We start from the raw sequence: 115343 nt of genomic DNA on the forward strand, positions 1-115343 counted from the left end.
GGGTTTGTACCCGGCGTTTATTCAGTCCGGTTTTCAGCCGATCAAAGCCCTGAAAGCCCGCGCGACGGATACTTCCGTGAGTGGAATGACGGTTCGGAAAGGGCTGGTCATTCTGCAGTTTGCCATTACGCAGGTCATGATCATTGGAACGCTGGTGGTGGCGAGTCAAATGGATTATTTCGTCAATCAGGATATGGGTTTTGAAAAAGAAGCCATCGTTTCCTTCTGGTCGGGCAATAAGGCGGATGTGATGCGACAGAAGCTAAAGGGCAATCCGGGCGTCGAACAGTTCAGTTTTGCGTCCGCCGGACCAGCCTTCAACTTCAATTTTACGCCCTTTTCGTCCCCGGAATTGGGAATGGCGGAGGATGACGTAACCGAACTGAAACTGGTCGATGAAAATTACATTCCGATGTACCAGCTGGAAATGACAGCGGGCGAACCGATCACGAAAAAAGTGGAAGGAGACACGACGAACAACGTGGTGGTCAATCAGACGCTGATTCGGCGGCTGGGTATTCAGAAAGATGCCGATGCGGTTGGCAAGCGGGTGCGGGTGGCGGGCGCTCAGGCCATTATTCAGGGTGTGGTCCGGGATTTTCAGAGCGAATCGAAACACAAAAAAATCCGGGCCTGCGTCCTGACCTACAATTCGAGAGCGTTCTGGCAAACCAGCGTTAAACTGAAACCGCAGAACCTGCGCGAAACCCTAACGAAGATCGAGCAGGATTGGACGGAGCTGAATCCGGAGTCGATTTTTCGGTATGAGTTTGTGGATGAGCACATTGCGAAACTGTATATGCAGGAAGAAAAGATGTACAATGCGTTCCGGCTTTTCTCGGGTATTGCCATCATTATCGGTGCGATGGGACTATTCGGCCTGGTTTCGTTGATGGCCGTCCAGCGTACCAAGGAAGTGGGCGTCCGGAAAGTACTGGGCGCTTCGGTTGCCAGCATTGTGCTGTTGTTTTCCCGCGAATTCATCTGGCTCATGCTCATCGCGTTCGTGCTGGCGGCTCCGCTGGCGTGGTACGGAATGGATCTCTGGCTGCGCGAATACGCGTATCACATTCAGATCGGCCCCGCAATTTTCCTGGCTGCGATCCTGGTGACGTTCGTCATTGCTGCCGTTACGGTCAGTTATCAATCCATCAAAGCCGCTTTGGTTGATCCGGTGAAGTCGTTGCGTTCGGAGTGAACAATGAAAAATTAACAATTAAAAATTAACAATTAATATTGAATTAAGCATCTGATTGTCAGGTGTTTAATTTAGAGAATCATTCTGGGTTACCGGATTACTCTATTATTCATTGTTAATTATTCATTATGAAAAACAAGCCGCCCCGCTGGGCCACCCGATTGCTGGAAATATTCTGCGCTCCCCATTTGCTGGAGGAGATTGAGGGGGATTTGTACGAGCGGTTTTTGCGGAATGAGCGGTTTGGGGGAACGTCGTTTGCCCGGCGACAATATGCCCGGGAAGTAATAAGCTTTCTAAAACCATTTGCGCTGAAAAGGCAAGCGCGTGAGTATCCGTCAACACCTTTATTGCAACCCGCTATGATACGTAACTATTTCAAAACCGCCTGGCGCAATTTGCTGAAAAACCGGTTCTATTCCCTGATCAACATGACCGGTTTGACGGCTGGTCTGGCCGTCGGGATGTTGATTTTGCTGTGGGTTCAGGACGAACTGAGTTTCGACCGGTTTCATCAGAAAGCGAACCAGATTTACCGGCTTGAAAATGAGGTCGGAACGGGCACAAGCAAGCAAATCTGGACCACTACTGTAGCGCCCATTGCCGAAATGGGGAAAAAGGAAGTTCCGGAAATTAAGGAAGCGCTTCGGATCACCGATGGCAGTTTGTATACGCTTTACAAATACCAGGACAAATCCTTTGCTGAAGAAGAAGCGGTTTTTACCGATCCGACGTTTTTCACGCTCTTTGATTTTGGCCTGATTAAAGGAAATCCGGCGAAACCGTTTCCCGATAACAATTCAGTGGTTTTGACCGAAAAAACCGCTAAACGCTACTTCGGCGACGCCGAGCCCATCGGCAAGGCCATCACCGCCGACGGCAAAACCACCTTTACCGTCAGCGGTATTATCCGGAATTTTCCGAAAAATTCGAGCCTGAAAGGTGATCTGTTTATGCCGATTTCGCACTGGTTCAGCGTGATTTACGCGAATCGGAAAGACGGCCGGAACCAGCACAACGACTTCCACGAATTCTCGTACGCGACGTTTTTTCAGCTGCAACCGGGCGTTTCCACCACCGCGTTGGCGGATAAATTGCGGAATATTCACCTCCGCAATAAACCGGACGATACTGACCTGACGTATCTTTTGCAGGCCTTGCCGGACATGCACCTCTACAAAGCCGACGGCACCGAGGGAGGCATCGAAACCGTTCGGATGTTTGTCATCATTGCCTTACTCATTCTGGTGATTGCCTGCATCAATTACGTCAATCTCTCCACGGCGCGCTCGATGCTGCGGGCCAAGGAAGTCAGTATGCGGAAAATCGTGGGCGCGGCCAAAATGCAGTTATTCCTGCAATTTATCGTCGAAACCGCCCTGCTGTTTTCCCTTTCGGCCTTCCTCGCCATTGGGTTGATGACGCTGCTGATGCCGTTCTACAACGAACTTTCGGGAAAACAACTCGTCATCGATTTTTCCGATTCGCAGATCTGGGCGGTTATCGCGTCCACCATTGCCGGAACGCTGCTGGCATCGAGCATCTACCCGGCGCTGCTGCTTTCGTCCTTCGAACCGCTGAAGGCGCTGAAAGGCAAGGTTTCGGCGCGTCTGACGGATGCGGTTTTCCGGAAAATACTGGTTGTCACACAGTTTACGTTTACGGTGATCCTGATTTCGGGAACGCTGATCATCGGCAATCAACTCGACTACATTCATTCGAAGGAGTTGGGCTACGACAAAGACCACGTTTTATCTTTTTACATGCGGGACCTGGGCGCGCACTTCGACGCGGCCAAAACGGAATTGCTGAAACAGCCGGGTGTCGCCGGAGTGACCCGGGCCAACAGCAATATTGTTTCGATTGGTATGCAAACCGGCGCGACCAACTGGGATGGCAAACAACCCGGCGAAACCATGATGATCCGTCCCGTTGCGGTCAACCAGGATTTTATTCCATTCTTTAAAATAAAAGTCGATCAGGGCGTGAATTTCACCGGGGCGGTTTCGGACTCGCTGCACTTTATCCTGAACGAAACCGCCGTCAAGGCCGCCCGGATCAAAAATCCGATTGGCAAGCGGTTTAAGCTCTGGGACCGGGAGGGAACCATCATTGGCGTGGTAAAGGATTTTCATTTTGCCTCCATGAAATCCAGGATCGAGCCTTCCATTTTCTTTTACGATCCGAACCGGGCGGGGCGAATGTTCATCAAAACGACGGGCCAGGAGGCTCCCAACGTCATTGCCACCGCCAAGCGCTTGTGGAAGCAGTACAACGCCGAATACCCGTTCAAATACGATTTTCTGGATCAGACTTTCGATGATCTGTACAAAACCGAACAGCGCACGGGTACGCTCTTCACGGTTTTTGCAACCATCGCCATTGTCATTTCCTGCCTGGGTCTGTTCGGTCTGGTGGCCTACACGGCGCAGGTACGGACCCGCGAAATTGGCGTCCGCAAAGTGTTGGGCGCCACGGTGCCGGGAATCATCCAACTACTGGCCAAAGACTTCGTCAAACTGGTGCTGATTGCCATTGCCATTGCCGTTCCAGTGGCCTGGTACGCGATGGATCAGTGGCTTCAGGGCTTTGCCTACCGGATCAGCATCGAATGGTGGATGTTTGCCCTGGCCGGACTGCTGGCGCTGGCCATTGCCCTGCTGACGGTCAGTTTCCAGAGTATCAAAGCCGCCGTAGTGAATCCGGTGAAGTCACTTCGTTCCGAATGAAGAAATCAATGAACAATTAACAATGAATAATGAATTAAACTTTTGATTGTCAGATGTTTTAGGTTGGGAAAATCATTCTGAGTTACCAGCTCGTCCTAGTATTCATTATACATTGTTCATTATGAAAAACATGCCGCCCCGCTGGGCTGATCGCTTACTGGAAGCCTTTTGCGCTCCCCATTTGCTGGAGGAAGTTCAGGGCGATTTGTATGAGCGGTTTTTGCGAAATGGAAAGCTGTTCGGAGTAGCCTTTGCCCGGCGGCAATACGCCAGGGAAGTGCTGGGCTTTCTGAAACGCCCTTTTGCCCTGAAACGCCAATTGAATGAATATTCATCACCTTCTATTCTGAATCCTGTCATGCTTCGTAACTATCTTAAAACCTCGTTCCGCAACCTGACAAAAAACAAGGTCAGCGCGCTGATCAATCTTTTCGGGCTGAGTCTGGGCGTAACAGCCTGTCTGGTCATCTACCTCATTACGAACTACGAACTGAGCTACGACACCTTTCATCCCGACCGGGAACGGATTTACCGACTGGTTGGTACGGAGAAGTTCAACCCACAGGCCGATGTTCGTCCGGCCGGATTCGTTCCGAACGCCGTTCCGGCCGCTGTACGTAACGAAGTGACGGGTTTGGGAACGGTGGCGGCTTTTCACAACATCGAATCGGAAGTGCTGATTCCGGAAGGTTCCGAGAAACCCCGCAGATTTGAGCACCGGGATCATGGGCAAGACAATGCCGAAATCATCGTGGCCGACCCGCAATATTTCGATATTTTTCATTACCAATGGATGGCCGGGGATCCGAAAACCGCCATGACCGAACCCTTTCAGGTGGTGTTGTCGGAGCGGAAAGCGCGGAAATACTTTGGCGAGCTGCCGCTCGAACAAATCCTGGGCCGGTCGGTCATTTACTGGGATTCGGTTCAGGTCAAAGTATCGGGCATTGTGAAAGACTGGCAAAAACCGTCGGATTTCACCTTTACGGATTTCATTTCAATGGCCACCGTTCGGAGCAGCCAGTTGAAAAAGGGCATCGATCTGGACCAATGGGATGACATCTGGTCGTCGTCGCAGGCCTTCGTCAAATTGCCGGAAGGCACCCGGCCCGAGCAGTTTGACAAAGCTTTTCTGGCCTTTTCCAAAGAACATTTCCGGAAAGATTTCAAGTTTGTGCCCGGCCTGCAACCCCTTTCGGACCTGCATTTCAACGCCGATTATGTCGATAATTATTCCCGGAAAGCTCATCTGCCCACCTTGTACGGCATGATGGGCGTAGCGGTTTTTATTCTGCTGATTGCCGCCATCAACTTCATCAATCTGGCCACGGCCCAATCGGTTCAGCGGTCGAAGGAAGTGGGCGTTCGGAAAGTGCTGGGAAGTAGCCGCAAAAGCCTGGTGGTTCAGTTTTTAAGCGAAACCAGCTTATTGACGTTGATCGCCGTCGGCCTTGCGCTGGTATTAGTAAACCCAATTCTAACGGCATTTCAATCGGTAACTCCCCGAGGATTAACTTTCAATTTATTCAGCCTGAAAACGCTCCTTTTTCTCTTAGGCGTCACCGTAACCACATCATTACTGGCCGGTTTTTATCCTTCGCTGGTGCTATCGTCGTATCTGCCCGCGCTGACTCTCAAAGGTCAGAGTGCGCTGAAAGGTGGTCAGAAAGGATATTTGCGTAAAGGCTTGATTGTTTTCCAGTTTACGGTTTCGCTGATCTTCATCATCGGTACGTTGATCGTGGAGCGGCAGCTCAGTTACATTCGCAACAAGGACCTGGGTTTCTCAACTGACGCCATTATTGAGGTGAAGTCCGGGCGGGCGGGTAAAACCGAAGTGCTGCTAGAAAAAATTGGGCAACTCTCGGGCGTTGAGCGCGTGACGAAACAGTGGTTTCCACCGATGGGCATGAGCTACATGATGACCAAAATGAAGTATAAGGGTAAAAAAGAAATCGAACTGGATGTGTCGGCGAAAGTGGGCGACGCGAATTTTATTCCGCTCTACAACCTCCGGATACTGGCGGGCCGGAACTACCTGAAAAGTGATTCCCTCCGTGAACTGGTTATCAATGAGACCTTTGCCAAACGACTGGGCTTTCAAAAACCAGCGGATGCCGTGAACAAATTACTGGAATTTGATGGCAAAACCTTCCCGATTGTGGGCGTTGTGGCCGATTTCCACGAACAATCATTCCACTCCAAAATTGACCCGACCTTTATCGGTTACCTACCCCGGCAAGCCCGGAATATTGGGGTGAAACTGGCCGTCAAGGGGCAGCAGGTCAATGAGTTAAAGGAAGCGCTGGCCAGCATTGAAGCCCAGTGGAAAACCGTACATCCCGACAAGAAATTCGAATACGACTTTCTGGACGACCGAATTGCCCAGCTTTACGAAAAAGAGCAGAAAACCAGTCGACTGGTCAATACCGCAACGGGTATCGCCATCCTGATTTCGTGCATGGGATTGTTCGGTCTGGCTACTTTTACGGCCGAGCAGCGCACCAAGGAAATCAGTGTTCGGAAAGTGCTGGGTGCTTCGGTCGCCAGTATTGTTGCATTGTTGTCGAAAGATTTTCTGAAACTGGTTCTTCTCGCCCTGTTGCTGGCTGCCCCGGTCGCTTGGTGGGCCATGAGCAAATGGCTGAAAGATTTTGCCTATAAAGTTGACATTGAGTGGTGGATATTCGCGCTGGCTGGTTTGCTGGCGGTGGGCATCGCGCTGCTGACCATCAGTTTTCAGAGCATCCGGGCGGCCCTGACAAACCCGGTCAAGAGCCTGCGGAGCGAGTGAGGAGCAACGGGGTAAGGGCCTGGGGCAAAGGGAGAATAGTTACCCTCTGCCCCAGGCCCATACCCCGTTGCCTATTTCCTATGTGGTTCTGGGGAAAAACCGTACTTTTGCGGCTCTAAAACCATTTAATTTCCGCTCAAGTGATCATTCCACTGGCTCACCGTGCCGGACAAACGCAGGAGTACTACTTTTCGGTCAAGCTGGCCGAAGTTCGTAAACTGCTGGCTGCCGGGCATGACGTGATTAACATTGGTATCGGAAATCCCGATATGATGCCGTCCGACAACACGATTCAAACCCTGGTTGATTCGGCCTATCAGCCGAATGCCCACGGGTATCAATCCTATAAAGGTACCCCCGGTTTTCGGTCGGCTATTGCCGGTTATTACGCCCATACGTACGGTGTTCCACTCGATCCGGAAACGGAGATTCTGCCGCTTTTAGGTTCAAAAGAAGGCATTACGCACATTTCGCTGACGTTTCTGAACGAAGGTGATGAGGTCCTGGTGCCGGAATTGGGGTATCCGGCCTATAACGCCGTGAGCCGGATGGTGGGCGCGCAGGTACGGAATTACCCGCTGCTGGAAAACAAAGGCTGGCAGCCAGACTGGGAAGCGATGGAAGAACTGGTGTCTGATAATGCCAAAATTCTGTGGCTGAATTACCCGCACATGCCAACGGGCGCACCGGCGACGCAAAAGCTGTTCGAGCAGGCCGTCCGGTTTGCGTATAACTACAGTCTGTTGCTTTGCCACGATAATCCCTACAGCCTGGTCTTGAATAGAAAACCGCCCATCAGCCTGCTTTCCATCGATGGTGCCAAAGATGTGGTGATTGAAATGAACTCCATGAGCAAGTCGCACAACATGGCGGGCTGGCGTGTGGGTTGGATGGCTTCGTCGAAACCGTACGTCGATGCAGTTTTGTCGATCAAGAGCAATGTCGATTCCGGTATGTTTAAACCGGTGATGGACGCAGCCGCCGAGGCTTTGGCAAATCCGGATTCCTGGCATCAGGAACGGAATGCGGTGTATGAAGGTCGGCTGGAAGCCGCGACGGCTTTTCTGGATGCCCTGAATTGCACCTTTACGAACGATCAGGAAGGGATGTTTTTGTGGGCAAAACTGCCGGATTCCATCGAATCGGCCGAAAGTCTGGTGGATGATTTGCTGTATAACAAGCACATTTTCATCGCACCCGGTTTTATCTTCGGGGCAAAAGGCAACCGGTACATCCGGGTGTCGTTATGTATGCCGAAAGAGCGAATTTGGGAAGCAGTTAATCGAATCAAATAAAAACTCTGATCACCTCTGATATTCCCTGATTAACTCTGAGAAATAACAGTTACACAGGGTTTATCAGGGAACATCAGAGGTGATCAGAGCGAAAAAGACATGGTCATTACAATCGTAGGAGTTGGGTTATTGGGTGGGTCGCTGGCCCTGGCGATTCGGGAGAAATACACGAAGGCGCATTTTATTGGGGTCGATGCCTCGCCGGTACACGGAAAACTGGCGCTTGCCAAAGGTCTGGTGGACGAAATGCAGCCGCTGGACGCAGCCATTGCGGTCAGTGACCTGGTCGTTCTGGCTACACCGGTCAACAGCATTCTGGAGCTGTTGCCGCAGGTGCTGGATCAACTGCCGGAAAGTGGAACCGTAACCGACCTGGGTTCGACGAAAGAATTGATTTGCGAGGTGGCGGATAATCACCCCAAACGGGCGCAGTTTGTCGCCATTCACCCAATGGCCGGAACCGAAAATTCCGGACCGGGAGCGGCTTTTCGGGAACTGTTGCCCGGCAAAAACCTCATCATTTGCGACCGGGAGAAAAGCAACCCGAACAGCCTGAAGCTGGTCGAAGCGTTGTTTAGCGACATCGGCATGAAGCTTTTTTACATGAGCCCGCAGGAACACGATTTGCACCTGGCTTACGTCTCGCACCTGAGTCACATCAGCGCGTTTGCCCTGGGACTCACGGTGTTGGAAAAAGAAAAAGACGAGCAGGCGATTTTCGACATGGCAAGCACCGGTTTTAGTTCGACCGTCCGGCTGGCAAAGAGTTCCCCGCAAATGTGGGCGCCGATTTTCGACCAAAACCGCACCAACGTTTCCCAGGCGTTAGCCGATTACATCGATTTTCTACAGCGATTTAAAGACCTGATCGACGAGCAAAACGTCAAAGATTCCTTTGAATTCATGACCAAAGCGAACCAGATCCGTCGCGTGCTGGAAGGAATAGATCGGAAATAGATGAATAATTAACAATGAACAATTAACAATGAAGAATGTAAAAGTAAGCTCTGATCCGACACTATTACATTGTTAATTGAAAATTGTTAATTGTTCATTTTTCATTCTTTCACCCTTTTCTCTCCTTCAAAAATCTGTTTGGCTTTGTCGAGGCTGGTTTTCTGGATGAAATGGGCGGTGGCAGCTTTGCCAATTCCGATGGTGGCGGTGGTGGCAATGCCGGCCGAAACCGCACTACCAACCCCCGGAAAGAGGATTTTGACAGACGCTCGGGCGAGTTCTCGCAACACCAGACCCGCGCTGATCGTCGCGCCGATGGCCGTGAGAAATTCTTTCGCAGATTGCGAACTCAATTGCCGACCGGCTACGTAGGCAATCGCAATGATCAACGTAATTTGCAGTGATGTGATGGGAATGATGTCACCAATCGGAATCGGTACGGCGGCAATTCCTCCGCAGATGGCGGCCACGATCTGGGTCAGCCGGTTGGCGATCGATTCCTGAAGCGTCCGAACCTGACTCAATCGCGCAAAAGCCAGCTTGCCTTCTTTCGGAAGTTCGTTGAAAATATAATCCAATAGTTCGTCAATGCGCCAGCGTTCGTCGGAGCGCAACGTATCATTTTTCCAGGACTGGTACGACGAAACGCCGATCACCGTAATGAGGTGTTCCTTTAAATACGGATCGGATTCAAATTTAGCTTTGAGCAAATTTTCAATGGCCGTAACCCGGTCTCTTTTTTCCTTCCAATCATCCGGATCTTCTTCGTCCGGTTTGTGCAAACGAACATTCTTGGGTTCCAGCGTGTCGCAGTGTGTTGCAACCACCAGCATCGGCGGGTGGTAATTGTGGACTTTTTCGACGGTTTTACTGATTTCTTTCAACGCTTCGAGGTCGGCATGAATACCCGAGTCGGCTTCGGTCGCTTTGATCAGAAACAGGATTATATCGGGAGCTTTCGCTTTCAGGGCCGCATTGATCGATTCGATGGGGGAAGTGGCGGAATCGGCTTCGCTGGGGCGCGAACCTTCCTGTAAACCCCGTGTATCCAGAATCTCAAGGGTTCCGTATTCGCCGGAATACGGCCACCAGGTTGCTTCACCGGTTTGCGCTTTTTCGTGCCCCACTTCGGCGACCTTTCGACCAAAAATCGCGTTAATGAGCGACGATTTCCCACTTCCGCGCCGACCGACGAGCGCAAAACGGGGCGGGCGGGTTTCGACAAGAAGCTGCCGGAATTCACGAATTTCCTGACGAACTTCCTTCGCCACTTTTTCCGGTACGCGGTCCAGCAGGCCTTCCAACTTTTGTAAAACCTCGCTGATTTGGGTTTGCAGGGGTGTGTTCATAATCGTAATGCTAGCGAACCGCGCGGTTTTTCGATCCGGAAACTACACCGTCGGTTCAATAGGCTAAACCATTTGCGCTATAATTGTTTGGGTAAAAACCGACCGTTGCCTGGTAGATGAATAATTTCGTTAAAAAACCGCCTGAGTTCCAACGCTCCAGACCAAAACCGGGTCTTTAAACACATACGTCCAAACCCCACTTTTTATGAAAAACCGACTACTTCTTTTGTTGTCTGCTGCATTGTGGCTGGCTTGTCAGTCCAAAGATTCATCGGAATTTGGGATCGAACCCGGCGGCAACACGTATAACGACGAAGCATCGCCGGCCAAAAAAATGATGTGCTCCGGTACGAATTGCGACAGTCCCGTCAGCGTGGAACAATATACATACAATAAGAACGGAAAACTGGTCCGAACTGATTACCTGGGGCGCGTCGCGAGTGGGCAACTCGAGCTGTTTTCGTACGTCGAGCAGATTTTCAACAAGCACGATAACCTGGTCGGGAAAATCCGTTACGGAAAATACGGTAACGATAATACCTGGACGGCATACGAAGAGTCTGAGTATGAGTACGCTGACGGTGCGTTGAAGACCGAGCGGATTTATTTTAACCAGCGTAATCCGGAACAGCGCGTGCTGACCGGTTTGGTGCAATACGAGTTTAAGGACGGAAAAAAAATCGGGCAGAAGTGGTTTGATGCCCGGGAGCAACTGAGTTACCGGGTCACGTACGAGTACAAAAATGATGTGCTGACACGCGAAACCTGGTATTCCAATACCGACAAGGTAACCCGGGTATTTACCCATTCCTTCGCCGGAAACCGTCGGCAAGTCAGTGAACATTTGCCCAGCAGCACGGAACAGATTGCGCTGATTGAAAAAGTTTACGACAAAAAAGGCCGGCTTTTCAGCGAAGAAACCAAAGTCAATAATCCATTCCTCTGTTCGATGGTCGCTGGAATTGTCCAGTATGCGTATTAATTTTTAGTACAAGGTGACAATTATACGAAAAGGCAACCCGGTTGGGTTGTCTTTTTTCTTGTCGTTCGCTTCCTGAATCAGCCGGTTTGGATCGGATTTCTTCCGCTTCGCTGAGGTTAAAAAAGACAATTGATACGCATTTTTTTGCTTTGTACACGGATTTCGATTCTTGTATGAAACAGTTGTCACTCATCTTATTGCTGATGATCAGCCGCGAAGTAGGGGCGCAAACCGTTGTCAGGACGGTGCAGGACGCCATCCAGCGAGCCCGGCAGCACAACCCAGATCTGACGATTGCCCGACAAAACCGGACGACGCAGGATCAGCAGCGGGAAACCAGCCGGGCGGCACTTCGGCCATCGGTGCGGGCCTTTTCCAATTTCGATTACAACTATGCCCTGCCAACTCAGTTGATCCCGGCCGAATTTCTGGGCGGTCAGCCCGGCGAATTCCGGACGCTGCAGTTTGGGGTTCCGTTTAACCTGACAGCGGGCGTGGAAGCGTCGATGCCGTTGCTAAACCGCCCAAACCGCCTGGACATTGGGCTGGCTACTCAAAATTTACGGATTATCGACGACCAGAATCTGGTGCTACAGGACGATATTTCGACGCAGGTGGCCCGGACCTATCACGCAACCTTGTTAACTCGCTCGGCCATCGACATTGCCCGCCGAAATGTAGCCAATGCCGACACCATCGCGACCATTGCCCGCCAGCGTTTGGAAAAAGGCCAGATTGAACCGCTGGAATACAACCGGTTACAATCCATCCGACTGACGGCCGAAGATGTTTTGCGGCAAAATGAGCTGAGTTACCGTCGCAACCAGAACCAGCTGAAAGTGCTGCTTGGGCTGACGCTGCAGGATTCGCTGGTGTTGGAGCAAGACCTGATGATCTCAACCAATCAGACCGGTTTTTCGTCGACAAGTCCCACTGCCGAACGACCGCAGGTAACGGTTCGGCGGTCGCAACTGGAGTTATTTCGCCAGCAGTTGAACCGGGAAAATGCCCTGCGGTGGCCAACTCTTTCGGTTTACGCCCGCTATTCGGCTCAGGCGCAACGGAAAGAGTTTAGCTTTTTTGATCTGAGTCAGAAGTGGTACCCAATCGGCGTGGCTGGTTTGCAGCTTAATGTGCCCATCTATTCGGGCGGATTACGAACGGCCAATCTGAACCGCGCCCGCTTGCGGATTGAACAGGCTCAGGCTGAACTGGCTTACGAACAAATCCGCGCCGATCTGGACAATCAGGACATTCTGAACACCTATCAACAGGCCCGCAACTCACTGAATTTCAATCGCCAGAACTACGAATTGAATGAGCAGAATACGCAGATTGCCCTGATCAAGTACCGGGCGGGAATTTTTGCTTACGACCAATACCTGAACGTATTCAACGAGTCGCTGAATGCCCAAAACCGCTACCTTACTACTTTGTCAAATGTATTTATCAATCAGACGATTCTGCAGATCAGAAATGGAAACTAAAGGAGGGTACTGTTCTGATAATGAGTTGAATAACTCGTTGATTTTAAATATAAAGCCCAACATTTTTCTTTCAGGCTTACTACTTTTGACGGTTTTTTCCGGCTGCAATCGGGGTGAAGACGGTGCGCATCCGACATACAAGGATCTGACGGAAGCGGTGTATGCGTCGGGCAGTATTTATCCCCGAAATGAGTACAAAGTGCTGGCAAATGCCGACGGGATTTTGCAGCAAAAACTGGTCAGCGAAGGCGATTCGGTGAAGCGAAATCAGCTGGTGTTTGTGCTCGAAGGCGTCACGCAGAGCGCTCGGGAACAGGCTGCGGCCAACATTTACCGCCAGTCGCAGGCTAATCTGAACGCCAACTCACCGGTTTTATCGGAACTGGAAGCTCAGCTTCGAACCGCCCAAACTAGGCTCTCCAACGATTCGGTCAATTACGTTCGGTACCGGGATTTGTACCAGCAAAATGCGACCTCCAAAGCCGAACTGGAACGGGTTCAACTGGCTTACCAAACATCCCGAAACGACTTTGCCGCCCGGCGGAGTTCGTTGCAACGAACACGAAATCAGTTGTACGTTGATTTGCAAAACTCAAGGAGTCAGTATGTTGCAAGCGGGCAGGACCAGGGAAACACCCGCGTTCGGAGCTTTGTAGACGGAAAAGTATACGAAATTTCGAAAGAACCGGGCGAGGTGGTCCGCCGGAACGACCAACTGGCGTTGATTGGCAGTGGGCGGGATGTATTCGTTCAACTGGCGGTCGACGAAAGTGATTTCGGCAAAATACGGATTGGGCAGGACGTTCTCGTGAAAGCCGATGTTTACCCGGACAAAGTTTTTAAGGCCAAAGTTCGAAAAATTTATCCTAAGCTAAACCGGGTCGATCAGTCGTTTCGGGTCGATGGCGATTTTGTGGGCGAACGACCCGACGCGTATTACGGTCTGACGGTCGAAGCCAACATTGTCATCAGCCAGAATAACCGGGTTTTGACCATTCCAAAATCGTACGTAGTTGGAAATGACAGCGTTTGGGTAGCTGAAAATGGTGACAAAAAGAAGATCCGAATCGTGAAGGGCGCCGAGAATTTCGACCTGGTTCAGGTAAAAGGCGGTTTGAATGAAACGTCAATTGTCGTCAATCCGGAATGAATAATGGAAGTTGCGCGAAGTTAAGCAGAGCAATTAAGAGGTAAACGGAGTTGTTTTTTCTTCGCTTAACTCCTTAAACTCCGCTCATCTCTGTGAAATAACTCATAAAAACGTATGAATCTCCGCATCACAACCCAGATAGCCCGGACTCACCTGATGGCGAAAAAGCGGCAAACGCTCGTTGCCATGCTGGGCGTAACATTCGGGATTGCCATGTTCATTACCATGATCTCGTTTATGCAGGGCGTTAACCAGTTTCTGGAGGATTCGGCGCTGGATGCGAGCCCTCACGTGCGGATATATAACGAGGTCAACACGCAGCGGCCCGCGCTGATCGACCAACTGAACCGGAGCGATTCGGCTTTCAACGTGATTTACCACCAGAAACCGAAAGAGCAGTTGTCGCGCTTGAAAAACGGGCTGCTGATCGCCCGGCGCATCGAACAGGAACCGGGTGTTCTGGGTGTTTCACCCCAGCTCAGCACCCAGGTTTTCTACAATAATGGCCCGATTCAGATTTCCGGCACTGTCGCCGGGGTCGATATTGATCGCGAAAACCGCCTTTACAACCTGAAATCACGGTTGAAATCGGGTACGATCAACGCGTTGCGGAGCAACCCGAATGGCCTGATCATGGGAAGCGTGCTGGCCCGTAAGCTGAATGTGCGGGCGGGTGATAAAGTCAGTGTGACGACGCCAACGGGCGGAACAATGATTCTGCGGGTGGTCGGTACGTTCAGTTTCGGGATCGGGACGGTCGATAACACCAAGAGTTACGCCAATCTGTCGACGGTTCAGGAGATTTTGCAAAAGGACGCGAGCTACGTGACGGATATTCACATCAAAATGTTCGACCCCTTGCTGGCAATCCCGTTGGGTAAGAAACTGAGAGCGGTTTACGGCTATTATACCGAAGACTGGGCGACCGCCAATTCTGCCATTCTGGCGGGCGAAAAAATCCGGAATGTAATGACGTTTGTGGTGTCGATGACGCTCCTGGTAGTGGCCGGTTTTGGTATTTACAACATCATGAACATGAATGTTATCAATAAAATCAAGGACATTGCCATCCTGAAAGCAACCGGTTTTGAAGGAAAAGACATTGTTTTAATCTTCCTGCTTCAGGCCATTTTTATCGGGTTATTGGGTGGATTAATGGGTTTGCTGATCGGTTTTTTGCTGAGTTATATGTTATCGATTACGCCGTTCAATGCCGGAGATTTTTTAAGTATAAAAACCTTTCCGGTTATTTTCGATCCGAAGTATTACGTGATGGGAATCTTATTCGGACTAATTACAACGGTTCTGGCGGGATATTTTCCTTCCAGAAAAGCGTCGAAAGTAGATCCGGTTTCAATATTAAGGGGATAAGACTATGATTACGGTGATTGATATGATAAAAATTGATATTCTACTAAAGTGAACATTCAATACAAAATAAGTCTAATCATAATTTTTGTTTAATTCCGACTAAGATCATTCTAATCATTTCATTCACCGTAGTCATAGTATGGAAAAAGTTTTAAAAGCATCACATTTCAATAAATATTTCACGGAACCCGACCGATTTCAGGTGTTGAAAGACGTTTCTTTTGAAGTAAATAAAGGGGAGTTTCTGGCAATTGTCGGCAAGTCAGGTTGCGGAAAATCAACCCTTTTATATTTGCTTTCTACGATGGACACCGATTATGAAGGTACGCTTGAAATAAACGGGCAGACATTGACTGGTCGAAGTCAGGATTATCTGTCAAAATTTCGCAATGAACACCTCGGATTTGTGTTTCAATTTCACTTTTTATTGCCCGAATTTACCACCTTACAAAATGTGATGCTCCCGGCTTTAAAATTGGGAAAATATTCCGAAAAAGAGGTAGAGCACCGGGCTTATGAAAAGCTGAAGATGATTGGGATGGCGGAACATGCCCGGAAATTGTCAAGTAAACTCTCGGGGGGGCAGCAGCAGCGCGTGGCGATTGCGCGGGCTTTGATTAATGACCCCACCATTGTCATGGGCGACGAACCGACGGGCAATCTGGACCGGACGAATACCAGAATTGTTTTCGATATTTTCCGCGAAATCGCCCGGGAAAACCACCAAACCATTATTGCCGTGACCCACGATCCCGATTTTGCCGCCGGTTCCGATCGCGTAATCGAAATGTCGGACGGAATGATTATTTCAAGCCATGAAAATTAAATTCAATAAATACGTCGAGATTGTTCTCCTGTGGTTTGCAATTGGCGGTGTAATTATCCGCCAGTGGATCGTTCCGGATATTACGTGGCCGGTACAGGTCGTTTTGTTTTTTCTTTCATTTATCGTATTAAACACAATCTGGATTTTCCATTATCTGTTTAATAGCTATCTAAATCGACACTTACCGTTCGAAAAGAATATTAAGTTACGGGTTGTGGTTCAGGTTATTGGCGGTTGGAGTGTTGTAAAAACCGTATACGTGGGAGTTAGTTACTTTATAATAACCCGTTATTTTTCGATTCACTTTGTTCAGATTGACCTTGCAAATCGATTCGGTGTTATTATCGTTGGGGTGATGGTTTTTCTGGTCAATACTGTCGTTTGCCTGGGATTTATGGCCAGCCATTTTTTGAAGCAATGGCAGGAAAACGCCGTACGTGCATCGCAATTGGAAAAAGAAAAGATCCAGGTGCAACTCGATAATTTAAAAAATCAGTTAAGTCCGCACTTTCTTTTCAATAGTTTGTCCTCTCTGGATGGATTAATCCACGAAAATCCTGAATTGGCGTCGCAGTTTCTGCGGCAATTATCGAAGGTTTTTCGGTATGTAATTCAACATAAAGACAAAGATCTGGTGAGCTTAACAACCGAAGTCGACTTTATTAATAATTACATTTACTTACTCAAAACCCGATTTAATGGGTCGCTTGATATTCAACTAAAAATTCCCTCGGTGTATTCGGATAAAGCAATCGTACCGGTCACATTACAGATTCTGATCGAAAATGCGATCAAGCATAACGTCGCCAATGTCGGGCAGCCGCTGGCAATCCAGATTGTGGCTGATGAACAATACGTTACGGTTGAAAACAACTTGCAACGAAAACCGCGTGTTGAAACGTCAAACGGACAGGGGTTAACCAATCTTAAGGCCCTGTATCATTTTCTGAGCGAAAAAGACGTAAAAGTGGAAGAGGAAAAGGACTGGTTTCGGGTGAAAGTGCCCTTGGTTTAGTGAAAAATGAACCGTAGAAAATGACAAATTATTGATCAATCGTCGTACATTGTGCGCAATCATCACTCCTTAACTCGATATGACTCACGCAAATAACGCAGACCAGCTTCTGGATATTACGCTTCGGGAGCTGACCAACGATCCGGTTCATTTACAACCGATGGCCAACAGCTTTATTGATCAATGGGTTCGGGCGCTCGGATCGGGCCACCTGGTTTTGGATGATATTTCGGATGAACTGGAGCAACTGAAAGCGGCTCTGGCCTCGGGGAAAAGCCTGCAGATTGCAGAATCACTGCACTCGCTGGCAAAGCTAACCCGAAAAAGCCTCGATAATGCCGATCGTGAAGAATTGAAAGTAAAATTGCAGGAACTGGCAACGACGCTGGATGCCGTTTCGACTGGATTGGGAAGGAAATCTAAATGAACAATTAATAATGAACAATGAACAACGGAAACAGCCCTGTTCATTGTTCATTATTAATTGTTCATTCATTTATTCGGTAACGTCTCTCAACGTTGCGATTTGGTCGCGGGTATGGCGGAGTTCGTCGAGTTGGGTACTGAGGGTTTGGCGGATATGAGACGGGATTTGCTCGTCTTCCAGCGCTTCCTCGTATTCCTCAACGGCGGCATTTTCGCCAAAAACGCAGGATTCCAGTACGGTATTACGGTCTTTTCCGGTAAAAGCCGCCTTAATGTCGATCCAGGCACGGTGAATTTTGCTACCGGTGCTCGTTTCGTCAACACCGGGAACAACTCCGCCGATCCGGACGATATTATCGGCCAGCTCGCTCCGGAATTTCCGACTTTGTGAAGTTAGATTTTTGAATAGCGATGCCAGTTCAGGATCTTCGATGTCCTCGGCGGCTTTTTCAAAACCATTGATGCGGTCGTTGTTGATCTTGATCAGATCGTTCAGTGAATCAACAATTTCGTCGTTTGTCATGATTACGTTGCGTATTGATTTGTACGTATTCTAACTCCACCGGTTGTCGAATGTTTAATAAAAATCGATTTTGATTAAACGAAAAAAAGATGACCATTCTGTTGATCGAAGATGAACCGCTGGTTGCCAAGACGTTAGCCCGCCTGGTACGTCAGCTGGTACCGGAAGCCCATTTGGAAGGTCCACTGGAGAGCGTTCAGTCGGCGGTCGACTGGTTTGTTCGTCACCGCACGACCGAGTCGCCGGACCCGGATTTGATCCTGTCCGATATTCAGCTGTCCGACGGGGTTAGTTTTGACATTTACCGCGAAATTAATCCGAAATGCCCCATCATCTTTACGACGGCTTACGATGAATACGCGATTCGGGCGTTCAAACTGAACAGCATCGATTACCTCCTGAAACCGATCGAACCGGACGAACTGAAAACCGCATTTGACAAATACCACCGCTGGAAACAGGGCGACCGTTCCACCGATTTTCGTGACCAGCTCCGTGACTTACTGGCGGATATGTCGGCGCCGAGTAAAAAATACAAACACCGGTTTACGGCGCATTATCTCCGAAACATCGTGCCGGTCAACGAAGACAATGTCGCTTATTTTTGCCGCGATGAGGTAATCTATCTCTTTACGAAGGACGGGCAAAAACTGGTGACGGATTATGGTTCGCTGGATGAACTGGAAGATCTAACCGACCCTGCGGTTTTTATTCGCGCCAACCGCCAGTGCCTGGTAAACCTGAACGCCATTGCCGGTTATCAGTCGCATTACAGCGGAAAACTGATCGTCTCGCTTAAAAAACCGGTCGGTGGTGAATTGACAATCAGTAAAGAAAAAGCCGCAGCTTTCCGGGAGTGGTTTGAGGAAGGATAACTTATTAGATGAGAGATGTAAGAGACTGTCTAAAATTCTCATCTTCTACCGTAAAGGTCCGCCCCCAACCCCCTAAAGGCCGGGCGGCCGGTGCCGGGCTTTGAGACGCCGATTAAAGCCCGGCACCGGCCGCCCGGCCTTTAGGGGGTTGGGGGCAGACCGAAGAAAGAGGAAATCTAAATCTTAGACAGTCTCTAAGACAAGAGAATTAAAAAATAATAGCGGTTTTAGTCTTTATTCTCTTGTCTCATTTCTAACGTTTCATTCTACCGTTTTTGCTACATGCACCCGCACCAGATCGATTCGGGCTTCGTTCATCGAGAGAATGGTGAACGTGAAAGGAGCCAGTTCGATCACGTCGTTCACGTCGGGAATTTCGCCATTTATGGATAAGATCAACCCGCCAAGGGTGTCGTAATCACCTTCAGGAATGTTCCAGCCGTATTTTTCGTTCAGGTTTTCGATTTCGTGCCGGGCGCTGAGCAGCCAGGTTGTGTCGTCGAGCTGGCGCTCATCCCAGTCTTCGTTGGTATCGTATTCGTCCTGAATTTCACCGAAAATCTGCTCCACCAGATCCTCAACGCTAACCAGTCCCGACGTACCGCCAAATTCGTCGACAACCAGTGCCAGACTTTTGCGTTCGGCCAGAAACTTTTCGAGCAACAGCCGCGCGGGCATGCTGTCGGGCACCACCCGAATGGGCGTCAGAATGCTTTCGATGGTTTGCGGTTTCTGGAACAGCGCCAGCGCATGGCAATAGCCGATCACGTTGTCGATATTATCGCGGAAAACGACGATTTTGGAATGCCCGCTTTCCTGAAAACAGCTTTTTAACTCTTCAATACTGTCTTCGACGTCCACGGCAGTGATTTCGGTTCGCGGAATCATGCAATCCCGAACGGCGACGTTGCGAAAATCGATGGCGTTGTTCAGAATTTCGGTATCGATGTCAATTTCCTCTTCACTCGGATCGATCTGCTGTTTCTGCTGGTTGAATTGCTGGAGGTAATGGTTGAGATCGATCAGGCCAAAAACCGGTCGCACCTCCGAATACTGACTTCCCGGAATGATTTTAACAATCCCTTTTGTCAGCCAGACCATCAGCCGGACTATTGGGGCAATGGCTTTGTAGATGACCCAAATCGGAATCGCCAGCCGTTCCATGAACGCATCGGGATGGATCAGCGCCAGGCTTTTGGGGAGATAATCCGCAACCGGCATGAAAAGAATCGTCAATACCAGCGTTTCAATCAGAATCAGCGCAATGGGGTTCGCGAGCGATTCGTGCAGGTACGTTGCCAGGAGAGGATTAAGGACGGTAACGCCCAAAACGCCGTATAAGACCAGGAAGAGGGTGTTACCGGTGAGTGTCGTGCCTACAAACAGAATAGGCTGTTTCAGGAACGCCGAAACGAGTTTTTCGCCCAACGGGCCCTGTTTGCTGTGCAGTTCAAAATAGAGCCGGTTTACCGACTGGTAGGCCATCTCGACCGCCGAGAAAAAACCGGCCAACACCAAGGCGACAAACGCTCCGAGCAGAATGCTGTATGATCCCATAAAATATCGTCCTGAACTGGGATTACGCTGATTAAAGGATTAACTGAGATTAGTTAATCTTAATTATATTTTTTATATCCTGTTAATCCCTTAATCAGCGTAATCCCAGTTCAAAGATTAATCTCATTTCTAAGATGAATCCGGCTCAGGACTTTTTCTTCTTTTTTCTGGATGGTTTTACTTGAACGGGCGGTTTTTGCTCCTGCCGGTTCAGGTGAACACCACGAACATACATAAAACCCAGCAAAAACGCCAGACACAGCATAATTAGCCAGTAATGTTCGCCAAAAGTGCGCGTCCGGCGAAACTCCAGAACCCACAAAATGAGGCAGCCGATGGAAAGTGATATGAGGACAGTTTCTCGAATTCTCATAAATACCTTACCGCGAACTGGTTACTAATGACGGTTTTTTCGCGTCCCGCATTTTGGTGAACTCGCGGTAGCGACGAATGGCCGCCATCGAGAATCCGATCACCAGCACGAAGGTTCCGATCCAGAGGAAGTTGATCAACGGCATTTCCTTGGCTTTCATCACGATGTAATCGCGTTGCGTGGTATTGGCCGTGAAGGTAAACAAACCGGTGCGCGGATCGATTTCGTTCAGCTGAATCCGCAAACCGAGCTCTTCATTGGTCTCGGCCTGCCGACCGACCATGCGGTCTTTGATAATGAAAGCCGGCTGGAGGGTGTATTCCCGCTCCTTGTCCAGGACCCGAATGACGGCTTTGACGGCGGCATCGTTCGGTCCGAGTGGGGTTCCGTCCACTTCGCGGGTCTGGACGACGTTGTCGAAAATTGCGACGTAATCGTTTACGAAAAACGTGTCCTTTGGCGCAATCCGGTACGTTTCGGTTGGACTCCAGGTGCCTTCACTCGATGGGTCAGGAACGGTCGCGACGTAGGTATACAGATCTTTGCCCGGCATCCGGCGAATGTCCGGCGAAGGTAGAAAACCGCCCGAGCCCATTTGCTGATTGATCTGTCCGCGCGGGAAGAGGGTGAACACCTTGCCGCCCGGTTCCCGGTATTCTACTTCGTAATAGGTGTTTTCGGGGTGAAGCGCAACGGTATCGCCTTTTTTATGATAGAGCTTGCCGTTTTGTTCAATATCCCGTAACGCAATGCCGTGAAAACTAAGTTCCGGACCGGCGCCTTCAATTGGCTCGACCCAGTCACGGGGAACGTATTCCGGTACGTCGCGGATTTCAATGCGTTGACCGCGGTACGTCAGCAAATAACCGCTCATTTTCTGCGGCTGATTCAGCCACAAAATGACGTTTTCCTTGTTCTCCTTGTTGTCGTTTTTAGTAAAATCTTCCCCTTTCGAAATCAACATTCCGGTATTGTTGAGGGAAACGATTTTGGAATAACCCGCCGAAAACAGAATGCCGATGAGCATTAAAGCTACGCCGATGTGAGCAACCGCGCCACCCGAAAGCCGGTAGTTTCCGCGAATAATTCCCCACAGAATCGCCGAATTCGCCACAATGGCAAAAACCGATGCCGTCAGCAAAACCATAAACGCCGGTTTCGTAATGTCGCCAAACGCGATCAAGCCACCGCTAATGAACATGGTGATGATGCCGGAGGTAATAATAGCGTTAAGATTGCCTTTGCCAATTTTCCGCCACCAGATGTACTGGCCAATGCCAGTTAACAGGGCGATAGCGGAGAAAAACCAGACCTGGAATTTGTTGTAGTGCGCGACCTGATCGGCAGGCATAGCAATGTTGGGGCTAAAACCGAGCGACTCGCCAATTTTATTGTAAACCGGAAATGAAGTCGTATTCAATACCTGAAAACCGGCCAGACACAGGATAACAGCGCCGATGAAAAGCCAGAATTCGCGGGAATAAACGGAGGTTTCTTCTTCATCTTTTTCGATCAGTTTCCATTTGACGCTGATCAAAACCGCAGCCATTACCACGAAAGCCATCATATAAATCAGGAGCTGCCCCGAAAGACCCAAATCCGTGAAGGAGTGGACCGAGGCATTGCCCAGAATACCGCTACGCGTCAAAAATGTCGAATACAGAATGAGCAGGAACGTTGCTACCGAAAGAATGATGGCGGTTTTTAAACCGGTCGAACTCTTTTTGGCAATCAGCATCGCGTGAATTCCGGCAATCAATACCATCCAGGGAACGAGCACCGAATTTTCGACCGGGTCCCAGTTCCAGTATCCGCCGAAATTGAGGGTTTCGTAGGCCCAATAACCGCCCATCAGAATGCCGACGCCCAGCACCATCGCCGAGAACAACGCCCAGGGAAGTGCGGGCCGCATCCATTCCTTGGGTTCATTTTTCCACAAACCGGCAATACAGAAAGCAAACGGAATCAGGGTCGTGGCGTATCCCAGAAAGAGCGTCGGGGGGTGAATGACCATCCAATAGTTCTGCAAAAGCGGATTCATGCCTTTGCCATCTTCCGGAACGTAGTTGGGGTTGCTGATAAAAATCGGCGTATCAGTTAAAACATCCCGCAGCAACATAAAAGGTGAGCTACCTATTTTGAATGTGCCGCCAAAAACGACGCCTAAGATCATCGATGCCAGAAACGCCTGAACGAGGGCAAAAACCGTCATCATTGGGGCTTCCCACTGCCGCGAGCTGGTGCTTTTGGCGCGGTCGTCACGGTTGGTCTGGATCAAAACGATGCCTAAAATCACGTTCCAGAACAGCCAGAGTAGAAAACTGCCTTCCTGGCCGTGCCAGAAACTGGAGATGATGTATTCCGCCGGTAACGCCCGGGAGGAGTAATTCCAGGCGTAGTGGTATTCGAAATAATGATTCGAAATGATGTAAAACAGGCTGGCCACAATGCCAAAAATTGCCACGCCGTGGAGGTAAAAAGACCCGCGTGCCAACCAGCGCCATTGCGTAATCTCCCGTTTGTTTTGCAACAGCTCATTGCCCGCCAGCGAAATCCGGAGGTAGGCAACCGTAGACATCAAAGCGGTTACAAATGAAATAATGACAAAAAGATGGCCGATTTCACCGGCAGTCGTATGAATCATGATTGAATGGTCGAGTGGCTTAAATGGTCAAAAATGGTTGAATGGTTAAAAAGGGTTTAGTGTGTTTTATAACTAACCTTTTTTAACCATTCAACCATTTTTAACCATCTAGCCATTCAATTTATAATTTGGCGGTTTTCGCTTCGTATTCTTTCGTTTCCAGTTTGTTTTCCTGGTATTTCGAAGGGCATTTCAACAGAATCTTGTCTGCGCGGAAGTGGTCGCCCTGCATGCTGCCAATGACAACGACCTGTTCTGAGCGGTCGAAATCCTGCGGTTTTGGCGAATTGTACACCACTTTTTGGGTGCGGTTTTCGTTATCGACCAGCGTAAATTCAAAACGATTGGGGTCGATCTGGGGCTGATAAACCATGTTGGTGATCTTGCCCTGCGCGTCTTTGGTCAGTTTACCAACCACATGAACGCCGTCGGATTCACCGCTTTTTGCCATTTCGGCGGCCTGGGTGAACGTAACGTACGAACTGGCATCACCGGCGGTCGAAATGATGATACCGATAGCCAGCGCAATGACGATAATACCGAGAATATGTGTTTTTTTCATGATTCAGAGGAAAGATGTTAGACATGAGACGAAAGACCAAAAACCGGTACGATCTCACTTCTCTTGTCTAAGCTCTCATGTCTATTTAATCTCCTTTTCCAGTTTACTGATTTTCGAATCCAGCCGGATGAGGTAGAGCACTACCCCCGCAAACGTAACAAGAATGACGGCAACGACAACCCAGATTTTGCCGTCGGCACGCAGCCGGTCGGCCATCTCAACATCCTGAGCCTGTGTGCTGAAGGACAGCAACAACAGAAAACAAAGGGCGAGCAATTTATGTATCATAGTAGTGAGTAGTGTAAAGTGGTAACAAGTTTAAGCAGGTAATCATTCCGCAGTGGAGTGGGCTTTGGGCAGGGGGTTGTTGACGTTATCCAGCCGGTCCCGCAACCGTCGTAACCGCACCCGCAATTGGGTCATCCATACGCCCAGTAACGTCATTCCAATAACCGCCGGGTACAAGACCATGCGCATGCCATTGTCCATGTCGTATTTACCGAAAGCCGGGTTGCCACCATTGCCCGGATGCAGCGAATCCGTGAGACGCGGCAGAATGAAAATGAGCGGCACAAAAACCGCAAAGGCAAAAATGTTATAAATCGCCGAAATCCGGGCCCGGCGAAGTTCATCGTCGAACGAGTTTCTCAGAATCAGGTAGGCGAAATACATGAGCATTCCGACGGCGACGCTATTCAGTTTGGGGTCGTTTGGCCAGGGATCTCCCCAGGTAATGCTGGCCCAGAGCGAACCGGTCGCGCAGCCCAGAATCCCGTACAGGATGGCGGTGTTGGCAAATTCCACCGAAATATGATCATCGTCCAGGCGTCCGTTCCGCAGGTAGCGAATGGAATAGATCATGGAAGTGAGCATCAGAATCAGCATTGAAAACCAGAGCGGTACGTGAAAATAAACGTTACGAATGCTCTCGTTCAGGATTGGCTGACGGGGAACGGTTCCTACTAATCCAACCCAGATGACGTAGGTCATGATGACGACGGCGAGGGCTTTCCACCAATTTTTTTTCATAGTCATTTTAACTTCTCCACAGATAGGGAAACAACAGAATCGACAGCACCAGGACGATGGCGTCGATGGCCAGTAAAGTACCGATTTCGTCCAGACTTACGCTACGGTCCAGGCCATCAAGTGCATTTTTTGATACACGAATCAGCATAAGTAGCAACGGAATCACTACCGGGAAACTCAAAACCGCCATCAGCGTCGCGCTATTTTCGGCTTTGGAAGCAATTCCGGCCACCAGCGTGAGCGAAGCCGCAAAACCGATTGCGCCCAATAACAGATTAACGACAAACAGCGGCATATCCATCTCTTGGCCGGGAACGCCCATCACCAGGGTGTAAATACCAAATCCGAGGCTGGCCAGCACGAGCATCAGCAGCGTATTGTACAGGATTTTGGACAGGATGATTTTCTGCGGGCTGATCAGCGTGTAATAGTATAAAAGCCGCCCGGAGCGTTCCTGAACGAAACTTTTGGCAATCGCATTGATTGCGGTAAACAGCAGAATGATCCAGAATAACGCGTTCCAGACCATCGGCGTGAGCTGGTTTCGGCGTAAACTGAAACTCAGAAAACAGACAAAAACCGTACTGACAATGTAAAGCAGCATACCGTTCAGGGCGTAGCGTTGCCGCCATTCCAATCGAAACTCTTTACCGATTAGCACCCTGATCTGTTCCATTTCGTTCCGGTCGGGGACGATTGTCCGTTAAGTTTCCGGGAAAAATTTATTCGGTTCTGGTCATTGTGCCCGGTTTTACAAAATTACAACACAAACCCCAGTTCAGCTTGATAAAAATTCCGGTTTTTTCGATTATTGACGGTTGATTTGGCATTAAACTCTGAATCGCGCTTACCCGAGTAATTTCAACTAATTTTTTCGTTTACTTTTTTCGACTCAGAAATCGGGAATTTTTGTCCCAATTCTTGTAAATGAGATAGGATAAGCGTTAACTTGCGTTAGTTTGTAATAATTCTAAATAAACCATCATGACGAATCGGAAGGCGGATGTTCGAAGCGTTGCGGATTTGAAGCTCGGCGAAAAAGCCGTGATTCAATCGTTCAGCGACCAATGGATGTCGCTGAAATTGCTCGAAATGGGCTGTTTACCCGGCACAGAGGTTTCGCTGCACTGTAAAGCCCCCCTGGGCGACCCTATCTGCCTGAATGTTTCCGGTTACTGTCTGTCGATGCGGAAGGCCGAAGCCGCTACCATTTTGGTTGAATAAGATCCTATCAAAGTCGGGAAGCGCCGGGCGTTTTCGGACTATTTTATACTACTTTGTCATTGAAATCAAAACCTGTTATTGCCCTGGTTGGCAATCCGAATTCCGGAAAATCATCCTTGTTTAATGAACTAACCGGCCTTCGTCAGAAAGTCGGCAATTTCCCGGGTGTAACTGTCGATAAAAAATCGGGAACGGCTTTTCTGAACGAATCCACCGAAATCCAGGTGGTCGATTTGCCCGGTGTTTACAGCATTTATCCCAAATCACTCGACGAACAGGTTGTGACGGATATCCTGGCCAATCCGCAACATCCTGATTATCCGGATGTGGCGGTGGTGGTGGTCGATGGGTCTAACCTGAACCGTAATCTGTTGTTATTTAGTCAGGTCCATGACCTGGGCGTACCGGTTATCATGGCGCTGAACATGCTGGACATTGCCCGGCAACAGCAACTCGAAATCAATGCCGTCCGGTTGTCGATGCAATTGGGCGTGCCGGTTGTCAAGATCAATGCGCGGCTGGGAGAGGGGCTGGAGCTTTTAAAGCAGGCCATCGAAAAGCAGATCGGCCGGTCGGTTACGGCGCCAACGTTATTTTTTGATCCCGAACAGACCTTGAATTCGCCGGAACAGGATATGACTGGTCTCCTGGCCGACGTTCGTCAGCAGTACCAGCTGACCAATAATTATATTGCGATTCAATACCTCATTCAGCACGACGGGTTTTCGTTTCTGGCCATTCCGCAGCGGGTTAAACTGGACGGGTTCATTGAAAAATACCATTTCAATGAACTTGATTTTCAAGCAAAAGAAACCATTGAGCGTTACAAACGTATTGGTGAAGTAGTGAAAAATGTGGTTACTGACAAGCGGCCGCTTGGTCAGTCGACCTGGAGCCAGCGGATCGACCGGTTTTTGCTGCATCCCGTCTGGGGTTACGCCATTTTTGCACTGATTTTGCTGCTGATTTTTCAGGCGATTTTTGCGTGGGCGCAACCGTTTGTCGACGGCATCGACGCCGGAGTGGCCTGGCTGAATGGCACCTTGCACGAGAGCCTGCCCAGAGGCCCACTGACGGATCTGCTGACCGACGGTATCATTGCCGGCGTGGGCGGTGTCATTGTTTTTATTCCCCAGATCGCTTTTTTATTTCTGCTCGTTTCCTTGCTCGAAGAATCCGGTTACATGTCGCGGGTCATGGTTTTGATGGACCGTATCATGCGTCAATTCGGCCTGAATGGGCGAAGTGTGGTGCCGCTGATTTCGGGGGTTGCCTGCGCTGTTCCGGCCATTATGGCCACGCGGAGCATCGGTTCTTGGCGCGAGCGACTCATTACGATTCTAGTAACGCCCCTGATGAGTTGCTCCGCCCGTTTGCCGATTTATACGATTTTAATCGCGTTGGTCGTGCCGGAAAAAACCGTGCTGGGATTTCTGAATTTGCAGGGAATCGTCATGATGGGTTTGTATCTGCTCGGCCTCACGGCGGCCTTGCTGGGCGCTTATCTCTTCAAAGTCATCATTAAAGCTCGCGAAAGAAGCCTGTTTGTGATGGAATTGCCGACCTATAAATGGCCGCGCTGGAACCACGTCGGGATTACAGTTTGGGACAGCGTGGCGTCGTTTGTCTGGCAGGCCGGTCGAGTCATTGTTGCTATTTCGATTGTCCTGTGGGTGTTGGCCTCCTACGGCCCCGGCGACGCACTAGAGCAGGCCGAAAACCGGATACGGCAGGAATACGCCAATCGGTCGACCGAAGAAATTGAAAACCGGGTTGCCTCCGAACGGCTGGAATCATCGTACGCCGGTTTGTTCGGAAAGGTACTGGAACCAGTTATCAAACCGCTGGGATACGACTGGAAAATCGGGATCGCGCTTATCAGTTCCTTTGCCGCGCGTGAAGTGTTCGTTGGAACGATTGCGACCATCTACAGCATTGGTGGTGTTGACGAGGACAACAATACGACAATCAAGCAAAAACTGGCCGCCGAAGTGAATCCTGAAACGGGCGGACCGATGTATACGCCAGCCGTTGCTTTTTCATTGCTGGTATTTTATGTATTTGCGATGATGTGTATGAGTACGATCGCGACGGTTTACCGCGAAACGAAAGGATGGAAATGGCCGATGATTCAACTGGCTTACATGAGCGTTCTCGCCTATGTGTCCGCGTTTCTGGTGTATCAGCTGATGAAATAAAAAAACAGATTTCATACAGTATAGCCGGTTTAACGCGGTCTCACTGTGTGAAATCTGTTTAATTTTATTTTTCGCGGTGTGGGTGTTACCAGAACAATCCTTTCGAAATGATCGGATAAATGAAGTGGAAAAGAATGTAGGCGAAAATCATTACCGTTAACACGCCGAGTAAGGAAATCTGATCGACTTCAAATCGGAACCGGCGGCTCGGGCGGTTGACTCTCCATTCTTTATGAACAACATTTTTCATGGTAACTTTCAGTTATGGTGTTGATATAGTATTGTTGGATATAGTGGTACAAAATTCAGCAATCGGATTGGTTTTAAAATGCGTACAACTACGTGATTTAAAGAACAGGTAGTTTTTACACACTACTTCCTCCTGATTTACCTAAAACGGTTTCAAATACTATTCCAAGTGAAACCATTTTTTCACTCCTCCGGAATTAATATCTAATTGCTTCTGATTTACAGTCGCTTAGCTGTAAAGAAATTGGTAAAAAGCAATTTCTAACTATTTCGTAAAAATTGTAAGATAGGAGCAACTGTGGAATTGTTTCTACACTGGTTGGGGATGTCTTACACAGATCAGACCCGGTTATATTTACGAGGGTTGCAAGGGAAATGGATTGAGAAAAAAATATTTATTTCGGCATACGTACTTTTTGCCACTTACAGACCGCATATGGCAAATTCACCGGAATAACTGAAGGTAAAAGTCTGGTAATTAATCCCAGCGAAGTGCTTCGATGATGTCAGATGCAGTCAAACCAATTTGACCGCGATTTTCGGCCGCCCGATCACCCGCCCGACCGTGTTCAAAAACCCCCAAAACCGCGGCTTCCACGGGATCATAGCCCTGGGCAATCAAAGCCGTCAGAATGCCCGTCAGCACGTCGCCGGTGCCGCCGGTGCTCATTCCCGGATTTCCGGTCGAATTGAAATGCGTCGTTCCGTCGGGCGTGGCAATGGCTGTATGCGCTCCTTTCAGGACAACCACAAACCGGTTCCGCTGCGCAAAATCCCGCAGAATCCCCAGCTTGTCGTAATCGCTGGTCCACCGCCGGGTCAGGCGTTCGAACTCTTTCGGATGGGGCGTTAAAATGCTGTTTTTGGGTATTTTATCGATCAACTCCCGGTTTTGGGCAATCAAATTTATGGCGTCGGCGTCGATGACCATTGGTTTTTTGGCCTCAGAAAGCAATTTGCGAAGCATCGACAGCGTTTCGGGGGCGGTTCCGATGCCCGGTCCGACACCGATGGCCGAATAACTGCTCAATTCCGGAGCTTCGAGCTCGGTTTGTCCGGTCAGAATATGCAAATGACCATCGGGCTGGCACATGGCTTCGGGAACCGTTGTTTGCAGGATTTCGTACCCACAACGCGGCACCTGAACCGACAGCAATCCGACGCCCGACCGCAGGCAGGCTCGGGAGGCCAGTACGCCAGCGCCAATTTTTCCGTAACTGCCCACCAGCAATAACGCATGTCCAAACGATCCTTTGTGCGAAAACCGGTCGCGGGGGCGCAGCAAATGCCGGACTTCGCTTTCGGAGCTGTAAAAATAGGTGGTCGGTGTTCGTTCGATAAAGGTTCGGCTTAAACCAATATCGACCAGGTGCCATTCGCCAACGTAAACGCCCAGAGTCGGTTGCAGAAAAGCAAGTTTGGGCAAATGAAAAGCAACGGTATAGTCGGGACGAATGATGGTGGCATTGGGGCCGTTGGCTGCATTGGCAAAAAGGCCGCTGGCGATATCCACGGCAACAACCGTCGCCGGACTGTGGTTGATCGCGTCAATCACCGACTGAACAATTCCGTCCGTGGTTCGGGATAAACCCAGGCCCAGAATGGCGTCGATAACGACTTCCCGGTTTCGGATCACTGGAATATCCCGCTCACTTTCAATGTAGTTGATGGACGAAATTAGTTTCAGACGCCGGTGGTTATGCATAAAATCCTCCGACTCGCGGGGAGCATACCGAACCACGAACGTCTGCACTGAATATTCCAGTTGCGTCAACAGCCGCGCGATGGCCAATCCATCACCTCCATTATTCCCCAACCCGCAAAAGACCCGAACGGGGCGGTTTTTATCGAAACGGGCCACGTACCAGTCGGTGAAAGCCTGAGCGGCTCGCTCCATGAGGTTGATAGGGGCAACGGGTTCGTGTTGGATAGTGTATTGATCAAGCGCACGGGTTTGTTCAACATTCAGAATTTTCATCTGGATTTTAAAAGGGCTCGTTATAACTTCAACGGCGAATTAGCTAAAAAGCCGTTAACCTTCCAACCGTTCGTCGGTCAATCAATTTATTTCAGGCCAACTATTTATATAACGGAATATTGTGGCTATCTTTGCGGCTTAATAAGAAATTTCATACCCCCGAAGATATCTACGGTCATGAGTGATTTAATTAAACTGGTCGAAACTGAGAACGCAAGCCGTCGGACGAACTTTCCGAACTTCCAATCAGGCGACACAGTCAATGTGCACGTTAAAATTCGCGAAGGAAACAAAGAGCGGATTCAGGTTTATACGGGTACGGTAATTCAACGCCGGAATCCGAACACCAACGGAGAAACATTTACGGTACGCAAAATTTCAAACGGTGTGGGTGTAGAACGGATTTTCCCGATTCTCTCACCAAACATCGACAAAATTGAGCTCGTTCGCCAGGGTAAAGTTCGGCGCGCACGCCTGTTCTACCTGCGTGGTCGTCAGGGCAAAGCCGCACGGATTAAGGAACGCAAGGCAAAAGCACCACAGGCATAGTTCTGTACTGCCCATCAGTAAGAAGCTGTCTGTAAAGGCGGCTTTTTTTGTTTCACAACAGTTAAGAATGAAGAGTTAAGAGTTAAGAGTTATGAGTTATGAATTATGAGTTGCTGACGTATAAGCCACTTATAGTTCATAACTCATAACTCTTAACTCTTAACTCTTAACTCAAGAAATGATCGATTTCTTCAAATACCAGGGGACCGGTAACGATTTTATACTGATCGATGACCGCAACGAAACGTTTCCGGTTTCGCAGGAACGCGTGGCCCACCTATGTCACCGGCGGTTCGGTATTGGCGCCGATGGCCTGATTCTGCTCCGCAATCATCCGGAATACGATTTTCAGATGATTTACTTCAACGCCGACGGGGCCGAGGGCAGCATGTGCGGAAACGGTGGTCGGTGCATTGTCCGGTTTGCGCACGATCTGGGTTTATTCGAAACTGAAACCCGTTTTCTGGCCGTCGACGGCGAACACGCGGCCGTGGTAAATGGGAGTGAAGTTTCGCTGAAAATGAATGAAATTGCGGGAATCGATCAACACCCCGATTACGCTTTCCTGAACACCGGTTCACCGCATTTTGTAAAAATTGTCGAAGACGTCGAGTCAATGGACGTGGTGGCTGAAGGCCGACCCATTCGTTACGACGACCGGTTTGCGCCCGGCGGCACCAACGCGAATTTTATCGAGCCTATCGGTGATAACGCACTGTTTGTCAGGACGTACGAACGTGGGGTGGAGGATGAAACCTATTCGTGCGGAACGGGGGTGACGGCATCGGCGCTGGTGGCGCATCAGCAGCTCGGCATGACCAGTCCGGTTTCCATTCAGACGATTGGCGGAAATTTGCGCGTCTCTTTCGAAGTCAGTCTGGATGGCGGTTTTACTGACCTTTATTTGATCGGCCCCGCCGTACGGGTTTACGAAGGCTCTGTAACTATCTGATTTGCTTAATATTCTGCGCCTAAAATACCGCCTTTGAGGTGGTACAGCTGCTTTTCTTCCATTTCGGGATGGCGGCATAAATCTTTCACGGCCACGCGGCTCCGAACGCCGTTCGTACAAACGACAATGACGGTGTCGTACGGGAGCAAATAATGGCGTTTGTCCCGGATTTCGGCGAGTGGAATATTCAGGCCGCCAATGTTGAATTCTTCAAACTCCCAATCGTCGCGCACGTCGACAATGACGGTTTCCGGCTCCATCACCAGCGATTCCATTTCTTCCGTTGTAATGTCCGTATAGGTTTTCGTGCTCACAAGTATCAGGGCTGGTATGGACGGTGTTTAAGATTGAACACAAAAAAAGCAAAGGGTGTTTTTCTTTGTTCGGAAAATATTGACCACTGAGCAAATTAGTGACCTGAACCAGCTAATTCCATGAACCAAACTCCTTTCATACCCGACAGGATCCGGTACAAAAGGAGTTGGCAAACGCGACAGGAAAAATATGGTGTGGAATGGGAGAGAATTAATAGCTTTCCAAAGCCTCGTGCTTGAGCTTGTCGGCTACTTTGGGCGAAACCGGCCGGGCGTTCCAAATGGCGGATTCCCAGTCGCCGTAAATGGCATTGGGCAAAACGATAAACCGGGTTCCAAAGTCCTGGTGATGAGCGTCTACCAGCGCACTCCGTTGGGTGGCATCCTGCTGGTAAAACCGCTTGTCGAAATCGTTGAGATTATCGCCAATTAGCATGGCAACCTGGTGCTTTTCAGCGACCGCCAACCGACGCGGTTCTTTATCCGATGAGCTACCTTTCATAATGACGTGCTGCGCATCGGCCTGTGGGAAACCGGTCTGTTTCAGATTCTGGATAGTCGCTTCCAGTTCGTCGGCATTCCGGTTGCTGATGTAAAAAATCTGAACGCCGTTCTGGTTCGCAAATTGAAAGAATTCGACCGCTCCGGGTAAGGCTTTCGCACGAGCCAGCGCCGTCCATGCCTTCCAGCTTTCCGGCGTATAAAGCTGGTGGTTCAACAAATCATGCGCCTGTTGCGGGCTGTTGTCGAGGACGCTTTCGTCAATGTCGGTAATGATGGCCAGCGGTTTTGACGACACCGGTTTTTGCCGGATCATCTCTTGTAGTTGCATTTTTGCCAGCGCAAAAGCCTGATAACAAAGGGCCCGGTATTCGCCCGAACGTTGTTGCCATAATACGGAGTTGAGGCTATAGTCCAGGCTGGTAATGCTTCTGGAGGTGCTCTGGTGGAACACTTTTGTGGTTTTCTGCGTACAGTCCGACAGGCTGACCAGCAAGGCTATGGCAAGAATAAGTTGTTTCATTGGAAATAGGCAATCAGCCTGCTTTGGTTATTCGTTTCGTCTGCGAACTGATTCATGACTCAAAAGTGGTGGATCGACGGTAGTCCGAAAAAAATACTCCAATGAGTCGCTTAAAGAACGGGAGGAATGGTGCAAAACCACCTCTGAACCGTTTTGTAAAAGATTGGCCGGAAGTCTGCCAACTTGTCACATTTGACAGCTCTGGAACAGTTGTTGGGAGCCTGTGAACATCAGTTTATTGCGTCAATCATACTTTATCAATTTATTGTCATGAGCTCGACCATTCAGGAAAAAGGTCAAATTTCGATTCATACGGAAAACATCTTTCCGATCATCAAAAAATTTCTCTACTCCGATCACGAGATTTTTTTACGGGAACTGGTTTCAAATGCCGTCGATGCCTCCCAAAAGCTGAAAAAACTGGCCGGATTCGGCGAATTTAACGGCGAGTTGGGCGATTTAAAGGTAACCGTTACGCTCGACGAAGAAGCTAAAACCATTACCGTTAGCGACAACGGAATCGGGATGACGGCGGAAGAAATCAAGAAGTACATCAATCAGATTGCTTTCTCGGGCGCGTCGGAGTTTCTGGAAAAATACAAAGACAAGCTGGACGAAAAAGGTGCCATTATCGGTCATTTTGGCTTGGGCTTCTATTCGGCTTTTATGGTTGCCGACCACGTCGAAATCATCACGAAGTCGTACCGGGAAGGAGCCGAAGCCGCCCGCTGGATCTGTGACGGCTCAACCGAATTTGAAATTACGGAAGCCGAACGCGCAGAACACGGTACGGATATTATCCTGCACATGGCTGCGGATTCGGAGGAGTTTCTGGACAAAAACCGCCTGCAAACGATTCTGGAAAAATACGGCCGGTTTTTGCCGATACCCATCGAATTTGACGGAAATGTCATCAATAATACGACGCCCATCTGGACCAAATCGCCGTCGGAGCTGACGGATGAAGACTACCAGAAATTCTACAAAGAACTCTATCCGATGTCGGAAGAGCCCTTGTTCTGGATTCACCTAAACGTCGACTATCCGTTCAACCTGACCGGGGTTCTCTACTTCCCAAGGGTTAAAAATGATTTCCAGATCCGGCGCGAAAAAATTCAGCTATACAGTCGGCAGGTGTTTATTACCGATGAAGTCAAGGACATTGTGCCGGATTTTCTAATGATGTTGCACGGTGTGATCGACTCGCCGGATATTCCGCTCAACGTTTCGCGGAGCTTTCTGCAGGCAGACAGTAACGTTAAGAAAATCAATGGCTACATCACCCGCAAGGTGGCCGACAAATTAAGCGAACTCTTTCGCAACGACCGCGCCGGTTTCGAGCAGAAATTCGATGATATCGGTTTGTTCGTGAAATACGGAATTATCAGCGACGAGAAATTCTACGAAAAAGCCAAGGATTTTTGTCTGGTGAAAAACGTTGATGGCAAGTATTTCACATTCGAAGAATTTAGTGCAGCGGTCAAGGATAATCAAACCGACAAAAGCGGGTCGGTCGTCTGGTTATACACAAATGATTTGCAAAAACAGCACGGTTTTGTTGAGTCGGCCCGGAAACGCGGTTATGAAGTGTTGCTGTTCGATACGGTAATTGATAGTCATTTCATCAATCAACTGGAATACAAACTCGAAAAAACCAGTCTGAAACGCGTCGATGCGGATACTTTCGATAAACTGATTGACAAAGGATTGAACAACGAAAGCGTTTTGTCGGAAGAAGATTCCGCCAGATTGAAAACGTTGTTTGAAGAATCTCAGGACATCAAAATCGGTACGGTTACCGTTGAAGCCATGCCAACCGACGAGCTTCCGGTCATCATCACTCTGCCGGAGTTTTTCCGCCGGATGAAAGATATGTCGGCGCTGAGCGGTGAACGGGGAATGTTTGGTGCGATGCCGGACAGCTACAACATTGCCGTGAATGCCAACCACCCGCTGGCGGATCGCATTCTGAAAGCAACAGATCCCGAGGAACAGAAAGTATTGGTGAAGCAAAGCCTGGATCTGGCCAAACTTGCGCAGGGAATGCTTTCCGGCTCCGACCTGACGGCCTTCATTCGCCGGACGGTGGAGACGTTGTAAATTGGATTAACGGTTCACGGTTTTCGGTTTACGGTGGCTGGCGCGAGAATGAATGATGCGTTAGCTACCGTAAATCGAAAACCGTATACCAATTAACGGATATTAAACCGACCGACCGTACTTCTCTTTATACAATTGTTTGGCCTGACCAACCCAGTCTTCGCGTTCGATCCGGTCGGGGAAGAATTCGATGATATCACTCACTTTCTCAACGTCTTCGGTCGTAAAGTTGGCTAATTGCCGGAAGCTGAAAATGCCGAGCGTGTGCAACTTGCGTTCAAAAAACGGCCCAACGCCCACAATTTCTTTCAGGTCGTCCGCTTCGTTCAGCGTCGAATAGCCAATGCGGGTGAAGTTCAACTCCGAAGCGCGGGAGGCAATTTTGCGAAACACGCTTTCGTCTTCCAGTTCGGTTGCGGCCTGCACGCTGGGGCGCGCTGCGGAATTGAAATGCTCCACTTTTTTCTGAACCGGTTGCGTCACCGTGGCTGCGAATGCTTTCCGCTTGCGGTGGCATTCATCGAGAGCCGCTTCCTGCTCGGCCAAAGCCGCCCGAAGCTCCTTAATGCGACCATTGGTGATCAAACGGGCCAGAATGTAACCCACCAGAGCCGCAAATGCCAGCAAAATTAAAATCTCAGTAATGGCAACGCCCCGGTTAAACGGATCTAAATTAAACATGATGTTGTGGCGGTTTTAAGTCAATGATTGGGTTTATACTCCATATTTCTTGCGGTACAGCTTTTTGGCCTGACCAACCCAGTCTTCACGTTCGATGCGATCGGGGAAAAATTCAATGATGTCACTGATTTTTTCTACATCTTCGGTGGTGCAGTTGGCCAGTTGACGGAAGGTGTAGATGCGTAAACTGTGCAGTTTTTTTTCAAAAAACGGCCCAATTCCGTTGATCTCCTTTAAATCGTCGGCCTGAATCAGGGTGGCCTGACCAATGCGGGTGAAATTGAGTTCGTTGGCCCGGGATGAAATTCGTTGCAAAACGACGTCTTCCTGCTGCGCCTGATTGAATTTTACGCAGTCCTCCACTTTTAATTCGGCCGCATTGACCTGACTCTCGAGCTGGCGAATCATTGCCTTCCGGCCAATATAGCCAATGAGAAAGCCCAGGGTGCCACTAACGAACAACATGATCCAGTGTTGCAGTGTGGCATCGGGCAATTGATGGGGATTCATTTCAAACATAGTGGTATCCGGTTTTGATGGCTGAAAAGATTATTTTTTGACGACAATGGCGGCCCGGCGGTTGGTCCGGCGACCTTCTTCGGTTTCATTGGACGCAATCGGCCGGGATTCTCCTTTCCCTTCCACAACTACCTGACTGGCCGGAATGCCATCATTCACAAATTGCATTTTCACTGCAGCAGCGCGTTTTTTAGACAAGGTGAGATTCAGCGCGTCGGAGCCAACATTGTCCGTATGTCCGGTAATGACCAGTTTCTGATCGGGGTTTTCTTTGAGATATGCTTTTGTCTTTTGCAGGAATTCGGCGGTTTCGGCGGTTTTGATATAAGTGGTTTTCCCAGTATGAAAGTACAGGTCCATCGGTTCAAAAATGGACGCAAACTTCTGACTTTTCGCCAGTTCTTCTTCCTTCGGTGCTTTAACCAGCACTTCGTCCAAAAAGGCAAACCGAATTCCTCCATACAGGGAGTCACCAGCGGGCGTGAAGGCCAGATCGGTATTTTCTTCCCCTTGCGTCGTAAACAGACTGTCTGGTAATCCCATTGTGGCCAGGTAAGCGCGAACGCTGTTGGCGCGGGCAAGTCCCAGGTTTGCTTCCGTTGATAAATTTTGTTCCTTGGGATCGAAGAAACCGGTGAGTTGCAACCGTTTGCCGGGATTTGCCTTCAGGTAAAGCGACAGGGAATCAAGCAGTGCCCGAACTCCGGCCGGATTAACATCGGCGCCGGATTTAGCAAACGCCAGATGGCCGTCGGAATGAAATGTTGCGCTGGTGCCATCCGCAAATTCCAGTCCGGGAACGGTGAAAGCCGGGGCGGTTATGGCTCCGCCGGAAACTGTTGGGGTAGGAGCGTTGTCGTCCGCACAAAGTTGTTTAATGTGGCAGACGTGCCAATAGGTTGAACCACCCATCCAAAGAAGCAGTAGAACAACCCAGGGAGTTTTATTGGTGAACATGAAATAACGGGGGATTTGAAGTTTTCAATCTTTCCTTGAGACGGAAGGAGGGACGGAAAGTCATGCAGATCCTCAATTATTTTTTGTTACTTTAATCATTATCACCCATCTACGAAAAAAAATGAATGTATTGATTAACCCATCGTAATACGTTAACGTGTTGATGAGCCGAAAACCGCATTCAATAAAAAATCCTCCCCGCAGACTGCGAGGAGGCTTGAATGTATTTTTGGAAAACCGCTGGGTTAGCGATTCATCGAAACCAGGAATTCGTCGTTGTTCCGCGTTCCGCGCATGCGATCGAGCAGGAAATCCATCGATTCCATAGCGTTCATATCAGCCATGTGTTTGCGCAGAATCCAGATGCGTTGCAACGTTTCTTTGTCGAGCAACAGATCTTCGCGACGGGTGCCCGATGCCAGAACGTCGACGGCCGGGTAAACGCGTTTGTTGGACAGTTTCCGGTCGAGCTGGAGTTCCATGTTACCGGTACCCTTAAACTCTTCGAAGATAACTTCGTCCATCTTCGAACCGGTGTCGATTAGAGCCGTTGCAATGATGGTTAATGAACCGCCGTTTTCGACGTTCCGGGCGGCTCCGAAAAACCGCTTCGGTTTATGAAGGGCGTTTGCATCGACCCCACCCGACAGAATTTTGCCGGATGACGGCACCACCGTGTTATAAGCCCGCGCCAGACGCGTAATCGAATCGAGTAGAATGACCACGTCGTGCCCGCACTCAACCATCCGCTTCGCTTTTTCCAGCACCATGGAAGCCACTTTCACGTGCCGCTCGGCCTGTTCGTCAAACGTGGACGAAATAACTTCCGCGTTTACACTCCGGGCCATATCGGTTACTTCCTCCGGCCGTTCGTCGATAAGCAGAATGATGAGGTAAACTTCCGGGTGGTTTTTGGTGATGGCATTGGCAATGTCTTTCAGCAATACGGTTTTACCGGTTTTGGGCTGAGCAACAATCATACCCCGCTGACCTTTTCCGATCGGCGCAAACATGTCCACAATCCGGGTCGAATACTGATCCGGGCGATAGCTCAGGTTCAGTTTTTCTTCCGGGAAAAGGGGCGTCAGGTATTCGAACGGAATCCGGTCGCGGATTTCCTCAGTCGTTTTTCCGTTGACGGATGAAACGCGAAGCAGCGCAAAATATTTCTCGCCTTCTTTGGGTGGCCGGATCTGACCGCGAACAGTGTCACCGGTTTTCAGCCCAAAAAGTTTAATTTGTGACGGTGACACATATATGTCGTCGGGGCTGGCCAGGTAATTGTAATCCGCCGAGCGCAGAAAACCGTAACCTCCATCGGACATAATTTCCAGGACCCCTTCGTTTTCGATGATTCCGTCAAACTCCCGAACGTGCTGGTTATACTGTCGGCGAATGCGGTTTGTGTATTCGTCCGGACGGGCCACTTCCCGCTGCTGGCGTTCCGGTTGAATTGTAGTCTGAGGAGTTGTCGGTTCGGGTTGGGCTACCTGAACGGGCGCTTCAACCAGGTTGGAATCAGCCGGGGGCGCCGTTTGTTCCGTATCGGTTTCCGCCGGAGCAGTATAAAAATCGTCGGCATCAGTTTCAATTGAAAGATCCAACGCGGGTTGTTCAAGTTCGTTTTTCCGGCTGCGGAACTGATCCGGGCGCGGATTTTTATTGTGAATGCTGCGGTTTCCAGCCGGGTTGTCGGTAGCAGTAGCCGACGGTACTCCCGGATTGACGGTTTCATCGTCTTTGCGAATCCGCTGACGCACCCGCCGGTCGTTCTGATCGGAATGTTCGGTGCGGGCCGGGCGAATCGGACCGGTTTGTTCCGGGCCACGGCGGTTTTGGGGTCGGGCGTTCGCTGAATCGTTCGGCCGACCGTTCCGCTGCGTATTGTCGCGATTTGGGCGGACAACCTCCTCCCGTGGTTCTTCAACCCGGTTCTCCTGCGGAGGTGTTTGAATTTCCAACTGAATGGGTTCCGGTTCGGGAGCAGGAACCGGCGCCAATTCGGCAACCGGAGCTGGGCTGGCAGCTGGTGTAGCTTCCGAGCGTGGACGGCGACCACGGCGGGGCGCTTCAGGTGCTCCGGCTGAAACGGCTTCCGCCTTTCCGATTGTGCCATTTTCGGCGGCTGCCGGAATTGGGTCAGGCAGTAAAGATTGTTGATCCAGAATTTTATAGACCAATTCTTTTTTATTGAATTTACTAATGTCCCGAATGCTGAAGGATTCAGCAATCGATTTCAATTCTGATAATAGTTTCAGATCGAGTTCTTCCTTATTGTACATAAAAAGCCAGAGTAAGCAAAGAGGGCTTTACTTGATGAATGTGAGATAATGTCGCTACGGCGAGCCGTGGATGAATGAATCCAAATGAGGAAAAGTAGTGCTTTAAATTTACGATTATTTACAAGTCAGTTACTTGCTTGACCGATCACATGCAGAAACTGTTTCAGTAACAATCCCACTACGCTGGTGCGTGGTGCGCTTTAATGGGGACAGTTTGTTCAGGTGGAATTGGCTCGCAGCCTTGGATAACACGGATAAAGGCAGAACACCAGTGAATCGGGTCAGAACCTATATGACCACAATGTTATGATTTTAATTCCGCTTTGTCAACAAGAACGAGTAAAACCCGCAAATGTTTTAAAAATTAGTCAAAAGCAGCCAGAATTTATTGTTGATTTTCGAGCGGGGATTCAGCTTGGGTTCGAAGATACACCATTCGTGTCGGAAATGCAAACTGTCCTTTATGTCTGTTAACAATTTCTACTAATTGATAGTTCACGATTTCCTTTACCTGGCTGAATTCCCGGAAATCACCGGTTGCCACGTAATACTGAATTAGAATATCCAGCGAACTTTCACCGAAGGAATCAAACTGAATCAGGGGCGGAGTCTGGCTGGTTTGGGGTTCATTCTCAAGCCATTGTCTGACGTCATGCACAATAGCCCGGAGCGTTTCGGGGGAGGTGTCAAGGGCGAGGTGAAGAAAAAATTTGGCTCTTCGCTGGCTGCGTTGGGTCAGGTTGTCGAGCGATTGCGAAATCATCAGCCGGTTCGGAACCGCAATCTGGCTGCCGTCGTCGGTGCGGAGCCGGGTGCTCCGGAATCCGATTTTTTCCACCGTTCCGGTCACCTGGTTCGGGCCGGTTCCGGCGGTAACGGTGTCGCCGGTTATAAAAGGACGATCGAGCAGAATGGCGAAGGAGGCAAATAAATTTTCGAGGGTTTCGCGGGCGGCCAGCGCAATGGCCAGACCGCCAATGCCGAGGCTGGTGACAAGGGCAATAACGTTAACGTCGAAAACGATACTCAGCGTAGCAAAAAAAGCGATGGCTGCCACCAACATGATCATCAGGTCGCGGACAAACGGCACCAGTTGGTCATCGAGTTTGGTTTTGGTCAGCTCGGCCCGTTTCTGAAAAATCAGCCCGATGAATTTGACAAACCGGATGGCGATCCAGGCCAGCGTGATCATCAGCGTGGTTTGGTAAAGCCGGATGACAACGAGCCGGTAGCCAAATTCCGTGCGCGGAACCAGCCCCCACTGGTCGGGAATGGCCAGCCGGTCGAAGGCCAGAAAAAGCATGATCAGCAGAATGAAAAATTCGATCGGTTTTCGCATCAACCGAATGAAATCGCCGATGGGAATGGCCCCGGCTTCCGGTTTTACCAACCGGTAAAAAAAGCGGCTAAGCAGCATCGACAGGATGCGTTTTAGCCACAAACTCAGTAGAATGATCAGGACAAATACCAACAAATTCCCAACGGAATTTTCCAGTATCCGTTGCTCAAACCAAATTTTTATTAATTCCATGCCGCATTTTAAGCATTTTTAACGTCTAGTATTGAGGAATCTGGTACCTATTTGCAATTTTTGCAGTAATGAATATCGCCATTGACTGGGGGAACAGCGCTGTCAAAGCCGGTTTTTTTGAGAACGGAAACCTGCTTGATAGTTATTCTCAAATAGCAATTGAAGACTTGCGGATTTTGATTCGGGAAAAACCGCCCGAAGCGGTTGTCGTTTCGTCGACCAGTCGGTCGGCGGAGCAGTTGCGGGAGCAACTTTCGCTGAATAAGGACACGTTCTGGCTGGCACTTGACGGTTTTACGCCGGTGCCGCTGGAAAAACGGTACGATACACCCAATACGTTGGGTACTGACCGGATCGCGTCGGCGGTTGGGGCTAAGGTTCGGTTTCCGGACTCGGCCTGCCTGGTGATCGATATGGGCACCTGCGTTACGTATGACTACGTAGACGAGGAGTCGGTCTTTCACGGCGGGATGATTTCTCCTGGCTTTCGTATGCGATTCCGGGCCATGCATTCGTTTACAGAAAGACTACCTCTGGTCGAACCGGACGATCTTCGTCCCTCATTGCTGGGCAAAAATACCCGGCAGGCCATGCAGGGTGGTGTCATTAATGGATTGTTGGCCGAATTGAACGGAATCATCGAAGCACATCGCCGGGATCACCCCGATGTGAAGGTGCTAATCTGCGGAGGAGATGCGCCATTTTTTGAAAGTAGCCTGAAACCACCCATCTTTGCAGTACCGGAACTGGTGCTGATCGGATTGAATCGTATTTTACAACATAATGTCGACCTCTCGTAACGGAATTTATTCCGTCTTATTTACCGGCCTGTTTCTGTTTGGATTAGCTCAATTGAGCGCTCAGGCACAAGGACTAGGCAATTCTCCTTATTCATCGCTGGGTATCGGCGAAATTTATGGCAGCAACAACATCACCAATATGGGGATGGGCGGTTTGGGAACCGCTTACGCAAACGGTTTTTTCCTGAATAGTGCCAACCCGGCTTTGTTGGTTCGAAACCGCTATACCATTTTTGAAGTCGGTTTATTGGGACAGTCCAAGCGAATTTCGGATAACCGGGGCCAAAGCCAGCAGGATTTTGGTGCCAACCTGAGTTACCTGACGCTGACTTTCCCGGTCACCCGGTACTGGTCGGCGGGGATTGGATTGCGGCCGTATAGTTACGTCGATTACCAGACCACCCAGTACCAGAAAGTGCCCGGCACGATTTACGAGTCGGAGTATGTCTATCGTGGGCGAGGAGGACTTAATAAAGCCGTTTTTACCAACGGGTTTAGCATTACCCGAAACTTTTTTGTCGGTATCGAAGCCGCCTTTCTGTTCGGTAACATTACCAATGACTCGGATTCACGCTTGCTCATCGGTGGTGATGACATTACCGTAAAACGCTCGACGCTTACGAGCTACAGCGATGTCGTCTGGCGACTGGGAGCGGCCTGGCGCCCCAAAATAGGGAAAGACTGGTTCCTGAACATTGGCGGAACCATTGACCCGATGACCCGACTCGGCGGAAAGTCACTCGATACGTACCAGCAAATCGATGCCACTGGCGCACAGATATCGACGCCGGATACCGTCAGCAGCCAATCGAAGGGTTCCATTACCTTGCCAACCCAACTGAAGGGTGGAATTGTACTCGAAAAATCGCAGAAACTGGCATTTGGAATTGAATTCGGTTACCAGCCCTGGTCAAAATACAAGAGTCTGGACGGTAGTCCCACCAATCTGAAAGATAGTTACTCCGTTGGCGCCGGGCTTGAGTTTACGCCCAAAACCCGTTCGCTGCGTTATTTTGATCTGATTCCCTATCGCCTGGGCTTCAACTACGCGAAATTGCCTTATGCCATTAATGGAAAACAGCCGGACGATGTAAGTGCCAGTTTGGGCTTTTCATTGCCGGTCGGACAATTTGTCAATTCAATGACTATTTCTTTGACGGGTGGCCAGCGCGGAACGGTTGTTGATAACCAGATCAAGGAGCGGTATTTCAAAATTGGTCTCGGCTTGTCGCTCAATCAGCAATGGTTTCAACGCTATAAAGTGGATTAAAAACCGGTTTCTGCCCGATTTGAGTTACCGTTCGATCAATTGAACGAACCCGACGAGTCAGGATGGTGTTTTTGTCATGAAGATTCACACCTAAAAAATGATTGGCAGGCTTATTTTCAGTTCTTTACTGGCCGTTTTCGTTGCAATCGGTTTAACCGGTTGTAAGGAAGAATCGACGGTGAAAAAGTCCGAACCGTATACCGGCCCACTGGAAGAAATCAACGATGTGCAGATTTTGTACAGCGAAAAGGCGCAATTGAAGGTGAAGATGAAAACGCCCCTGCAGTACAAATACCAGTCGAGCGACCGGGTTTATCCAAAAACCGTCAACATTGAATTTTACGGACCAGATCAACAGGTTGAAACGACGCTTCGCGCCGATTCCGGCCATTATTTCCAGGCCCAGAATTATTACCGGGTTATGGGTAATGTAGTGGTAATCAACAAGAAGAAAAACGAAGAAATGTATACGCCGGAACTAAACTGGAATCCAACGACCAAGAAAGTGTATACGGACAAGCCGGTTAAAGTTCTGAATAAAAATACGAACGAGCGAATGGATGGCGTCGGTTTGGATACTGATCAATCGTTTTCCCATTATTTTCTTCGCAAAGTAAACGGAGTTTTCCGGCTGAACGGCACCGGAAATTAGTTTAGAACCTTCGTTTTTTCCCGCTGAACGCGGCAGGTATCCAGAATCTTACTGGTTTCTTTCACATCCGTAATCACGTTTTCCTCGCCCCATTTATTGTAAATGAAGGTCGTGATTTCGGCAATGTCGATGTCGGTCAATTGCGGATTGGCGGGCATTGGCCGGTGAAAAGAGCGTCCGTTCACCACAATCGGTTCGTTCTGGCCGTACCGGATCAGGCAAATGACTTTCTCCTTGTCTTTCAGGTAATCCGAACCGTCAATGGGCGGGTAAAGCGCTTCGAGTCCTTTTCCGTCGGTCTGGTGACAGTTGGCGCAGTGTTCCGTGTAGAGTTGGTACCCTTCAACAAAATATTTCTCCTGTTTCAGTTCTTCCTGGTTTTGGCAGGCAGATTCAAAAAAAAGCGTCAATACGGTTAAGCAAATCGCTGCCTTTTTCATTATTTTTTGTATTCGGCAAGGAGTTTATCGATGTCGGCCATGAGTTTATCCGCACCGGCTTCGGTCGTGCCGTCATACATCCCGCGAACGTGTTTTTCCTTGTCGACCAGCACGAAATGCCCGCTGTGGAGAAGGCCACCCGGTGCTCCGGCGTCTTCCTGAGCCACCACCATGTAGCTTTTACCGGTTTTAAAAATGTCTTCTTTTTTGCCCGTTGCGAACTGCCATTGATTGCCGGTTACGCCCAGGTTTTTGGCAAATTCTTTCAAAACCGCCGGAGTGTCGTGCGCCGGATCGATGGTATACGACAAAATCATGACGTCCGGATTACTTTTAAACTGCTCATAAACCCGTTTCATCTGGGTTTTCATTTTGGGGCAAATGGTCGGGCAGGAAACAAAGAAGAAGTCAGTGACGTAAATTTTGCCTTCGAATGTTTTGTCGCTAACCGGCAGGCTGTCCTGATTGACATACTGAAACGCCGGAACCTGATAATAGGCAGTGTCCGTAACGGTTTTTCCGTCAACTTCTTTGGTAATGACATCCCGCTCCCCGAAAATAGGCAGGCGGTTTTCACTTGATGAACAGGCCGCCAGCAACACCAACCCGACGACCGGAAAACATTTTTGAAGTGCAGAATACATACTCGATCTATAAAAACCGGAGGATAGAAGCGGTAAAAACCGGTTATCTGGTCAACATTCAGAACGCGAAATTAGTTACCCAGAAACTTCTTTGCCTGCGAAATTCCGCCCGTTACTTTTTCTTTTACAACAGTAATTTTCTTTAATTCGCTGTTCAAATAGGCTTTCGCCTGGGCTTCATCCAGAACGTCCAGCGTGTCGGATCGGTAGTTATGCATCCAGTCATTCATCAATTCGTCGGCTTCCGTAAGGGATTGATTGATAGCAATCCCTTCCTGCTGGCGGTTTTGCGAAACGGGCGTGGCTGGCGTGATTTTGGACAGACTGTCAATCTGATGGCTAATCTTTTCCTTCAAATCCATTATCTCTTCCGTCCTCATTACCTCATCATGAATCGCCATGACCTGATCCCGGATCTGTTCGACGCTCTGGTCTTCACCGGTTTTCTGTTCGCCGGACTTTTGGCAGCTCGTAACGGCAAAACCAATAACAACAAGGGAAACCAATACTTTTTTCATTTTGCGATGGGTATAAAATGAGTAATCGTTTACGATCAAGCCTTTTGGGATAAAAGCTCTTTCGCGTTTTTCAATACACTGGCCGAGGGGTTATTGCCTCCAATCATCTGCGCGATTTCCTGAACCCGTTCATTAAAACCAAGTTTTTTAACCCGACTAACGGTTTTATTGCCTGAGTTGTCTTTGTAGACGTAGTAATGCGCTTTTCCCTGGGCGGCAATCTGGTGCAGGTGCGTAATGGCAATTATCTGGTGACTGAGGGCCATTTCGCGCATCATATTGCCCATTTTAATGGCAATTTCGCCGGAAACTCCCGTGTCGATTTCATCAAAGATAATCGTTGGCAAAGAACGTTTGCTGGCCAGAATGTACTTAATCGTCATCATCAGCCGGGAAAATTCACCGCCCGAAGCCACATTTTTGAGTTGCTGGGGCTTGACACCCTTGTTGGCGCTGAACAAAAACGAAACCGTATCGACGCCGTTATGGGTGGGTTTACCGGTTTCCACGTTGATTTTCAGGGAAGCATTCGGCATGCCCAAATCGACCAGCGAGTTGTCTACCTGTTTCTCAATCTGGGGAATAACTGCCTGCCGGGAAACCGTCAGCGCCTGAGCACTGATCATGAGTTGCTTTTCGGCGGCTTCATTTTCGGCTTTGGCTTCTGCCAGCTCGGCATCCGAATTCAGAATTTTGCTGACTTTTTTCTCCAGCTCTGCCTGAATTGCCAGTAACTCGGCAACGGTTTTGACCGCGTGTTTGGTCTGGAGATTATAAATCAGATTGAGACGTTCCCGAATCGTTTCCGCACGGGTATCGTTGGTTTCAATGTTTTCCTGTTCCGCACTGATTTCGTTCGCCAGATCACGAAGTTCGATCAGGGAGCTTTGCGCCCGGTCGCGAATCTGGCTGAAGCGATCGGCCAATCGGGTGACATAGTTCAGATTATTGACTACATTTTTGAGGTAAACCACCACCGACTGTTCGGCATTGTCCAGGTAATCAAACGATAACTGAAGCCTTTCCTTGATGTCTTCCGCGTTTTCCAGGATTGTCAACTCCTGCTCCAACTGCTCCTGCTCATCGGTTTGCAGTTCTAATTTTTGGAGTTCTTCGTACAGGAAATGATTGTAGTCGAACTCCTTTTTCATCGTTGCCGTCTCATTCAGCAACTGTTCATACGCTTCCTGTTTAAACCGGAACGTGCGGTAATCGGTGCGGTATTGACGAAGCAACGCGTCGTTTTGGGCGTAAGTATCGACAATCTGTAACTGGTAGTCGTTTGACCCCAGCAAAATAGAATCGTGCTGTGAGTGAATGTCCATTAACTGGCTGGTCACCCGCCGGAGAATATCGAGCGTTACCGGCGTATCGTTGACGAAAGCGCGCGATTTTCCGCTCGGGCTGATTTCCCGCCGAACCACACAGGTCGTGTCATAATCGAGATCTTCCTCCTCAAAAAGGTTCTCAATGACGTAACCCGATACGTCGAAAAAACCTTCGATAACGCATTTGTCGGTAGGATTATAGAGCGCTTTGCTATCCGCGCGGTTTCCCATCAATAAACCGATTGCACCGAGCATTATGGATTTTCCCGCCCCGGTTTCACCCGTGATGATGTTCAACGCGGAGTCGGGGTCCATTTCCAAATGTTCAATCAGGGCGTAGTTTTTTATCAGTAAATGCGAAAGCATAGCAAAATTCTAAAAAGGAGCTTTTTCGTCCAGGATGACTTCGTCAACGGTATGAATCTGTACGGTATGGCTGTGACCGATGTTGTCACGTACCGACAATTCAGAACCCTGAACCCCGAGCAACCGACCGTGGACCGTGCGTCCGTCGGTAAAAACCACATTCACTTCAGCATTTTTTAGCCTGGTGGCAGTTTCGGTGTTCCACTGGTTGAGAAGTTCCGTAGCCCGAATGCGAATTAAACGTTTACCCATGAATTATCTGAGTAACTTTCGGTAAACTTCTGTTTTGGCCGGGTCGAGGCTCGACAGCAGCGTGAATGCTTTCTGCCGCTCGTCGCGGGAACCTTCATTCATAATGTTTAATAATTCTTCCCCCTTGGCGTCAAAGAAGGTGTTGATCACGATCGAGTTAGGCCGTTGCTGGCTCACCTGCCGAATCGTGTTCAGGACATCAAGCACCTGAGCCCGCGAACCGGCGGGATTGGTCGTGAAGTTATCCAGCGCCTGGCGGTGGTAGGTATAAAGGGCTTCGTGATACGGAATAAACTGCTGGTTTTGCAGATTTTCAATCAACCAGTACCGGTTTCGGATATCACCCCGAGCGCCCCAGGCTCCTCCGTCAACGCTCTGACTTGCCTGCGTCATGACATTGAAAGCCCGCTGAAAAAACTGTTTTCCGCCCAGCTTTCCGAACGAATCATAATCAACTCCCAGAATAATCAACGCGTCAAAAGCCAGCAGCGAAGTCAACTCACTGGAATAGGCATTTTCATTAAAGTACATCGCATCATTCTGGCGGTACGGAAAATTGAACGAATTGTCGATGTACCGGAGTGTGACGGTTTCGTAATTACTCCCGTAGACTGGCCGGGTCACAATGATCTGAGCGCGACCTTCGTAGTAATTTTGGGAAGGAACCTTTAAAATATCGATAATCAATTTGCAGTTGATGCGTTCTTCGGGATTAAACGCGTCGGTGGTCCACCGGCGGTTGTTCATAAAATCCGTAATGAACCCCTGCAACTGCGGGAAAACCTGGCGGTCCGTAACCTGCGTAGATTGCGCCTGGTTGAAATTCACCGTCACCTGACAGTTTAATTCCTGCGCCACTACAGTGGTTGACAAAACAGTAAAAACCGCAATAATCAGTGCAATTGATTGAAATTTCATACCATCGATAACTGTTCCTGAACCAGATTGAGCAAATCTGCGGCCACTTTATCCTTCGACTTTAGCTCAAATTCATAGATTCGTTCGTCTTTGTCAATAACGGTAATTTTGTTGGTATCGTGCCCAAAACCGGCACCCGGATCGCGTAAAGAATTCAGGACGATCAAATCAAAATTTTTGGCCCGAAGTTTAGAAACCGCGTTGTCCAGTTCATTATTGGTTTCGAGGGCAAAGCCAACCGTAATCTGATCCGGGCGTTTCTGTTGTCCCAATGTGGCTGCAATATCAATTGTTTTGGTCATTTCCAACGCAAAAACCGACTCCTTTTTCTTGATTTTCTGCTCTTCCGGATGCAAGGGCGTGTAATCCGCGACGGCAGCCGCCAGCACAACAATCTGGGCCTTGGAAAATTCTGCTGCCGTTGCCTCATACATCTGTTGCGCCGAATGCACGGATATACGCCGGATGGCCGGGTCGGGGAGGGGCTGCACACTGGGTCCGCTGACGAGGGTCACATCGGCCCCTGCCTGCGCAAAAGCCCGGGCAATGGCGTAACCCATTTTGCCGCTGGAGTGGTTGCTGATGAAACGAACCGGATCAATCGGCTCCTGCGTAGGCCCGGCGGTTATCAGAACCTGCTTGTGACGAAAGATCGGCCGGTGGGCGAAATGGCGTTCCAGATCCGCTACGATGTGTTCAGGCTCAGCCAAACGGCCTTCCCCCACCAAACCGCTCGCTAATTCACCGTGTTCCGCCTGAATAAGCCGGTTTCCGAATGATTCCAGCCGCCGAAGGTTGTCCAGCGTGGAAGGATGGCGGTACATGTCCAGATCCATGGCCGGAGCGAGAAAAACCGGGCATTTGGCCGAAAGGTAAACCGCCGATAACAGATCGTCACAAAAACCGTGGGCCAGTTTAGCCAGCGTGTGGGCCGAAGCGGGCGCAATAACCATCAGATCGGCCCAAAGAGCGAGCTCGACGTGGTTGTTCCACTGGCCTTCGCCCTGACCGCCTGAGCTGGTAAATTCTGAAAATACCGGCCGTTTCGCCAGCGTTGCCAGCGTCAATGGAGTAATAAAATCCTTGGCGGCCTGGGTCATCAGTACCTGAACCTCCGCCCCGGATTTGACCAATAGCCGAATAAGCAGGGCTGATTTATACGCAGCGATGCTGCCGGTTACACCCAGCAGAATCTTTTTACCGGCCAGAGTAGACATAAAAGTTAATTTAAAAGCAAATAAACCGGGAAAGTACAAAATTCACAGAGAGTGTTCGCGCTGGCGATTTTCTCCGTGAGATCTGTTCTTCCCCGGTTTGCTTTGGACTTCGACTTAAATTACAGCGAGTTGGTCGTATCTTCCTCGACCGTACGCCATTGCAATTTACCTTCCAGAAACTCATCCGTAGCAACGGTTGTCGGTTTCGGCAGGCGCTCGTAATATTTTGAAATTTCGATTTGCTCGCGGTTTTCGAAAACTTCTTCCAGATTGTCGACCGCCGAAGCAAATTCTGACAGTTTATTGCTCAGTTCTTCTTTCATTTTGCTCGAAATCTGCCGGGCGCGTTTTGAAATAATCGAAACTGATTCGTACAGATTACCCGTTGCGGCTGCAATTTTATCGGTATCGCGGGTGATGATTGAAGGATTATTTGCCATGATTTTTCGGTTTTCAAAAGCTATTTTTGGCCAAAAAGGATTGCGGCCAAAAGGTGATTGTTAATTAGCCGTTGTCGCGGTGACTTTGGCCGGTTTTTGTTGTTGATTCAACTTCTCTTTTTCCAGATTCGCGATGGTTTCCAGCTCTTTGCGGCTATCCTCGTACATCCGCTCAGCTTTCCTGATATCCGAACTTTTGGGGAATTTGTCGACCAGAGCCAGATAATAAGTTACAACATCCTGGTGCCGTTCCTTAATTTTATCGGCGAAACTATTTTTGGCCAGGTGGTATTGAGCGTCAACCCGTAGATAGGCCAGTTCTTCATTGTATTTCGAATCCGGATATTCCCGCAAAAAGTTCGTAATGGAAACCACTGACGACCGATAATTAGCAATGTTGGCCGCACTGGTTTTGTAATACTGCTTCGCTTTATCATACGCTTTCCGCTCCAGTTTGTCGCGAAGAACCGCAATGTATTGCGTACACTCCTGCCGAAACGGACTTTCCGGGTGGGCGTTGATAAAGTCCTGCAACGCAGCCATCGCCGTCAGCGTATTGGATTGATCCAGGTTGTAATTCGGCGAATCTTTGTATAAAGAGAGCGCGTAAAAGTACATCGCTTCGTGAGCGTAATCGCTTCGGGCAAACGTTTCGTAAAACTGTTTGAAGTGAAACGACGAAAGCTGATAGTTCTGCTGCTGGTATTCGCAGTGGGCCCGGTAAAACTGAGCCATTTCCGACTCCGTACTTCCTTTCAGAATGGGGATCAATTCTTCAAATAAGAGACCTGCCCGGTAAAATTCACCTTTTTTGAAATACGTTACGGCGGCCTGGTACTTCTGATCGTCGGTACCCGTTTTCTGTAACTTCTGGAATGGGCTGCATGACGTTAATACTACCAACAACACAACCGCTAACTTACCTGCTCTCAAATAATGCTGCATAAGGATGCAAAATTAATAAAAATCTCTGTAAACTTTAACGATAAGTCCGGTTAAATAGTGCTGAATCAGAGGAGAGTAATGGGCAAAAAAAAAGCAGTAAACAGATTTCTGTCTACTGCCTATCTAAAAACGTATACCTCATTGGTGACTGACCATTAATTTTTTGGTGGCAATCTTCTTGCCTTCCAGTGACAATTGGTAGAAATACATTCCTGAATTCATTTCGCTGGTAGCAATCCGGACTTTCCGTTCGTTGCGGTCCAAAACGTATTCCCCGACCTGAGCCCCCAAAACGTTATAGAAAACCAGCTTGGCGTCTTTTACGGAACCCGTAATCTGGTAATCTATTTCGGCACTTTCGTTCGCCGGATTTGGGTAGATATTTGAAACCGTAATCCGATCATTTGAGTACATCCGGTCATCGACTTTTCGGGTTTCTTCGGCTGACTGCCGTGCCTCGGGAACTGCTAAACTCCCCGTATCCGAACTGGCCGTACGAGCCGTAGCTTTACTGGCCGATGTATTCAAAAGCTGATTGCGGTAAAACTGATTGATGGCGGTGTTTTTCTGGGCCGTAACACCCCGATCCAAACTGGAGACATTTGGGTGTTTCAGAAAAGGGAAATTATGGGAGTGGATAACCCGGCTTGCCACGGCGGGCTTTTGTCCCAATTCCAACCGGCTTTTTGGCTTGCTGCTATCGGTTTGAGCCAGTAAGCTCTGTGAAACCAATAGCGCCAGGCCGGTTAACCAGGCATATAAACGTACAGGTTGTTTCATATAGTTTCATGCAATAATCGGGTGGATATATTACCCCATCACAAACATATTTAAAAAACCGAGAAAGTCAACGACCGCTACCTCAAAAAATTGCTATTCTCAGATCTTTTTTGTCAGTTAGAACTTCGTTGTCTCTCAAAGGTTTAAAATAGACTGAAAAATTTATTGAAAAATGTTACGGTTTACTTGTTTACTTTTCGAACCGGTTTTTTGTTGAGCTCGCGCTCCAGATCACTTTCTTCGGCGGGAGAAACTGAAGTCTTTCGCGCAGGCACTTTTCCAGTTTCTGCTTTTTTCAGCGCTTCAGTTGCCAGACTGTCCACTTTCTGAGTCTGAACTCCATCCGGGATAGCAATTGTTTTTTTAGTTGATACCAGTTTTCTAGTTGAATTGGATGACTCTTCAGCCACGCTTTTTACAGGTGTCAGCTCAACGATTGGTTTACTCTTTAGCCCTTCGGTTGTTGTGCTATCAGCCTTCTTCGTTTTGTTTTCGGTTACTTTCTCGACCGTTTTTTTAGTTTCTGCCGCCGAAACCGGTGTCAATTTTCCCGTAGATAAATCCTCTTTTACCGACGTATTTCCGCTGGCAGCCCCCGGCATTTTTTTGATCAGATTCCTGATCTTTGGTTCCGCTGCCGGAACCTCCCGTTTGATGGTGGCAGACGCTTCCGGCAAAACCGGAGTAACTGCGTTTTTAGCCTTTTCGATTCCCGATAAAACCGGTTGGCTGGCCGGTGCTTCCGGTAGGCCCAAAACCCGGGCTTTCGTGGGTTTTTCGGCCACTCGCCAGTTAAAACCGTCCAACCGTTTGTCGGCTTCTTTTAACTCCTTGGGTGGAACCAGTTTTGAATCCGGTTGCCCATAAAAGCTGATTTTTTTTACTTTTCGATCCATGAACCGGATGGTCATTTTACTACACAAAACCCGATTCATTCCCACCATTTTATTGTTGTCGTCAACGGCAAAATAGAGACTTTCGCCGTTGCCTTCCACTACCACATGGTCAATGTCGGAGCGGTCATTTTTCTTGTCATAGGCAAAATAAGTGGTCAATGTCCGCCCTTTTACCTGGTTAAAGTTGAGCAGCGTATCCTGTGATATGACGAAAGAGTGGCCCCGAAGTAACATTTTATTGATGCGATTATTTTTCATCAATGCGGTTATCGAGTCGCCTTCCATCTGGTAATTGGTACTCCACACGATTGGATCTCTGTAAAAATAGATGGTAGAATCGGCGGTTTCGTACACAATCGAATCACACTTACTCTGCAAATCGTTCTTAAAAACCAGGACGTTTTTCTGGCCGATTAGCCTCCGATACGTCGAATCGGCCGCCGGAGAGCCTTTCTTCCGTTTCGGATTGGGCAATTCAAACGACCAGAGCGTATCGGCCCGCATGTAGAGCGTATCGGAACTGGTGATGCTTTTAACGACCGCATTCCCAACCATACGAGCTACGCCCACTTTGCGGTTGTAACGCCCGAAATTGCCCGTCAGAATGGTCTGATCTCCCTTCGCAAAAAGAACGACGTTGCCACGGGCGGTGTAAAAATCATTGGCATTGTTGCCAAATAAGGTATCGCCCGTCAGCGTATATTTTTCCGTTTCAATGGTGGCCCGGCGCTGAAAATTCGACAAACGCGAAACCGTATTGTAATCGCCGTCTTTCGCAATCAGCGTCCCTTCCTTACTCACAATTTTGGTTGGCCCCTGAAACGTGGCAATCTTACTGAATGAATTGTAAAGCAACGAGTCGGCTGTCAGGGTGTATTGCGGATTAACCAGTTTTACGTTCTCGTGGAAAGTAAAAAGTTTCGTCCGCGTATCGTAATAGCCCTCCCGGCTGGTCAGAATATTTTCCCGGTCAACGATTCGGCCTTTTACCGGATAATGCGCAATGCCATTGGCGAGATCGTATTCCAGTTTTCGGGTCGTCAGCGTCATTTTCCGATCTTTTAGAATAACCGTCCGGCCGGTAACAACGGATTGGCGCGAAGCGCCGTAATAAAAAACCGTATCCCCCCTGACACTGAGCGTATCGCCCTGAATCATCCGTACGTTTCCGTAAGCTTCAATGACGTTGGTCGTTAAGTTCTGGATCGCCAGATCGCAGTACATCAGCATGTTTTTCTGCTGAAGCTCAACGTTACCCGTTAACTTTCGAACCTCTTCCGTACCAGACTGAATACCTTCCAACTGATCGGCACGCTTCAGAATGACAATATCAGATGTTCCGCCAGCCGATGGATTGGCAACCTGTGCTTCTGCCGAAATGGCCAGCGAAACCAGGAGCAATACCAGAAGTCTGTGTATCATCTTGTTGTAATAGACGCTAGTTTTATTCAAAGGGTTGCGACACATGGAAAAAAAATACTAAAATTTCTGAACTCGGATTTAGCAGATTAAAACGGTCTGCCGTAGCGGGATAAACCAGGATTCAATAAATTGCCAATCAATCTCAAGTAATCCTTCAATTCCGACTCAGATCATATTAAAATACAAAATTATGGCTTTAGCTCAAAACAAGGCCATTGAGGATCAGTTTTTAAGCTTTATTAACACTGAACAACTTTTTGGCCAAACTGATTGCATTTTGCTGGCAATAAGTGGCGGTTTGGACTCAGTAGTAATGGCGGAACTGTTCCGGTGGGCGGGTTTTCGGTACGGCATTGCCCACGTTAATTTTCAATTGCGGGGAACTGATTCGGAGGAGGACCAGGCTTTTGTAAAAGCCCTTGCGGAACGCCACCAGGTGCGGTTTCATACGACTCAGTTAGCGGCCAAAGAAGAAGCTGAAAAATTGGGAATTTCGACCCAGATGGCCGCCCGCCAACTGCGGTATGCCTGGTTTGAAGACATTGCGAAAGAGTTTGGCTATAACGGTATTGCGACTGCCCATCACCAGGATGACGTTCTGGAAACCATTTTGTTAAACCTTGTTCGCGGCACCGGATTAACCGGGCTGCGGGGCATTCCCATCAGGCAGGGAAATATTATCCGACCGTTGTGGTTTTCAAGCCGGGCCGAAATTGAAATGCACGCACAGAAAACCGGGTTGGTCTGGCGGGAAGATGGGTCCAATTCGTCGGATAAATACCACCGAAACCGGCTGCGCCACCAGGTCGTGCCGGTTCTGAAAGAGCTCAACCCCAGCCTGTTGCAAACGTTACAAACCACCGTAACCCGGCTTCAGTCGGCAGATAATCTGGTCGATGAAGAAATTCGGTGCTCGTGGGAGGAAATCGCTGAAAACCGCTCCAATAGCTTTTCTCTTTCCATTCAAAAACTGATCACTTATCGGGAGTGGGAGTTTCGTTTGGCGGAATGGCTTCAACCGTTTGGCTTTCAATATATTCAAACTAAGCCGATCGCTGCAGCTGTGCGGTCATCGGTTTTTGGTCAGAAATTTTATTCAACTACCCATCAGATCATGCGGGATCGCCAGTATCTGGTGATTGAAAAGCGGCACTCGTCGATCAATGAGTCGATTGTTGTGAATACGTTTCCGGATCAGGAAGTGTTGATTTCGGCTCATCATGTCCTTGGGTTTACCGTTGTCGATAAACCGGCCGATTTTCAACTTTCGGTTGATCAGCAGATTGCTTACCTGGATGCCGACCTGATTCAGTGGCCGTTGACGATCCGGCAATGGCAAAACGGCGAGTCGTTCCGGCCGCTGGGGATGAAAGGAAGCCAAACGATTGGTAATTTCCTGACCAATCGCAAAGTGACGCTTGCGGAACGTCGTTTCGTACAGGTTCTGTTGTCAGACAATCAGGTTGTCTGGCTCATCGGTCATCGGATAAGCGACCAGTTTAAAATAACCGCCAAAACCCGGAAAATCCTGAAAATCGAACGGCGGCATACCTCCGAATTAAACGCTGGGTGAGTTACCTCACTGGTGCGTTGACCCCTTTGCTTTGGCAATGTAAAGCAATTTGACAGCGAGCAGGTTAATAAATCTACAAATTAAAATAATATGTACATACAATTTTGGCATTTCTTTTGATGCATGTAGGGGGTAACCCTTGCGATCCACTATGAATTATCTACGACTGTTCCTGCTGAGTGCGGTTTTGAGTACGTTGACGCTGGCTGTCCAGGCCCAAAGTGCGCGTCTGAAAGCTGCCAATAAACAGTTTGAGAATCTGGCTTATGTCAACGCAGCCCGGGCGTATGAGGAGTTTTTGCGGTTGGATAAACACCGGGATCCTGCGGAAGTGCAGGAAGCCTACACGAAACTCGCCTATAGCTATCGATCCCTGCAGGATACGAAAAATGCCGAACGAATTTATTCAGATTTGCTCAAGGAATTTCCGGAAACCGATTCAAAAAATTACCTCTATTACGCGCAGGCATTGGCTGCGAACGGAAAATACCGCGATTCGCAGAAGATGTACAGCAAGTACGGCGAGAAACAAAAGGAGGATTTGCGGGGGCAGAAATTCACGGTTTCCTACATGGACATGAACCGGTTTTACCAGGATTCTTCTTCATACCGCGTTGAATACCTGCCTATCAATTCGCGTCAGGCGGATTTTAGTCCGATGTACTACCAGAATGGGCTGGCATTTGTATCGGCCCGCCACGAAACCGGGCCGGTTAAGCGGGTTTTCGGCTGGAATCAGACACCATTTCTTGATCTTTATTTTTATCCGGATACGACCGACCTTCGTAAAAACGCTGATCTGGCGGTTCAGTCCGCTTCGCTGGGCGGTAGCAATACCACTGCGGAAGTGGTTGTAGCCGAGCCGATGGATGATAAATCGCTTTCCAAAACCGAAATTTTTAGTCGGACGCTCAATACGAAATACCACGAAGGGCCAATGACTTTTTTCAAGGATCAGTCCCGGATCATTTTTACCCGGAACAATACCGCCAAAGGAAAAGAAGGGAAAAGCAGTGATGGTGTTCGCAAATTGAAATTGTATATCGCTGAAAATGTTAAGGGTAGCTGGCAGAAATCCGAAGAATTACCGTTTTGCAGCAATGATTATTCCGTTGGCCATCCGGCCCTGTCGCCCGATGATACCAAACTGTATTTTGTTTCGGACATGCCGGGAGGTTTTGGAGGAACGGATATTTACGTCGTTGAGTACAAAGACGGGCAATGGTCTTCGCCGGTTAACATGGGTAAAGAAATCAATACTGAAGGCAACGAAATGTTTCCATTTATTGATGAAAATAATAATCTGTATTTCTCGTCCGACGGACATGAAGGGCTTGGTGGTCTGGACCTTTTTTACGCCGAACTTCGCGAAGGTGTCGCTTTTAAAGGAGTACAGAATATGGGCTACCCCATCAATTCGGAGAAGGACGATTTCGGTTTGATTGCGACCAAAAACCGCACTTCGGGCTATTTCAGCAGCAACCGGAAACAGGGGGCCAGTGATGATAACATTTACAGCTTTCGCCGAACCTGTAAGCAACTGAATATTTTTGTTTACGACGCCAAAACCAATGAACCGATCGCGGTTGCGGATGTTCGGGTGATCAAGGCGGGCGTAAATCAGGATCTGCGTTTTACGGGAACTGACGGCAAAACCGGGTTTTGTGTCGATGCCAATATTGATTACGAGTTCAAAGCCATCAAAGAAGGGTACGCCACCAACAGCATCCGGTTTTCAACCATGACGCAGTCCGAAAAACCGGTCATGAATGTCTCGATCTATCTGGAAAAAAGTGAAAATACGCTGGTGAAAGGAACTGTAAAAACGGAAGTTAACCAGCAACCGGCACCGGGCGTTACGGTGACATTACGGAACGAAAAAGACAAATCGGAGCAGCAGGTCGTGACCGGAACCGACGGTAAATACGAATTTGAAATGAAACCCGGCGCGCCCTATACCTTAACTACGCAGAAAAATCGCTACACTGCCAACCAGGAACAAATGCCGAAAATGAAAGCGGGAAAGAATCCCAAACTCATTGAAAAACAGCACGGTATTTACGGAGAAGGCGATGTGTTTGAGTTGAAAAACATTTATTACGATCTCAATAAGTTTTTCATCCGACCCGATGCCGCCCGCGAACTGGACCATGTCGCGGCTCTTTTGAGAAAGTACCCGGAAATGAAAATTGAAATGCGCTCACACACCGACAGTCGCGCCAGTGACGCCTACAACATGCAATTGTCGGAAAACCGGGCCCGGGCAACTGTCGATTACCTCGTCAACAAGGGTATTGATCCGGCCCGGCTGAGTGCCCAGGGTTTTGGCGAGAGCGAAATTCTGAACGGTTGTACCGACGAGATTGCCTGTCCGGAAAGTAAACACCAAAAAAATCGAAGAACGGAATTTAAAATTGTGTCAGTGCAGCGAAATGTCTCCGAACCCACCGGGAAATGATGGAGCCGGAAAACCGCTTCATTTCAGGTTTGATTTCCCGAAGCATTTTCCATTGTTAAATGAGCGTTCCGCCGTCGGCATGGAATAAGCTGCCGGTGCAGTAAGCGGACGCATTGGAGGCAAGAAACAAGGCTAGCGGGCTGATTTCGTCGGTGGTGCCCATGCGGGCGATGGGCAATCGTTGGGTAAAATGCGCTAGAATTGCGTCGTCCTGCCAGAGCGCCTGGCTGAACTTGGTTTTGATCAAACCGGGGCAAATGGCATTGACGCGGATATGGTCCGGACCCCATTCTTTCGCCAGAACCTTGGTGAGCATATTCAAACCGGCTTTGCTGACGCTGTAGATGCCTAAACCGGGGTCGGGTGTTTGTCCGGCAATGCTGCTCATCATGATAATGCTGCCACCACCCCGCGCTTTCATGATCGGATACACCATCTTACTCAGTTCAAACGGCGCTTTGATGTTCACCTGCATGATTTTATCGAATGCCGACATATCGCAGTCGATAGCCGGGCCGAAAACCGGATTGGTAGCCGCGTTATTCACCAGGATATCGATGCCGCCGTATAGGTCGACAGTTTGGTTGACGAGATGCCGAAGCTGGTCGGGATCACCGGCGTGGGCGGCAATACCGGCGGCTTCTCCGCCTTCCTCCTGGATCCGGGCAACAACGGCGTCGAGACTGCTTTGCCGGCGACTGCTGATAACTACCTTGGCACCGAAACGGGCAAACAGGCGTGCAATGTCTTCCCCGATTCCTTTACTGGCTCCGGTGATCAGGGCGACTTTGCCGTCCAAACCAAATACCGATGTCTCTAACTCTTTTACGGGTAGTTTTGCCATATTTGCCATTGTTATGTCGGGTGGTTGAGGATAGTTGCCTTGCAAACTATTCTTAAAATTGAACATTTCAAAAATAAGGTTGGATCGTTTTGTGATTTGGATTGCTAATTTGTATACGAGAGATTGATTTATTTTCGTTGCCTTAACAAGATTGAGAATTACCCACATTCCGCTATGACCCAACATCCTACCGATTTACCTCCTTTTGTTCGTTCCTGGCGTCAGCTATATGTCATCGTGATTGCCAGCCTCCTGCTTGAAATCGTATTGTTCTACGGATTTATGCAGTATTTTTCATGAGCATTCTCGATTGGCTGATACTGACAGGTACGCTGGCAATTATTATCATTTACGGGGTTGTGCGTAGCCGGGGAAATCGCAGCATGGACGATTACCTGCTGGCCGATCAATCGCTGCCGTGGTATCATGTCTGTCTTTCCGTGATGGCCACTCAGGCCAGTGCCATAACCTTTCTTTCGACTCCGGGTCAGGCTTTTACGGATGGAATGCGGTTTGTGCAATTCTATTTCGGTTTACCGCTGGCAATGGTGGTTCTCGCCATAACGTTTGTCCCCATTTTTCACCGGCTGAAGGTTTTTACGGCTTACGAATACCTGGAATCCCGGTTTGATGCCCGCGTTCGCGTTTTTACGGCTTTATTGTTTCTGTTGCAGCGGGGCTTGTCGACGGGCCTTTCCATCTATGCCCCTTCCATCATTCTGTCGACGATTCTCGGCTGGAATATCTTCTGGACCAATATCATTATGGGCGGTATCGTATTGGTTTACACCGTTACGGGAGGTGCCAAAGCCATTTCGTACACCCATTTACAACAGATGCTGATTGTCACCGTCGCCATGTTCATTGCGGGCTGGATGACGGTTCATTTACTTCCGGATGATGTAGGTTTTATGGATGCGCTACAGGTGGCCGGGAAAGCCGGACGACTTAACACAATCGATCTGAAATTTGACCCCAACAGTCGCTACAATTTATGGTCGGGGCTGGTTGGCGGTTTTTTTCTGCAATTGTCTTATTTCGGTACGGATCAGTCGCAGGTAGGGCGGTACTTGACCGGGCAGTCGATTGGGCAAAGTCGCCTGGGATTGCTGGCCAATGGTATGCTCAAAGTGCCTATGCAATTTCTCATTCTCCTGGTGGGGGCGCTGGTATTTGTATTTTACCAATTCAACCCATCACCGGTTTTTTTCAATAAAGTTGAAACCGACCAACTTTTAAAAAGCCAGTATGCCGACCAGTACCGCAAATTAGAAACCGAACACCAAACAATCGCGGCCCGTCGGCAGCAGGCGGTTTTAACCCTCAACAAGGCTCTTTCTGAACAGAATACTGCTTCAATTGACCAAATCAAAGTGGTGATCAACCAGACGGATGAAGCCGCTAAAGCGGTAAAAGGTCAGGTTGTCGAGTTGATTAAAAAAAACAATCCGGTTGGCGATACCAGCGATGTAAATTATGTGTTTCTCCGGTTCGTGCTGGATTTCCTGCCCCACGGCTTGATCGGTTTGCTCATCGCCGTGATTTTCAGCGCTTCGATGGGCTCGATTGCCTCGGCCTATAATTCGCTGGCTTCAACCACAATTGTCGACATTTATAAACGGCTCTTTTGCAAGAACTATTCCGATGGGCATTACCTGATGGCCTCGAAAGTATCCACCATTGTTTGGGGGGTATTCTGTATTGTTGTGGCGCAATTTGCCAGCAAACTGGGGAGCATGATCGAAGCTGTCAATATTTTAGGCTCTTTATTTTACGGCGTAATTCTGGGGATTTTTCTGGTCGCTTTTTACTTCAAATCAATCGGGGGGAAGGCTACATTCTGGGCTGCAATCGTGACGGAAGGATTGGTTATCTGGTGCTGGCTGGCTGAATTGATGGCGTTTCTCTGGTTGAACGTGGTTGGTTGTGTACTGTTAATCGGTATTGCCTGGCTGCTGGAAAAAGCCATACCGACTAAGAAAGTGGTTAGTGAAACTTAAAAATGCTTTCCTACAACCGTTCGCGCAGATAGGCCAAAAGCATTTCCAGCGTAAGTTGCATGCGATTCTGACCGGTTTTTAAAGCAGCGACATCACTCTTTATTCCGGCAACGTCGGTTTTTAATTCAGCTACATCCTGCTTAACTTCGATCATATCCTTTTTCAAACCGGCCACATCTGTTTTCAAACCGGCCACATCTGTTTTCAAACCGGCCACATCTGTTTTCAAACCGGCCACATCTGTTTTCAAACCGGCTACATCCGTTTTCAAACCAGCAACGTCCGTTTTTAACACAGCGACATCCATTTTCAGCCAGGTGATATCACCTTTCATCTCGACTACGTCTGTCTTCAATACAGTTAGATCGTCCTCGATTCGGTCAAGCCGGCTGTTGACCTTAACAAACTCCTGCTGAACCGTTACCGTTAAATTGGCTAAACCACGAGCCACACTGTCAATGGCTTGTCCCTGCTCTGAAGCAAGAGTTTCTAATTGTTGGATTCGGGCGCGTTCGGTTGGCATATTCAAATATAATAGTTTAAATCTTTGTATATAAAAATAAAAATGCCTTCAATCCGCAAGAAAGAAGGCACTTTTATAATAATCGTTGATTAACAGGAACTTACGCTTTCTTCTTTTTGCCTTTTAGCACTTTAGAAGCAACAGGAGGAATCTGGGCCTGAAAGTCCGCAACGCCTTTTTGAATTCCATCTTTGTAAAACTTGAAAATCGGGTCGTTGGAGGCTTCACCCAACGTCAGTGCTTTTTGCGCCAGCGGCAAAGCTTCGGCAACTTTGCCCATTTTTGAGAGAATTTGGGCCTTAATCCAGACATTTGAGTATGTTTCTTTCAAACCGATCGACTTATCGGCCCACGCCAGTGCCTGATCCAGCTTCCGGTTTTTGGAGAGATTCCAGTTGGCTGCGGCTTGCAGTACTCCGGCGTCTTCCGGTTTTTCGGCAACGGCTTTTTCAACATTGGCCTGCGCATTGGCATTTACGTCTACTTTCAGCGGAGCCGTAGCCCGGGTGTCCGCCCAATAGATGTTAAAATTGGCCGTGCTGTCGGTCAAATCGCTGAAGCCCATGCTGAACGTTTCGTAAGGCTTGGCCACTTTTTCCGACTTAATTTGTACCCGGAGCGCATCCTCTTCTTTTTTATACCCGTTCGGAATGCCTTCTTCGGCGCTGGCGGTCAGATTTTTGTTGAAAATCAACGTCCACTCGCCCGGATTGGGAATGGTAAAAATCGAATAACTTCCGGCGGGAAGTTTTTGGCCCTGAACCCATACATCCGTGGTAGTTTTGAAATTGGTGGCGGCATTAGCGCCCGTTCGCCAAAGCTGACCAAATGGAGCCAGGGGTGTTTGATTGCCCAGAGCAGCGCGGCCTTTCAGACTGGGACGCGAATAGGTGATCGTAAAGTCAGTGGTTCCAACCGTCTGGATAATGGTTGCACCCGGACTGGCTTGTGGTAGTTTAATCTGCGCAAAGGCGAGCTGAGCAACAAATGTCAGGGTGGCCAGGAGGGAAATCTTTTTCATCGTGTTAATCAATTGTATGTCGTAGTAAAATTAAAACGAAATTGCGGTTTTTTATCGAATACCCATTCATTTTTGGCTATGCACCGTCAACCTTTAATCTCTCTTTTGCTTAACCACCATCCGGCTGATGAAGAAGAACGGCAGATGCTGGAACAAACGATTCAATTTGTAAACCACCATCCGGATTGCTTCGAACGGAGTTTGTTAATCGGCCATGTTACCGGTTCAGCCTGGATTGTAAGCCCTGATCGTCAGAAAGTTGTCCTTCTCCATCATTACAAACTTGACCGCTGGCTTCAACCCGGTGGTCATGCTGATGGCAACCCGGATATCCTGGCTGTTGCCCTGCGGGAAGCCGAAGAAGAAACCGGTCTTCAGGGAATAAAACCGGTCAGTAAAAAGATCTTCGACGTAGATGTTCACACGATTCCGGCGCGGGGGACCGAACCCGAACACCAGCATTATGATATCCGCTTTTTGTTCGAAGCCGATAGCCATCAACCCTTTATTCAATCGCCGGAAACAAATGAGGTTCGATGGGTCGATTTTGATGAAATTGAAAAAATAGTTAGTGAAAAATCAATAATCCGAATGGCAAATAAGAAAAAAATGATTTAACGAGGTTTATAGTTATTGTTTATCGCTTTATATTGGCATCGAAAACTAAGTAATGGTTTTCAGAGTACAACAAAACCACAGCAACTATGAAGACGATAATGAAGACCTGTCTGGGTCTGTTAGCGATAGCTTTAGCCATACCGGCGTCTGCCCAGAATAAATTGAAGAACGATCCGACGTATTCGACAGCTAATTATAAACACCCCAATAAAGCGACAGCCGCGCGGCAGTGGGAACCCGAAGCCGGCATTGAATTCCGGAAGAGAAAGCGCCAGCCGATGAACATTGCCACGTATCGGGAGCAGCAACGTCGGGGTGGATTGGGTGATCCGGCCATTACCATTCCGGCTACGCCATCGATGGCCAACCGGAATTACAAACAGCAGAATCTGATGGTGAACCCACAACCAGCGAACAAACCGGAAGTAGCTACCCGGATCGAAGCGGATGAAAGTGTAGGGAATTAATTGAAATAAACTTTGCAAAACCACCTCAACATCGAGGTGGTTTTTTTATGTCAAATTGTTGAGCCTGATCAGCTCGTTGAATCTCGTAAAAGACCAACGAGCGTTTTTTCGAAATTCCCTCTCCTTACGTCACCAATCGCAGCCTATATTGCCGGAAAAAGTGGTCCGGTTAAAAAGCGCGTTCGGAATCGTCAGCGAGCCGTTGGCCGAAATACCGTCCGAACTGCATTTCATCCTGCTCTGGGATACCCAAAGTCCGTTGAATTTTATAGGTACCGGTTTGGTCTGGTCGCTTTCAGTTTGCTAATTTTTGCTGATAAAGCCGGTAGTTTTCTTCATCGAAGCAGGCAAAGATGATTTCCGAAACGGAGGTTTTCTGCTGGCTGCTGAAAGTCCGCACGGTTTCAAGGGCAATCGTGCAGGCTAGTTCTTTCGGGAAACCGTAAATTCCGGTACTGATGTTGGGAAATGCAATGGAGTTGAGGTTGTGTTGCGTCGCAATTTCCAATACCCGGCGGTAGCAACTGGCCAGCAATTCCGGTTCCCGGTTTTTGCCGCCATGCCAGACGGGACCAACGGTGTGAATCACGAATCGGGCGGGTAGGCGATAGCCGCCGGTTAGCTTGGCATCGCCGGTTTGGCAGCCATGCAAGGTCCGGCACTCGGCGAGTAATTCCGGCCCTGCCGCCCGGTGAATAGCGCCATCAACCCCTCCTCCGCCCAGCAGACTTGTGTTGGCCGCGTTCACGATCGCATCGACCGACAGTTTGGTGATATCGCCCTGAATGACGCTTAGCATGGGTCAGTACTTCATTAATTTGACAGTTCGTTTGGTGCTGTTACTCGAAAGAGTCAGAAAATACAGTCCCGGGGATAAACTGAGTGATTGCAATGAAAAATTAGCGGCCCGATCGGACGGATAATTCTGCCGCCAGACGACCTGACCGGCGGAGTTGGTCACCATTGCATCAATGGTTTGGTTCAGCGGTATTTCATTCCACTGCACCGTCAGGCGGTCGGCATTCGTGAAAGGATTGGGGTAAATCAGCAACGAATAGGACTCTGCCGAAATGGCCGCTGCACGTTCAAAATTTGGAATGCCGTATCCTAAATTATTATCGGGTTTGGCAAACTGACTGCCCGACTGGCGCAGGCATTCAATGACCTGCTGGGCCGTTAAGCGCGGATTGGCCTGCCAGAAACCGGCGGCCAGTGCCGCAACCAAAGGTGACGAATACGAGGTTCCATTCCCAGCGGTCACCGTTCCACCGGGCGACCCTAAGGTTGTACCAGAACCCTGCGCGACCAGATCCGGTTTGATGCGGCCGTCGGGGGTGGGTCCAAACGAGCTAAACGGAGATCTGAAACCATCCCGATCCACCGCGCCAATGGACAGGACGGTAGCCACGTCGGCCGGTGCGCCAATGTAATGCCAGGGATCATTTCCCTCATTTCCGGCGGAAACCACCACCAGCATCCCGGCTTCGGCGGCCCATTGGGCGGCTCGGCTGATGAGCGTGGTTTTACCGTTCAGGTCGTTGTACGTATGGTTTTGAGTCGGGTCGTCGAAGGTTGTGTACCCTAAGGATGAGTTGATTACATCCACACCAGAACTGTCGGCATATTCGGCGCCGAACAGCCAGTTAGCTTCTTCCACCGGCGTTTCGCTCCCGGCGTCTTCGGTTCGCAGCAGGAGGTAGGAAGATTTATAGGCCGGACCAACCAACTGGTTTGCCTGGTAACCCGCCATGATCGACAGCACATTCAGACCGTGAGCATCATCTTCGTAAACACTGGATTCTTTTCTTACGAAATCATACGTCCCTACCACCCGGTTTTCCTGAAAAAGCTGACTGAGAAAGGGCACTTGATTGGCGTTGCGAAAACCGGCATCCAGAATGGCCACCAGCATGCCTTCGCCGTGGTAGCCCTGGGCGTGCATTTTATCGACGCCAATCTGAATCAACTGATTGCTCGAATTGCCGTAAACGCTTGGGTCATCGACCTGTTCCAGTTTGCTTCTGAACTGATTGACAATCGATTGAGCGTAGCCAATCCGGGCGTTGCCGACGGAGCGGTTACTTTCTATGCCCTGTACAAACGGCAACGCCCGAATGGCCGTCAGGTTGGCTTCCGTCGTTTCGATCAGCACGGCATTGGCCCAGCGCGAGCTAAACCAGATTTTGGCACCGGTTTGCCGGAGCGCCGACACGTAAACCGGATTGACCGGTAAATCCTTTTCCTGAACCAGAATGCCCTGTTTGGCCCGGCGCAGAATCGCCCGTTGGGACAGAAACTGCTCCGGTTTATTGATTGAATAGGGCGAACTGGTTTTGTCCTTCAACAGGACGAGGTATTTGCGGTTTTGAGCTTCGGCTGATAGCCAGCTGCTCAACAGGAAAAGCGTAAAAAGTAAGATTTTTTCCATATACATCTCATAATTTCCCGTACGAACGCAGCCGCCAATAAAACCGGATGCCATAATCAATCTGAGCTTTGCCAACGCAGGTTGGTGTCGACGAGCAAAACTGCAACTGAATTTTTTCCTTATAAACCAGCCCGACATCGCGGGCGTAAATTTCAATTCTTTTATCCTGATTAACCAGCGTTGAATCATTTTGTTGAACAACGGTGGCGGTTTCGGCAAACGTCTGATTCAGAACGCTCAACGGACGGCCCGTATTGCGGACCAGGTATTCGTCATCGCCCAGCGAATTATACGCGTTTCCGTTCCAGCGCCCCGACTCTGTAACAGGCAGTACGAGTTTTAGGTAAGAAACGTTGCTTTCGGTTTTAATTAATTGATCATCGTAAATTCGGATGCTACCGGCCGAGTCAGGTTGCCAGACGTCGCCGTCGCTGGCTCGTCGGTACCGCTCAGTACGCAAAACCGTGCCGCCAATCGGGTCGGTGGCCGAGCCGGTTATTACTTCCCGCAACTGAAACGTTTGGAGTGTGGAAGTTCCATTGAGCGAAAACCGCTGTTCGCTTACTTCATAAACCCAGAATCGACCCGGTTCCAGCGGAAAATAATCAATCATTTTGTGCAGAGGTTCGGTCGTCAGCTGGCAGGAAGAAAAGAAGGATGATAGTACAAGCAAACATAATATTGAAAAATAATGCAGCGTTCGGGGGTGTTGGCAGAAATCCATAGAAATAAGTAACGGGAAGGAAAAACGAAAATAAGAATTGGGTTGAAGACCCGCAAGTCTGTCGGTTAATGAAATCGAAAGCCAGACGAATCTTCCTGCCGCTTCATTAATAGATCGACCGTTTAATAAATGAAATTATAACGTATATAGACCTAAATCACTTTATTACGGCCAATAACTCCCAATCCCCTTGTCCATGAAAACTCTCTATTATTGCGGACTGATCATCGGTCTGTTGGCCTTGCGTGCAAAACCGGAAATGGCACCGAAAGCGCCGTTTACCGGAATGACCAACATTTCCTGGGTTGGTTTTGGCAACCAGTCGGTTAGTTCGGTCATTCCGCTTGGCGTCACCAACATGTCGACGCCGACACCGTTTGTCTATCCCAAAAAAATACAAAACCAGATCGCTTTTTACCAGGAGATTCTGCTGGTCAATTCAACCTTTAAACCCGCCAGTCCGGCCAAACAGTCGCCGGTATTTGGCAACTGGTTTGTGCGTCGGCAGGTGCTGATCGTGAAAGACGGCAAAACACAGGTGGTTCAATTGACCAAACTGTCCATTAACAAAAACGCCGAAGCTACCAGCGCCGTTGATCAGCCGATTCCCTTCTCGGCAACGCATATTGAGTATCAGCTTGGTCGCACCGAAAAGATACTTGCCAAACCTCAGCCGGGCAAACTTCCGACCACCAAAACCGTTGAGGTGTACCCGAATGATGCCGTCCGGATTGCGGCTCCGGTCGCTGAAATAATGGCGAATACCTGCGAAGTAAAAAAAGGAGTAGTGCGGCCGCTGCCTTGTGAATTTCAGCTGGTGAAGTTTCAGATTATCGGGAAAAGCGGCAAAACAGTATACGAAACCAGCTCGGTGGAGAATGGCGCTAAAATTCAAATTCCCAATGGCGAGTCGAAGAAAACGGATGGGCAGTTTTTTTATTACGATGCAAAACTGATCGTCAAACGGATTCACAAACCCAACTTTACGCCCCAAAAAGGGTACATGGTGAACTGGGGTCAGACGGGAAGCGATTTCAACGCCGAGATTGATACCCATTCTTCACTAGTCAGTGGCTTGCAACTGGATGCGACGATTGGCAAAGAGTTTACTATTCCGGTAGAGATCAAAAATTCAACGCCCAACAGCGGTTTTATTATAAAAACCGGGGAGTTATTACTGGAAAACGATGTGACAAGATCCAAGTTTCCCACAACGCAAATGCCCGGAGCAACCCGAGCTGATGCTTACATCCGGTTGAGCTGGTGAGATTTATTAAAGCAAAAAAGCCGGTCCAGAGCCGGACCGGCTTTTACTTTTAGAACTTATTTAGCTATCGAACGGATGGCGGGCATTTCAAAGCCCGTATCGATCTGCTGGTGGCCTTCCTGCCGAAAACTTTTCATGATCCAACCGCCACCGATGACGTCGTCGCCTTCGTAAAAAACCGCAGCCTGCCCCGGCGCAATGGCCGAAACGCCCTGTTCAAACAGGACATTGATTTTTTCACCATCCTGCGAAATGACCGCTGGAGTGCCCGGATCTTTGTAACGCACTTTGGTCACCGTTTCGAGCGGTTTTTCGATCGAAGCGTATTTTTGCAGATTTAACCGGCTGACAACCATGCCATCGCGGTATAAATCTTTATCGATGCCGAGAATGACTTCGTTGGTCTCTTTCCGGATGTCGGTTACAAAAACCGGGTAGCCAAACGCAATGCCCAGCCCTTTCCGTTGGCCGATCGTATAAAAAGGATAACCTTCGTGTTTACCAACTACTTTACGAGTGCCCGTCGCGGTGTCTTCCAGAATAAAATTGCCACCGGCCACTTCCTGTTCCAGCCCCGGCACCCGCCTTTTCAGAAATCCGCGGTAATCGTTGTCCGGCACGAAGCAGATTTCATACGATTCGGCCTTATTGACCAGTTCCGTAAAACCGCGTTCGGTCGCCATCGCCCGGATTTCGGATTTCCGAAGGTGTCCAAGTGGCAACTTCGTCCGGCTCAGACTTTCCTGCGAAACGCCCCACAGGACGTAGGATTGATCTTTTAAATTGTCGATGCCTTTGGAAATCACAAACCGCCCGTTGGCCGGACTCTCATCCTGCACCTGGCGGATGTTGGCGTAATGGCCGGTTGCAATCGACTCACAATCAAGACGGTCGGCCCGTCGAAGCAGGGCGTCCCATTTGATGTGGGTGTTGCAAAGAACACAGGGATTGGGCGTCCGGCCCTCCAGGTATTCGCCGGTAAAATGGTCGATCACCGAATCGCCAAATTCGGACCGGATGTCCAGAATGTAATGGGGAAAACCGAGGTTGACGGCGATGTTCCGGGCGTCGTTGATGGAATCGAGGCTGCAACAGCCGGTTTCCTTTTTTGTGCCGCCCGAAGAGGCATAATCCCACGTTTTCATGGTCATGCCGATGACTTCGTAACCTTGTTCGTGCAGCATGACTGCCGCAACTGAAGAATCGATGCCGCCACTCATGGCGACCAAAATACGTCCGTGTTTGCTCATGACTTATCTAACAAGGTTCAAAGCCTTGCGATAACTGATTAAAAATAGAATTGGGTACGATGCCCCTGATACTTGTCAAATACCGGCGCAAAGATACGTTTTAACAACGCGTAAAGAAAAACCATTCCGAAATTCGTGCCAATTTGCACTTATTCAGAACATTGCCCCATCGTTCGAAAAATTAGAAATCCGCGCAATGCATTTCTAAAACATTTATTGAAGATCAGTAAAAAAAGGCAGAAGACGCATTCTAACAGGAATGGGTATTTAAACTTCGTCTTGAAAAATGACCGGTTTTCTAAAAGTTGGTATTGCGGCAGGCGGTTTTGCCATTCTGCTGTTTTTGATGGGTACGGTTCCGCAATCCGGTAAAAAACAACGGCCCAATATCGTGTACATTCTGGCAGATGACCTGGGATACGGCGATGTCTCGGCCAACAATCCGGGCGGGCAGATTAAAACCCCAAATATTGACAAACTGGCTTCGCAGGGGATGCGGTTTACGGATGCGCATTCCCCGTCGTCGGTCTGTACGCCCACGCGCTACGGCCTGCTGACCGGTCGCTATCCCTGGCGGAGTCGGCTGCCCGTTGGGGTTCTGCGGGGCTACAGCCGCACACTTATCGAAGCCAATCGGCCAACGGTGGCCTCATTGTTAAAAAGCAATGGCTACCAGACGGCGGTGGTGGGAAAATGGCATTTGGGGCTGGATTGGCAGGTGTTGCCCGGCCACGAAGCACTGCTGGCCACGGATGGATACGGCATCAAATCCGACATGAATCCCGATCACATCGATTTTTCCCGGAACCCGTCCCAGGGGCCGACCACCGTTGGCTTTGATTACTCGTATATTCTGCCGGCTTCGCTTGATATGCCGCCATATTGTTACCTCGAAAATCAGCAACTGACGGAATTGCCAACGGGTTACACCAAAGGCAACAGCCTGGAATCCGGTTTTACCGGCCCTTTCTGGCGGGAAGGAAAGATGGCCCCCTCATTCGATTTTTACGACGTTCTGCCCCGGTTTGTCGACAGAGCCACTGCGTTTTTAAGAAAACAGACGACCCAGAAACCGTTCTTTCTCTACCTACCGCTGGCCGCTCCCCACACGCCCTGGATGCCCACCAAAACCTACGCCGGAAAATCAAAAGCCGGAGAATACGGCGATTTTGTGCAGCAGGTTGATGCCGCGGTCGGGGAGGTGCTGAACACGCTGGACGAATCCGGACTTTCCGGCAATACGATCGTCATTTTTGCGAGTGATAACGGCCCCTATTGGCGGGAAAGTTTTGTGAACCGATTCAATCACAAAGCCGCCGGTGAGTTCCGGGGGATGAAAGGAGACGCCTTTGAGGGCGGTCACCGCATTCCTTTTGTGGTTCGCTGGCCGGGCAAAGTGAAACCGGGAAGCATCAGCGCGGCCACCACTACCTTAACCAATTTGATGGCGACCTGCCGGGAGATCATCGGTGAAAAGGATAAAACCGCAATTCCCGAAGACAGCTACAGTATTTTGCCGGTTTTGTTGGGTAAAAGCAAAGAGGTGCCGGAACAGCCCGCCGTTGTGCACAGCTCGTCGCTCGGTTTTTTTGCGATCCGACAGGGCGACTGGAAACTGATTGAAGGACTGGGGTCGGGCGGTTTTACCGATCCGAAAGAGATCAAGCCACAAGCCGGGGAACCCGCAGGGCAGCTCTATAACCTGGCCACGGATGTGGCCGAAACCCGGAATCTCTACCAGCAGAACCCCGAAAAAGTCAGAGAGTTAACAGATTTGCTGGCTAAAATCAGGCAAAGCAAAACGCGGCTCGAGACGGGTGCGAAGCAATAATATTTACCAAAGACCTGCGTTCAATGCCCGAACCGGCTTTACATTTGTAAAACCGTCATTGAAAACCACAATCCAGAATGGCTCTCCAAACAATTGTTAAAATCAGTAATGTAACCAATCTGAGTGATGCCCGCTATTGCGCCGGAATGGGCGTCGATTTGCTGGGTTTTTCAATGGACGAAAACTCCGAACAGTACGTCGCACCGGAGAAATTTAAGGAAATCCGGTCGTGGGTGGCCGGTGTGCACACCGTTGGCGAAACGGCTTCGATCGACGTCGTGGAAATTGAGCGGTTGCTGGAGTTATACCAGCCCGAAGTGCTGCAAATTGAAGAATCCGCGTTGTTGCCCTATATTTCAACTTTCGACTGCCGCGTTATCCTGAAAGCCGACCTGTCGCTGATGACGCTGGATCAACTGGAGGCCCTTTTTTCATCCGTTCAATCCGATCAGATTGATTATTATTTGCTGGAAAGCAAGGGAGCGATTAACCTGGATGAAGACCTGAAAACCGTCCTTAAAAACCTGGCGGGGGAATATCCGGTTTTGCTGGGAATTGGCTTTACGACGGATACGATTCATGAATTACTTGCTGAACTTCCCATTCAGGGAATTGCGCTCACGGGCGGAGACGAAGACCGCCCCGGTTCGCGCGAGTTCGGCGAATTGATGGAGATGCTGGAAACGCTGGAGACTGACGATTAAATTATTAGGTTAAACCCGGTAGTATGTATTACCTATTATCAGGTAATACGTACTTTCATCCGAATCCGCGTCCATTCTTCCTTTCTTCCTTTCAAGCTACCGGAAACCGCTCTACGTTTACATCGTATTTACTAATACGCTCATGACTAAACGCTTAGAACGTTACCGCGACGAGGCCATGTTAGGCGGGGTAGCCGCCGGAATGGCCCATTATTTCAACATCGACCGGACATTGATCCGTGTGCTGTTCGTAGCCGGCTTTTTCCTGCCGCACGTCCCGTCCCTGATAATTTATGCTATCTTGTGGATCGTATTACCGGAACGGGTTTCCGCTTATTATTCAACCATTCAGTCTGAACCTTCAACTAATCTGTACACAACCATGAATACGAATGAACGCAATGGGAACCTCGTCGGTGGTGCAATTCTGGTCGGAATCGGCTTCCTGTTTCTGCTCGACCGCTGGTTCGATATTAATTTCGGTGACATGTGGCCGCTGATTCTGATTGGTATCGGTGCCTGGCTCATCGTAAAAGATCGGAATAAAAACAACGACTCCCACAACGACGGACCACCCAGCCGGTACAGCAGCGGCACCGATCCGTACAACACCGGGACCAGCGATCCGTATGCCTCAAATAATCCGTAACGTAAAACACATCGACTGACTATGAAGCGATCAGGCTTATTCTGGGGGATTGCCCTCATGACGCTGGGGGTGTTGTTTTTGGCCCGTAATTACGGTTGGTTTTACATCGACTGGAGTTTTTTCTCGCGGTTCTGGCCGGTGCTGGTTATTCTGGCGGGTTTGAATCTCATGTTTGCCCGGCGAAATGCCGCAGCAGGCCTGGTAACTACGGTTTTGCTGGCGGTTTCGGTGCCACTGGCTTTCTTTGCCATGTTTCATCACAATGGCTGGAACGGACGCTGGGATAACGACCGGTACGAATACCACTCTAATCAAGATGATGACGACGATGATGATTCGGACCATAACCGCAACGATAATGACGACGATGACGATCATGACAACGACCGTCCGAAGGTGCAAACCAGTCACATTGCCGAACCGATGGATGCCATCATCGATCAAGCTAACCTGAAATTTGAAAGCGGAGCGGGGCGGTTTTACATCGGAGCACCGTCCGATAGCCTGATTGAGGCCGATACGCGCATGAGCGTCAGTAAATACAGCATGTCGGTCAACCGCAGCAACGAATCGCGGTCGGCGGATATTGACCTGAAACTGGATGATGACGAAATCGATCTGAAATCGGGTGAGTTGGTCAATCTGGTGGATTTACGCCTGAATCCGAAACCGAGCTGGGCGTTCGATTTCGGCATCGGCGCCGGTCAGGCCGACTTTGATTTGAGTCCTTACTCGGTCAGATCGGTTAAACTGGGGGCTGGTGCGGCCGATATTGAATTGAAGCTCGGCGACCGCGCGCCCCAATCCGACATCCGGATTGAATCGGGAGTGACGTCGGTTACTTTGAAAATACCGAAAACCGTCGGTTGTCAGGTGGAAACGGAAGGCGCTTTAACCGTTAAAAAGTTTGATGGGTTCGATGAGATCGGCGGAGGCATTTACCAAACGCCCGGTTATGCCGCCAGCCCGAAAAAAATAACGGTTCACTACCAGGGCGGAGTTTCCCGTTTTAAAATCGAGCGGTATTGAGCTAAATTAAATCAATTAAGTCGAAGAAAATAGCGCCGAAACATGCTTTCGGAAAACCGGGTCGCCGGTAAAAGCCTTGGCTTTTACCGGCGACTTTTTTTTGACAAAATGTCCAGACCACGTTGAAAACGTATAGTAGATGTCGTCAAATAAGGAGCAGGCCGGATTTGACTTAAATCAGACAGGAAATGTTAAAATCGTTGCGATTATAAATGAGTAATTGTACTTATTTTACATTCGGCAATTAATTAACAGAAATGAGGTTAATAAAAATGCTGAAAAAAGTAAAATATTTTTGCCGCCGTTAGATAACTGTCTTCTTTTTTTCTTGTAATGGAAGAAGTAAAACTATATAATCGCGTAAAATATTAATTATTAGCTGTCTAATAAAATATTTTTATTGATTGTATGTGCAATATTATTTCTGATAATATAGTATGTTTGCCGTAACTAGTTGAAATTTATCTCTGAGTTTATTCAATAAAATACTGAAGTAGTACAGGTATAATCAGGATAGGTATTTCCCTCACTCAACGCATCGTATTTTTCAAATCCAGGTCTGCTAATTATCGAACGGTTTTGATTTTAACCGTTCCGGGAGGGCTTTGCCCAATCCGTACATGATGTTATCTGATGCAATTATAAAGTAACCCTTAAACTAGCTCCATACATGAATCCTTTTTACACACCGGGCAAATCCGTTTACTTCTATTTGATCTGGTTTTCCCTCTTCAGGACGATCTCGTTAAACGCCCAGCCCATTGCGATCGCGAGTGCTGATTATCAGGTTGATAACAATTTGAAGCTGATCATTTGCAACAAAATACCCGCCATTCCCACGACGGCTCAGCCGGTAACGTTGATTTTCGATAAAAACTACAGTTATGCCGCAACCGGAGCCGCTTTTCAGTTGGGGAAAGAGTATTCGCTCAGCAGCTCATCGGGAACGTACAAGCTGTTTTTTACGAGCTTCCCGATTTTCATTTTTAACACCAACGGGGTAGCCATCAGCAATGACGATAACCGGACGAAAGGAACGGTTTCCATATCAGACGGAAATTCGCCTTCATTCAGTGCCAGTATGGGCATTCGAATTCGGGGAAATACGTCGAGGTTATATCCCAAAAAGTCTTATAATATGGAGCTTTGGAAGGATCCAAATGGCAACGAAGAGCTCGAAAAATCCCTGTTTGGCATGCGGGAAGACAGCAAATGGCTCTTTTTAGCGATGTATAATGAACCGCTGCGCGTAAACAATTCTACGGCCTGGGCCATCTGGTTAAAAATGCACCAGCTTTATTATACGGCTCAGGAGCCGGGCGCTTTAGCCGGAATCAGAACGCGGTATTGCGACGTTTTCGTCAATAATTCGTACAACGGGGTTTATTTAATTACCGAGGATCTGGATCGCAAACAGCTGAAACTGAAAAAGACGAAAGATAATGGTGATATGCGGGGTGAGCTCTATAAATCGGGCGCCAAAACCGACGCGACGGCTTTTACGAGTGTTTTTAATAATAATGCGTTGCTGCCCTACGACAATAATTCCGCAACCTGGTCGGGTTATGAAATGGATTATCCGAAATTACCGTATTGGAATAACCTGTTTGGACTGGTTTCTTTTATCACTAAATCGTCGGATTCGGATTTTAGAAATCAGGTTGGTGGGAAATTTAAAGTGGATAATCTAATCGATGTTTTCCTGTTTTTAAACGCGATTGGGGCCACGGAAGATAATTTCGGCAACAATCAGTTTTTTGCCCGTTACAAGGAAAATGAGCCTTACATGCTGCTGCCCTGGGATTTTGATATTTCGATGGGAAACATCAGCGGCAAAATGGACGGACTCGCCGAAGCGATTCGGACCAACGGTTTTTTCTACCGGCTGATGACGCTGAATCCGAATGGGTTTAAAAGTAAAATGCGGAAACGCTGGTTTGCGTTGCGCCAGGGGGAACTGGCAACGGTGAATTTTAAAAAGAATTTTACGGATAATACGAGCCTGCTGACCAATGAGGGCGCTTACATTCGCGAAGAGCTGAGATGGCCTTCAACAATGCGTCTTCAGGAACAGAGCGCGATTGGTTCCTGGATTGACAGTCGGCTGGCGTTTTTAGACCAGTATTTTGGGGAATTTCCGGAGCAGGACGCATCGGCGGTCGAAGTTACTTTGCCGCGTTTTTCAGGACAGATTTCCGGAAGTGAAAAAGCGTTGCTGTGGACAACCAGCTTCGAAAAAGACGCCAGCCGGTTTGAGGTGGAGTTTAGTTCCAATGGATCGACGTTTACGAAGGTAGGGCAGGTAGCCGCAAGCGGAACCAGCAGCAGTGAAAAGACGTACAATTTTACGCACCCGGACGCTTCAGCACCGGTTTTTTACCGGCTGAAAATCTTCAATAAAGAAGAACTTTTCAAGTATAGCAACGTGATCGTGCTCGGCGGGTGCCCGACGCCACCGGCCGCCCCGACGATCAGTGCGAGTTTAACGGCCGTCAATTTGAAACAGAGTACCGTCCTCAAGGCAACGGGCTGTGCCAATACGGTTGTCTGGAATACCGGGCAAACCGGAAGCCAGATCACGGCCAGTCCAACGTCTACAACGGTTTACCAGGCGACCTGCCGCCAGAGCATCGGCTGTGAAAGCAGCCCGTCGGCGCCGGTAACGGTCACGATGCCAATTGCGGCTGAAGGCTTTCTGAATACCGCTACCTGTACGACCATTTCGGGTTGGGCCTGGGATGCCAACCGGCCCAATACGCCGGTGATGGTGGAATTGCTGGATGGCCCAACTGTCATTGCGTCTTCCATTGCCCCGATTTACCGGCTTGATTTGAAAACCGCCGGGAAAGGCAACGGCCTTCACGCGTATGATTTTGCGCCCCCCAAAATCCTGTTTGATAACAAACCGCACGTTCTGACGGCGCGGGTGCAGGGCACGACTGCTGCGTTGAAAACCGGTTCCAAAACCATTACGTGTGCGTTAACGAATTCGGCCCCCCAGGCACCGGAACTCGTGTCGATGACGGCTATGATCAACACGGCATTTTCCTGGACTTTACCGATGTTTTTTGATGTGGATTACGGAACTGTTCTCTATAGTTTGAGCGGTTTGCCAGCCGGTTTGTCCTTTGCGCCGGTCACCCGGGAAATTACCGGAACGCCCACCGTGAGCGGGACCTTCAGCCTGACGTATTCGGCCAACGACGGCCAGACAACCACCCCGGCTTACGTTTCGCTGGTGGTAGGTCTCAACACGTTCAATTTGGTCAATCAACCGCCCGTGGCCCCTGCAGTTTCGCCGTTGGCGGCCACGGTGAGTTCAGCATTTACGGCCACACTTCCGGTTTTTACGGATACCGATCCGCTGACCTATGCCCTGGCGGGTTTACCGGGTAATCTGGGTTTCAACCCGGCTAATCGGCAGATTACCGGCACACCGACAACGAGTGGGACCTTTAGCCTCACTTATACCGCCAGCGACGGGCAGAGCACGACTCCGGTTTTCATCTCACTGGTTGTCAGCAATACCGCCGTGGTCAATCAGGCGCCCCAGGCTCCGTCCGTTGCACCCTTATCGGCTACCGTGAATGCGGCTTTTTCGACGACCTTACCGGTTTTTACCGATACCGATCCACTCACGTACGCGCTGAGTTCGTTGCCTAACGCGCTGACTTTTAACGCATCAACCCGGCAGCTAACCGGTACACCGACGGTCAGCGGTGCCTTCAGCCTGACGTACTCGGCCACGGACACGCAGTCGGCCAGCAACTTTGTCGTGGTATCGCTGACGATTAGCCCTGCGGTTTCCGAACCACCACCGATGACGGTGACAGGCAATTTCGAAGGGTATCTCGACAAGGTCGAGTGTGGGAGCATCCGGGGCTGGGTCTGGGATCGCAACAAACCCAACACGGCGTTTACGGTGGAGTTCTTCGCCAATGGCAGCTCCATCGGAACGGCCAAAGCCGATATTTTCCGGCAGGATTTGAAAGACGCCGGAAAAGGCAACGGCTCGCACGTCTACACTTTTCCCACGCCCGCCAGCGTCAAAACCGGGACGACCTATCAGATCAGTGCGAAGGTTCAGAACAGCAATTATGTGTTAAGCTGGTCGCCCAAGACCCTGAATTGTCCGGTGGGCAGTCGGTTAAATGGCGAGGACGATGCGGAAAACGCCAGCGGATTGACGGTATGGCCCAATCCATCGAACGGTACTTTCGAAATTCATTATGATCTGAAAGACGGCAAATCGGGGGAGTTATCCATCATTGATGCATCGGGTCGGGACTGGTACCGGAAGTCAGTAGGAGGAGAGGGACCCCAGCGCCAGCGGGTGTCACTAGCGGGAGCCGACGGAATTTTCCTGATTCAACTGCGGCAGGGAAAAACCGTACAAAACAAAAAAATAGTAATCAACCAGTAACAGATAACCCGCTTCTAATCCTTCCGGGAATTAGAAGCGGGTTATTCAGACGGCTTCACTTACATCTGTTTTGGTATTTAATTAGACTAATTTCACAAATTTTACGTTATCGCTGGATTTCTTATAAAAATGTACATAATTCGTTATATTATTGTGTAATTAAATAAGCGAGACCAATTATAAACGTGAAAATGTATGAGAATAAAGTCTACTGGAGACAGAAGGTTAGGGGATTTCTTTTCGTGGTTGATTTTAGTGATTACTCTTCTGCGGGCAAACGCAGCTTACGCCCAAACCATTTCGATTAGTTCGGGGCGGTTTCAAATTGACAAAACCGCCAGGATTATTGTCTGCAATCAGCTCCCCGGATCTTCAGGCGAATCGCCGGTAAAAATTCAATTTGATCAGCAGGAATTTACGATTTCCGGAGTAGTTACACCTTTTGAAATTGGAAAGAAATACAGCGTAACGAAAGATGGCGGAACCTACGCACTTTTTTTTACTAACTTTCCAATCCTAAACATCAATACCAATAACGTTAAAATTAGCGAAACCGATGATTTAACCCGGGGAGCAATCTCGCTCAATCAGGCTTCGGGTGATGTTTTTTCGTCTAATATGGGAATAAAAGTTCGCGGGGCTACTTCCCGGGCGTATCCCAAAAAATCGTATAAGATCGAGCTTTCAACCGATGCTGCCGGGGCTAATTCCCGCGACGCATCGCTACTGGGATTGCGCGAAGACAGTGAATGGTTGTTGATGGCGATGTACAATGAACCCATGCGTATTTCAAACGTGACTTCGCATGCGCTGTGGATTAAGATCCATAAATTATACTATTCAAACAAGGAACCGGACGCTCGTTCGGGCATTCGAACCCGGTATATTGATGTTTTCTCGAACGATGCCTATCTGGGTGTTTATGCACTGGCCGAGGACATGGACCGCAAGCAGCTTAAGTTGAAAAAGACGGCCGATGATGGTTCCATTCGGGGGGAATTATATAAAACAGACGGCTGGTCAAATGCGACAACCTATACGGCACCGTTACCGGCATTTAACGGTGGTACGTCGCAGGATTGGTACGGTTATGAAATGAAATTACCCAAAGATCCTTACAACTGGGCCAATCTGTATGAATATTTAAAATTTGTCGTAAACTCTTCGACTGAAACGTTTAATGCCAATAGTAAAACCTGGCTCAGAACGGATAATGTGGTCGATTATTTCCTCTTTTTAAATCTGGTGCGGGCCACTGATAATACCGGGAAAAACGTATTTCTGGCCCGCTACAAAGAAGGAGAACCTTATTTCTTTATTCCCTGGGATTTGGATGGCTCATTGGGTTATCAGTTCAATACGGTTAAAGTAAACACCACCAATGATATATTGACGAACGGGCTATTCAATCGGATGCTGAACCGGAATACAGACGGTTTTAATTATAAGCTGAGAAAGCGCTGGTTCGAACTGCGGAAAGATGTACTGACAACGGCAAATTTAAAGAAGGATTTGTCTGATAATTATTCGCTCTTGCGCAACGAAGGGGCTTATGAACGGGAAAAAATGAAGTGGCCTTCTTCAGTTGATAGCGAATCCCTGACGTATATGCAAACCTGGGCCGAACAACGGGCTGCGTATATGGATCATTATTTCGCTTCAATACCGGAAGAAGGCGCGGCAGTTGCGAATTATGAAGGATTTTTATCAACACCGAATTGCTCAAGTTTGCAGGGTTGGGCGTGGAATAAAACCATGCCGAATACACCCGTTGAGGTTGAAATTTTTGAAGGATACACGGTGGTTGCCAGCCAAAACGCGAACATTTTCCGTCAGGATTTGAAAAACGCCAATATCGGCAACGGTATTCATGGGTTTAATGTGCCAACGCCCGATTTTTTAAAAGATGGAAAACCGCATTACATCAGTGTGCGGGTTAAAAATACGGGGTATGTGCTGAAGGAATCGTTTAAAACTATCAATTGTCCGGGCAACGGAACCGGCCCACCACCACCCGCGAATCCGGCACCCGTGGCACCGACGGTTTCGCCTTTGTCGGCCACGGTGAATGCGGCTTTTTCGACCACGCTACCGGTTTTTACAGATACCGATCCACTGACCTATGCCCTGAACGGTTTACCGGGTAATCTGGGTTTCAACCCGGCTAATCGGCAGATTACCGGCACACCGACAACGAGTGGGACCTTTAGCCTCACTTATACCGCCAGCGACGGGCAGAGCACGACTCCGGTTTATATCTCATTGGTTGTCAGCAATACCGCCGTCGCGAATCAACCGCCCCAGGCTCCGGTGGTCAGTCCGCTTTCAGCCACGGTGAATGCGGCTTTTTCGACGACCTTACCGGTTTTTACCGATACCGATCCACTCACGTACGCGCTGAGTTCGTTGCCTAACGCGCTGACTTTTAATGCCTCAACCCGGCAGCTAACCGGCACACCGACGGTCAGCGGTGCCTTCAGCCTGACGTACTCGGCCACGGATACGCAGTCGGCCAGCAACTTTGTCGTGGTATCGCTGACAATTAGCCCGGCGGTTTCCGAGCCACCTCCGGTTACGGTGACAGGAAATTTCGAAGGGTATCTCGACAAGGTCGAGTGTGGGAGCATCCGGGGGTGGGTCTGGGATCGCAACAAACCCAACACGGCGTTTACGGTGGAGTTCTTCGCCAATGGAACCGCCATCGGAACGGCCAAAGCCGATATTTTCCGGCAGGATTTGAAAGACGCCGGTAAGGGCAACGGCTCGCACGTGTACACTTTTCCCACGCCCGCCAGCGTCAAAACCGGGACGACCTATCAGATCAGTGCGAAGGTTCAGAACAGCAATTTTGTGTTAAGCTGGTCGCCCAAGACGCTGAATTGCCCGGTGGGCAGCCGGTTGAATGGCGAGGACGATGCCGAAAACGCCACCGGTTTAACGGTATGGCCCAATCCATCGAACGGTACTTTCGAGATTGACTACCGGCTAGAGGGAGGAAAACCGGGGGAGTTATCCATTATAGATGCTTCAGGCCGGGGCTGGTTGCGAAAGACGGTGGAAGGCGTAGGACCTCAAAGCCAACGGGTTTCGTTAACGGGAGCCAACGGAATTTTCCTGATTCAGTTGCGGCAGGGAAATAAAGTGCAAAGCCGGAAAATCAGTATTGAAAAATAGCACTACTTCCAATGTTTTAAAAGGAGCAACTACCTCAGCGTACTTGCTCCTTTTCCCAATTTCTAGTTGAAAACTCCCATACGGTTGCTACTCACTTTTCCCAACCATTCCACCCTGCTGTTGAGATTTTCGTGGCTGGCTGAAAGGATCGTTCCGGTGGTCACTGTCGCTTTCCAACTGGAAGACATTGAACCTTTTAGCTTTAGCACCGTATTGAACTCAGAAACCGAACGTATTTTCTTATTTTTAAAATGTCACGTTACTTCCCAAGTTAATTAAAAACAGTTTTCAATCCGTTTTTTCGTCGCTGTGTGGAAGAGCCCAAACCGATGTGGCGCGTACGATTCCGCTCAGGGCCAGCACCAGTGGTTTGGGTTGTTCGGCCCGGTGGATGAGAACGTGCCGGATCACGACCTGTTTGAAAGGTGTCCCATCCAGGTTCACGATGGGCATCGCCTTTAGATTCGGTTCCTGCCTTAAATCGAGGGTCGCCGGAATAAAAGCAATGCCTTTTCCCAGTCGGACCATGCTTTTCAGCAGATCAAAGGAGGGAACAAAATGCGCAATGTTTCGTTGTCGATGAAAGTTGGCCTGACGACAGGCTTCTTCCAGTTGATCAAAATAAAGCCCTGTATCCGGCCCGTGGTCAATCCATTTTTCATGTTGTAACTCACTCAATCTGACTGCCTTCTGCCGGGCCAACGGATGGCCGGTTTCCATCAGAATGGCGTAATCGGCTTCAGCATACTGCGTTGCGGTCAGTCCGTCTCGCTCCAGCGGAAGTACACACAGGCCCAGATCCGTCTGGTCGCTGGCGACCAGATCCTGTACCTGAATTGGGTTGGGAGCCTCCACCAATCGAACGTCGATCGAAGGAAAGTGAGTCGAAAACAACTCGAGCATCCCCATGATCCGTTCAGGTAGGATGAGTTTGAAAACGCCTAATGTAACCACCAGTTGATTGCTTTCGGCTTGCCGGACGTTACGAACGGCCTGGTCACTCAATTGCAGGATTCGTTTGGCATCCGTCAGAAAAGACGCCCCCGCTTCCGTCAGCTCAACCTTGTGATGCCGGTTTCGTTTGCTGGCCACAAACAGTTCGACCCCCAACTCCCTTTCCAAAAGTTTGATTTGCTGGCTCAAGGCGGGTTGGGAAACAAACAGACGACGGGCGGCCCGGCCAAAATGCAGTTCATCCGCTACACCCGCAAAGTATTTTAGCTGCCGTAATTCCATACATTAAACAAGCTGTCGGCCAATGAGTTGGCAAAGCTGATAAGTATTTCTAATTACAAGGTAAGAAAGAACGATTAGACTTTTTTAGCATTTTTCTGTCTTTTTGCGCTTTAGGTTTTACTGAACACCGTCAATAAGCCTAATTCTCACCTGATGAGCCCGATTGGACGACGAGATTTCCTGACTCAAATATCCTTAGCTTCCGCAGCGTTGTCCCTTTCCGGCACTTCACGGGCCTCGGTGCCAAAATCGGACGAGTTTGTGGTAGCGGAAACGGCCTACGGGCGGATACGGGGCGTTCGGAAGGACGGTGTCAACCTATTCAAAGGGGTTCCCTATGCGGGAAGAACGTCCGGTGATCGGCGGTTTCGTCGCCCGGCCCCGCTGGACCCCTGGACCGGCGTTCGGGACGCCCTGCAGGTTGGTCCACCGGCCATTCAATCACCCCGCCGGAATGAACCCGCACCTTCGGAGGATTGCCTTTTCCTGAATGTATGGACTCCGGCCAATGACAATCGCAAACGGCCGGTCATGTTTTACAGCCACGGGGGCGGTTTTGTGATTGGATCGGGCGCTTCTGCCAGTCAGGATGGCTCCAATCTGGCGCGTAATTTTGATGTAGTCGTCGTCGAAACCAATCATCGACTGGGGCTGCTGGGCTTTCTGTATCTGGATGAACTGGGCGGCCCTGACTACGCCGGGTCGGGTAACGTGGGCATGCTCGATATCACAACGGGCCTGAAATGGGTGCATGATAACATTGCCCGGTTCGGGGGCGATCCCGGCAACGTCATGATCTGGGGCGAATCGGGTGGGGGCGCCAAGACCTCCTGCCTGTACGCCATGCCGGAAGCGGCACCGTATTTTAATAAAGCTTCCATCGAAAGCGGTCCGGGCGTGCGGATGACGCCCAAAGACGTGGCGGCCGAAACGACGGCCATGCTGCTGAAAGAGCTAAACATTGCACCCAAAGACTGGCGAAAACTCCTGGACGTGCCCGCGTCTGATTTGCTCGTCCTACAAGGTAAATTACCCTTTATTCCTCCATTCCAGGAAAAAAACCGCAATCAGGGCATGATGCGTCGAAACTATGGCGGTTTTGGCCCGGTTGTCGATGGAGTGGTTTTGCCAAATCATCCCTTTGATCCGACTGCCCCGGCTATTTCCCGCGATAAACCGCTTCTGGTAGGCTGGAATGAGGATGAGTATACATTTTTTGCGTGGGAACGCAAGGACACCGAGTTTGCCAAACTGGATTTCGACAGCCTGCCGAAAAAGCTGGAACCACAGTACGGAGCTGATGCCGGGAAAATCGTTGATACCTACCGCAAGGCTAACCCCAATGCTTCAGCACCGGACATTTTCGTCGCGGTGTCGTCCATCACCATGATGGGACTGGGGTCGGTTGATATTGCTGAGAAAAAAGCGAAACAGGGCGGGGCACCGGTTTATCTTTATAATTTTGGCTATAAGTCCGAAAAGAAAATTCCGGGGACCGATTATGCGATGGGGACACCCCACGCGATGGATATTTCGTTTAAATTCAACAATGAAATTCCGCCCCGCGACGGTTCCGAGCCAAAGGAGAGCTTCTTTGGCGGCAACCGGCCTGAGCGGTTTACCGCTTCCCGGCACTTTGCTGAATTGTGGGCTACGTTCGCCCGGACTGGCAAACCGGCGGCAAAAGATTTCCCATCCTGGCCTGCTTATAACCTGAAAACCCGTCCGACCATGCGGATCGATGCGCAATGTGAAGTCATCAACAACCGATTCGGGGAAGAACTCGCCCTTTGGCGATCGGTCGGAAGGTTGTAAACAAGGATTCACTAACCGTTCACTACCATCTCTATTACCAGCACTGTTGTTCTACTACCATCTCTATTTCTAACTTACTCAGAACCCTATCGCTTTGAAAAGCGATAGGGTTATTCCTGATTGCTCCGGTAACAGACTTGAATAACTCGATGGGTATGATATAGTTAAAATATAGTTAAAAAGGGTGATTTGAGAGTGTCTGGTGCTTTTTGGACATTAAAAAAACAGAAAATGTAAACAATTCTTATTGGTGGCAAGTTTTATGATATAGATAAAACATAAACTTGAGGCTATGAAAATCGCAGTAGAGGAAGGGCAGGATAAGGCGGTATTGGCCGACGGCCTGCAACAGGTTACCATCACCAACATTGAGGAAGGCGTGAGCGAACATAAAGGCATTCCTTATTTTGCCGTTCGGTTTGAGAATGAAGAGGGATATGTTTCGCACCGGTTTTATCAATCGAAAGCGGGCATGCCAGCGATTATTAAACTTTTTGAGATGGTAGGTATTGAAGCTCAGGAAGGCAAAGAACTCGACACGCAAAAACTGGTAGGCAAAAAGTTATCCATTGAAGTAGGGGAGCGGTCATACACCGACCCGGAAACCCACAATGAGCGGACGTTGAAACAAGCCATTAATTTTCTGGCGAGCTAGCCAATGGCAGACCGGTTTCGTCAAAACAGCCCTGATGTTGGTCAGGGCTGTTTTAATTTCACGTAAGCTGGGATAAATCCGGAAGACTTTACAAACTAATCGACCTTTTTCGGATTAGTGGGGTTTGGGTGTTACGGGGTCCACAAGCTCGTAAGCGTAAGGTGTCGTTTTTTCGTTGTGCGTATAAACGGCTGAAACATAGCCATCTGCGTCCAGGTCGTAGGTCATACTGTGTACTTCAGTAAAGTTCTGACCTTCAATAACCATGGCGCCATTCAGCAAATGACTGCTTTGCGCACCATAAATTGGCAGAAAGAAGTCGATAATGTCCGATACCGGATCGGCGCCCCATTCATTCAGGTGCAGAGCCTGGTTCACACCGCCTTTATTCAATTGAAAGGGGCATTTTACATAACTGCCATTGGGCCAATACGAAACGGCGATATCTCCGTTGTTCCAGTATTGGCTCTGCAAGAAATTAACCGCCTGGGTTAAATTACCCGCCGGACCATACTTTCTGAGTTGCAGGATGTTATGGAGATAAAACGGATCCTCATAATAGCGGAATTCGTAACCCGATAGCTTTATCGCACCTGGCTTGGATGCACTGACCCAGGTAAGCTGATTCCGATCATTGTAGGAATAGAACAGTTCGTGCTCATCCGAAACATACTTCTTCGCCTGCGTAAAATCCGTGCTTTTCGAGCTGATACACCGACCGTTTGCATCCAGTTGAACAAGCGTGGTCCAGCCCAGCAGATTGTCGTAATAGTGGCTGATCAGAATTTTATTACCCGCCTGATAATCATACTGAATCCGGTGGTGACCATTGTCGACTTTGTCGATCCGCGCTTCATGGATGCCATCGTGAGCATAATACACCTTCATCTTGCCAACCTGCGTCAGTCGGCGTATCTTGTTCGGCGCGCCTGGCAAGTTGACGGCTACCCTGGCGGAGCTTCGTTGCGCGGGAATAACATCCTGCTCGTTATGACAGGCCGACAGGCTGGCTGTTACCAGAAAAATCGTACTAAGAACACCTTTTTTCAATGGATTGAACATGTTTTTTGTTTGTTTACTTTAGTTGAATAGCCTACTCTGCTTCAGGTTTTCGGCGCCCCCTGTGTCGATTGACGAAGCAAAATTGGCCCGGGAGCGAATGGCGAAGAAAGATTTCCACGCGAATCGTGGGTTCCGAATCGTGAATTGCAATGCGCAGAAAACGAGTTGCTTTTGGGAGCGTTTGGACGTGAATTGGGTAACCGGTGAATTTTTGTTGAAGGAATCAGCCCGGTTTTTTCCGTTTTGCCCGTTCAGGATTTGGATTATGCCCAATGAAAATCCTTTTTTGAAACCACCCTGATTTGCCCTGACTGCGATCTCTGAAAAAGCGCCGGGATTTGTTGTCGTGCGTACAAACCTTTTGCTAGTCAGATCGTTAGCCACATGAGATGTAATCAACACGAACTTGAAAAAGGCCAAACCCGTTTTCCGATTATTCCTTCAGTCTTTTGCTGATTTAAAAGGGAATGATCCCATTCGCATGGCCGCAGCTACGGCTTTTTTTACCTTTTTTGCGCTGCCTCCGATTGTAATTATTCTCAGCCAATTGAGCGATGAGCTGTTCAGCGGCCAGGGCCAGCGGGTGAATATGCAACTGATCCATAAACTGGCAGAGGTGTTTGGCGAACGGAGCGCCCGCCAGCTTCAGGATATTTCCCGACATCTTCAACAACCCCCGCCGAGCACATGGCTGACGGTATTTCGAATTTTTTTGCTGCTCCTTGCGTCGACAACTCTGTTTTCGATTATCAAAAATTCGCTTAACCAACTCTGGCGGGTAAAACCGGTGAAAAACCGCCGAATCTGGTATCTGCTGCTCGATCGGGTCGTAGCCTTGGGAGTGATTGTTTACTCCGGTTTTTTGGTATTCATTTCCTTATTTATTCAGGAAGCGGTAGGATCGGTCCAGGCAAATCTATTCAAAAGCGGTTTTGGTGCCGAATGGTTGCAGGAAAGTGGTGATTTTGTTCTGACATTGATACTGCTAACCTGTTGGTTCACAATCGTTTTTAAATTTCTTCCCGATATTCGCATTCGTTGGCGGGCCGCCTGGGTGGGCGCATTAGTGACCGGTTTGCTCGTTGAAATAGGGGAACACGTGCTGGATCGCCTGTTGATTACCAGTTCCGTAAATTCATTTTTTGGCGGCTCGGGGGCCATTATCCTGATTCTGCTTTTTGTCTTTTACGCGTCTCTGATTTTTTATTACGGCGCAAGTTTTACCCGCCGGTATGCCCAGCGGATCCATCTGGCGGTTAAACCCGATGGTCAGGCAGTTGCATATGAGATCAGGGAAGTAGACAACGGCCCAACCCAGTCGGATACCTGAAAATAGAGAATAGAAAGTGACATTTTATTGTTCTCAGACGTTTACAAAACTGCGGTCAGGAATCTGGATCAGGTTTATTCACCGAAGATGTTTGGATGAAAAATTCCGTTCCTGATCTACCAATGTCCAACACGATTCCGCAATATTGCTGAACATTAGCAACCGATGGCCGATTGTCATGATATTCAGTTTTTCCGCTACCCCCGAATTTGACTTTATGACGTACTTTGCCCGACACATCCAGGCAACTGTACAAAACGGCCTGCTGGTGATACCGGATCACATTGGGGACGGTTACATCCGGAAACTGGTGTTCGGGCCGGACTTCAAGATTACCATCCACCGGTACGTGCTCCGGGAAGATCTGGTTATCAAACGCCAGACGTCCGGCCTGGGAAACGACCTGATCACCGTCTTTTTTTACAGCAACGAGCAGGCGCTTGAGATCACTTTCAACGATGAACCCCATGTGCAGTTTTCCCATCGCGATGAGTCAGCTATTCAGGTTACGTCCAACGATCTGAGTTCAACCATCCGTTTTCCCGCTCATCAACTGATTCATTATGTGGTTGTTGCCATAAAACCGCCCCGATTAAAGGACTTGCTGGCTGTCAGCGAACCCAACTCCGTCCTGCAAACCATTACCGGCAGCGGAAATTCCTTTCTTTTCTTCGAAAGTATGGCTGCGGAAACCAAACTGCTGTTGAAAAATATGGCAGCCATCGATATGAATGATCGCTTGAGCAACTTTTACATGCAGATCAAGGTGCAGGAGTTGCTTTACCTGGTTTTCCATAAATTGTCTTTGCGCGAAAACGCTGCCCACCAAACGATCAACAGCGCCGATGCGGAAAGGCTCTTGTCCATCCGAAATGAGATCATCAGCGACCTAAGCGTGCCGCCGGTCATCCGGGAGCTGGCTCAGGTCGCGGCCATGAGCGAAACCAAACTAAAACAGCTTTTCAAGCAAACGTTTGGCTCCACGATTTACAATTATTACCAGCAGGCCCGAATGGAAGAAGCCGCTTTTCTCCTGAAACAGGGCAAGCATTCGGTGGGTGAAGTGGGCTACGAACTGGGCTTTTCCAACCTGAGCCATTTCAGCCGAATTTTTGAAAAACATTACGGCTTAAACCCGAAGCGGTACTCGTATTCGTAACACTCGCTTTATCCCAGATAATCGGGTGGGAAGACCTGCTGACCGTGTTTTTCGGCAATAGCCTGTAGTTTTTTTATGGTGGCAGCGTCCAGCACCGGCGGAGGCAGAAACTGGCCAGCCGCGACGGGTTGGCCGATCTCCACGAATAAGGATTCCAGTCCGGCCGGTACCACAGTGCAAAGCAAATGGGCGGTATGCGAGGTCCTGTTCTTAAAACCGTTCACCACGCCCCCTTTCGGAATGGAAATAAAAGACCCTTTGGTCGCTGTATAAGTCCCAAACTCGGATTTGACCTCAATTTCGCCTTCGATCACGTAAAAAGATTCTTCAAAATCCGCATGGGCGTGCGGGCCGGGTCCACCGCCGGGTGGGACAAGCATGTCAATGGTGGCGAATGCTCCTCCGGTTTCTTTTCCACCGACCAGTATTCGGTAGGTGCTGCCACCGACGGAAACGCTTTTTCCTTCTTCAGACCCCAACGTGATCGGTTTTTTGTGATTTTCCATTTTGCTCGATTTAAATACACCACAAAGCTCGGAAGGCTCCCGGCTGGAAAATATTCCGATGTGGCAATAAATCAGTCCGATCCGGCAAACCGCCTGAAACTGCCTATCAACTTTAACTATACGGAACATATCCACAAGTGAGAAACTCACCCGCCAGTGCGATTTCCCCGTACCGGGCTGCCTTGTCGTATTCGACTGTTTTTCTGGCTTTTTGCGCTATTTACCGGTCGGAAGATCGCCCACCTTTGCTGCATAGAAAACAAACAACTTATCAGCGAAATCACCATGAGAAAAGTAATTTATAACCGGTTTGGCGACGAAAGCGTACTGGAATTAACCGAGCAGGCAGTGCCCGGAATTCAGAAAGATCAACTGCTGATCCGGGTGAAAGCGGTTTCCATCAACCCGCTGGACTGGAAGGTGTATGGTGGCGAAATGAAATTGATGTCGGGATCAGCCTTTCCCAAATCGGTCGGCATCGATTTCTCAGGGATTGTCGACCAAACCGGCAGCGAAGTTGCACGCTTTAAGGCGGGTGATGCCGTCATCGGCTTGCTGGACGTTTTCAAAGGCGGAGCCCTGGCCGATTATGTAGTTGTCAAAGAAACCGATCTTGCCCCAAAACCGGCCAATATCTCGTTTGAGAAGGCCGCTGCCTTACCCGTAACCGGACTGTCGGCTCTGCAAATTATTGATCAGCTGGCTGCCGTCGGCGCTAATCAGGAGGTGTTGATTAACGGAGCTACCGGTGGGATTGGCCTATTTGCCGTGCAGATTGCCAAAAAACGGGGGGCCAGAGTAACGGCAGTTGTCAGCGCAAATGGCGTTGCCGATGCGAAAAAATGGGGGGCGGATACCGTTGTCGATTATACCAAGCAAGATATCAGGCACCTGAACCAGCCGTTCGATGCGGTTATTGACCTGTCCACCCGATTTTCATTCAAGGATGCCAGGCGCCTGATGAAACCCAAAGCTGTCTTTGTCAGTACGCTCCCTTCACCGTTGACGCTCCTTTCTTCGTTCGTTAACAATCTTTTTTCGGGTAAAAAAAGGAAGATCCTGATCCTGAAACCAACCGTGGAAGGGTTCAATACGCTAACGAAACTGGCCGAAAATGACCTACAAATCGTGCTGGATAAGACGTATTCCATGACTAACGTCAGGGAGGCTTATCAGGAAGCGCGTCGGAAAAAAATCATTGGTAAGTCGGTGATCGTTCTTGATTGAAGGGCGAAAGATGGGGCTTAAGAACTTGACTAATTGTGCTAAAGAATAAAGGCGGTTTTACTGAATTCAAGTAAAACCGCCTTCTTTTTTCTAACGCGTCCTGGCTTTGTTTCACCTGTTCATGAGATGCCTGGAAACCAATTCGGAGCACGATGGTAGTTGCGTTTGTTGATATGATTTTGAGCGAACTGCCATAGATGACAAGGCATTCCGGCTGAACGAGCGATAGCCTCCGATGGGCCGTAGACGCCGTCGGGCGGAGACAGTGAAGCCGGGTCCAACCGCAGCGTATTTCCATTCTTTTTGAAAAATAACTGTATAATTTTTCAACGTATAGTGGCTAACTAGATGGTAGGCAGCCTGGACGATAAATGCCTAGACCATTATTTATTCCATTTGCGCCGAAATTCGGGTACCAGGTGCGTTGAGTTGACTCTTTGGGAAGATTGCGATAGTAATTGGGAAAATTACGATAGTCCGAACAGCCTATGAAAGCTAAGTTTGCTGTCACTTTATCGATCTTACCTGTTTGACTTTGTCTTCATCCTGCTTATGATCCATTCACTTTTACTTACCCATGGGCCGTCCTGCCGGAAAAACCGTCTGCTTGCGGTTTTCATGTTTGTGTGCCTGACCTTCGGCTCGGCCCGGGCCGCGACCTATTACGTGACCGTCAGCGGAGCTGGCGCAAAAACCGGGGCTGACTGGGCCAATGCTCTGGATGCCATTCAATTGTCGGCTCAGGTTTTGAATGCCCAGAACGGCGATGTTTTTAAACTGGCTGCAGGAACGTATAAACCGTATGGACTTACACGGGAAGAACCTTATTTAAGGATTAGAACGAACATCAAAATTTACGGCGGCTACACGATAGGTACCGAAACCCGTACCCTGGGTACGACCATCTTTTCAGGTGATACGGATGACGATAACCTGCTGGATGGCGACAATTTTCCGGTTGCGATCTATTTCACATCAGTTGGGGACGAAGCCCGACTCGATGGGGTGGACATTACCCTGTTTTATTCAACCAGTAGGGTGGCATCAGCCATTTTCATTTTTACAATTATCGAGCCCACAAGTCCCATCATTTCAAACTGTTCCATTTACCAGAATTATGTAAATTTTGGGGCCACTGTGACAGTTAATGCCAGTTTCAGTGACCAGGTCTCACCAACACTGATCAATTGCCAGATCAGAAACAATCAAGGCTATTATAGCGGTGGGGTCTGGTGTTACAGTGGGAACGGGGGAGGTTATATCCGGCTCACCCTGCTCAATTGCACGTTCGTTGGGAACCAGGGCAGTGAGGGTGGGGCTGTTACGAACGGGGAAGGTTTGGACCCCTTCGAGATTAACCTGACCAATTGTATCGTTTGGGGCAATTCCAACTCGCCAGGTCCGGCAATTTATAATAATTACGGGATCACTACCATTACCCATAGTGATATTCAGGATGTAACACCTTCCGGTTCGATTGTCAGCGTTGATCCCCAATTTGTTGATGCGGCTGCTGGAAATTACCGACTTCAGGGTTGTTCACCCCTGGTTAATCAGGGCAGTACCGTTGCCTACACGACGGCCAATGGTCCTGATACCGATCTGGCGGGGAATAACCGCTTGGTCGGAACCATCGACATGGGCGCCTACGAGTTTCAGAACTCGCTGGCCATTACGGGCGGACCTGCTTCGGCTTCGACGGTTTGCCCGGGCTCGACCGTCAGCGTACCGGTTTCGGCCACCAGCGCGGGTTCTATTTCCTACCAATGGTTTAAAGAGGGAAACTCCTTGGGGGAACTCCAGACTTCGGCCACCCTCAGTCTGACCAACGTCCAGGCCAGCGATGCGGGCAATTATAAGGTGGTCGTCACCTCGGACTGCCAGTCGTTGACCTCCACGGCCTTTTCGCTGAGCATCAGTTCCGGAGCAGCAAGCCCGGTGCTCAGTGTCGCGCCAGCGGTCACCCAACCCATTTTGCAAAATACGCCATCCGTAACGGTCAACATCGCGGGCTGTGCGGGCGGAACCGTCAACTGGAGTGGTTCCAATGCTACCTCCGGCACCGGCCCGGTGATCAATGTTCCCACTACCAACGTAACATCGATCGTGTACTCGGCTACCTGCACGCTGGGCAGTTGTGCTTCCCAGCCCGGGAGTACCACCGTAACCATCAGTCCCCCGCTGGTGAGCGGCAGTTTCGATGGGTTCGTCTATGGTGCCGATTGCTCGACTTTCCGGGGCTGGGCGTGGGATCGCAACAAGGGGAACACCGCTGTTTCGGTCGATATTCTCGATGGAGCCACCGTCCTGGCGACTTTGCTGGCCGATGTTTTCCGGCAAGATCTGCAAACCGCCGGAAAGGGCAATGGCAAACATGCTTTCAGCTGGACCATTCCCGAAAGTCTCAAGGACGGTTTAGCGCACAACCTTTCGGCCCGGGTTTCGGGCAGCGGTTTTATCCTGAAAGACTCGCCGAAAGCCTTAATCTGTCAGGGCAGCAGCACACCGACCAACAAAGCACCCGTACCGCCGTCGCCCACGGTGTTAATCGCTCCGCTGGCCGCGCAGGTGAACGTGCCTTTTTCGGGAACGCTGGTAGCTTTCACTGATCCGGAAAGCCAGCCGCTGACCTACGCCCTGAGCGGTTTGCCCGACGGTTTGTCGATCAACACCGTCAACCGGGTGATCTCGGGAACGCCAACGGTTGCAGGCACCTTTGTGCTGGCCTACTCAGCCAGCGATGGGACTTTAATCAACTCGGTGAGCTTTCCGCTGACCGTCAATCCGGCGTCGACTACGACGGTGACCGGCAGCTTTGAAGGCTATCTGGACAAAGTGGAATGCGGTACGATTCGGGGCTGGGTCTGGGATCGCAACAAGCCCAACACCCCGGTTTCCGTCGAATTCTACGCAAAAACCGCTGGCGGTTCTGAAACCGTCGTTGGCAGTACCGTCGCCAACATCTTCCGACAAGATCTGAAGGATGCGGGCAAGGGCAATGGAGCACATGCCTACAGTTTCGAGGTACCCAACGGTTTGAAAGACGGGCAAACCAGGGCGATGTACGGTCGGGTGCTGGGCAGCACCTACGTGCTGAAAGATTCGGGGAAACCGCTGACGTGTAATTCCCCAACGCGCTTATCGGCGGAAACCGGTCCGGAGCTTCAGGTGACGGTATTGGGCAACCCGGTTTCGGATCAGCTTCGGGTGGAAATTCGGGGAGTGGAAGGGCGGCTGGTCCGGCTGCAACTCACAGACGCCAGCGGCCGGTTGATCACGCTGCGCCAGATTGAAGCGGCAAAAGCCGTTGAGCAGCAAACCGTATCGGTTCAGGGAAATCCGTCGGGACTATTGTTGTTGCGGGTTGAAAGCGGGCAGAAACAAGTAACCCTGAAAGTATTGAAACCGTAAAAAATTAGAAACAACCAAAAAGGCGCGGGTCGATGATCCGCGCCTTTTTGGTTATAGGGATTGTCTCCGGCGACTGATCCGGTTAAATCGTCCATCCGGAGTAACTTTGCAGGAAATAAAAAAGCCCGCTGGTGGGTGGGCCAGGTGCTTTAGGCAGCCATTGCCAGATCCGGAGCCATGTCGCGGGTAGGAGCCAGGCTGATGTGATCTGCCACCTGCTGCAAGGCCAGGTCGCGTTCTTCAATGGATTTATACCGCTGCGTTCCTTTCAGAAGAGAATCGTTTTTTATGTAGAGATTGAAGCGGAGGTCGCCGGGCAAATCCCAGGTTGAATAATTCTCTACCACCGGACCATGTCGGCGGGTGGCGCTGATCGCCCTGAGGCAATCTTCTTTGCACAGGAACGGTTCGCTAATCAGGATGGAATCATTCTTTTCCATTACCTTAAACTGGTACCGGTTGCCGATTTTCGGCTGGTTTTCAATCAGGAAATACATCGTATTTGTATGTTAGTCGCGTTTCTTAAAAAACCGTAATTAAGACTATGCGCTAAAGTCCGGCAAACTATTTTCGCCGGATTCAGACAGCTCATTATCATTAATTAGAGTACAACGGTTTCGTAATGCAACTATAATACATTTGTGGCTATATTTCAAGTGTTATGATATAAAAATATTATATAGCTGATTGGGTGGTAGGTTAGTGTTGTTAATATGCGGTTAGGATTGGTAACCACGCTACTAGAACGGCCCGCGAATGCAGGCTATTTAACAGCGCAATTATTGGGCAACCTGAAAAAGTTGAGCCGTCATTTCCGGATTGGAAACCGGGAGTAATTCCTGAAGCTGGTCGAGCAGCCGTTGGTTCGAAAAGGGTTTTTGCAGAAAAGCATCGGGTGAAGCGTCCACAATGCCCTGGCGGACGATGGTCCGCTCAGCAGCCGACATTAAAATGACCGGTGGCCGACCCAAACGGCTGTGCAGAAAATGCAAGACATCCAAACCGCTCAGCCGGGGCATCATCAAGTCCAGCAAGATGAGATCCACCGTATGGCCGGGAGTGTTGATCCACTTGAGCGCTTCCAGGCCGTCGCCAGCAACAATAACCTGATAACCTGCCCGGGTTAATTGAATGGTGAGCAGCATTCGGCTGGTCGCTTCGTCGTCGACGACCAGAATCCGTTGTTTTTTTTTCATGGAGGGTGCTACCTTGCGGTAGCCTTATAGTACACGTTACCTTATGTCGATGCTACCGGAGGCCTGGTTGTTGGGATCGTTGACAGCAGTCCTGTAACGCGTGGCTGAAAGGGCCTTTAAAGATGATTTTTTAGGAATTAATAGACAAGAATGAGGAGCTTAAATTCGAAAATTAAGTAAAAAAGTGAGTTTTCGGTATGGAAATTATAGGCATATCCGCTAGGTAATGGTTGTAGACCGACGGATCATTCTACTTAGTTTTCACGCGGCCGCGTTCGTGTTTGCGCCAGACGAACGGGCAAACGGGTTTTTCGGAAAAAGATTTCTAGTTTTTCGGCTGTCATGCCTGAAAACTGAAACCATTATTCCCTTCTCTGAGGATAAATCTAATTATCAGACAGTCGGAGTTTTAAAGCGGATCGCAGTACGGGAGCGGGCATTATTTTCAGGGCGCCCTGAATGAATGAGAAGGGTGAAGTGGAAATAAAGCGGTGTTATCAGGACCAACTGAAACGCGCAAGTGGCCCTGACCAATCAACAACTGTTCAGCGGCTGATTATTTGACCACCTCACTCACCAGAATGACGGGACTGATATTGGTGTAATTCGGAAAATCGGCCCGAATGGCGTCACGGTTTGGCGCGATAGCCGCCTGATAGTCGCTTAAGCTTTTTACGTAAAATGTGCCGATTGCCATAAAAGGAAGCGGTTGATTGGGAATACCGCTGGAAAGTCCTTTTTCAATGGTGTATTTAACCAGATTGGTCCCTAAAAAACCGGCCACCATTGGCATGTGCCTGGTTTCGTAATACTCCATGTTAAACGTTTTCCCTTCGGCATACGGGTACATGATGGATACTTTAATTAAGCCTTTTTCAACAGTAGCCGTGTTGCGCTTTTCCTGGCCAAACGCGACCGAACAAATGATTAAAAGAAGAAACGGTACAAGCAGATTGAATTTCATAATCAATTCAGTTTAGTGGTGAAAGGGTTGATTTGAAGTCTTATTCCGCAAATATCCCAACTCGGTTTATATTTGCAAAACGCTATTTTTCGATGAAATCAATCGGAAAAATCGATTTAGAAAGATGGAATTAAGACAGCTTAAATATTTCCTGAAAGCCAAAGAACTATTAAATTTTACGGAAGCTGCCCGGTTTTTAAATATTAGTCAAAGTACGCTATCGCAGCAAATTAAGCAGCTGGAAGATGAATTAAATGTTCCTTTGTTTAACCGGATTGGCAAACGAATCACTCTTACCGAAGCTGGTAAACTGTTTGGTGAATATGCGTTGCAGAGTATAAATAGAGCAAATGAAGGATTATTGCTTTTGCAGGATCTGAAAAACCTGAATACGGGAAAAATTACCATCGGCGTAATTTATTCTATGCGAATTCTTTTTGCCAAAACCCTGATTCAGTTTGCCACGCAATACCCCAATATTAAAGTCCAGGTTGTATTTGGCACCACCAAAGACCTGCTCGAAAAGCTTAATTTACACCAGTTTGACTTCGTGTTGACGTTTTATGAAAAAGCCAAAGAACCGCATCTGAAATACCAAACCCTTTTAAGCGCAAATATGGTCTTGGTAACGGCTAAAAAATCAGCCCTGGCTCACAAAAGCAACATATCGCTTGAGGAAGTGGCCGCGCTGCCACTGGCTTTACCTTTCAGCGGTTCCAGTACGATTCAGTTTTTTGAGGAGTCATTCGGCCAAAAAAATCTGAACCCGAATATTTGCATGGAAATAAATGATATACCTACCTTATTCGAAATTGTAAAAACCGGTCGCTGGCATACCATATTAAGTGAAACCAGTTTAAACGATCCGGAGGTTGTCGGTATCCCGATTAAAGGAAAAAACATGCGACGAACCATTATGATTATTTCACTCAAAGAAGCTTACGAAAAGAAAGCCGTGAAAAAACTCTATGAGCTAATGACTACCATGTAATGTTTTACGCCCCGGTTTTTCCTTTAATCGTGATTTAACCGCCAACTATCTTTAAACATCTGTTATTTAAAATGGGGTAGTTTGCGCGTTACCTTTTTGAACACCTTCTTCGGTTCGGGGAAGAAAAACCGTACTCAGATTTTGACGGGCTTCGGCCTGCACGCGTTCGATAAACGGACGAAAGTTTTTGTTATAATCCTGAAACGCTGACTCGATATTTCCGTCGTTTTTCTGGAATGCATCGGCTAAGGCGGCAGCCCCGCTCATCGCCAGTGAACCTCCCATGCCCGCAGCCGGTGATGCACAATAGGCAGCATCGCCCACCAAAGCCACCCGGCCTTTTGTCCAGGACGGCATTTTGATTTGGTAGAATTCAACGAAGTAAAAATTGTCCGCCTGCTCCATTTCTGCCAGGAGTTCGGCCGTGCGCCAGCTTTGTCCGGCAAACTGCTCAAGAATCAACTGCCGTTGCTGCTCCTTGTTGCGGTAATCATACGGGATTTCACTGTCTGCAACAAAGCTGAAAATAATATCCGTATTGTTCCTGTAGGCATTTAAGGTAATCGATTTGCCCGGCACCCGGAACAGTTGCATCGTTCCCGGTTTGATCAATGGCTTATTCAAAATGGTGAGCGAGCCATACGCATTCAAAAAATGGGCATAATCCGCTTCCCCACCAAACCAAAGTCTTCTCACACCTGAGTGGACTCCATCGCAACCCAGCACCAGATGAAAAGAGCGTTGCGGGCCATTTTTAAAATGAACGGTCATCCCATCTCCGGTTTCGTGAAGGGCCGTAATGCTGTCGTTAAACAGAAACGTAACGTCGTTTTGCAACTCTCTGAACAGAATTCCGATGAAGGCATCCCGCTCGATTTCTATTTCGTCAGACCCTTCGTCCGCCATCCGGATCGAGCCCTCCGTCAGATCGTCGCCATTCTTAAACTCGACCAGGTCAACGTGTAAGCGGTGTTTCTTTAGCTGGTCAAACAGACCCATGCGTTTCAAAACCGCAATCGTTTCGCCTTTGAAATCCACGGCTGCACCCGTAATCCGGGGCTCCGGAGCCATTTCGACCACCGTTACCCGATATCCTAACTGATTCATCCACCAGGCCGCGCCAAGCCCGGCGATGCTGGCACCCGAAATGAGCACATGGTTCCCTTTTTGTAAGTCCATTGTATATGCGTTTTTTTTTGCACAAAGGAACCTCATCAAAGTAGGATTGGAAATGGCTGGACCGGGTAAGTATTGGACTAATCGCGGTTTTTCATCCGAAAGGACAACGCCGTCATGCCGGTCACTTTCGTAAAGAGCCGGGAAAAATACGGGTAATCGTCATAGCCCAGTTCAGCGGCAATTTCTTTCACTGATTGATCGGAATGATAGAGCAATTGCTTGGCTTCCAGAATAATACGGTGCTGAATGTGATGAGAAACGGACTGGCCAGTGGCGGTTTTAACGCATTCATTCAGGTAAGCGGTCGATAGGTTCAGCCTCTGCGCGTATTCGGCCGGGCGTTTGGTCGTGGTAAAATGGCGTTCCAATTGTTCCCTGAAGGCTTTGGTTATCAGATCAAAACGCGAAAGTTTGCCGGTAGATTTGGTTTGCGTTAAATAGGTCGAAAGGATCAGGGCAACCAGGGCATTGCAGGCATCTTTCAGGATGGAGTGACGAAATCTATCAGCCTTCCGTTCAGCCACTTTCAGGCAAAGAGCTGCGGCTTCGGCAAGGAGGGCCGCTGTTTCGGGTGCTAATGCTAGCGGTTTTACGGGAACCAGTTCTTCCAGCCATTTCAGATACTCAGGGTTCAGATTTTCATTTGTCATCGCCAAACTTACGACGGTTACCTGGTCAGCGGCTGTGGTGCGGTGCACCTGATCAGGGTGAATGTAGATGACCGACGAGGGCTCCATCTGGTACTGTTGAAAATCAATTTCAATATGAACCGTTCCTTTTTCGAGCAGATGGAATGTGTGCGTGTTGTGCCGGTGCGATTGTCGATCTTCTGCAACGGGGTTGGCGTAATCCAGCGGAGGTAAATGCCGGAAGGATATTTTTTCAATGGCAATCCCCGCGTCCAGGTCGTCGGTCATCGCGTTGACCGGTATGGATTTCGTTTTTTTTGCCATCGGTTTGAGTTCCCTTTATGGATATTTCAAAAATCTTTCCTGATTCGTAGCAAGCATCATTGAGCTACTTTTTTATAAATACGGCCTCCGGTCAATTCGTTCAGGGTTTCATCCATTTTATTGATCAAGTCATCGCGCCCGGTGTGCATGCGATGCATAGGCCCGGGTACCGGATAGTGTCATTCAGAACGTGTACGCCAGTTAGTGCGAAGTGGTTTAAGATTCCTTCCTGATCCACAAATCCCCATTTTTCGTCCCGAGTCTGGACAGGTGACCTTGCTCGGTCAGGTTCTGCAAATAGGCTTCACTTTCCGGGCGGGAAACACCCGACAGTTCCGAAAACTCACGCGCGGTCAGGGTAGGGTAGTGGGCGAATAAAGGCTGCCATTGGTGATCGATCTCCCTCTTTTGAATGGAAGGATGGACCTTTTTTAGCGCATTTTCATAAACACTGTAGGGTTTTGTTCCGTAGACAAATTCCTGATTACCCGCATCCGTGCCGAAAAATAGGGACGGAAAACCGCGTACGCCCAGCTCCTGCCCAAGTTTTAAGTCGTCCCGAAATTGCGTTTGGGCTTCTCCTTCGAAATCCGCTTTCAGTCTGTCAACCGCTAACCCGACAAATTGGGCAGCCTCCGCCAGATGCTCCCACCGGGTAATATTCTTCTTTTGCAGAAAAACCATCTCGCGGATTTTTCGCAGAAAGCGAATGGCCATTTCCGGACTCTGCAACTGGGCGGCCTTGAAGGCAATGGACGGCGGAAAGGACGAATGCAGCGGATCTTCGAGCCAGACATCGCCGTCAATGGGCATGTCATAATGCTGACTTACCTCGTCCCAGTGTTGGGCGACATCCGACGGCTTGCTGATGCCACCGCTATTGTAACTCCAGTCGGGGAGGAGCCCACCCATCCGGTATTCTATTTCCAGCGCATGGCCATATTCGAGTTTCAGCCTGCGGAGTTGGGGTTCGATTCCCCAGCACGATGAACAGATTGGGTCGGTAAAATAACTAATTTTAACCGGTTTTTTCGTCGGCGAAACCGCCTGAACCGGCGACGCCAGCGTTGAATCAGGTCGCTCGCAAAGTCCCGTTTCGATGTCGCACAAAAGCGGATTTTGCATTTTATGGTCTGCGATGGGATCATTAGGAAGTTTTATTGGTTCCATGGTAAATTCTTATTTAGTTTTTCGAAAGGGCGTTTGGAAAGCCGTTGCCATCGCCGTTCGCAAAAGCCCCGAATACTGTTTTTGCTCCCGGCGACGCCCGATTTTATCAAATGCGTAACTTGGCTGCAAAGTTGGGAATGGCGTGGGAGCCTGTCAATTAGTCAGAAAAAGTTGACTATGGGAGAAATACAAAAAAGTGATACGGTTTGTCCGGCTGAAGAGCTGTTGAAAATACTTTCCGGGAAGTGGAAGCCTCAGCTTTTCAGGCTAGCGCTGGATGGACCGCTGCGCTTCAATTCGTTGCTGCGGCAGGTGGAAGGTTCCAACAAGCAATCGCTGGCTATGGCCTTGAAAGAGTTAGTAGAAGAAGGCTACCTGGACAAGGTGATTATTAAGGCCAAACCCCTGCACATTGAATATACCTTATCCGCGCGGGGGAGGACATTAATTCCGGTTTTTAAGCAATTGGAAATTTTATAAAATATTGATCATCAGCTTGAAGCTGACTCAAATCCGGGTACTTATCGGGAATCGTTTTGTTGCCCGAATCAATCCAGCCTTAGAATATCCCTCAATTCAAATTCAACCCGATGGTAATGCCGAGCCAGGGGGTATCCTGATAAATCCATACTTTCCGGTTTTTATCCATCAGGTGGTCGTACCCGAATGCCAGGCCCAGGCTAACGGCCCGATAGCCAAAAATGGCGGCTACCCCGTAACTCAGACAGGCGCCTTCGTATTCATCCTGAAGTTGATTACCGGTTGAAAAGGGTCGTACGGTCGCGGCCGTGATCCCCAGTAAACCGCCCCCGCCGATGCTGAAGGAGCGAATGTCAGAACGCTGCTGGTGGTGGTAAAAAACGGAACGCTGAAAGCCCTGATCATACCGGAAACCCAGATAAACGGCCGCATTGGCCGAGGTAATTAGCTCGGGCGGATTACCCTGCTGGCTCAGCCGGTATTTGAAGGGAATGGTAACCAGGTCCGTATCGAAGGAGGTAAAATGATAGCGAAACCAGTCACTTTTCTTGTTGACCGGCGTCCTGCCAATCCGGGGATTGACGAAAAAGACAATCGTTGAATCCGATATGTCAATCGTTTCAGGTCGCCCGTCGTTTGCCGGTAAGGCCGCTTTAACCAACTCGACAAACAGGGTGTCCTGCTGCAGATATAGGGCCGCCGTGACTGGCCGGGTCAGTTGTTTGCTTTGTTTATGTTTTAATTGGTCGGAATAAAAAAGCGACTGGTTTTTATTCACCACAAACGTCTGGTTTAATTCCTGGATGCTCCGGCGCGTATGGTAGCTGCTGGTGCAGCCTGCGGTAAGCAGGCCCAATAGTCCGCCAAGCCCGATCAGATAAAAACCTGCCGATCGGATCGGAGCCTTGCTGGTGAGAATACCCATGATCAGAACGGTTTCAAACCCGGTTTAGACGGCGCCATTTACTTTGACTTTCGGTTGCCGGCCGGCTCCTTTTCCAGTTTCTTCTCGGTTTTTTCAATGGCTTCTTCCACGGAATGGGATTTCCGGAGATCGCTGGTTTTTTTGGTCAATTCGGCCATTGCGCAGTAGTGTTCGTATAAAATGGCCAATTCTTCCTCACTCAGATTTTCACTGGCGACCAGCCGGTTGCTGGCTCCTTTGGTGGCGGCAATCAGCTCGTTCAATTTCAGTTGCACCGATAGCGATTCTTTATTCTGAGCTTTCTGGATGACAAAAACCATTAAAAACGTTACAATGGTTGTCCCGGTATTGATAACCAGCTGCCAATCTTCGGAGTAGTGAAAAACCGGTCCTAAGATCGCCCAGATGATGACGGTGGCCAGTGCCAAAATAAAAGCCCAAGACGAACCGGTCGCTTTCGCAACGGCTAATGAAAAACGTTCAAAAAAAGGTTTTTTGGGGAGGTTGTTTGATGAATCGGTTTGCGTTTCCATATTGGCTATCCACGTGATTTAAATGAATCGGAAGTTGTCAATGTGGCCTTGTCCTCCTCCGGTTTTTCGGAAATAAAAAAGACGACAGGACGCCGTTGCGGTTGTTCTGTCGTCTTTCCATTAGTAGCGGGTTCGTTGTGCCGATTCATTGACTAACCTTTTCGGTTACTGATAGTTACAAAAAGAGCGACCCTGTGCTAACTAATTGAAACAATTCAGTCATTTGGGGCCATCTCTACCCGTTCAGGCAACTATCAGAACCGCGAAAGCGCGAGGTTGTTTATTAAATTTACCGTGCAACAGGTATTCGTCTTGACAGGAGCCCCTGACATGCGGCTTTGGTGAGCTTTTCATTGATTCTGCCCAATGCAACGCAAGGCAGAAAAACGCGTCACAGGTCAGTATTGATCGAAGTTGGTAAAATCGGTCAATGAAATTTCAGAAATTTATAGTTTAAATTAGTCGTCAGAAGCGGCATCACAGGTTGCCTGCCCGTCCTAACGTGAACTCGTAGACGTTTAATGGAAAAGCCAGTTTCCAGCTCGGCTTCCAGTTAAAAGAATTACGACAAACGATTAGCAATTGCTCGAAGCCCAATGCAACATTCCTTTTCCACTACAAGATTGCGACTTTTGGCTACAACCGTTTTTTGATTACTGCGGAACTTTGCATTAACAAAAAACGGATACAATGAATCTAACAAACAACACGGTTTTAGTGACGGGCGGAACGGGAGGTTTCGGATTTGAATTTGCGTCAAAACTAATCGATCTGGGAAATAAAGTCATTATCACCGGAAGAAACGCTCAGAAACTTGCGGAAGTAAAACAAAAACTTCCGCAAGTGCATATTTTGCAAAGCGATGTAAGTAAAGCAGAAGACATTGCTGCGCTGTATGAAAAAGTTATCCGGGAATTTCCGGACCTGAATATCATCATTAATAATGCGGGCGAAATGCGAAAAATCAGCTTACACCATCCGCACGACCTGGTCGATATTACCCGGGAAATTGAAATTAACCTAATGGGGCCCATCCGCATGGTGCAGCAGTTTTTGCCACATCTTAAAACCAAAACCAGCGCGGTTATCCTCAATGTTACATCGGGCATTGCCCTCATGCCATTCCCAATATCGCCAATCTATAGTGCAAGTAAGGCAGGGCTTCGTTCTTACACGCAGGCATTAAGGGTACAATTAAAAAAGACCAACATTAAAATAATTGAATTAGTCGCGCCGGGTTCTTCCACACCGCTGAACGATAAGTTTAAAAACGAAGACGGTTTTAGTGCCGATGCTTTGATGGCTCCTGAGAAAATTGTAGATGCCGCTATCAAGGGGATGCAGGAAGATAAGGAAGAAATTTATCCGGGGCTTGCCAAATTAATGCGGGTGTTGAGCCGGGTTGCACCACGGTTTATAATTTCGAAATCTGGCAAAATGGGGGCCTCATTTATGTACGGCGAACAGCCGGAGTAATCGTAAAAATTTACTTTTTATCACACTAATACGATCCCGTAAAAAAATGAAAATCGTCAGTATTATCCTCGCTTTAATTTCATCGTTCCTGAGCCTTAAACACGGTTGGGATGCCTTTCATCCTGCTAACGGTGAACAGGCGAAAATGATGGCCGACTTAGGTATTACCAAAACCATAATGCCGATTGTGGGCGTAGTTTCAGTTATAATTGGATTGATGGTGCTTTTTCCGCAAACATTTTTCATCGGTAACCTGCTCAATGCGATTGTTATCGTGTTGATAATGGCCTTATCGTTGCGGGCAGGAAACACAAAAATGGCATTACTGGAAATACCCTTTCTGGCATTACCGCTGCTATTGATTTGGTTGAAGTATCCATTTAAAAATTGAATAATCGCTATGGAAAACAAAAAACCGTTCAGAATAAAATCTATTGCGGAAATTCATCGGCTAATGAATCTCCCAAAACCGCAGCATCCGCTCATCGGTATTATCGATCTGAAGGGATTAAAAAACGATCCCAACATTCATTCCGTTATTTCGGAATTTTACGTAGTATCGTTAAAAAGGGGCTGCGATAAATTGTTTTACGGCCAGCAGAGATATGATTTCGATGAAGGTCTAATGGCTTTTATTTCGCCGGGGCAGGTTTTACGTGGAGAAGCAAACGGCGTACCCCACAACCTGGAAGGGTGGATGCTGTTTATTCATCCCGATTTTTTATGGAATACCACACTGGCAAAAAAAATCAAACAATACGAATACTTCGGTTATTCCACAAACGAAGCGCTGTTTCTTTCCGACAAAGAAGAAATCATTATTACCGGAATTATCGAACATATCAGGCAGGAATATCATACCAACATTGATAAATTTAGTCAGGATGTGATAATTGCCCAATTGGAACTTTTATTCACCTACGCCCAGCGGTTTTACGAGCGTCAGTTCATTACCCGGAAAATTACGAATAGTAAAATCATTAATCGGGTAGAAGACGCACTTACGAGCTATTTTAGTAATGAAGATTTGATTTCGGAAGGACTGCCCACCGTTCAATATATTGCTGATAGTCTCAATATCTCTACCAAATACTTAAGCAGTTTATTGAAACAGCTTACCGGGCAAACTACCCAGCAACTCATTCACGAAAAATTAATTGAAAAAGCGAAAGAAAAATTGTCAACCACCGAATTGTCGGTCAGTGAAATCGCCTATGCATTAGGCTTCGAGCATTCTCAATCGTTCAGTAAACTGTTTAAGGCAAAGACCAATCAAAGCCCCCTGGAATTCAGGTCTTCGTTTAATTAAATCAGGTTTGACAACCGCTGATCGACTTCGAAAAACCGCTGTTTAGCCGCCAAACGGAATGCGTCCATTCAAACTCATGCGGACGCTCGATGGGTGGGTACCGGTTTTTGCGCGGCCCATTTTACGCTACGTCTCTCCGATAAATGATCAGAAAACCGCCGATTGACGCCAGAAAAAAGGTCAGCAGGCCGATCCAGACGTAGGTAAACTGCCAGTCTTGAATTTGAATGGAACTGTTAAAGACCAAAACCGGCCACAGATACGGAGAAACCCGGCTTACGGACAGCGACCGCGAAATAGCGCCTAACATGGTCAGCATCAGCCCAACTCCCGCCGGAAGAATAAAACTGCCGAATCGAATACCGAGGAAGAATTGAATTGCCGCCATGCCCAAACCGCTCAGCAGACTGGCGAAACATCCTTCCGCAAGTACCCGGTGGAGCGAAGAGGACTGAAAACCGTAGTGCGGTTTCAGCATTCCCAGTAGCCAGCCACCGCCTTCAGCTAAACCCAATACCAGCACGTGGCTCAGGACAAGCAGTCCGGTAAACAGGGCCAGTTTGGCCGAATATACACTCCATTTGGGCATTGGAAGACTAAATAAGGTTTTCCAGGTCTGGGACTGGTGCTCGATCGCATGAACCAGGGCTGATTGCAGACTGGCGTAAATAGGGAACACAAACAAGGTCCATCCGATCAGAATGTGGCCGGAATACTCCAACCACGGATTCACGTTGGACCGGTAAAGTCGGTTGCCATCCAGATAGCTGGCCATGAAAGCCACGGTGACCACAAAAACCGGTGCCAGAATTGCCAGCCAAACCACCAGCGTCCCTTTGGCTTTTAGCCGTTCCTGCGCCAAACTGCGCGTAAAATAATCAAGTTGTCTCATCGGTTTTCGACGGTTTCCGGGTGACTTGTTAAGGTGAAAAAGAGATCTTCCAGCGTTTGCTGATGCATTTGCAGCGCGTAAATCGACATTCCCCGCTCCAGCAGCAGGTGGTTGATGGCAGCGATTTGCCGTCTGTCCGAAATGGAAACCACCAGTCGTTCGGCATCGCTTTCCTGTAGGTGATAACCGGCGTGTTGCAGGAGATTCGCTGCGGCCATGTTGTCATTTGTTTCGACGGAAAGCACAGGCGACTGGAGGTGTTGTAATTGGGCCATCGTTCCCTGAAAATGCAGATGGCCTTCGTTGAGAATCGCCAGGTGCGTGGCAATCTTTTCCATTTCGCCCAACAAATGGCTCGACACAAATACGGTTTTTCCGTGTTGCTGGCTTAGTTCAATCAGTAACTCTCGAATCTCCCGAATTCCGACGGGGTCCAGGCCATTAGTCGGCTCGTCCAGAATTAACAGGTCCGGATCGCCCAGGAGCGCCATTGCAATTCCCAACCGCTGCCGCATTCCCAGGGAGTATTCGCGGACCTTTTGATGCGCGTCGCCCGAAAGTTGCACCCGATCCAGCACCCGATCAATCTGCTTTTTATCGACCTGCCGGGCTAGCCGGATCACTTCCAGATTGTCGCGACCCGACAGGTGCGTATACAGGGCGGGCGACTCGATGAGGGCACCAAGGCGGTTTAAAATTTCCAGCCGGTGAGTCCGGCTATCTTTTCCAAATAACCGGATGGCATTTTGGGGACATCGAATCAATCCCAGCAATAAGCGGATGGTGGTGGTTTTTCCCGAACCGTTTGGCCCTAAAAAACCGAAGATGCTGCCGGCCGGTACCTGCAAGTTGAGGTCATGCAAAACCAGCCGGTTTCGGAATGCATGGCTGAGGTGATGGGTTTCGATGACTAAAGGTGCCATAGTGTTTCGTTTCCCAAATCAACCTGCCTCCAACGGAACCAAAAAATAAAACAGACGGAAAGGCATCCCAGCCCGTTGAAACCGGTACAGCGCGGGGCCTGAATTTTTGTCGGTAAAAAAGACCCTTCCGGAGCCGCCAGAAGCCTTTCTACGGGAAACGGCGGTTCGGGAAGGGTTCTTTCGTACCTTTCCCAGATGAAATCGAACCTGTCATGGACATTTCCTTTTCGGCCAACCCACGGGTTCGTGTGGTTGCATGGAACGGCCTGGGCACTGTACCTGGCTTTGATTGTGTACATGGCCGCTTCGAACGGAACGCCGGTTTTGCTGGCTCATCCCAGTATTCACCTGTTGGGCCAGCTTGTCATTTTTTACGCAAACTATTGCTGTTTTATTCCCCGGTTCCTGGGTCGCATGCACATTGCCCGGTTTTTACTTTTCAATCTGGGAAGTATATTTCTGCTGGAAATCACGACGATTCAGCTTTACCACACGTTTCGGACCTGGTATCTGGGGCCGTCGATCACCCCATTTCCGCTTACCTATTCGAACCAGCTGGTCCTACGGTTTTTCGAACTGGTGTTCTGTGTGATTTTAGCGGCCATTGTGCGGTTTACGGGGGATTGGTTCACGCATCAGCAAAGAGCGAAAGGCCTGGAAAACATGCAGTTGCGAACCGAACTGTCGTTTCTTAAATCGCAACTGAATCCGCACTTCCTGTTTAACTGCCTTAATTCACTTTACGCGCTTTCGCTGCGGCAAGCGCCCGAAACCTCGCAGGGGATTATGCATTTGTCGCAGCTCATGCGTTACATGCTTTACGAGACGAATGAGGAACGGATTGCGCTGAGCAAAGAAATGGAGATCATCCGCCGGTATCTGGATTTGCAAAAACTGCGGCTTCCCGCCCATTTTTCCGTTCAGTTTGATGTCAACGGACAGACCGAGCCAGTTCAGCTGGAGCCTTTGCTGTTATTGCCCATCATCGAGAACATTTTTAAACACGGCGATTCACCGGTTTTTATTGGCGTAGACATTTCGGAGCGGTTGGTCCGGCTGCGCACGACCAATCGAATCCGGAACCGAAAACCGGAAGGCGTCGGAGGAATCGGGCTGGCCAACCTGCGTCGGCGGCTGAACGTTTTGTATCCCAACCGCCACCAGTTGAAGCTGGAGGAAAAGGATGGGATTTTTTTTGCTACATTGGTACTAAATCTGTAGTTGAGTAATGATCCGATGTCTGGTGGTCGATGATGAACGGTTAGCGCTGGAGGTGATGGAAAACTACATCGAAAAGATCCCTTTCCTCCAACTGGTTCAACTGTGCAGCAGCCCCCTGCAGGCCTTGCAGGTACTGTCCCAAACGCCCGTCGATTTGTTGTTGGTGGACATTGAAATGCCGGAACTGACCGGCCTACAATTTCTGCGCACCCTGAAAGATCCGCCGTTTGTCATCCTGACGACTGCCTATCAGGAGTTTGCGCTCGAAGGGTTCGCTGTCAACGCCATTGATTATTTACTGAAACCCATTCCATTCGAGCGGTTTCTCTCCGCGATTCACAAGGTTCAGCAGCGCATGGGTGCGTCCACCAGAGAAGCGCCGTTGCCAGGTCCACCGGAGGTTGCTGTGTCCGAAAGCATTTTTATCAAAAGCGAATCCCGGACCGTTAGGGTCGATATTGCGGATATTCTTTTCGCCGAAAGTCGCAAAGATTACGTTCTGATTCACACGCAGGACAGGAAATGGATTACCCAGCTCACCCTGAGCCGGTTGGAAGAAAAATTGCCGCCCAGTCACTTTGTTCGCATTCATCGCTCGTTCATCGTCGCCATCCACAAAATGGACAGTATTGATCGAAACCGGGTTGAAATTGGCGGAAAGTACCTGCCCATCGGAGATTTTTACCGGGAAAATTTGCTGAAACGAATTGGCTAAGGGGTTTACCATTGGTTCAGAGACTATACGCTACTTGAAGCTTTCTGTTTTGAAGCCATTTTTGACAGTATGTTCAGTAAAAATCCGGAAGACACCCGCTACATGAATCAGTTTCTGAAGGCCGTCGATGAGTCGACCCAAAAGCGCAGGCCAACTATGGTCGACAAAGATCAACTTTTGGAACAGGTGAGGACAGAAGTTTTCCGGGCCATGCAGTCGGATCGAAGTCTTCAAACGCATTTGCTGGACTATTATCACCAGCACGCGGGCACGTTACCCTTCCGGATTTTGTAAGGTTTTAAAAACCCGCTGAAAGGTCATTTCTGGACTTTTACCGGTAAATTTCAACTAAAAAACGGAAGTCAGGCAAAAACCGCCCCAGTTGCCCTGATAAATGGGCATGAGGACGGTCTGTTTCCGGCGAATTACCAAATGTTTCAGCCAGGGATAAGCCAGGTAAACGGCTTCGGTGGAGGCAATTCCGATACCCGCTCCAAAGAGGACGTCGGCCAGCCAGTGGCGGTTTTTGATGATCCGAAAACCGCCCACGGTGGTCGCTGTTGCGTACCCGGCTATGGCATACCAGGGGCTGCGTCCGCCATACTCCTTGGCCAGCAGGGTTGCGCCCGTAAAAGCGGAGGAAGTATGACCCGACGGAAACGATTCGTGGCCATTTCCATCGGGCCGGGGATAGGCGACGGTATACTTGAGCGTATACGTAAGGCCCTGCGCCAGCCCGTTTGCCAGAACGGCCAGCGCCAGCTGATCGCCAAAACCGTGTTTCCCTTTGACTCCCGCAGCACCCAAACCCAACATGACAACGCTGGGGGTGAGTTGCAGGTAGTTATCGACCGGAGATCGGAAATCAGGAAATTGCCGGAGCACTTCGCCCCGAACCTGCCGACTCACCGAACCCTGAACCAGCAGCCCGGCCGTCAGTAGAGTGGCCGGAACAATGAACGCAGTCGGGCGGAAAACCGGTCGGTTGCTTTCTGCCGCGACCGGCCCCGGTGTTGATTGATTGACCGTGCGGGTTGTATCGACGGGCGCAGTCCGGGCCTGAAGCTGACTGCTGAAACTGAGGGAACCAATAAAAAACCAAAAAACGAGTTGTTGTTTCATTCTGTGCAAACCGGGTGACCAGTTGATGAATACCGGCTTATTGCGAAGTTCGTTGCCGATTTTGAAGAAATTTTGAAGGCCGGGCGTGGCCTGGATTACAGGATCAGAACGAGTGTTCCACTGATGATTAACAAAGCGCCCACTGCGGTTTTCAGTGTCAGGGGTTCACCCAGAAAAAGAATCGCCAGAATGATGGTCAGGGCAATGCTGAGTTTGTCGACCGGAGCCACCTGCGACACGGTGCCCAGTTGCAAGGCTTTAAAATAACACAGCCAAGATAAACCGGTCGTCAGTCCCGAAAGAATCAGAAACGTCCAGGTCGATCCTGACAGCAGGGGCAACTGTCGCCACGCGGCCCGGGCCAGAACGATGCTCCAGGATAACAGCAGAATGATCACTGTGCGGATGGCTGTTGCCAGATCCGAGTCAACGCCTTTGATCCCGATTTTGGCAAAAATGGCCGTTATGGCGGCAAAAAAAGCGGATAACAAAGCGAAAAGCCACCACATCGTTTCGGTCAGATTAAGCGTTCTACTCCTTCAACGAAATCCGGGCAAAAAAGTGAATGGTTAACGGCATTTTAGATTCGTACCGGTATTATCGCTTCAGAAAATCTTCAGGATCCCATCGCTTCCCGGGGTCAGCTAACTATTTTTAGATCGGTGATTCCATCGCTTTGCAACTTTCCCGCCATGGACCGGTCTTATCCCGATAGTGGATCAAAACGATGATACGAAACGAATCGACCAGGCACTGGTTGAGCAGGTGTTGCGAGGTGACACGAAGGTGTCTTTAGTTATTGGGGAAGAAACCGGTGGTGGATACGCTGGCAACTTGCTTCAGCAGCAGGATGTGGCATTGCAGTCTGCCGTTGACTGGGCCCGAATGCAGAAAACCCGGCAGGTAAAATAACCGGTGTGCTTAGTTATTCGACCGCCTGGGTTGCCAGAAAAGAAAAACCGCAGGTCTCGGCAAATTTTCAGTTTTGGTGGATAAAACCTTTTGTTTTCATATTAGAATAATGGGGTAGATACTTTCTTAAAAGTTTGTATTTTTTATTTAGAACGGATTGAAATAAGTTTGAACGAATAAGGTCATATAAAAATCGTATTAGCCAGTAAATCAGGGATTTTACTTTATTTTATCAGGGAATCATAGGATAAGAACAAATAAAATATTAATTTTCCAAAATATAAGTTTATCTATAGTCTACCTTCTATTAATAAGCTATTTTAGTAATGTCAACTTGTTTTGATTGTGTGTTTTTGGTTGATGATGATGAAGATGATCAATTTTTAATGCATAAAGCCTTTCAACAATTTAGTCCCGATTGCTGTATCAAAACCTTAATGAACGGAGAAGAGCTGCTCACGGCGTTGGAAACGGCCCGGGTTTTGCCTTCCCTGGTATTATTGGACATCAACATGCCGATCATGGATGGGTTGGAAGCTCTCAAAATAGTTCGCTCGAATACTCAATTTAACACCTTACCAATCGTCATCTGGACAACCTCCAGCCATGAGGTAGACAGAAACCGTGCCTTTGCTCTGGGCGCAAACGGATTTATCACCAAACCCGACACCATTCAGGAGTACAACCGGCTGGTTCTCGACCTGCGTAGAAACTGGCTCCTGGGTCACTGCGTCTAGACCGACTTCCTTACCAATGCATTTGAAACGGCGAATCCGGCAACTTTCCTGCCGGCATCGTGGTACCCTTCTATGGTAACGCGAAGGCCACGTAGCTATCGCCTTTTTTGGTGCCCAGTTTGGTGCCGCCACAGGCGATGACGATGTATTGTTTTCCGTTCACTTCGTAGGTGCTGGGCGTAGCGTAACCGGCCGCCGGAAGCTCCGTTTGCCACAAAACCGCCCCGGTTTTTTTGTCGATGACCCGAAACATCCCGTCCTTGCTGGCGGCAATGAACAACAGTCCGCTGGCCGTTACTACGGGGCCACCGTAACTTTCGGCGCCGGTTGGAGGAATGCCTTTGGCGGTCAGTTCTTTCAACTCACCGAACGGTTTTTGCCAGAGGTGTTCGCCGGTGTTGAGGTCGATGGCCGTGAGCGTTCCCCAGGGCGGCCGAATGCCCGGATAGCCTTTGTTGTCGAGAAATTTGGTGTACCCATTGAATTTATAGGGCACATACGTTTCTTTGGAACCCGGTTTTGGCGCACTGGCTTCCACTTTTTCATCGCCAAACAGAAATGCTGTCAGCGGCTGTTTTTCGATTTCGGTCAGGCGGGTGAAGCCGGGCATCATGCCTTTGCCACTGGTAATTAGTTTGCTGACAAAATCGCGGTCCCGCCGTTGCCCGATGTTAACAAGCGACGGATACCCGCTGGTCGGATTTCCCTTGCGGTCGGGGCGGTGACAAACCGCGCAGTTGAGCGTGTAAAGCCGTTCGCCGGGGCTGAGGTGCGCCAGTTCTTCTTCTTTCGGCGTGTCGCGCAAACTTAGTACCCACGCCATTTCGTTGGCATTCACGTACATAATGCCGTCGGGATCAACGGCCGCACCACCCCACTCCGCACCGCCGTCCAGCCCCGGATACACCAGCGTCGGCGTTTTGCCGAGCGGCTGATACGGTCCCACTTTAGATCGCCGGAACGTGGCCAGCAGCGAATCCCGGTTTTCGGCGTAGGGGTTCAGATCGGCTTCCGTGATGGTCTGACGAGCAAAAGGAGCGGGGCGGGTCGGAACGGGCTGCGTCGGCCAGGTCGGTTCGTCGGGCAGGGACGATTTGGGATACGGCGTCTCGCGAATCGGAAACAGCGGTTTTCCGGTTACCCGGTCGAAAACGAACACATGACCGGTTTTGGTCACCTGGGCTACGGCATCGACGAGTTTGCCGTGACTGCGGATCGTGACGAGGTTCGGGGGCGCGGGCAGGTCGCGGTCCCAGATGTCGTGGTGAACGAACTGATAATGCCAGATGCGCTTACCGGTTTTGGCGTCGAGCGCCAGCAGACAGTTGGCAAACAGGTTTTGGCCTTTGCGGTTTCCGCCGTAAAAATCGAAAGCGGCCGAGCCGGTCGGCACATAAACGATGCCCCGCTTGCGGTCGATCGACATCCCCGACCAGCTATTGGCCCCGCCGACGTTCTTGTTTTTGTAGGTATCCTTCGGCCAGGTGTCGTACCCAAATTCGCCGGGGTACGGAATGGTCCGGAACACCCAGGCAATTTTTCCGGTAACCACATCGAATGCCTGAATGTAACCCGGCGCGGCATCCGACGATTCCGAAAGCCGCAAGGGCATGATTATCAGGTTGCCAAACAAGGTGCCGGGCGTGTTTGAAATCGCAAATTTAGTGGCCGCCGTTGGCCCTAATCCGGCCTTCAGGCTCACTTTTCCGTTCGTTCCAAAACCGGGAATCAACACGCCCGTGCGGGCATCGACGGCGCAAAGCGAGGAGCCGGAAGCGAAAAGAATGCGTTTATCGTCGTTGTTACTCCAGTAGGTTACACCCCGGGTGGTGTTGACCCCGCCCCGGTTGCTTTCGGCATACCGCCATTTTTCCTTTCCCGTGGCCGCATCGAGCGCAAACACCTGACTGGAAGCCGTTACGCCGTATAGCGTTCCGTCGACAATGATCGCGTTGCACTGCACCTGCCCCGAATCTTTGGCGTGATATTCCCAGGCAATTTGTAACTTACTCACATTGGACGCGTTAATCTGGTCGAGTGGTGAATAGTGGTTTCGGTCGGGACCGCCGAGGTATTCCGGCCATTCGCGGGAACCGCCGGTTTGCTTTGGCGTATCAAAAGATTGTTGAGCTGCGATCAGTAAAGCCGCCAGCAGGAAGGCAGCGGGAAATACGAAACGTTTCATTCGGTCTAGGAAGTACTTATATTGGACTGATTTCTATGCGATGACAAAAAAGGCACCTCTTGCACGTATCCGGCCCGAAAATATACAACTTCATCAACATTCCTGACGATTATTCATGAATAATTCACCCATAACCACCTCCATTTTCGACCTGTTCAAGGTTGGACCCGGCCCGTCGAGTTCACACACGATTGGACCGATGAAGGCAGCTTTTGACTTTCTGGAGCGATTGCGTCAGCTTTCCGAATCAACACTGGACAACGCCGACTCCATTCAGATGTACCTATACGGTTCGCTGAGCGCAACGGGCAAGGGCCATGGCACCGACCGCGCCCTGGTGGCCGGGCTGCTGGGCTGGCAACCCGAATCGACCGATCCGGCGGCTTTGCTGGCCTTGCTGAAAGATCCGGCCGTGACGTATCCGGTGCAGGTGGGCGAACGGAGGTTTCAACTGGGCGGGGAGCATATTCATTTCGAGCGCAAAAAGTACGATTCGCCCTACGCCAATACCGTAGTTTTCAGATTGGTTGGCGGGAATAGTACGGTTTTCGAAGAAGAATATTATTCGATCGGGGGCGGTTTTATTCTGCGAAAAGGAGAGGAGACGGCCGATCAAGCGAACCGTTTAGTACCGTATCCGTACCAGACCATGAAAGAGTTGAAGGAGCAACTGAAAACGCATAACCTGACGCTGGAAGAACTCATGCTGGCGAACGAAATCGCTTTGTCGGGTCGGTCGGCGAAGGAAATCAATAACCGCATCGACCTGATTCTGGATTTTATGCACAAGGCCGTCCGGCGCGGGTTGCGGCATACGGGAACCTTGCCGGGATCGATCAAACTGCGCCGGAAAGCGCCTTTGTTATTTCAGCAGGCGCGGGGACTGGCGCAATCGTCGGACAGTTTTCTGATCTTTCTGAATTCGTATTGTCTGGCAGCCTCGGAGGAAAATGCCGCCGGGGGCATCGTTGTCACGGCACCGACATCGGGCGCTTCTGGCGTCATTCCTGGCCTGACGTACCTGGCCAAACACCACTTTCATTATGACAAAGTGACCCTACGGGCGGGCATGTGGGCAGCAGCGGCCATCGGCTTTCTGGTGAAACATAACGCCAGTATTTCGGGAGCCGAAATGGGTTGCATGGGCGAAATCGGTACGGCCTCGGCGATGGGCGCAGCTTTCCTGACCTATTGCGCGGGGAAACCGATCGAAGCCGTGGAAGCGGCCGCCGAAATTGGCATCGAGCACCACCTCGGCATGACCTGCGACCCGATCGGCGGTTACGTTCAGATTCCGTGCATCGAGCGCAACGCAATGGGGGCGGTGAAGGCTTACAACGCGTTTTTGCTGGCAACGGCCGGAACACCCGCCAACCAGAAAATTTCGCTGGATGCCGTGATCAAAGTCATGAAAGCAACCGGGCGCGATATGTCCACCAAATACAAGGAAACCTCGGAGGCCGGACTAGCGCTGAGTGCGACGGAGTG

103 protein-coding genes (2 of these 103 only partly in view) are annotated in these 115343 nt (G+C 49.3%); 50 read left to right on the forward strand and 53 right to left on the reverse strand.

Annotated elements, in window-relative coordinates:
* The 5 genes from GJJ30_RS12050 to GJJ30_RS12070 all read left to right on the forward strand — a co-directional run.
* Positions 1–1198, forward strand: partial view of an ABC transporter permease gene (locus GJJ30_RS12050; protein WP_205880557.1) — the end only. The gene continues 1382 nt to the left of window position 1, outside the view; the window shows 1198 of its 2580 coding nt (coding positions 1383–2580); the start codon falls outside the window, past its left edge; it ends in the stop codon at positions 1196–1198.
* Positions 1199–1326: 128 nt separating this feature from the next.
* Positions 1327–3927, forward strand: coding sequence for an ABC transporter permease (locus tag GJJ30_RS12055; protein ID WP_229313089.1), 2601 nt, complete (start codon positions 1327–1329; stop codon positions 3925–3927).
* Between the two features lie 121 nt (positions 3928–4048).
* Positions 4049–6721, forward strand: coding sequence for an ABC transporter permease (locus GJJ30_RS12060; protein ID WP_154175404.1), 2673 nt, complete (start codon positions 4049–4051; stop codon positions 6719–6721).
* Positions 6722–6861: 140 nt separating this feature from the next.
* Positions 6862–8016, forward strand: coding sequence for a pyridoxal phosphate-dependent aminotransferase (locus GJJ30_RS12065; protein WP_310588231.1), 1155 nt, complete (start codon positions 6862–6864; stop codon positions 8014–8016).
* Between the two features lie 99 nt (positions 8017–8115).
* Positions 8116–8973 carry a prephenate dehydrogenase gene (locus GJJ30_RS12070; protein ID WP_154175405.1) on the forward strand — a complete coding sequence of 286 codons (858 nt, stop codon included), beginning with the start codon at positions 8116–8118 and terminating at the stop codon, positions 8971–8973.
* 101 nt (positions 8974–9074) lie between these two features.
* Here GJJ30_RS12070 and GJJ30_RS12075 read toward each other — a convergent pair whose 3' ends face one another.
* Positions 9075–10322, reverse strand: coding sequence for a GTPase family protein (locus GJJ30_RS12075; RefSeq protein ID WP_154175406.1), 1248 nt, complete (start codon positions 10320–10322; stop codon positions 9075–9077).
* 205 nt (positions 10323–10527) lie between these two features.
* Here GJJ30_RS12075 and GJJ30_RS12080 point away from each other — a divergent pair, with 205 nt between their 5' ends.
* The 5 genes from GJJ30_RS12080 to GJJ30_RS12100 all read left to right on the forward strand — a co-directional run bounded on the left by GJJ30_RS12080 (position 10528) and on the right by GJJ30_RS12100 (position 16138).
* Positions 10528–11304, forward strand: coding sequence for a hypothetical protein (locus tag GJJ30_RS12080; RefSeq protein ID WP_154175407.1), 777 nt, complete (start codon positions 10528–10530; stop codon positions 11302–11304).
* Positions 11305–11477: 173 nt separating this feature from the next.
* On the forward strand, positions 11478–12791 hold the full coding sequence (locus tag GJJ30_RS12085; protein WP_154175408.1) for a TolC family protein: 1314 nt from the start codon (positions 11478–11480) through the stop codon (positions 12789–12791).
* Between the two features lie 85 nt (positions 12792–12876).
* Positions 12877–13941, forward strand: coding sequence for an efflux RND transporter periplasmic adaptor subunit (locus tag GJJ30_RS12090; RefSeq protein WP_229313090.1), 1065 nt, complete (start codon positions 12877–12879; stop codon positions 13939–13941).
* Positions 13942–14055: 114 nt separating this feature from the next.
* Entirely contained in the window at positions 14056–15312 is a 1257-nt protein-coding gene (locus GJJ30_RS12095) for an ABC transporter permease (protein ID WP_154175410.1), read from the forward strand.
* Between the two features lie 139 nt (positions 15313–15451).
* Positions 15452–16138 (forward strand): ABC transporter ATP-binding protein, encoded by a 687-nt coding sequence (locus GJJ30_RS12100; RefSeq protein ID WP_154175411.1) that lies wholly within the window; start codon positions 15452–15454, stop codon positions 16136–16138.
* Positions 16139–16343: 205 nt separating this feature from the next.
* Here GJJ30_RS12100 and GJJ30_RS32335 read toward each other — a convergent pair whose 3' ends face one another.
* A complete protein-coding gene (locus GJJ30_RS32335; RefSeq protein WP_229313091.1) occupies positions 16344–16544 on the reverse strand; it encodes a hypothetical protein in 201 nt (66 codons plus the stop codon).
* Here GJJ30_RS32335 and GJJ30_RS32340 point away from each other — a divergent pair.
* Positions 16533–17153 (forward strand): sensor histidine kinase, encoded by a 621-nt coding sequence (locus tag GJJ30_RS32340; RefSeq protein ID WP_229313092.1) that lies wholly within the window; start codon positions 16533–16535, stop codon positions 17151–17153. The genes GJJ30_RS32335 and GJJ30_RS32340 overlap by 12 nt on opposite strands.
* Positions 17154–17232: 79 nt before the next feature.
* The gene (locus GJJ30_RS12110) at positions 17233–17580 is read left to right on the forward strand and encodes a hypothetical protein (RefSeq protein WP_154175413.1); all 348 of its coding nucleotides are present in this window, start codon (positions 17233–17235) and stop codon (positions 17578–17580) included.
* A 69-nt stretch (positions 17581–17649) separates the two neighbouring features.
* On the opposite strand, the gene GJJ30_RS12115 is transcribed toward GJJ30_RS12110, so the two are convergent.
* The gene (locus GJJ30_RS12115; RefSeq protein ID WP_154175414.1) at positions 17650–18102 is read right to left on the reverse strand and encodes a ferritin-like domain-containing protein; all 453 of its coding nucleotides are present in this window, start codon (positions 18100–18102) and stop codon (positions 17650–17652) included.
* A gap of 89 nt (positions 18103–18191) precedes the next feature.
* On the opposite strand from GJJ30_RS12115, the gene GJJ30_RS12120 reads away from it, so the two are divergent.
* Positions 18192–18977, forward strand: coding sequence for a LytR/AlgR family response regulator transcription factor (locus tag GJJ30_RS12120; protein ID WP_154175415.1), 786 nt, complete (start codon positions 18192–18194; stop codon positions 18975–18977).
* A 261-nt stretch (positions 18978–19238) separates the two neighbouring features.
* On the opposite strand, the gene GJJ30_RS12125 is transcribed toward GJJ30_RS12120, so the two are convergent.
* The 7 genes from GJJ30_RS12125 to GJJ30_RS12155 form a co-directional block, all read right to left on the reverse strand.
* Positions 19239–20534 (reverse strand): hemolysin family protein, encoded by a 1296-nt coding sequence (locus tag GJJ30_RS12125; protein ID WP_154175416.1) that lies wholly within the window; start codon positions 20532–20534, stop codon positions 19239–19241.
* A 145-nt stretch (positions 20535–20679) separates the two neighbouring features.
* A complete protein-coding gene (locus tag GJJ30_RS12130; RefSeq protein WP_154175417.1) occupies positions 20680–20907 on the reverse strand; it encodes a hypothetical protein in 228 nt (75 codons plus the stop codon).
* A 7-nt stretch (positions 20908–20914) separates the two neighbouring features.
* Entirely contained in the window at positions 20915–23551 is a 2637-nt protein-coding gene (ccsA, locus tag GJJ30_RS12135; protein ID WP_154175418.1) for a cytochrome c biogenesis protein CcsA, read from the reverse strand.
* Between the two features lie 121 nt (positions 23552–23672).
* The gene (locus tag GJJ30_RS12140) at positions 23673–24113 is read right to left on the reverse strand and encodes a cytochrome c maturation protein CcmE domain-containing protein (protein ID WP_154175419.1); all 441 of its coding nucleotides are present in this window, start codon (positions 24111–24113) and stop codon (positions 23673–23675) included.
* A gap of 81 nt (positions 24114–24194) precedes the next feature.
* A complete protein-coding gene (locus tag GJJ30_RS12145) occupies positions 24195–24401 on the reverse strand; it encodes a CcmD family protein (protein ID WP_154175420.1) in 207 nt (68 codons plus the stop codon).
* Positions 24402–24443: 42 nt separating this feature from the next.
* Positions 24444–25142: a cytochrome c biogenesis protein gene (ccsA, locus tag GJJ30_RS12150; protein ID WP_154175421.1), complete on the reverse strand. Its 699-nt coding sequence runs from the start codon at positions 25140–25142 to the stop codon at positions 24444–24446.
* Positions 25143–25149: 7 nt separating this feature from the next.
* Positions 25150–25818: a heme exporter protein CcmB gene (locus GJJ30_RS12155; protein WP_154175422.1), complete on the reverse strand. Its 669-nt coding sequence runs from the start codon at positions 25816–25818 to the stop codon at positions 25150–25152.
* 308 nt (positions 25819–26126) lie between these two features.
* Between GJJ30_RS12155 and GJJ30_RS12160 the strand changes: the two genes are divergently transcribed.
* Both GJJ30_RS12160 and feoB read left to right on the forward strand, forming a co-directional pair.
* Positions 26127–26366, forward strand: a complete 240-nt coding sequence (locus tag GJJ30_RS12160) for a FeoA family protein (protein WP_154175423.1) — start codon at positions 26127–26129, stop codon at positions 26364–26366.
* A 59-nt stretch (positions 26367–26425) separates the two neighbouring features.
* Complete coding sequence (gene feoB, locus GJJ30_RS12165; RefSeq protein ID WP_154175424.1) at positions 26426–28564, forward strand: ferrous iron transport protein B; 2139 nt, start codon at positions 26426–26428, stop codon at positions 28562–28564.
* Between the two features lie 85 nt (positions 28565–28649).
* On the opposite strand, the gene GJJ30_RS32040 is transcribed toward feoB, so the two are convergent.
* A complete protein-coding gene (locus GJJ30_RS32040; protein ID WP_170299175.1) occupies positions 28650–28814 on the reverse strand; it encodes a hypothetical protein in 165 nt (54 codons plus the stop codon).
* Positions 28815–29291: 477 nt separating this feature from the next.
* Positions 29292–30791 (reverse strand): NAD(P)H-hydrate dehydratase, encoded by a 1500-nt coding sequence (locus tag GJJ30_RS12170; RefSeq protein WP_154175425.1) that lies wholly within the window; start codon positions 30789–30791, stop codon positions 29292–29294.
* Between the two features lie 177 nt (positions 30792–30968).
* Here GJJ30_RS12170 and rplS point away from each other — a divergent pair, with 177 nt between their 5' ends.
* Complete coding sequence (gene rplS, locus GJJ30_RS12175) at positions 30969–31340, forward strand: 50S ribosomal protein L19 (protein WP_154175426.1); 372 nt, start codon at positions 30969–30971, stop codon at positions 31338–31340.
* Between the two features lie 181 nt (positions 31341–31521).
* On the forward strand, positions 31522–32292 hold the full coding sequence (dapF, locus tag GJJ30_RS12180) for a diaminopimelate epimerase (protein ID WP_310588237.1): 771 nt from the start codon (positions 31522–31524) through the stop codon (positions 32290–32292).
* A gap of 5 nt (positions 32293–32297) precedes the next feature.
* Here dapF and GJJ30_RS12185 read toward each other — a convergent pair whose 3' ends face one another.
* On the reverse strand, positions 32298–32606 hold the full coding sequence (locus tag GJJ30_RS12185; protein ID WP_310588232.1) for a rhodanese-like domain-containing protein: 309 nt from the start codon (positions 32604–32606) through the stop codon (positions 32298–32300).
* A gap of 211 nt (positions 32607–32817) precedes the next feature.
* Positions 32818–33630, reverse strand: a complete 813-nt coding sequence (locus GJJ30_RS12190; RefSeq protein WP_154175428.1) for a 5'-nucleotidase, lipoprotein e(P4) family — start codon at positions 33628–33630, stop codon at positions 32818–32820.
* A gap of 270 nt (positions 33631–33900) precedes the next feature.
* Between GJJ30_RS12190 and htpG the strand changes: the two genes are divergently transcribed.
* Positions 33901–35730, forward strand: a complete 1830-nt coding sequence (htpG, locus tag GJJ30_RS12195) for a molecular chaperone HtpG (protein WP_154175429.1) — start codon at positions 33901–33903, stop codon at positions 35728–35730.
* Between the two features lie 102 nt (positions 35731–35832).
* Here htpG and GJJ30_RS12200 read toward each other — a convergent pair whose 3' ends face one another.
* The 5 genes from GJJ30_RS12200 to GJJ30_RS12220 all read right to left on the reverse strand — a co-directional run bounded on the left by GJJ30_RS12200 (position 35833) and on the right by GJJ30_RS12220 (position 41700).
* The gene (locus tag GJJ30_RS12200; protein WP_154175430.1) at positions 35833–36411 is read right to left on the reverse strand and encodes a helix-hairpin-helix domain-containing protein; all 579 of its coding nucleotides are present in this window, start codon (positions 36409–36411) and stop codon (positions 35833–35835) included.
* A gap of 33 nt (positions 36412–36444) precedes the next feature.
* The gene (locus GJJ30_RS12205) at positions 36445–36930 is read right to left on the reverse strand and encodes a helix-hairpin-helix domain-containing protein (RefSeq protein WP_154175431.1); all 486 of its coding nucleotides are present in this window, start codon (positions 36928–36930) and stop codon (positions 36445–36447) included.
* 30 nt (positions 36931–36960) lie between these two features.
* Positions 36961–37887, reverse strand: a complete 927-nt coding sequence (locus GJJ30_RS12210; RefSeq protein ID WP_154175432.1) for an OmpA family protein — start codon at positions 37885–37887, stop codon at positions 36961–36963.
* Positions 37888–38132: 245 nt separating this feature from the next.
* On the reverse strand, positions 38133–40169 hold the full coding sequence (rho, locus tag GJJ30_RS12215) for a transcription termination factor Rho (RefSeq protein ID WP_154175433.1): 2037 nt from the start codon (positions 40167–40169) through the stop codon (positions 38133–38135).
* Positions 40170–40554: 385 nt separating this feature from the next.
* The gene (locus tag GJJ30_RS12220; protein WP_154175434.1) at positions 40555–41700 is read right to left on the reverse strand and encodes a mechanosensitive ion channel family protein; all 1146 of its coding nucleotides are present in this window, start codon (positions 41698–41700) and stop codon (positions 40555–40557) included.
* A 68-nt stretch (positions 41701–41768) separates the two neighbouring features.
* On the opposite strand from GJJ30_RS12220, the gene GJJ30_RS12225 reads away from it, so the two are divergent.
* The 3 genes from GJJ30_RS12225 to lptC all read left to right on the forward strand — a co-directional run bounded on the left by GJJ30_RS12225 (position 41769) and on the right by lptC (position 44422).
* Entirely contained in the window at positions 41769–42500 is a 732-nt protein-coding gene (locus GJJ30_RS12225; RefSeq protein WP_154175435.1) for a type III pantothenate kinase, read from the forward strand.
* On the forward strand, positions 42484–43770 hold the full coding sequence (gene bamG / locus GJJ30_RS12230) for a BamG family beta-barrel-assembly machinery protein (protein ID WP_229313093.1): 1287 nt from the start codon (positions 42484–42486) through the stop codon (positions 43768–43770). The genes GJJ30_RS12225 and bamG overlap by 17 nt, the downstream gene beginning before the upstream one ends.
* Positions 43771–43867: 97 nt before the next feature.
* A complete protein-coding gene (gene lptC, locus GJJ30_RS12235; RefSeq protein ID WP_154175436.1) occupies positions 43868–44422 on the forward strand; it encodes an LPS export ABC transporter periplasmic protein LptC in 555 nt (184 codons plus the stop codon).
* Here lptC and GJJ30_RS12240 read toward each other — a convergent pair.
* The 11 genes from GJJ30_RS12240 to GJJ30_RS12290 all read right to left on the reverse strand — a co-directional run bounded on the left by GJJ30_RS12240 (position 44419) and on the right by GJJ30_RS12290 (position 54588).
* Positions 44419–44862 carry a c-type cytochrome gene (locus tag GJJ30_RS12240; protein ID WP_154175437.1) on the reverse strand — a complete coding sequence of 148 codons (444 nt, stop codon included), beginning with the start codon at positions 44860–44862 and terminating at the stop codon, positions 44419–44421. The two genes, lptC and GJJ30_RS12240, sit on opposite strands and share 4 nt — an antisense overlap.
* On the reverse strand, positions 44862–45506 hold the full coding sequence (locus GJJ30_RS12245) for an SCO family protein (RefSeq protein WP_154175438.1): 645 nt from the start codon (positions 45504–45506) through the stop codon (positions 44862–44864). The genes GJJ30_RS12240 and GJJ30_RS12245 overlap by 1 nt, the downstream gene beginning before the upstream one ends.
* 71 nt (positions 45507–45577) lie before the next feature.
* A complete protein-coding gene (locus tag GJJ30_RS12250; protein ID WP_154175439.1) occupies positions 45578–46024 on the reverse strand; it encodes a hypothetical protein in 447 nt (148 codons plus the stop codon).
* A 35-nt stretch (positions 46025–46059) separates the two neighbouring features.
* Positions 46060–47718, reverse strand: coding sequence for a DNA repair protein RecN (recN, locus tag GJJ30_RS12255; protein WP_154175440.1), 1659 nt, complete (start codon positions 47716–47718; stop codon positions 46060–46062).
* Between the two features lie 9 nt (positions 47719–47727).
* The gene (locus tag GJJ30_RS12260; RefSeq protein WP_154175441.1) at positions 47728–47970 is read right to left on the reverse strand and encodes a hypothetical protein; all 243 of its coding nucleotides are present in this window, start codon (positions 47968–47970) and stop codon (positions 47728–47730) included.
* Positions 47971–47973: 3 nt separating this feature from the next.
* Positions 47974–48888, reverse strand: a complete 915-nt coding sequence (porD, locus tag GJJ30_RS12265) for a type IX secretion system protein PorD (protein WP_154175442.1) — start codon at positions 48886–48888, stop codon at positions 47974–47976.
* Positions 48885–50105 carry a bifunctional phosphopantothenoylcysteine decarboxylase/phosphopantothenate--cysteine ligase CoaBC gene (gene coaBC, locus GJJ30_RS12270; RefSeq protein WP_154175443.1) on the reverse strand — a complete coding sequence of 407 codons (1221 nt, stop codon included), beginning with the start codon at positions 50103–50105 and terminating at the stop codon, positions 48885–48887. Before coaBC ends, porD begins: the two co-directional genes overlap by 4 nt.
* A 119-nt stretch (positions 50106–50224) precedes the next feature.
* The gene (locus tag GJJ30_RS12275; RefSeq protein ID WP_124903362.1) at positions 50225–50545 is read right to left on the reverse strand and encodes a DNA-directed RNA polymerase subunit omega; all 321 of its coding nucleotides are present in this window, start codon (positions 50543–50545) and stop codon (positions 50225–50227) included.
* A gap of 60 nt (positions 50546–50605) precedes the next feature.
* The gene (locus tag GJJ30_RS12280) at positions 50606–51490 is read right to left on the reverse strand and encodes an outer membrane protein assembly factor BamD (protein ID WP_154175444.1); all 885 of its coding nucleotides are present in this window, start codon (positions 51488–51490) and stop codon (positions 50606–50608) included.
* Between the two features lie 138 nt (positions 51491–51628).
* The gene (locus tag GJJ30_RS12285; protein ID WP_154175445.1) at positions 51629–52270 is read right to left on the reverse strand and encodes a T9SS type A sorting domain-containing protein; all 642 of its coding nucleotides are present in this window, start codon (positions 52268–52270) and stop codon (positions 51629–51631) included.
* A gap of 182 nt (positions 52271–52452) precedes the next feature.
* Positions 52453–54588 (reverse strand): OstA-like protein, encoded by a 2136-nt coding sequence (locus tag GJJ30_RS12290; RefSeq protein ID WP_154175446.1) that lies wholly within the window; start codon positions 54586–54588, stop codon positions 52453–52455.
* A gap of 190 nt (positions 54589–54778) precedes the next feature.
* On the opposite strand from GJJ30_RS12290, the gene tilS reads away from it, so the two are divergent.
* Together tilS and GJJ30_RS12300 are read left to right on the forward strand one after the other, a co-directional pair.
* Positions 54779–56161: a tRNA lysidine(34) synthetase TilS gene (gene tilS / locus GJJ30_RS12295; RefSeq protein ID WP_154175447.1), complete on the forward strand. Its 1383-nt coding sequence runs from the start codon at positions 54779–54781 to the stop codon at positions 56159–56161.
* A gap of 151 nt (positions 56162–56312) precedes the next feature.
* Positions 56313–58619, forward strand: a complete 2307-nt coding sequence (locus GJJ30_RS12300; protein WP_154175448.1) for an OmpA family protein — start codon at positions 56313–56315, stop codon at positions 58617–58619.
* A gap of 55 nt (positions 58620–58674) precedes the next feature.
* Here the strand turns inward: GJJ30_RS12300 and GJJ30_RS12305 are convergent, their stop codons facing one another.
* A complete protein-coding gene (locus GJJ30_RS12305; protein ID WP_154175449.1) occupies positions 58675–59463 on the reverse strand; it encodes an SDR family NAD(P)-dependent oxidoreductase in 789 nt (262 codons plus the stop codon).
* Positions 59464–59759: 296 nt separating this feature from the next.
* Here GJJ30_RS12305 and GJJ30_RS12310 point away from each other — a divergent pair, with 296 nt between their 5' ends.
* Positions 59760–61463: a sodium:solute symporter family protein gene (locus tag GJJ30_RS12310; RefSeq protein WP_154175450.1), complete on the forward strand. Its 1704-nt coding sequence runs from the start codon at positions 59760–59762 to the stop codon at positions 61461–61463.
* A 10-nt stretch (positions 61464–61473) separates the two neighbouring features.
* Here GJJ30_RS12310 and GJJ30_RS12315 read toward each other — a convergent pair whose 3' ends face one another.
* Complete coding sequence (locus GJJ30_RS12315; protein ID WP_154175451.1) at positions 61474–61986, reverse strand: hypothetical protein; 513 nt, start codon at positions 61984–61986, stop codon at positions 61474–61476.
* A gap of 100 nt (positions 61987–62086) precedes the next feature.
* The gene (locus GJJ30_RS12320) at positions 62087–63007 is read right to left on the reverse strand and encodes a DUF2911 domain-containing protein (RefSeq protein ID WP_154175452.1); all 921 of its coding nucleotides are present in this window, start codon (positions 63005–63007) and stop codon (positions 62087–62089) included.
* Between the two features lie 12 nt (positions 63008–63019).
* Here GJJ30_RS12320 and GJJ30_RS12325 point away from each other — a divergent pair, with 12 nt between their 5' ends.
* Positions 63020–63625, forward strand: a complete 606-nt coding sequence (locus GJJ30_RS12325; RefSeq protein ID WP_310588233.1) for an NUDIX hydrolase — start codon at positions 63020–63022, stop codon at positions 63623–63625.
* 86 nt (positions 63626–63711) lie between these two features.
* Positions 63712–64092: a hypothetical protein gene (locus tag GJJ30_RS12330; protein ID WP_154175453.1), complete on the forward strand. Its 381-nt coding sequence runs from the start codon at positions 63712–63714 to the stop codon at positions 64090–64092.
* A gap of 295 nt (positions 64093–64387) precedes the next feature.
* Here GJJ30_RS12330 and GJJ30_RS12335 read toward each other — a convergent pair whose 3' ends face one another.
* Genes GJJ30_RS12335 through GJJ30_RS12345 form a run of 3 tightly spaced genes read right to left on the reverse strand, consistent with a single transcriptional unit; the run spans position 64388 to position 67133 of the window.
* Complete coding sequence (locus GJJ30_RS12335) at positions 64388–64891, reverse strand: O-acetyl-ADP-ribose deacetylase (protein WP_154175454.1); 504 nt, start codon at positions 64889–64891, stop codon at positions 64388–64390.
* Between the two features lie 3 nt (positions 64892–64894).
* Entirely contained in the window at positions 64895–66520 is a 1626-nt protein-coding gene (locus GJJ30_RS12340; protein ID WP_229313094.1) for a S8 family serine peptidase, read from the reverse strand.
* Positions 66521–66527: 7 nt separating this feature from the next.
* The gene (locus GJJ30_RS12345; protein ID WP_154175455.1) at positions 66528–67133 is read right to left on the reverse strand and encodes a hypothetical protein; all 606 of its coding nucleotides are present in this window, start codon (positions 67131–67133) and stop codon (positions 66528–66530) included.
* A gap of 307 nt (positions 67134–67440) precedes the next feature.
* On the opposite strand from GJJ30_RS12345, the gene GJJ30_RS12350 reads away from it, so the two are divergent.
* The gene (locus GJJ30_RS12350; RefSeq protein ID WP_154175456.1) at positions 67441–68511 is read left to right on the forward strand and encodes a hypothetical protein; all 1071 of its coding nucleotides are present in this window, start codon (positions 67441–67443) and stop codon (positions 68509–68511) included.
* Between the two features lie 56 nt (positions 68512–68567).
* Here the strand turns inward: GJJ30_RS12350 and mnmA are convergent, their stop codons facing one another.
* Positions 68568–69761 carry a tRNA 2-thiouridine(34) synthase MnmA gene (gene mnmA / locus GJJ30_RS12355; RefSeq protein ID WP_154175457.1) on the reverse strand — a complete coding sequence of 398 codons (1194 nt, stop codon included), beginning with the start codon at positions 69759–69761 and terminating at the stop codon, positions 68568–68570.
* A 286-nt stretch (positions 69762–70047) separates the two neighbouring features.
* On the opposite strand from mnmA, the gene GJJ30_RS12360 reads away from it, so the two are divergent.
* The 6 genes from GJJ30_RS12360 (at position 70048) to GJJ30_RS12385 (ending at position 81571) form a co-directional block, all read left to right on the forward strand.
* Positions 70048–71592: a sulfatase family protein gene (locus GJJ30_RS12360; RefSeq protein ID WP_154175458.1), complete on the forward strand. Its 1545-nt coding sequence runs from the start codon at positions 70048–70050 to the stop codon at positions 71590–71592.
* Positions 71593–71669: 77 nt separating this feature from the next.
* Positions 71670–72296 carry a beta/alpha barrel domain-containing protein gene (locus GJJ30_RS12365; protein WP_154175459.1) on the forward strand — a complete coding sequence of 209 codons (627 nt, stop codon included), beginning with the start codon at positions 71670–71672 and terminating at the stop codon, positions 72294–72296.
* 142 nt (positions 72297–72438) lie between these two features.
* A complete protein-coding gene (locus GJJ30_RS12370; protein ID WP_154175460.1) occupies positions 72439–72945 on the forward strand; it encodes a PspC domain-containing protein in 507 nt (168 codons plus the stop codon).
* A 21-nt stretch (positions 72946–72966) separates the two neighbouring features.
* A complete protein-coding gene (locus tag GJJ30_RS12375) occupies positions 72967–73974 on the forward strand; it encodes a toast rack family protein (RefSeq protein ID WP_154175461.1) in 1008 nt (335 codons plus the stop codon).
* A gap of 670 nt (positions 73975–74644) precedes the next feature.
* Positions 74645–78397: a CotH kinase family protein gene (locus GJJ30_RS12380; RefSeq protein ID WP_154175462.1), complete on the forward strand. Its 3753-nt coding sequence runs from the start codon at positions 74645–74647 to the stop codon at positions 78395–78397.
* 255 nt (positions 78398–78652) lie between these two features.
* Positions 78653–81571, forward strand: a complete 2919-nt coding sequence (locus tag GJJ30_RS12385) for a CotH kinase family protein (RefSeq protein WP_170299176.1) — start codon at positions 78653–78655, stop codon at positions 81569–81571.
* A gap of 288 nt (positions 81572–81859) precedes the next feature.
* Here the strand turns inward: GJJ30_RS12385 and GJJ30_RS12390 are convergent, their stop codons facing one another.
* Positions 81860–82807, reverse strand: a complete 948-nt coding sequence (locus tag GJJ30_RS12390) for a LysR family transcriptional regulator (protein ID WP_154175464.1) — start codon at positions 82805–82807, stop codon at positions 81860–81862.
* Positions 82808–82960: 153 nt separating this feature from the next.
* Between GJJ30_RS12390 and GJJ30_RS12395 the strand changes: the two genes are divergently transcribed.
* Complete coding sequence (locus GJJ30_RS12395) at positions 82961–84622, forward strand: carboxylesterase/lipase family protein (protein ID WP_154175465.1); 1662 nt, start codon at positions 82961–82963, stop codon at positions 84620–84622.
* A 292-nt stretch (positions 84623–84914) separates the two neighbouring features.
* Positions 84915–85277, forward strand: coding sequence for a hypothetical protein (locus GJJ30_RS12400; protein ID WP_154175466.1), 363 nt, complete (start codon positions 84915–84917; stop codon positions 85275–85277).
* A 114-nt stretch (positions 85278–85391) separates the two neighbouring features.
* Here GJJ30_RS12400 and GJJ30_RS12405 read toward each other — a convergent pair whose 3' ends face one another.
* Complete coding sequence (locus tag GJJ30_RS12405) at positions 85392–86339, reverse strand: hypothetical protein (protein WP_154175467.1); 948 nt, start codon at positions 86337–86339, stop codon at positions 85392–85394.
* A 406-nt stretch (positions 86340–86745) separates the two neighbouring features.
* On the opposite strand from GJJ30_RS12405, the gene GJJ30_RS12410 reads away from it, so the two are divergent.
* Positions 86746–87669 carry a YihY/virulence factor BrkB family protein gene (locus GJJ30_RS12410; RefSeq protein WP_170299177.1) on the forward strand — a complete coding sequence of 308 codons (924 nt, stop codon included), beginning with the start codon at positions 86746–86748 and terminating at the stop codon, positions 87667–87669.
* Between the two features lie 217 nt (positions 87670–87886).
* Positions 87887–88828 carry a helix-turn-helix transcriptional regulator gene (locus GJJ30_RS12415; protein ID WP_229313095.1) on the forward strand — a complete coding sequence of 314 codons (942 nt, stop codon included), beginning with the start codon at positions 87887–87889 and terminating at the stop codon, positions 88826–88828.
* 8 nt (positions 88829–88836) lie between these two features.
* On the opposite strand, the gene GJJ30_RS12420 is transcribed toward GJJ30_RS12415, so the two are convergent.
* Positions 88837–89334 (reverse strand): cupin domain-containing protein, encoded by a 498-nt coding sequence (locus GJJ30_RS12420; protein WP_154175470.1) that lies wholly within the window; start codon positions 89332–89334, stop codon positions 88837–88839.
* A gap of 285 nt (positions 89335–89619) precedes the next feature.
* On the opposite strand from GJJ30_RS12420, the gene GJJ30_RS12425 reads away from it, so the two are divergent.
* On the forward strand, positions 89620–90561 hold the full coding sequence (locus GJJ30_RS12425) for an NAD(P)-dependent alcohol dehydrogenase (RefSeq protein ID WP_154175471.1): 942 nt from the start codon (positions 89620–89622) through the stop codon (positions 90559–90561).
* 552 nt (positions 90562–91113) lie between these two features.
* Positions 91114–93972 (forward strand): immunoglobulin domain-containing protein, encoded by a 2859-nt coding sequence (locus GJJ30_RS12430; RefSeq protein WP_154175472.1) that lies wholly within the window; start codon positions 91114–91116, stop codon positions 93970–93972.
* 149 nt (positions 93973–94121) lie between these two features.
* Here the strand turns inward: GJJ30_RS12430 and GJJ30_RS12435 are convergent, their stop codons facing one another.
* The 3 genes from GJJ30_RS12435 to GJJ30_RS12445 all read right to left on the reverse strand — a co-directional run bounded on the left by GJJ30_RS12435 (position 94122) and on the right by GJJ30_RS12445 (position 96132).
* The gene (locus GJJ30_RS12435; RefSeq protein WP_154175473.1) at positions 94122–94469 is read right to left on the reverse strand and encodes a hypothetical protein; all 348 of its coding nucleotides are present in this window, start codon (positions 94467–94469) and stop codon (positions 94122–94124) included.
* 282 nt (positions 94470–94751) lie between these two features.
* Entirely contained in the window at positions 94752–95168 is a 417-nt protein-coding gene (locus GJJ30_RS12440; protein WP_154175474.1) for a response regulator, read from the reverse strand.
* Between the two features lie 556 nt (positions 95169–95724).
* Entirely contained in the window at positions 95725–96132 is a 408-nt protein-coding gene (locus GJJ30_RS12445; protein WP_154175475.1) for an EthD family reductase, read from the reverse strand.
* A gap of 124 nt (positions 96133–96256) precedes the next feature.
* Here GJJ30_RS12445 and GJJ30_RS12450 point away from each other — a divergent pair, with 124 nt between their 5' ends.
* On the forward strand, positions 96257–97123 hold the full coding sequence (locus GJJ30_RS12450) for a LysR family transcriptional regulator (protein WP_154175476.1): 867 nt from the start codon (positions 96257–96259) through the stop codon (positions 97121–97123).
* Between the two features lie 66 nt (positions 97124–97189).
* Here the strand turns inward: GJJ30_RS12450 and GJJ30_RS12455 are convergent, their stop codons facing one another.
* The 3 genes from GJJ30_RS12455 to GJJ30_RS12465 form a co-directional block, all read right to left on the reverse strand.
* Positions 97190–98302 carry an FAD-dependent monooxygenase gene (locus GJJ30_RS12455; RefSeq protein ID WP_154175477.1) on the reverse strand — a complete coding sequence of 371 codons (1113 nt, stop codon included), beginning with the start codon at positions 98300–98302 and terminating at the stop codon, positions 97190–97192.
* A 77-nt stretch (positions 98303–98379) separates the two neighbouring features.
* Positions 98380–99255: a helix-turn-helix domain-containing protein gene (locus GJJ30_RS12460; protein ID WP_170299178.1), complete on the reverse strand. Its 876-nt coding sequence runs from the start codon at positions 99253–99255 to the stop codon at positions 98380–98382.
* 216 nt (positions 99256–99471) lie between these two features.
* Complete coding sequence (locus tag GJJ30_RS12465; protein ID WP_154175478.1) at positions 99472–100380, reverse strand: ClpXP adapter SpxH family protein; 909 nt, start codon at positions 100378–100380, stop codon at positions 99472–99474.
* Between the two features lie 222 nt (positions 100381–100602).
* Between GJJ30_RS12465 and GJJ30_RS12470 the strand changes: the two genes are divergently transcribed.
* A complete protein-coding gene (locus tag GJJ30_RS12470; RefSeq protein WP_154175479.1) occupies positions 100603–100905 on the forward strand; it encodes a winged helix-turn-helix transcriptional regulator in 303 nt (100 codons plus the stop codon).
* Between the two features lie 91 nt (positions 100906–100996).
* Here the strand turns inward: GJJ30_RS12470 and GJJ30_RS12475 are convergent, their stop codons facing one another.
* Together GJJ30_RS12475 and GJJ30_RS12480 are read right to left on the reverse strand one after the other, a co-directional pair.
* A complete protein-coding gene (locus GJJ30_RS12475; RefSeq protein WP_154175480.1) occupies positions 100997–101830 on the reverse strand; it encodes a hypothetical protein in 834 nt (277 codons plus the stop codon).
* A 38-nt stretch (positions 101831–101868) separates the two neighbouring features.
* Positions 101869–102363, reverse strand: a complete 495-nt coding sequence (locus tag GJJ30_RS12480; protein ID WP_154175481.1) for a low affinity iron permease family protein — start codon at positions 102361–102363, stop codon at positions 101869–101871.
* Positions 102364–103053: 690 nt separating this feature from the next.
* Between GJJ30_RS12480 and GJJ30_RS12485 the strand changes: the two genes are divergently transcribed.
* The 3 genes from GJJ30_RS12485 to GJJ30_RS12495 are packed head-to-tail and all read left to right on the forward strand — an operon-like array spanning position 103054 to position 105148.
* On the forward strand, positions 103054–103839 hold the full coding sequence (locus GJJ30_RS12485; RefSeq protein ID WP_154175482.1) for an SDR family oxidoreductase: 786 nt from the start codon (positions 103054–103056) through the stop codon (positions 103837–103839).
* 46 nt (positions 103840–103885) lie between these two features.
* Complete coding sequence (locus GJJ30_RS12490; RefSeq protein WP_154175483.1) at positions 103886–104230, forward strand: hypothetical protein; 345 nt, start codon at positions 103886–103888, stop codon at positions 104228–104230.
* 9 nt (positions 104231–104239) lie between these two features.
* The gene (locus tag GJJ30_RS12495; protein WP_154175484.1) at positions 104240–105148 is read left to right on the forward strand and encodes a helix-turn-helix domain-containing protein; all 909 of its coding nucleotides are present in this window, start codon (positions 104240–104242) and stop codon (positions 105146–105148) included.
* A 121-nt stretch (positions 105149–105269) separates the two neighbouring features.
* Here the strand turns inward: GJJ30_RS12495 and GJJ30_RS12500 are convergent, their stop codons facing one another.
* Complete coding sequence (locus GJJ30_RS12500; RefSeq protein WP_154175485.1) at positions 105270–106040, reverse strand: ABC transporter permease; 771 nt, start codon at positions 106038–106040, stop codon at positions 105270–105272.
* Positions 106037–106963, reverse strand: coding sequence for an ABC transporter ATP-binding protein (locus GJJ30_RS12505; protein WP_154175486.1), 927 nt, complete (start codon positions 106961–106963; stop codon positions 106037–106039). Before GJJ30_RS12505 ends, GJJ30_RS12500 begins: the two co-directional genes overlap by 4 nt.
* A 195-nt stretch (positions 106964–107158) precedes the next feature.
* On the opposite strand from GJJ30_RS12505, the gene GJJ30_RS12510 reads away from it, so the two are divergent.
* From GJJ30_RS12510 to GJJ30_RS12520, 3 genes are all read left to right on the forward strand, one after another.
* Entirely contained in the window at positions 107159–108184 is a 1026-nt protein-coding gene (locus tag GJJ30_RS12510; RefSeq protein ID WP_154175487.1) for a sensor histidine kinase, read from the forward strand.
* 7 nt (positions 108185–108191) lie between these two features.
* On the forward strand, positions 108192–108899 hold the full coding sequence (locus GJJ30_RS12515; RefSeq protein WP_154175488.1) for a LytR/AlgR family response regulator transcription factor: 708 nt from the start codon (positions 108192–108194) through the stop codon (positions 108897–108899).
* Between the two features lie 69 nt (positions 108900–108968).
* Entirely contained in the window at positions 108969–109193 is a 225-nt protein-coding gene (locus tag GJJ30_RS12520) for a hypothetical protein (protein ID WP_154175489.1), read from the forward strand.
* A 54-nt stretch (positions 109194–109247) separates the two neighbouring features.
* On the opposite strand, the gene GJJ30_RS12525 is transcribed toward GJJ30_RS12520, so the two are convergent.
* Entirely contained in the window at positions 109248–110021 is a 774-nt protein-coding gene (locus GJJ30_RS12525) for a phosphatase PAP2 family protein (protein WP_154175490.1), read from the reverse strand.
* 95 nt (positions 110022–110116) lie between these two features.
* Positions 110117–110530 (reverse strand): EamA family transporter, encoded by a 414-nt coding sequence (locus tag GJJ30_RS12530; protein WP_154175491.1) that lies wholly within the window; start codon positions 110528–110530, stop codon positions 110117–110119.
* 205 nt (positions 110531–110735) lie between these two features.
* Here GJJ30_RS12530 and GJJ30_RS12535 point away from each other — a divergent pair, with 205 nt between their 5' ends.
* Positions 110736–110933: a hypothetical protein gene (locus GJJ30_RS12535; protein WP_154175492.1), complete on the forward strand. Its 198-nt coding sequence runs from the start codon at positions 110736–110738 to the stop codon at positions 110931–110933.
* A 326-nt stretch (positions 110934–111259) separates the two neighbouring features.
* Positions 111260–111670 carry a response regulator gene (locus GJJ30_RS12540; protein ID WP_154175493.1) on the forward strand — a complete coding sequence of 137 codons (411 nt, stop codon included), beginning with the start codon at positions 111260–111262 and terminating at the stop codon, positions 111668–111670.
* Between the two features lie 70 nt (positions 111671–111740).
* On the opposite strand, the gene GJJ30_RS12545 is transcribed toward GJJ30_RS12540, so the two are convergent.
* Positions 111741–113855, reverse strand: coding sequence for an outer membrane protein assembly factor BamB family protein (locus GJJ30_RS12545; RefSeq protein WP_154175494.1), 2115 nt, complete (start codon positions 113853–113855; stop codon positions 111741–111743).
* A gap of 115 nt (positions 113856–113970) precedes the next feature.
* On the opposite strand from GJJ30_RS12545, the gene GJJ30_RS12550 reads away from it, so the two are divergent.
* Positions 113971–115343, forward strand: partial view of an L-serine ammonia-lyase gene (locus tag GJJ30_RS12550; protein WP_154175495.1) — the 5' portion only. 4 nt of this gene lie beyond the right edge of the window; only the first 1373 of its 1377 coding nucleotides appear in the window; the start codon lies at positions 113971–113973; its stop codon lies beyond the right edge, outside the window.

It is taken from the genome of Larkinella terrae, assembly GCF_009668025.1.
Classification (GTDB): Bacteria; Bacteroidota; Bacteroidia; order Cytophagales; family Spirosomataceae; genus Larkinella; species Larkinella terrae.

Bases quoted from the DNA above. Each gene is read 5' to 3' on its own strand.
- GJJ30_RS12055 (WP_229313089.1), top strand. From the start codon at position 1,327: ATGAAAAACAAGCCGCCCCGCTGGGCCACCCGATTGCTGGAAATATTC.
- GJJ30_RS12060 (WP_154175404.1), top strand. From the start codon at position 4,049: ATGAAAAACATGCCGCCCCGCTGGGCTGATCGCTTACTGGAAGCCTTT.
- GJJ30_RS12070 (WP_154175405.1), top strand. From the start codon at position 8,116: ATGGTCATTACAATCGTAGGAGTTGGGTTATTGGGTGGGTCGCTGGCC.
- GJJ30_RS12075 (WP_154175406.1), bottom strand. From the start codon at position 10,322: ATGAACACACCCCTGCAAACCCAAATCAGCGAGGTTTTACAAAAGTTG.
- GJJ30_RS12080 (WP_154175407.1), top strand. From the start codon at position 10,528: ATGAAAAACCGACTACTTCTTTTGTTGTCTGCTGCATTGTGGCTGGCT.
- GJJ30_RS12085 (WP_154175408.1), top strand. From the start codon at position 11,478: ATGAAACAGTTGTCACTCATCTTATTGCTGATGATCAGCCGCGAAGTA.
- GJJ30_RS12095 (WP_154175410.1), top strand. From the start codon at position 14,056: ATGAATCTCCGCATCACAACCCAGATAGCCCGGACTCACCTGATGGCG.
- GJJ30_RS12100 (WP_154175411.1), top strand. From the start codon at position 15,452: ATGGAAAAAGTTTTAAAAGCATCACATTTCAATAAATATTTCACGGAA.
- GJJ30_RS32340 (WP_229313092.1), top strand. From the start codon at position 16,533: ATGGCCAGCCATTTTTTGAAGCAATGGCAGGAAAACGCCGTACGTGCA.
- GJJ30_RS32335 (WP_229313091.1), bottom strand. From the start codon at position 16,544: ATGGCTGGCCATAAATCCCAGGCAAACGACAGTATTGACCAGAAAAAC.
- GJJ30_RS12110 (WP_154175413.1), top strand. From the start codon at position 17,233: ATGACTCACGCAAATAACGCAGACCAGCTTCTGGATATTACGCTTCGG.
- GJJ30_RS12115 (WP_154175414.1), bottom strand. From the start codon at position 18,102: ATGACAAACGACGAAATTGTTGATTCACTGAACGATCTGATCAAGATC.
- GJJ30_RS12120 (WP_154175415.1), top strand. From the start codon at position 18,192: ATGACCATTCTGTTGATCGAAGATGAACCGCTGGTTGCCAAGACGTTA.
- GJJ30_RS12125 (WP_154175416.1), bottom strand. From the start codon at position 20,534: ATGGGATCATACAGCATTCTGCTCGGAGCGTTTGTCGCCTTGGTGTTG.
- GJJ30_RS12130 (WP_154175417.1), bottom strand. From the start codon at position 20,907: ATGAGAATTCGAGAAACTGTCCTCATATCACTTTCCATCGGCTGCCTC.
- ccsA (WP_154175418.1), bottom strand. From the start codon at position 23,551: ATGATTCATACGACTGCCGGTGAAATCGGCCATCTTTTTGTCATTATT.
- GJJ30_RS12140 (WP_154175419.1), bottom strand. From the start codon at position 24,113: ATGAAAAAAACACATATTCTCGGTATTATCGTCATTGCGCTGGCTATC.
- GJJ30_RS12145 (WP_154175420.1), bottom strand. From the start codon at position 24,401: ATGATACATAAATTGCTCGCCCTTTGTTTTCTGTTGTTGCTGTCCTTC.
- ccsA (WP_154175421.1), bottom strand. From the start codon at position 25,142: ATGAAAAAAAATTGGTGGAAAGCCCTCGCCGTCGTCATCATGACCTAC.
- GJJ30_RS12155 (WP_154175422.1), bottom strand. From the start codon at position 25,818: ATGGAACAGATCAGGGTGCTAATCGGTAAAGAGTTTCGATTGGAATGG.
- GJJ30_RS12160 (WP_154175423.1), top strand. From the start codon at position 26,127: ATGACGAATCGGAAGGCGGATGTTCGAAGCGTTGCGGATTTGAAGCTC.
- GJJ30_RS32040 (WP_170299175.1), bottom strand. From the start codon at position 28,814: ATGAAAAATGTTGTTCATAAAGAATGGAGAGTCAACCGCCCGAGCCGC.
- GJJ30_RS12170 (WP_154175425.1), bottom strand. From the start codon at position 30,791: ATGAAAATTCTGAATGTTGAACAAACCCGTGCGCTTGATCAATACACT.
- rplS (WP_154175426.1), top strand. From the start codon at position 30,969: ATGAGTGATTTAATTAAACTGGTCGAAACTGAGAACGCAAGCCGTCGG.
- GJJ30_RS12190 (WP_154175428.1), bottom strand. From the start codon at position 33,630: ATGAAACAACTTATTCTTGCCATAGCCTTGCTGGTCAGCCTGTCGGAC.
- htpG (WP_154175429.1), top strand. From the start codon at position 33,901: ATGAGCTCGACCATTCAGGAAAAAGGTCAAATTTCGATTCATACGGAA.
- GJJ30_RS12200 (WP_154175430.1), bottom strand. From the start codon at position 36,411: ATGTTTAATTTAGATCCGTTTAACCGGGGCGTTGCCATTACTGAGATT.
- GJJ30_RS12205 (WP_154175431.1), bottom strand. From the start codon at position 36,930: ATGTTTGAAATGAATCCCCATCAATTGCCCGATGCCACACTGCAACAC.
- GJJ30_RS12210 (WP_154175432.1), bottom strand. From the start codon at position 37,887: ATGTTCACCAATAAAACTCCCTGGGTTGTTCTACTGCTTCTTTGGATG.
- rho (WP_154175433.1), bottom strand. From the start codon at position 40,169: ATGTACAATAAGGAAGAACTCGATCTGAAACTATTATCAGAATTGAAA.
- GJJ30_RS12220 (WP_154175434.1), bottom strand. From the start codon at position 41,700: ATGGAATTAATAAAAATTTGGTTTGAGCAACGGATACTGGAAAATTCC.
- GJJ30_RS12225 (WP_154175435.1), top strand. From the start codon at position 41,769: ATGAATATCGCCATTGACTGGGGGAACAGCGCTGTCAAAGCCGGTTTT.
- bamG (WP_229313093.1), top strand. From the start codon at position 42,484: ATGTCGACCTCTCGTAACGGAATTTATTCCGTCTTATTTACCGGCCTG.
- lptC (WP_154175436.1), top strand. From the start codon at position 43,868: ATGATTGGCAGGCTTATTTTCAGTTCTTTACTGGCCGTTTTCGTTGCA.
- GJJ30_RS12240 (WP_154175437.1), bottom strand. From the start codon at position 44,862: ATGAAAAAGGCAGCGATTTGCTTAACCGTATTGACGCTTTTTTTTGAA.
- GJJ30_RS12245 (WP_154175438.1), bottom strand. From the start codon at position 45,506: ATGTATTCTGCACTTCAAAAATGTTTTCCGGTCGTCGGGTTGGTGTTG.
- GJJ30_RS12250 (WP_154175439.1), bottom strand. From the start codon at position 46,024: ATGAAAAAAGTATTGGTTTCCCTTGTTGTTATTGGTTTTGCCGTTACG.
- recN (WP_154175440.1), bottom strand. From the start codon at position 47,718: ATGCTTTCGCATTTACTGATAAAAAACTACGCCCTGATTGAACATTTG.
- GJJ30_RS12260 (WP_154175441.1), bottom strand. From the start codon at position 47,970: ATGGGTAAACGTTTAATTCGCATTCGGGCTACGGAACTTCTCAACCAG.
- porD (WP_154175442.1), bottom strand. From the start codon at position 48,888: ATGAAATTTCAATCAATTGCACTGATTATTGCGGTTTTTACTGTTTTG.
- coaBC (WP_154175443.1), bottom strand. From the start codon at position 50,105: ATGTCTACTCTGGCCGGTAAAAAGATTCTGCTGGGTGTAACCGGCAGC.
- GJJ30_RS12275 (WP_124903362.1), bottom strand. From the start codon at position 50,545: ATGGCAAATAATCCTTCAATCATCACCCGCGATACCGATAAAATTGCA.
- GJJ30_RS12280 (WP_154175444.1), bottom strand. From the start codon at position 51,490: ATGCAGCATTATTTGAGAGCAGGTAAGTTAGCGGTTGTGTTGTTGGTA.
- GJJ30_RS12285 (WP_154175445.1), bottom strand. From the start codon at position 52,270: ATGAAACAACCTGTACGTTTATATGCCTGGTTAACCGGCCTGGCGCTA.
- GJJ30_RS12290 (WP_154175446.1), bottom strand. From the start codon at position 54,588: ATGATACACAGACTTCTGGTATTGCTCCTGGTTTCGCTGGCCATTTCG.
- tilS (WP_154175447.1), top strand. From the start codon at position 54,779: ATGGCTTTAGCTCAAAACAAGGCCATTGAGGATCAGTTTTTAAGCTTT.
- GJJ30_RS12300 (WP_154175448.1), top strand. From the start codon at position 56,313: ATGAATTATCTACGACTGTTCCTGCTGAGTGCGGTTTTGAGTACGTTG.
- GJJ30_RS12305 (WP_154175449.1), bottom strand. From the start codon at position 59,463: ATGGCAAAACTACCCGTAAAAGAGTTAGAGACATCGGTATTTGGTTTG.
- GJJ30_RS12310 (WP_154175450.1), top strand. From the start codon at position 59,760: ATGAGCATTCTCGATTGGCTGATACTGACAGGTACGCTGGCAATTATT.
- GJJ30_RS12315 (WP_154175451.1), bottom strand. From the start codon at position 61,986: ATGCCAACCGAACGCGCCCGAATCCAACAATTAGAAACTCTTGCTTCA.
- GJJ30_RS12320 (WP_154175452.1), bottom strand. From the start codon at position 63,007: ATGAAAAAGATTTCCCTCCTGGCCACCCTGACATTTGTTGCTCAGCTC.
- GJJ30_RS12330 (WP_154175453.1), top strand. From the start codon at position 63,712: ATGAAGACGATAATGAAGACCTGTCTGGGTCTGTTAGCGATAGCTTTA.
- GJJ30_RS12335 (WP_154175454.1), bottom strand. From the start codon at position 64,891: ATGCTAAGCGTCATTCAGGGCGATATCACCAAACTGTCGGTCGATGCG.
- GJJ30_RS12340 (WP_229313094.1), bottom strand. From the start codon at position 66,520: ATGGAAAAAATCTTACTTTTTACGCTTTTCCTGTTGAGCAGCTGGCTA.
- GJJ30_RS12345 (WP_154175455.1), bottom strand. From the start codon at position 67,133: ATGATTGATTATTTTCCGCTGGAACCGGGTCGATTCTGGGTTTATGAA.
- GJJ30_RS12350 (WP_154175456.1), top strand. From the start codon at position 67,441: ATGAAAACTCTCTATTATTGCGGACTGATCATCGGTCTGTTGGCCTTG.
- mnmA (WP_154175457.1), bottom strand. From the start codon at position 69,761: ATGAGCAAACACGGACGTATTTTGGTCGCCATGAGTGGCGGCATCGAT.
- GJJ30_RS12360 (WP_154175458.1), top strand. From the start codon at position 70,048: ATGACCGGTTTTCTAAAAGTTGGTATTGCGGCAGGCGGTTTTGCCATT.
- GJJ30_RS12365 (WP_154175459.1), top strand. From the start codon at position 71,670: ATGGCTCTCCAAACAATTGTTAAAATCAGTAATGTAACCAATCTGAGT.
- GJJ30_RS12370 (WP_154175460.1), top strand. From the start codon at position 72,439: ATGACTAAACGCTTAGAACGTTACCGCGACGAGGCCATGTTAGGCGGG.
- GJJ30_RS12375 (WP_154175461.1), top strand. From the start codon at position 72,967: ATGAAGCGATCAGGCTTATTCTGGGGGATTGCCCTCATGACGCTGGGG.
- GJJ30_RS12380 (WP_154175462.1), top strand. From the start codon at position 74,645: ATGAATCCTTTTTACACACCGGGCAAATCCGTTTACTTCTATTTGATC.
- GJJ30_RS12390 (WP_154175464.1), bottom strand. From the start codon at position 82,807: ATGGAATTACGGCAGCTAAAATACTTTGCGGGTGTAGCGGATGAACTG.
- GJJ30_RS12395 (WP_154175465.1), top strand. From the start codon at position 82,961: ATGAGCCCGATTGGACGACGAGATTTCCTGACTCAAATATCCTTAGCT.
- GJJ30_RS12400 (WP_154175466.1), top strand. From the start codon at position 84,915: ATGAAAATCGCAGTAGAGGAAGGGCAGGATAAGGCGGTATTGGCCGAC.
- GJJ30_RS12405 (WP_154175467.1), bottom strand. From the start codon at position 86,339: ATGTTCAATCCATTGAAAAAAGGTGTTCTTAGTACGATTTTTCTGGTA.
- GJJ30_RS12415 (WP_229313095.1), top strand. From the start codon at position 87,887: ATGACGTACTTTGCCCGACACATCCAGGCAACTGTACAAAACGGCCTG.
- GJJ30_RS12420 (WP_154175470.1), bottom strand. From the start codon at position 89,334: ATGGAAAATCACAAAAAACCGATCACGTTGGGGTCTGAAGAAGGAAAA.
- GJJ30_RS12425 (WP_154175471.1), top strand. From the start codon at position 89,620: ATGAGAAAAGTAATTTATAACCGGTTTGGCGACGAAAGCGTACTGGAA.
- GJJ30_RS12430 (WP_154175472.1), top strand. From the start codon at position 91,114: ATGATCCATTCACTTTTACTTACCCATGGGCCGTCCTGCCGGAAAAAC.
- GJJ30_RS12435 (WP_154175473.1), bottom strand. From the start codon at position 94,469: ATGTATTTCCTGATTGAAAACCAGCCGAAAATCGGCAACCGGTACCAG.
- GJJ30_RS12440 (WP_154175474.1), bottom strand. From the start codon at position 95,168: ATGAAAAAAAAACAACGGATTCTGGTCGTCGACGACGAAGCGACCAGC.
- GJJ30_RS12445 (WP_154175475.1), bottom strand. From the start codon at position 96,132: ATGAAATTCAATCTGCTTGTACCGTTTCTTCTTTTAATCATTTGTTCG.
- GJJ30_RS12450 (WP_154175476.1), top strand. From the start codon at position 96,257: ATGGAATTAAGACAGCTTAAATATTTCCTGAAAGCCAAAGAACTATTA.
- GJJ30_RS12455 (WP_154175477.1), bottom strand. From the start codon at position 98,302: ATGGACTTACAAAAAGGGAACCATGTGCTCATTTCGGGTGCCAGCATC.
- GJJ30_RS12460 (WP_170299178.1), bottom strand. From the start codon at position 99,255: ATGGCAAAAAAAACGAAATCCATACCGGTCAACGCGATGACCGACGAC.
- GJJ30_RS12465 (WP_154175478.1), bottom strand. From the start codon at position 100,380: ATGCAAAATCCGCTTTTGTGCGACATCGAAACGGGACTTTGCGAGCGA.
- GJJ30_RS12470 (WP_154175479.1), top strand. From the start codon at position 100,603: ATGGGAGAAATACAAAAAAGTGATACGGTTTGTCCGGCTGAAGAGCTG.
- GJJ30_RS12475 (WP_154175480.1), bottom strand. From the start codon at position 101,830: ATGGGTATTCTCACCAGCAAGGCTCCGATCCGATCGGCAGGTTTTTAT.
- GJJ30_RS12480 (WP_154175481.1), bottom strand. From the start codon at position 102,363: ATGGAAACGCAAACCGATTCATCAAACAACCTCCCCAAAAAACCTTTT.
- GJJ30_RS12485 (WP_154175482.1), top strand. From the start codon at position 103,054: ATGAATCTAACAAACAACACGGTTTTAGTGACGGGCGGAACGGGAGGT.
- GJJ30_RS12490 (WP_154175483.1), top strand. From the start codon at position 103,886: ATGAAAATCGTCAGTATTATCCTCGCTTTAATTTCATCGTTCCTGAGC.
- GJJ30_RS12495 (WP_154175484.1), top strand. From the start codon at position 104,240: ATGGAAAACAAAAAACCGTTCAGAATAAAATCTATTGCGGAAATTCAT.
- GJJ30_RS12500 (WP_154175485.1), bottom strand. From the start codon at position 106,040: ATGAGACAACTTGATTATTTTACGCGCAGTTTGGCGCAGGAACGGCTA.
- GJJ30_RS12505 (WP_154175486.1), bottom strand. From the start codon at position 106,963: ATGGCACCTTTAGTCATCGAAACCCATCACCTCAGCCATGCATTCCGA.
- GJJ30_RS12510 (WP_154175487.1), top strand. From the start codon at position 107,159: ATGAAATCGAACCTGTCATGGACATTTCCTTTTCGGCCAACCCACGGG.
- GJJ30_RS12515 (WP_154175488.1), top strand. From the start codon at position 108,192: ATGATCCGATGTCTGGTGGTCGATGATGAACGGTTAGCGCTGGAGGTG.
- GJJ30_RS12520 (WP_154175489.1), top strand. From the start codon at position 108,969: ATGTTCAGTAAAAATCCGGAAGACACCCGCTACATGAATCAGTTTCTG.
- GJJ30_RS12525 (WP_154175490.1), bottom strand. From the start codon at position 110,021: ATGAAACAACAACTCGTTTTTTGGTTTTTTATTGGTTCCCTCAGTTTC.
- GJJ30_RS12530 (WP_154175491.1), bottom strand. From the start codon at position 110,530: ATGTGGTGGCTTTTCGCTTTGTTATCCGCTTTTTTTGCCGCCATAACG.
- GJJ30_RS12540 (WP_154175493.1), top strand. From the start codon at position 111,260: ATGTCAACTTGTTTTGATTGTGTGTTTTTGGTTGATGATGATGAAGAT.
- GJJ30_RS12545 (WP_154175494.1), bottom strand. From the start codon at position 113,855: ATGAAACGTTTCGTATTTCCCGCTGCCTTCCTGCTGGCGGCTTTACTG.